Consider the following 114217-nt stretch of genomic DNA (forward strand, 5'->3'; position numbering starts at 1 on the left):
TCCCCGTGCCATCTGGCGTTCCAACGGCCGCGCTCCAACGGCCGCGCCGAGGAAATCACCGTCTGGTGCTCCAACGACTATCTCGGCATGGGCCAGCATCCCGACGTCATCGCCGCATTCCAGGCCGCAGCCGGCAAGATGGGATCGGGCGCCGGCGGCACCCGCAACATTTCCGGCACCAGCAACCCGCTGGTCGAGCTCGAGCTGGAACTGGCCGACCTGCACGACAAGGAAGCAGCCCTGGTCTTCACCTCCGGCTTCGTCTCCAACGAAGCCTCGATCTCGACCATTGCGCGGCTTTTGCCCAACTGCCTGATTATCTCGGACGAGCTGAACCACGCTTCGATGATCGAAGGCGTGCGGCGCTCGGGCGCCGAGAAGAAGATCTTCCGCCACAACGACGTCGCTCATCTCGAAAGCCTGCTGCAGGCGGCCGGTCGCGAGCGCGCCAAGCTGATCGTCTTCGAAAGCGTCTATTCGATGGATGGCGACATCGCGCCGATCCGGCAGATCGTCGAGCTGGCCGAGCGCTACAACGCYATGACCTATATCGACGAGGTTCACGCCGTCGGCATGTACGGACCGCGCGGCGGCGGCATCACCGAGCGCGAGGGCCTGGCCGACCGCATCGACATCATCGAGGGCACGCTGGCCAAGGCGTTCGGTACGCTCGGCGGTTACATCACCGGCACCAGTGCGGTGATCGACGCGGTGCGCTCCTATGCGCCGGGCTTCATCTTCACCACGGCGCTGCCGCCGGCCGTTGCCGCTGCAGCCACCACCTCCATCCGCCAYCTGAAGCGTTCGCAGGTCGAGCGCGACGCGCAACTGCGCCAGGCGACGCTGACAAAGCAGGTTCTTGCTGCCGCCGGCCTGCCGGTGCTGGAGTCKCCGACGCATATCGTGCCGCTGCTGGTCGGCGATCCCGAGCTCTGCAAGATGGCCAGCGACCGCCTGCTCGGCGTGCACGGCATCTACATCCAGCCGATCAACTACCCGACCGTGCCACGCGGCACCGAGCGGCTGCGCATCACGCCGACGCCGTTCCACACCGATGCACTGATCGCGTCGCTGCAGGATGCGCTGGTCGAGACCTGGGACGCGCTCGGCATCCCCTATGGTTCGGCAGGCCGTCCCTCGGTCGCCAAAAGCGACCGCATCATTCCGCTGCTGGTGCCCAAATCAGGCGGCTGAAGGCCGCCTGTTCAAACAGTCTTCATCCACTTTGCCAACCGGTGCGCGGCTTCCTCGAGCTGGTCGAGGCGGCGGTGGAAGCATAGCCTGAGGAAGGCCTCGCCGCCCGGGCCGAACGCGGTGCCGGGCGCCAGGCCGACATTGGCATTGTCAACGATGTCGAAGGCGGCAGTTCGGGAATCGGTGATGCCGTCGACCGTGAAGAACAGATAGAACGCGCCTTGCGGCACAGTGAACCGCGCCTTGCCGGTGGCGCCGAGAATGTCGCAGACCAGGTCACGCGCTGCCCTTGCCCGCTCAACCTGTTCGACGATGAAGGCGTCGCCCCCGTCCAGCGCCGCAACGGCACCGCGCTGCATGAACTGGGCAACGCCCGAGGTCGAATACTGGATGAGGTTCTCGAATACCTGCTGCAGAGCGGGATGGGTCTTGATCCAACCGACACGCCAGCCGGTCATCGCCCAGTTCTTGGAGAAGCTGTTGACGAACAGGATGCGGTCTTCCGCCGTTGCAATGTCGAGGAAGGACGGCGCACGGCCATGACCGTAGTGGAAATGCGAATAGATCTCGTCGGCAATGAGCCATAGGCCCTTTTCGCGGGCGAGATCGAGGATCGCCTGCAGCGTCTGGTGATCGGCGGTCCAGCCGGTCGGGTTGGACGGCGTGTTGATGAACAGCGCCTTGGTCCTCGGCGTGATCGCCGCCGCTATTTTGTCGACGTCGCAGGACCAGCCATTGCCGGACTGGTCGAGCGTGACCGCAACCGGCACGGCGCCCGCTACACCAGCGGCGGCGGCGAGATTCGGCCAGGCCGGCGACAGATAGACGACCTCGTCGCCATGGCCGGCGACCGCGTCGAGCGCCAGCTGGATGGCGTGCATGCCGGATGCGGTCACGATGAACTCTTCCTCGGCAAAGCTCTTGCCGAAATGCCTGACATAGTAGCGGGCGAGCGCCTGCCTGAGTTCCGGAATGCCCTTCTGCCAGGTGTAGAAGGTCTCGCCGGCGGACAGTCCGCGGGCAGCGGCGTCGCTGATGAAGGCAGGCGTCGGCAGGTCGCCCTCGCCAGCCCAGAGCGGGATCAGTCCCTCGCGCAGGCGGCCGTGGTTGACGACGGCGACAATGCCGCTTTCGGGCGCGGCCCGAGCCTCGGCGCGCAAGCTATCGATCAGGGTCATGGAAAGGTCCGTTTTGGTGTCGGGCGAGTGCTAGCGCGTTTTATCAGATGCGAAAACAGAAAACCCCGGCCGCGAACGACCGGGGTTTTGGTCCAGAAATCTGCCTTGGGCTATTTCCTGGCGAGGAGATCGCGAATTTCGGTGAGCAGTGCGATGTCGGCGGGCGGCGGAGCTGCCGGGGCAGCAGGCTTTTCGCGCTCCAGCCTCCTGCGCAGATTGTTCACGGCCTTGACCATCAGGAAGATGATGAAAGCGAGGATGATGAAGTTCAGCGCCACGGTGACGAAGCTGCCATAGGCAAAGACCGCGCCTTGCTTCTTGGCCTCGGCTAGCGAGGTCGCGTTGACGGCTGAGGAGAGCCCAAAGAAATAGTTGTTGAAGTCCAGCCCGCCGAGAATTGCTCCGATGATCGGCATGATGATGTCGTTGACAAGAGAATCGACGATCTTGCCAAAGGCTGCGCCGATGATGACGCCGACGGCCAAGTCCATCACATTGCCCTTGGAAATGAATTCCTGGAATTCTTTCAGCATTTGACCCTCCTGTCATGACGGGCCGCGCAGCCGTCCCAACCGCACCTTTCGGCACCGACCCGCCGGCACCATAACAAAAACCTGCGGTTGAAACAGACGCAAAAGGCGGAGAGATCAGCGGTTTTCACGGTCGCCGTCGCCAAACACCGCAGCCAGCATGCGCCGAAAGCCGTGATGGACTTGATCCCCAAGCTGTGATTGCGTCCAGGGCTTGGCCGGATGGAAAACCGGCAAGGGAGGATTTCCGGGGCGTGCAAGGCTGGTTCATCGTCATCATTGCGGTCGCCTATGTGACGCTGCTGTTCGTCATCGCCAGCCTGGGCGACCGGCGTTCGACGACAACGGGGCCTGGCCGCGCCCGCCCGTTCATCTATGCGCTCAGCCTCGCCATCTACTGCACCTCGTGGACCTTCTTCGGTTCGGTCGGTCTTTCCTCCGAGCGCGGCCTCGAATTCCTCGGCATCTATATCGGTCCGGTGCTGGTGTTCGTGTTCGGTTTTCCGCTGCTGCAGCGCATCGTCAAGCTGGCCAAGACCGAGAAGATCACCTCGATCGCCGACTTCCTCGGCGCGCGCTATGGCAAGAGCTTCACCGTCTCGGCGATCGCCACGCTGATTGCGACCATCGGCGCGGTGCCCTATATCGCGCTGCAGCTGAAGGCGATCTCCGGCTCGGTCAGCCTGATGGTCGAGCACTATACCGGCTCGCCACCCTCCTTCGATCCGTTCGTCAGCGACATCTCGCTGGTCGTCGCCATGCTTTTGGCGCTGTTTGCGGTGCTGTTCGGCACCCGCCACGCCGACGCCACCGAGCACCAGGACGGGCTGGTGCTGGCGGTGGCGGTCGAAACGGTGGTCAAGCTCGCCGCCTTCCTGGCGATCGGCCTGATGGTCACCTTCCTGGTCTATGGCGGGCCGGGCGACATGTTCGACAAACTCGCCCAGAACCCGCAAGTGCAGCAAGCGATGGGCTACTCGACCTCGCTCGCCACCTGGCTGGTGCTGACCGGCCTCAGCGGCTTTGCCATCATCATGCTGCCGCGCCAGTTCTACGTCACCATCGTCGAGAACCGCGGCGAGGCCGAATTGCGCACCGCGACATGGGTGTTTCCGCTCTATTTGGTGGCGATCAACCTGTTCGTGCTGCCGATCGCGCTCGCCGGCCTGTCACTGGTCGGCACCAGGACCAGCAGCGACCTCTACGTGCTGTCGCTGCCCTTGTTCAGCGGCCACGACGTGCTGGCCATGGCGGCCTTCATCGGTGGCCTGTCGGCGGCAACCGCCATGGTGATCGTCGAAAGCGTTGCGCTGTCGATCATGATCTCCAACGACCTCGTCATCCCGCTGTTCGTGCGCCGGCTGCTCAAGACCACGACCTCCGAAAGCGAGGACTGGTCGACGCTGATCCTCAATGTGCGGCGCGGGGCGATCTTCATTCTGCTGTTCATTGCCTTCCTCTACTACCGCCAGAGCACCAACAGCGCGCGACTGTCCTCCATCGGCCTGATGTCCTTCGCGGCAATCGCGCAGTTCGCGCCGGCATTGATCGGCGGGCTGATCTGGCGCGGCGCCAATGGCAGGGGTGCTGCACTTGGCATGGTCGCCGGCATCGCCGTCTGGGGCTACACGCTGCTTTTGCCTTCGCTCGTCGCACCCGATGCCGACATCATCGTGCAGGGGCTCTTCGGCTTCGAGGCGCTGCGGCCGCAGGCGCTGTTCGGCACCGTCGCCGAACCGCTGAATCATGGCGTGTTGTGGAGCCTGTCGATCAACACCGTGTTCTTCGTGTTCGGCTCGTTGTCACGTGCTTCTGTGCCGCTGGAACGCATCCAGGCGTCGATCTTCGTGCCGCGCGAGTCTGGCCCGATGCCAAGCCTGCGCCGCTTCCGCACCGCCATCACCGTCAACGACCTCAAGGACACGATCTCACGCTATCTCGGCGTCGAACGCACCGAACGCTCGTTTCAGTCGTTCGAAAAGAGCAGCAGCACGTCGCTGTATGGCAACGAGCAGGCCAGCATGGACGTCATCCGCTTCTCCGAACAGCTGCTGGCCAGTGCCGTCGGCTCGTCTTCGGCGCGGCTGATCCTGTCCTTGCTGTTTCGGCGCAACGACCGCGAATCCAAGGATGCCTTCCGCCTGCTCGACGACGCCACCGAGGCGCTGCAGCACAATCGCGACCTGCTGCAGATCGCGCTCGACCAGATGGAGCAGGGCATCACCGTCTTCGACCGGGATTTCCGCCTGATCTGCTGGAACCGCCAGTACCGGGCGCTGTTCGACCTGCCCGACGAGATGGGCCAGGTCGGCGTCTCGCTCGACCGCATCCTGCACCACCTTGCCGAGCGCGGCGACATTCCAGCCGAGCAGCGGGTGGCGATGCTCAACCGCCTGACCAGTTTCGTCAGCCCGTGGCAGATGGAATTGAAGACCAGCGGCCGTATCCTGGAGTTGCGCTCCAACCCGATGCCCGACGGCGGCTTGGTTGCCACCTATGCCGACATTTCCGGGCGCGTCGAACAGGATCTGGCGCTCAAACGCGCCAATGAATCGCTGGAGCAGCGCGTCAAGACCCGCACCATCGAGCTGACTAGGGTCAACGAGGAGCTGACCCGCGTCAATGAGGAACTGGCGCAGGCGCAAATGCTGGCCGAGGAGGCCAATCTCGGCAAGACGCGCTTTCTTGCCGCCGCCGGCCACGACATCCTGCAGCCGTTGAACGCCGCCCGGCTCTATTGCTCGTCGCTGATCGAAAAGGCCGGCAAGGGGGCGGCGGGCAAGGCGGCGGTCAATATCGAATCCTCGCTGGAATCGGTCGAGACCATTCTGGGCGCGGTGCTCGACATTTCCCGCCTCGACGCCGGCGCGATGAAACCTGACGACAGCGCCTTCCGCCTGGACGGACTGCTCAGCCAGATCGGCAACGACTTCCAGCCGCTCGCCGCCGAAAAGAAGCTCGAACTGACCATCATGCCGTCGTCGCTGAGCGTGATGACCGACCGCAATCTCTTGCGCCGCCTGATCCAGAACCTGGTCTCCAACGCCATCAAATACACCCGCCACGGCCGCATCCTGGTCGGCGTGCGGCGGCGCGGCGAGCTGGCCGAAATCCAGGTGATCGACACCGGGATCGGCATTGCCGGCGACAAGCTGAACACGGTGTTTCACGAATTCACCCGGCTCGACGAGGGCGCGCGCGAGGCCGAAGGCCTCGGCCTCGGCCTCTCCATCGTCGACCGCATCGCCCGGGTGCTGCGGCTTGAAATCCGCATCTTTTCGAACCTCGGAAAAGGCACGCGGTTTTCCGTCCTGCTGCCCGTGGTGGCGGTGCAGGCGCCGCAACGCGAGGCCGAAACCAGGGCGCCTTCCCGCGCCACCGCTTCGCTTGCCGGCCTGCAGGTGCTGTGCATCGACAATGACGCCCGCATTCTCGACGGCATGCGGCTTCTGCTCGAAGGCTGGGGCTGCAGCGTCGACACGGTTTCCGGATCGAAGGATTTCGAAGCAGCGGACATCCGCCGTCCGGACATCGTGCTGGCCGACTATCATCTGGACGGCGAGACCGGGCTCAGCGTGATCAGGAAGCTGCGCACCGTCTATGGCGAGGGCATGCCAGCGGTGTTGGTCACCGCCGACCGCTCAAACGAAGTGCGCACCGCCGCCGAAAGGCTCGACGTGCCGGTGATCAACAAGCCGCTGAAACCGGCCGTGCTGCGCTCGATGATGGCCAGAGTCAGGCCGCTGGCGTCGGCGGCGGAGTAGATTGACCGCAGAAGCCGCTGTCAGCTGGTCGCTTGCAGCGGGTCGCTGCCGATCTTGGACAAAAGGATCACCGCCTGGGTGCGGCTGTCGACGCCCAGCTTCTGCAGGATCGCCGAGACATGCGCCTTGATCGTCGCCTCGGAGACGCTGAGTTCATAGGCGATCTGCTTGTTGAGCAGGCCTTCCGCCAGCATGCCGAGCACCCGCGTCTGCTGCGGCGTCAGCGCCTGCAGCCGCTTGATCAGGTCGGAAATCTCGGGGTCGCGCTCGACGCCGAGATCGATGCCGATGGGGGCGGCGATATCGCCGGCGAGCACCGACTGCACGGCGCCGCGGATTTCCTCCATGCTGGCCGATTTGGAGATGAAGCCGGAGGCGCCAAGGTCGAGCGCACGCCGAATGGTCACCGGGTCGTCATGCGCGGAAATCACCACCAGCGGCACTGCCGGATGGACGCCGCGCAACGAGATCAGCCCGGAGAGGCCGCTGGCACCGGGCATCGACAAATCGAGCAGCACCAGATCGACATCCTCATTGGCCACGACCAGCGCCTTGGCGCTCTCGAAATCGCCGGCCTCGTGAATGGCGGCAACGTTGCCGATGCCGGCAAGTGCCTCTCTCAAGGCGCCGCGAAAAAGCGGATGGTCGTCGGCGATGACGAAAGTGTAGCCCGACGGCAAATATCCCTCCCCGAATCCCATTGATGGTTTTCTGCTTTTGCGGGATCAGTCGAACGATTATGCGGTGTTACCAACTGTTTTCAAGCGGCAAAGCCCGTGCACGGATTTTTCCCGAACAAATCGCCATTCGGCGATTTTGTCTGGCGGCGCTCAGGTCTTTTGCGGACTGAGCTGGGCGCCGTCGCCATTGTCCTTCTCCATATCCTTGACGATGCCCATGAAGCCGCGCAGGAAGCGCTCCATATAGCTCATCGTCTTGTCGAAATCCTCTTCGCTGGGCAGTTTCGATTCGAGGCGGGCCGACAACGAATTTTCGAGTTTGGTGACACGCTCGTCCATCGCCTTCATCGAGGTCTGCAGACGGTCGACCTCGTCCTGGAAGGCGGCGCGTTCGTCGGCCGCCATCTTGCAGACGAGCTGGCCGGTGCGTTCCTCGCAAATCGACATGGCCCCGGTCTGCGTGTCCATGCGGACATAGCCGTTGGCCGACTTTTCCAGCCGGTAGCGATCGGTTTCCTCGGAAAAGGCTGATGCCGCAACCAGCGAGACCAGTGCTGCGGGGATCAAGACGTGCTGCAGACGCATGTTGTCCTCCATGGGCAAGTGAACGCAATATAGCGCATGTTTGCGCCGGAAATGGGGAAGAGTTCAGGAGTGCCCTTCCCCGCCTGATTGGTTCGGACTATAGCGCAACCATGTCTCAGTTTATCTACAAGATAACCCCTGAAGCGCTGTGGCGCGAGGCCGAAACAAACGGCCGCTTCATCGGTGCGCCGATCGATGTCGCCGACGGCTTCATCCATTTCTCCACCGCCGGGCAGGTCAAGGAGACGGCGGCAAAGCACTTTGCCGGCCAGACCGGGCTGCTGCTGGTCGCCATCGACGGGACCAGCCTCGGCGATGCGTTGAGATACGAAGTCTCGCGCGGTGGCGCGCTGTTCCCGCATCTCTATGCTCCGCTCGACCTCAAGGCCGTGCTGTGGGTTCGACCCCTGCCGCTTGGCGCCGACGGCGCCCACCAGTTCCCGGCACTGGAGGCCGAATGAGCGTGCTTGACCGACTCGGCCAGAAACTGCTTTTCAATTTTGACCCGGAAACCGCGCATGGCCTGTCGATCGCGGCGCTGCGGTGCGGACTGCCGGTGGCCGGACGCCCCGTGCGCGATATCAGGCTGAAGGTGACGGTCTGCGGTCTCGATTTTCCGAACCCGCTTGGCATGGCGGCCGGCTACGACAAGAATGCCGAGGTGCCGGACGCGCTGCTTGGCCTCGGCTTCGGCTTCGCCGAGGTCGGCACGATCACACCGCTGCCGCAGGCGGGCAACCCGAAGCCGCGCATTTTCCGGCTGACCCAGGACGACGCCGTGATCAACCGGCTGGGCTTCAACAATGAGGGCCATGAAGCCGCCGAAAAACGCCTTGCCGCCCGCAAGGGCCGAAGCGGCATCGTTGGCGTCAACATCGGCGCCAACAAGGACAGCGCCGACCGGATAGGCGACTACGAGCGCGGTGTCGCCCGGTTTGCCAGATATGCCAGCTATCTCACCGTCAACATTTCCTCGCCGAACACGCCGGGCCTGCGCACCATGCAGGCACGCGAGCAGCTCGGCGACCTTCTGTCCCGGGTCATCGCCGCGCGTGCGGCAGCATCAGTCAAGCCACCGATCTTCCTGAAGATCGCACCTGATTTGGTCGAGGCCGAACTGGAGGACATCGCTGCCGAGGTCACCGAGAAACAGATAGACGGCGTCATCGTCTCCAACACCACCATTGCGCGACTTGGCCTGCGCAGCGGCGCTGTATCAGGCGAAACCGGCGGACTCTCAGGAAAGCCGCTGTTCGAGCGCTCGACCATCGTGCTGGCCAGGATGCGCAAACTGCTTGGTCCGAACCGCGCCATCATCGGCGTCGGCGGCGTCGATTCCGCTGAGACGGCGCTGGAGAAAATCCGCGCCGGCGCCGATCTCGTCCAGCTCTACACCGGCATGATCTATGCCGGGCCGGCGCTGCCGGGGCGCATTCTCGAAGGCATGGCCCGTTTCGCCGACAAGGAACGGCTTTCGTCGATCAGCGCGTTACGCGATATCAGGCTCGGGCACTGGGCGACCAAGTCGCTTTAGAACGCCGTGCGCACCCTGAGCCGCAGAATCGCCAGCAGGCTGAAACCGCGCACCAGCAGGAAGACGTGCAGCGACGCCCACAGGCCGTCATTGCCGAAGGCGGGCGCCAGCGTCAGCAATGCGGCGCTGAAGGCGAGGAAAGACAACAGCATCATATTGCGCATGTCGCTTGACCAGGTGGCGCCGATGAAGACGCCGTCCATCTGGAACGCCAGCACGCCGCTGAGCGCGGTGAACGCCGCCCAGGGCAGATAGATGTCGGCAATGGCGCGAACGTCTTGCGAGGTCGTGATCACGGCGACCAGATCGGTGCCGCCCAGCAAAAGCACGAGCGTCGCGGCACCGGCCAGCCCAAAGCCCCAGAACAGGGTCAGCCGCACCGCTTGCCGGAAGGGCGCGGCCGCGCGCGCGCCAACGGCACGTCCCGTGAGCTGTTCGGCAGCGGTGGCGAAACCATCGAGGAAATAGCCGGCAACGAGGAAGAAGTTCATCAGCACGGCGTTGGCGGCCAGCGTCACCGTGCCGAACTGCGCGCCCTGGCGGGTGAACAGCGCGAAAGCGGCGAGCAGCGAAAACGAGCGGATCATGATGTCGCGGTTGAGCGACAGCATGTGCAGGAATGCCGGCATGTCGAGGACGCGATGGCGCGGCAGCCGGGGCGCTTTCCAGAACCGCCTGCCGACGATCGCCAGCCCAAGCAGCATGGCCAGGAACTCGCCGGTGACGGTCGCCCAGGCGACGCCGGCAACGCCCCAGCCGAGTTTCAGCCCAAGCATGAAGCAGAGCGCGATGTTGATGCCGTTGAGCACCAGCTGCAGCATTAGCCCAAGCCCGCCCTCGCCGCGCCCCAGGACATAGCCAAGGATGGCGTAGTTGATCAGCGAGAAGGGTGCGGCGAGCAGCCTGATCCTGATATAGACGGCCATCGCCTCGCTGACGCGCGCTTCGGCGCCCATGAATTTTTGGCCGGCGATGGCGAACAGGGGCGCAAGGGCTGCCAGCACGACACCGGCGACAACCGCGATCAGCACGGCACGCCAGAACACCGCCTGTTCCTCCAGCTCGTCGCCGCGCCCGAAAGCCTGGGCGACGAGGCCGGTGGTGCCGGAGCGCAGGAAGTTGAAGGTGGTGAAGACAACATCGAAAACAAGCGAGCCGGCCGCCAGCCCGCCGAGCAGCGCCGCGTCGCCGAACTGGCCGACCACTGCCGTGTCGACGAGGCCAAGCAGCGGCGTCGTCAGATAGGCCAGCGTCATCGGCACCGCGATGGCCAGCACCGAGCGATTGGTGACGACAAAATATCTGGCGTCGGCTGGGGATGCACCCTTGTCCAAGGATTTGTTGCCTTGTTGATTGCGGCTTGATCGAGCCGCCGATGTGCCCCAGTTTCGTCCCGCTGCGCAACCATCCATCCGCTGATGGTCAACCGAAACCCGCCTCTGGCGCACCGGCCGTAACCCAATCCATGCCTTTGCAGATCGTCCATCACCCCGACTATGACGCCGGCTTTGCCGTCAATCATCGCTTTCCGATGAGCAAGTATCCGCTGCTGATGCAGGCCTTGGCTGCGCGCGGACTGGCCGGGGCCGACGCGCTCAACATGCCCGAGCCGGCGCCGTCCTCATGGCTGAAGCTTGCCCACGCCGCCGACTATGTCGATCAGGTGATCTCCTGCGCGGTGCCCGAAAAGATCGAGCGCGAGATCGGCTTTCCCATCGGCTCGCGTGTTTCGTTGCGCGCGCAACTCGCCACTGGCGGCACGGTGCTGGCGGCGCGGCTGGCATTGCTCAATGGCATTGCCTGCAACAGCGCCGGCGGCAGCCATCATGCGCGGCGCGCGCAAGGCGCGGGCTTCTGCACCTTCAACGACGTGGCCGTCGCCTCGCTGGTGCTACTCGCCGAGGGTGCCGCGCAAAAAATCCTGATCGTCGATCTCGATGTGCATCAGGGCGACGGCACGGCGGATATTCTGAGGGATGAGCCACGCGCCTTCACCTTTTCCATGCATGGCGAACGCAATTACCCGGTGCGCAAGATCGCTTCCGACCTTGACATCGCGCTGCCCGACGGCATCGGCGATGCGGCCTATCTCGAGCGGCTGAGCGGCATCCTGCCGGACCTCGGCGCCAAGGCGCGCTGGGACCTGGTTTTCTACAATGCCGGGGTCGACGTCCATGCCGAGGACCGGCTTGGCCGGCTGTCGCTGTCCGATGACGGTCTGCGGGCTCGCGACGAGATGGTGATCCACCACTTTCGCGGGCTCGGCATTCCGGTCTGCGGCGTCATCGGCGGCGGCTATTCGACGGACGTGGCGGCCCTTGCGGCGCGCCACGCCATCCTGTTCGAGGTGGCTTCGGGCTACGCGCGATAGCTCATTTGCGGTAGCTGGCAATCCTCAACAGGATGAAGGCCGGCACAACGATCGCCGCCCCCAGCAGAATATAGCCGAGGAAACGGTCGATGGCATGAAAGCCGAGGTTCCAGAGATCGATGAAGAATTTCCGAATGCCGTAGAACACGTCCATCGGCGACCAGCCGAAGGCGTTCATGACCAGGCCGACGAGGAACGACACCACCAGCAGCTTCAGGATCACCCTGAGCGGCGAGTCGCCGAGAAAGCGCGTCAATGCGGACAAGGCCAGTCTCCAGATTGGGTGCCCGGATTCGGGCACCGATCCAGAAATACTGACTTAGCTGGCTCGCAGCAAGTCGGGCGCCCGAGCAGCGGTGCGACAGACACCCGATGGACATCAGGGAAAGGGTCGTGAAGCTAGCCGCTACGGTTCGATCTGCGCCAACGCAACCTAGCTCGCTCCGCCGATGGGCGCGATGAAGTTGGACCTATAGGTGTCCATCGTCGCTCCGTTGCGATCTTCGTCGAACAGCGTTCCGGTGCCGAAGCTGGCGCGCAAGCCGATCAGGTACTTGTTGGTGGTGAGGGCTTCGGATTGGATCGGAGTCCGATCATATTGATAGCGGCCGAACAGCGACCATGGCGTGCCCTCGAAACGGTACATGGCCTGGGCCGCAACGCTGACCGTGTCGAAATTCGCAAATCCTGCGTCGAACCTGTTGAAGGCGATTTCGCCGTCGAGCCGCAGGTTCGGCTGCACGAAATAGCGTGCAACAGCTCGCGCTCCCCACTCGGTCGGATGGTCGAAATCCAGATCGAACTTGCCATAGTAGGCCTGGCCATAGAGAGTCAGATTGCCGAAATAGACCTGCGCCTCCGGCCCGACCGTATAGTCGCTGACATCATCCGAGAAGTTGTTGCCGTAGCGCTTGTAGGTCGCGAACAAACCAGCCGCGAAACGTTGCGGATCACGGTAGTAGGCATGGACGGCCCCGCCGAGCCCGTCGACGTAGTCGCCATCCTCCCAGATGCGATCATAAGTGCCATCGATCTGGACATTCCAGCTGTCGGCGAAGGGAATATTCACGCGCCCGGCGCCACCGCCGGCCCGGAGACTGTCGTCGTCTCCGAAAAATGAAAGCTGCAGGCCGCCGAGATACAATTCCCCATATCCGGAGATGTGCGGCGCAACTGGCTCGGTGGCGATCGGCAGTATCGCATCAGCAGCGAAAGCGGCAGAGGTCACGACCAGCGAAGCAGCAAGAATGGATGGACGAAGCATGAAATCCCCTTGGTGACGGCGTCTACTCCGACGCCTTTGTTGGAACTCGACGTTTTCGCGTCGTTGACGACTTCCGGCGCGCCTTGCCGGCCGCGCGTCCCGGTCTCCGCCCCTGGCCAAAAGGCCGTGGCGGCGGATTTCAGGTCGCGCGTGCCGGTGCCCCAACGGGAACGATCGAAGCGCATCTCAGTTCGCTGTAGAGGCGTCACATATGCGGCGCATCCCCCGCACGGGGGATGCTGCTCGACGATCGCACTCCGGCATGAGGGGGCGATCGGCATATTTTGCGATTGATGGCCCGGCGCCCGCGTGCTGATCGAGCTGCCGGTTCAGCGCTGAGTGAGGGGGATTTTTGCGTGCAAGCCAGCAATCAAAGATAGTCCGGGACAGGCCAAAACACCCGGCTCCAGCGAGGCTTTCCTATGGTAGAGCTGCCGGAACTACATAAGCCCAGTCTCAATTATCCGGAGAGGAACGGTACATGCTTCAGCGACGTGGCGGAAAATTTTCCAAGGCAGTTTTCAGTCTGGCCTGGGCGCTGCATCTTGCTGCAATTCCTGTCTCCTATTCGACCAGCGCCTATGCACTGAAGGGCGATGTCAAATTGCCCGAACCCTATATTTCCAGGGCGATAGAAGCGGTTCTGCTGCCGATCAACGACACTGTGCGCAAAGAATTCAAACTCGAGCCACACGCCAAAGGTGTTCTCGTGTTGTCGGTCAAGCCTGGCGGCACCGGCGAAAAGCAGGGCATCAAGCCGGGCGACGTGATCACCAAAGTCCACGGCCACAAGATCCACAAGCCAATCGACGTCGATACGGTGGTCTACTACTGGGCAAAAGCAGGCAAATCCGACTTCCGCCTCGATTCCTATCGTGACGGCAAGGCCTACAACTCCACCGGCACCATCACGCTCAGCACCTATGAAACCGTCATCGATGTCGTCACCGTTGCGACATGGACAAGCTGGTCGGTGGCCACCGCCTTCAGCTATTCCGAGTTCTACAGCGAATACAGCCAGGAAATGACGGCAAGCTACGAATCATCCGAGACGACCATCGAGGAAACCGCATCTTCCGAAGAATTCACCGCCGAGGCCAAGAGCGAGGCAACCGATGAGAGTTCGGACGCGGACGCGACGACCGACGGCGCGAGCGACTCGGCGACGGAGCCGAGTGACCAGCCGGACGCTGCGGGAGCCGATGACAATGATGCTCCCGCCGCGGAAGACCCTTCCGATGCTGGTGATGACGGCGCGGACGACAGTTCCGATGGCGACGATTCGGGCAGTGGTGACGACGGCGGCAGCGATGATGGCGGCAGCGACGACGGCGGCGACAGTGGCGGCGACGACAACTAAGCCGCCAGTCTGCTGAGAACCGTATCGGCGGACAATCTGGCCCGCGGTGCAGGCCGCTTTGCGATTGCCCGAAGCCCAGCCATCATGGTAACGAGGGCCGACGCGGGTATGATGTAATGGTAGCTTGTCAGCTTCCCAAGCTGAACGCGAGGGTTCGATTCCCTCTACCCGCTCCAAAATCAAATGACTTAGATGGAGTTTTCCGGCGACCGCCCGGCCGCAGGTCGCACATTGGTCTGCGACCCGATCCAGCGCGAACAGCGCATCGCGACCCTGGTTATGCCTGCGCCCCGGCGCATACGGGAAGGTGCATCGCCACCTCGTCGGCTCCCATTCGCACTATGCTGTGCGACAGGCCGCCGTGCTCCTCGATCCACTGCCGCACCCAATCGGGGTATTGCGAGAGCAGGTAGTTGGCGGCGACCGCGCTCTTCCGAGCGCCGACGCCGTACGGCAGATGGAAGCCGAAGGACGCGCGCGAGGTAATGCAAAGCTGCTCGGCAGGCAGGGACAGATAGAGCGTGCAGGCGCTGTCGCACGCCCCGTCAAATTGCACCGGCTCGTCGGCGGCGCGCAGTTTGGCGACGTGCAAAGCGAAGGTCACGATCTGGCCACCAGGATTGCCGCGCACCGTCTCCGCGTTGGCGGGCAGCATCGTCAGGACGGCGAAGAACCCAATCGCCATGGCCATCGTCCATCCAACCCATGCAAGCGGCAGATTGGTGGGCATTGCTGTTAACCTCGCGCTCGTCACATGACATCCACGCTAACATCGAGATGGTTAACAACAGGCTGCCTTTGAATTGTAGCCAGCGCCAATATATGTCGAGCGCGGTCTTTGCAACCGACGCAATCGCGGCATTTGAGCGCGTGGAAAAATCATTTTCGTAGGCAATGACCCGATGAGGAATTGATGAAGCTCTCATCGAGAGGTCCCCATCGGCTCGAGAGGTACCCTTCGGCTGAATTGCTCGTAGAATCGCAATGTCGTACTTGCCATCTGGCGACGCTGACGTCAGGGACAGCAACGAACGGTTCAGCCTGCATGTCTAATATCTGCAGCACCGGCCACCTTGTGATGGCCGGTGCTCCAATTGCGCTCTCAGAGCCAGACGCTCAACCAGACGCGCCTGCGCCAGCAGCGGACGTGACGCCGGCCGTGGCGCCAATAGCGGCGGCAGACCGTTCTCCAGCCGTGCCTCCGATGATGGTGGTGGTGATGCCGGCGATGGGAGACCAGATCCACTTCGGCCTGATCATCTCCCTCGAAAACCGCTGGATCCGGTTTGTCGAGTTCATCGAGAATTCCGTTGCCGTCCGGAATACCGGCAATCGCCTTGCCGGGCCTGGCTACGACAGCAAGCGTGACCATCCCCGCAACGCCAAGCATTCCGGTGAGAAACAAGCGACGTTCCATCGAAACCTCCCTGGTTTTTGACCACCGGCAATCTCGCGCCCCGGCTCAAACAGGCTCCAGCGGAAATGCCGGTTGGATTGAACGCGCGATTTCGTTTCTCGTTCCAATCACCCAACTTCCCGCAGAATGAAGTCGTGCAGCATCTTGGCCGCCGGCGACAGCACGCGGTTCTTCACCGTGATCAGGCTGTAGGGTCTGACCTCGATGTCGAACTCGGTCTGGACGACATCGATGGCGCCGGCCAGCCCATCCGGGCTCTGGATGAATTTCGCCACCTGGATCGAGACCGGCGCGATGGCGTCGGACTGGGCGACCATGACCAAAGTGAGCAGCAGCGAGCTGGTGTTGAGGATGCGGTCCGGCAGCGCGATGTTGCGGTTCAAGAAATTGCTTTCCATCGCCTGGCGCAGCGGCGAGCCGCCCGACTGAAACACCCAGTCATAGGCGGCGGTGTCCTCCAGCCGCACCGCCTTGCCCTTGCTCAGCGGGTGGCCGCGGCGCACGATCAGGCAGGCTTTTTCGACGCCGATGACGCGCGACTCGAACAGCCGCGGATTGAGATCGTCGGGAATGCGGGCGATGATGAAATCATGGCGCGTGGAGATCAGTTCGCGCGCCAGTACATTGGAGGTCTCGACCTGCATGGTGATCTCGATGCGCGGATAGATGCGGCGGATTTCGCGGATCGCCGGCACCGCCAGCTCGATCGCCGGCGCGGTCACGGCGCCCAGGAACACCGCGCCGCCCTTGCCCGCCTTGAGCTCGGAGATCTCGCGGTCGGCCTCGCGCATCTCGAGCAGGATCGAGCGGGCGCGTCTGGCCAGCGCCTTGCCGTAAGGGGTCAGCGTGATGCCGCGGGGCAGCCTCTCGCACAGCTTGACGTCGAGCACGGCTTCCATCTCGGCGATCATGCGTGACGCCGCCGGCTGCGAGATGTTCATCACTTGCGCCGCAGCACTCACGCGGCCGTGGTCGTCGAGCGCCACGATCATACGCATATGGCGCAGGCTGAGCCCGCTGCGCAAAAGGGTTTCGCTGCTGCCCGGAATCTCGTCATAACCATTTGAGATTCCAACGGAATTTCGCAACGCCGCCATAACTTTTTCCCTGCTTTCCACTCGCAGCCAGCCGGCAGTCCGGCCATGCCTTCAACTGCGTCTAATATATATCAGTTTCGATATAGCAACTGTCAAAGATCGCATTTGACAGTTATGGCAAAGGGACACACTTTGGGCGCGTCCTGAGACTTGACGGTCGGTGACGAGCAAAATCGTATCGATTGAAATCAGCGTCTCGGGACGATTGGGAGGAATACCAGAGATCGACATGCCGGCGGTGGCGCGTTTGCGCTTCCGCTCGACTGCGCGGCCCGCGAAGCCCCGGGGTGCCGCGTCCATCAACCAGGGAGAGTTAAGTGAAAATCATCAAGACACTGGCCGCCGTCGCGGCCCTTGGCATTGCTGCCATGACCTACTCGGCGCACGCAGCCGACAAGGGTCTTATCGGCGTGCTGATGCCGACCAAGACCTCGCAGCGCTGGATCAACGACGGCGACGCCGTCAAGTCTCAGCTCGAGGCTCTCGGCTACACCGTCGACCTGCAGTACGCGCAGGACGACATCCCCAACCAGCTCAGCCAGCTGGAAAACGAAATCACCAAAGGCCCGAAGGCGCTGATCATCGCCTCGATCGACGGCACCACCCTGTCGGATGCGCTGCAGAAGGCCGCTGACGCCGGTGTCGTCGTCGTCGCCTATGACCGCCTGATCAAGAAGACCGCCAATGTCGACTACTACACAACCTTCGACAATTTCGGCGTCGGCGTCATCCAGGCCAACTCGCTGGTCAAGGGCCTCAAGGAGCGTTTCCCGAACACCAAGCCGTGGAACGTCGAACTGTTCGGCGGCTCGCCGGACGACAACAACGCCTTCTTCTTCTACAATGGCGCGATCTCCGTCCTGCAGCCGCTGATCGATGACGGCTCGATCAAGATCAAGTCCGGCCAGACCGGCATGGATAAGGTCGGCACGCTGCGTTGGCTCGCCGCCACCGCCCAGGCGCGCATGGACAACCTCCTGTCGGCCAACTATTCGGACGGCAGCCGCGTCGATGGCGTTCTGTCGCCCTATGACGGCCTCTCGCGCGGCATCACTGCCTCGCTGCGCGCTGTCGGCTATGGCACGGACGCCCAGCCCTGGCCGATCGTGACCGGCCAGGACGCCGAGACCGCCTCGGTCAAGCTGATCATCTCAGGCGAGCAGTACTCGACCGTGTTCAAGGACACCCGCGAACTGGCCAAGGCCACTGTCGAACTCGTCGACAAGGTGCTCTCGGGCGGCAAGCCGGACGGTCTCGATGAAAAGACCTACAACAACGACGTCAAGGTCGTTCCTTCGATCCTTTTGACGCCGCATGATGTCGACAAGTCGAACTACCAGGCGCTGGTTGTCGACTCCGGCTACATCAAGGCCGAAGACCTGAAGTAATTTCGGTTACAAAGCCTGGGGTCCCGCGTACAGCGGGGCCCCTTTTTGCTAGCGCGGCGAATCCAAAATTCGCATACTAGCCCGCCGGCATTGGTCCGGACCTGGGAGGAGCGGTATTCCTGATGGCCTCGACGATTTTGGAGATGCGCGACATCACCAAGACGTTCCCCGGCGTGAAGGCGCTGTCGAACGTCAACCTCAGCGTCGAGGAGGGCGAGATCCATGCCGTGGTCGGCGAGAACGGCGCCGGCAAATCGACGCTGATGAAGGTGCTGTCGGGCGTCTATGCCTCTGGCACCTATGACGGCGCGATCGTCTATCGCGGCGAGGAATGCCATTTCAAAGGCATTCACGATAGCGAACACAAGGGTATCGTCATCATCCACCAGGAACTTGCGCTGGTGCCGATGCTGTCGATCGCCGAAAACATTTTCCTTGGCAACGAACACGCCAAATTCGGCGTCATCGACTGGAATGCCAACGAGACGCGCACCAGCGCCTTGCTGAAGAAGGTGGGCCTCAAGGAGGACCCCAAGACGCTGATCACCAATATCGGCGTCGGCAAGCAGCAGCTTGTCGAGATCGCCAAGGCGCTCAGCAAGGAAGTCAAGCTGCTGATCCTCGACGAGCCGACGGCGAGCCTGTCCGAAAAGGACAGCCAGGCGCTGCTCGATCTGCTGCTCGAGTTCAAGCGGCAAGGCATGACCTCGATCCTGATCTCGCACAAGCTCAACGAAGTGAACCGGGTCGCCGACAAGGTTACGGTCATCCGCGACGGGCGGACCATCGAGACGCTTGCCAAGAAAGACATCTCCGAAGACCGCATCATCACCTCGATGGTCGGGCGCTCGCTCGATGACCGTTATCCGCCGCGCGAGCCGAAGATCGGCGAGGTCGTGCTGCAGGTGAAGAACTGGTCGGTCTATCATCCGATCCATGCCGAGCGGCAGGTGATCAAGGGCATCGATCTCAACGTCCGCAAGGGCGAGGTGGTGGGTATCGCCGGGCTGATGGGCGCGGGACGTACAGAATTCGCGATGAGCCTGTTCGGCCGCTCCTATGGCCGCCGTATCACCGGTGAGGTGCTCCTCAACGGCAAGCCGATCGATGTCTCCTCGGTCAGCAAGGCGGTGGCCCATGGCATTGCCTACGTTACCGAGGACCGCAAGACCTACGGTCTCAACCTGATCGACCACATCAAGCACAACATCACGCTGGCCAACCTTGGCGGCGTGTCGCGCCACGCGGTGATCGACGATTTGCGCGAACTGGCCGTCGCCAACGACTACAAGGCCAAGACCAACATCCGCTCGTCCAGCGTCTATCAAATGACCGGCAATCTGTCGGGCGGCAATCAACAGAAGGTGGTGCTGTCGAAGTGGCTGTTCGCCAATCCGGAAGTGCTGATCCTCGACGAGCCGACGCGCGGCATCGACGTCGGGGCCAAGTACGAAATCTACACCATCATCGCCCGCCTCGCCTCCGAGGGTAAGGCGATCATCGTCATCTCGTCGGAGATGCCTGAACTGCTCGGCATCACGGACCGCATCTACGTCATGAATGAAGGGCGCATGGTTGGAGAAATGGCGGCGAGCGACGCCAGCCAGGAAAAGATCATGCGCGCCATCGTTCGGGGAGAAGGAAAGCCATCATGACCACAGAAAGCGCTCCCGCGCCGAAAAGCGGCGTCGCCGAAGATGTACAACCGGGGCCGCGCGTTGCCGTCTCGGCGCTGATCACCAATCTGCGCGACTACGGCCTGATCCTGGCGCTGATCGCCATCATGGTGTTCTTCCAGTTCACCACCTCCGGCACACTCTTCAAACCGGTGAACCTGAGCAATCTGGTGCAGCAGAACTCGTTCATCATCGTGATGGCGCTGGGCATGCTCTTGGTCATCGTCTCCGGCCATATCGACCTCAGCGTCGGCTCCGTTGCCGGTTTTATCGGTGCGCTGGCGGCGATGATGATGGTGATCTGGCCTCTCGGACCCTTCAGCAACCCGCTGGTGGTGTCGATCATCTGCCTCATCATCGGCGGCGGCATCGGCGCGGCCCAAGGCTATTGGATTGCCTATCACCGAATACCGAGTTTCATCGTCACGCTGGCGGGAATGCTGATCTTTCGCGGCATCTGCCAGGCGCTGCTGGGTGGCGGGTCTTCGGTGGGGCCGCTTCCAGACGGCTTCAAGGCGCTCAGCTCCGGCTTCATTCCGGATGTGATCGGCCCCTTGACGCTGATCCCGCCGACGGTGAACGCCGCCGGCAAGACCATTCTGGGCAGCGGCATGACCCTGCACATGACGACGATCCTGATCGGCATCGTCGCCGTGCTCGCCTACGCCTATTTCGGGCTCAAGGCACGGCGTACCCGCGAAGCGCATGGCTATGAAGCCGAGCCCTTTACGCTGTTTGTCATCAAGACCCTGGTGACCAGCGCGCTGGCGCTGTTCCTGGTCTACCAGTTCGCCAGCTACAGGGGCCTGCCGATCGTACTCATGGTGATGGGCGCGCTGATCGCGCTGTTCGTCTTCGTCACCAAACGCATGACCATCGGCCGCCGCATCTACGCCATGGGCGGCAATGCCAAGGCGGCGCAACTGTCGGGCATCAAGACCGAGCGGCTGACCCTGATGGTGTTCGTCAACATGGGCGTTCTGTCGGCGCTTGGCGGCCTGATCATTGCAGCGCGGCTCGGACAGGCCGTGCCGGCGGCGGGCCTCGGCAGCGAGCTCGACGTCATCGCCGCGGTGTTCATCGGCGGCGCCTCGGCCATGGGCGGCGTCGGCCAGGTGATCGGCGCGGTGGTCGGCGGCTTCATCATGGGCGTGATGAACAACGGCATGTCGATCATGGGCGTCAATGTCGACTGGCAGCAGGTGGTCAAAGGCCTGGTGCTGCTCGGCGCCGTGGTCTTCGACGTCTACAACAAGAACAAAGGTTAGACCGGGAACGGAAACCAGGACGGCATACGGGTCACATCGCGGCGCTGCCGGGCAGTGCAAAGAAGTCCGGTGAAGGACCAGGTTCGCGAGCGCAATCCGGACGAAGAGTTTTAACCCGTGGCACGGACAGGTCCGCGCCGCGCTGGGTAAGGTTTGTCAAAGCGGCAACCGAGCCAAGCAATTGAGAGAGGGTACATCATGCTGATCTCCCAGATCCTCGACGACGCCGAGACGATCCGCGTCGTCGCCCGCAATGGCGGCAAGACCCGGATCATCAATGGCGCCCGCAGCGTCTATTCGCTGGCGACGGAAGCCGCCCGCACCGGCACCGGGCTCGTTGCCCTGATCGAGCGCAAGGGCTTCGGCGAGACCGTCGATCTCGACGCCGCCTACAAAAAGGGGCGACTGCTGTCGCCGATCAATCATCCCGATCCCGCGCATCTGCATCTCACCGGCACCGGGCTGACGCATCTGGGCTCTGCGGCAACGCGCGATTCCATGCACAAGAAGCTCAGCACCGACGGCGAGGAGCAGCTCACCGATTCGATGAAGATGTTCCGCATGGGGCTGGAAGGCGGCAAGCCGGCGAAAGGCCAGACCGGCGTGCAGCCGGAATGGTTCTACAAGGGCAACGGCACCATGGCGGTGGCGCCGGGTGCGCCACTCATGTCGCCGGCTTTCGCGCAGGACGCCGGCGAGGAGCCGGAAGTCGCCGGCATCTATGTCATTGGCGATGACGGCGCGCCGTTCCGCGTCGGCTTCACGCTGTCGAACGAGTTTTCCGACCACGTCACCGAGCGCGTCAACTATCTGTTCCTGGCGCATTCCAAGCTGCGCAACGCCTCATTCGGACCGGAGATCCTGATCGGCGACCTGCCGTCCGACATCCGAGGCGCCTCGCGCATCGTTCGCGACGGCAAGGTGCTTTGGGAAAAGCCGTTCCTGTCGGGCGAGGCGAACATGTCGCACACCATCGCCAATCTCGAACATCACCATTTCAAATATTCGGCCTTCCGCCAGCCGGGCGACGTGCATGTGCACATGTTCGGCACGGCGACGCTTTCGTTTGCCGACGGTATCAGGACCGAGGCCGGCGACACGTTCGAAATCGAAGCCAAGGATTTCGGCCTGCCGCTGCGCAACCCGCTCGAAATCGAGCAGCCGGTGAAGGTGGCGGTGAAGGCGTTGTGACAGCGTAATCTCCCCCCTCGTGGGGGAGATGGCCGGCAGGCCAGAGGGGGCGCTGTCCCTCCAACGTCTCAATCGAATAACTTCGCCTTCAACTGTTCTCGGCTGGCCAAATGGTGCAAGGTCGGCGATCCTTCGCGCCCCCCTCTGCCCTGCCGGGCATCTCCCCCACGAGGGGGGAGATTGGCAGCTGCAACCTCAATAAATATCGAAGTCGAAATACTTTGCCTGGATCTTCTTGTAGGTGCCGTCGGCGACGATGGCGTCGATGGCGGCGTTGAGCTTGTCGCGAAGCTCTGTGTCTTCCAGGCGAACCGCGATGCCGGCCTGCGTCTCGGTGCCCTTGATGTCGCCGATCATCTTGCAGCAGCCGTTGCTCGCCTTCTTCATCCAGTCGACCAGCACGAACTTGTCCGAGATGACGGCATCGAGGCGGCCGTTGGTCAGATCGGTGATCGCTTCTTCCTGGGTCGGATAGAGCTTGGCCTCGGCGCCGGCCTTGCCATAGACGTCCTGGGCATAATCGGCCTGGGTGGTCGACGCTTGGGCGCCCACCGTCTTGCCGGCAAGTGCCGCCGCTTCAGTCGAGGTGAGCTCGCTGTCCTTCAGGGCCACCATGGCAAGCGGCGTGGTGTAATATTTGTTGGTGAAGGCGACCTGTTTCTTGCGTTCCTCGGTGATGCTCATCGAGGCGATGATGGCGTCGAACTTCTTGGCCTGGAGGGCAGGAATGATGCCGTCCCAGTCCTGCGTGACGATCTCGCACTCGACCTTCATCTGCGCGCAAAGCGCATCGGCGATGTCGATGTCGAAGCCGACGACCTTGCCGTCCGGCGTGATGGTGTTGAACGGCGGATAGGCACCCTCGGTGCCGATCTTCAGTTTCTCCGCGGCCTGTGCCGAAAAGGAGCCGGCAGCAATGACCAACATGGCGGCGCTTGCCGCCGATAGGATCCATCTCGAAATCCGCATTCTTGTTCCCCTTGCAGTTAAGTCATCATGACGGTCGGCACAGCCAAGCATGGCGCGCCGGGTCAGGCAAGGTCTCACGGTGACAAGGAAGATCAGCGCGCGGCGCGGAAATGCTTGGACAGCTTCAGGCCTTGCGCCTGGTAGTTGGAGCCGAGATCGGTGCCGTAGAGCGCCTGCGGCCGCTTCAGCATGTGCTCGTAGACCAGCCGCCCGACGATCTGGCCATGGTCGAGGATAAACGGCACTTCGTGGCTGCGCACTTCGAGCACCGCCCGGCTGCCGGTGCCGCCTGATGCCGAATGGCCAAAACCCGGATCGAAGAAGCCGGCATAGTGAACGCGGAATTCGCCGACCAGCGGATCGAAGGGCGTCATCTCGGCGGCGTAGAGCGGCGGCACATGCACCGCCTCGCGCGACACCAGTATGTAGAACTCGTCGGGATCGAGCACCAGTTCGCCAGCGCCGCGCTTATAGAGCGGCTCCCAGAAGTCGACGACATCCTGGGCGGCACGCTTGTCGACATCGACAAGGCCTGTGTGATGCTTGCCGCGATAGCCGACCAGCCCATCCTTGTCGCCGTCGAGATCGATCGACAGCGCGATGCCGCCGCCGGAAATGTTGGGCGGCTCGGTGGCCACCAGCATCTCGGCGCGGTGGAGTTCGCTCAGTTCTGCCTCCGACAAGAGCGCATTGCCGGTGCGGAAGCGGATCTGCGACAGCCGCGAGCCGGTGCGCACGACGATCGGGAAGGTGCGCGGGCTGACCTCCAGGTAGAGCGGACCGTCATAGCCGGCGGCGATCTTGTCGAACTCGTGGCCGCGATCGGTCATCACCCGGGTGAAGATGTCGAGCCGTCCGGTCGAACTCTTCGGGTTGGCCGATGCGGAAATGTCGGCAGGCAGCGCCAGGCCTTCGAGCAGCGGCACGATGTAGACGCAGCCGGTTTCAAGCACCGCGCCTTCGGCGAGATCGATTTCGTGCAGTTTCAGCCGATCGAGCTTTTCGGCGACCTTGTGGCCCGGCCCGGGCAAAAAGGAAGCGCGCACCCGCCACGCTTTGGCGCCGAGCCTGAGATCGAGGCTGGCCGGCTGGATCTGGTCGGCATCGAGCGCACGCGGCGACTTCAGCGCGCCCGACTGGAACAACGCGGAAATATCCTGATCGGGAAGAATGCCGGTCTGCCGCAAAGCTGGCTCCGCTTGAAGGCCGCGACTCTTTTTTTGTCGCAGGTTCTTGCCGCAAAACCGTGTAACACTTTTGCGGAACCTGCTTGGTACAAACCTCTTAATCAAGCCGGGAATTGACGCAAGCGCGGTGCAGGTCTAAAGGGTCGTTATCCCGTGGTGATTTGGCCGGTCGGCTTGCAGCCACGTTAAACAAGTCGCTAAAGGACCGTCGGGCCGCAAGGCCGTATGGACCGGTTGCGACTTTCGCGGCCGGTTTTTTTGTGTCTGGAACAAAAGCGATGAGCACCAAGAAGCGTAACTGGAAGCCTCAGACAGCACTCGTGCATGCAGGGACCTTGCGTTCCCAATTCGGCGAAACGTCGGAGGCGATGTACCTCACCCAGGGCTATGTCTATGAGACGGCGCAGGCAGCCGAAGCGCGCTTCAAGGGCGAAGAGCCGGGTTTCATCTATTCGCGCTACGCCAATCCGACCGTCGACATGTTCGAAAAGCGCATGTGCGCGCTTGAAGGCGCGGAAGACGCGCGCGCCACCGCGTCCGGCATGGCGGCGGTGACCGCAGCCCTTCTGTGCAGCGCCAAGGCCGGCGACCACATCGTGGCGGCGCGCGCGCTGTTCGGTTCCTGCCGCTGGGTGATCGAGACGCTGGCGCCGAAATACGGCATCGAGGCAACGCTGGTCGACGGCACCGACATCGCCAATTGGGAAAAGGCGGTGAGGCCGAACACAAAACTGTTCTTCCTGGAAAGCCCGACCAACCCGACACTGGAAGTGATCGACATCGCCGCAGTTGCTGCGCTCGCCAATTCGATCGGCGCGCGGCTGATCGTCGACAACGTCTTTGCCACCCCCTTGCAGCAGAAGCCTTTGCAGCTCGGCGCCCACATCGTCGTCTATTCGGCGACCAAGCATATTGACGGCCAGGGACGCTGTCTCGGCGGCGTCATCCTGTCGGACAAGAAGTGGATCGACGAGAACCTGCACGACTATTTCCGCCACACCGGCCCCAGCCTGTCGCCGTTCAACGCCTGGACGCTGCTGAAGGGCCTGGAGACGCTGCCACTGCGCGTGCGCCAGCAGACCGAAAGCGCCGGCAAGATCGCCGATTTCCTGGCCGGGCGGCCGGAAATCGCCCGCGTCATCTATCCGGGCCGCGCCGACCACCCGCAGGCGGCGGTCGTCAAGAAGCAGATGTCGGGTGGCTCGACGCTGATCTGCCTCGACGTCAAGGGCGGCAAGCAGGCGGCCTTCGCCTTGCAGAACGCGCTCGACATCGTGCTGATCTCCAACAATCTCGGCGATGCCAAGAGCCTGATCACCCATCCGGCGACGACGACTCACAAGAATCTGAGCGACGAGGCGCGCGCCGAACTCGGCATCGGGCCGGGAACGCTGAGGCTCTCCGTCGGCCTCGAGGATGCGGACGATCTGCTCGCAGATATCGAGCAGGCGCTGAAGTCGGCAAAATAGGCTTCGCCCGATACGACAAGGCGCGGGCGCTCAGGCGCCCGACGGCGTCTCTTCCAGTTCGGCTGCCTTGGTGCCGATGGTCATCGCGTTGCCGCGCCAGTCGACGGCGCCGCCGAGCCAGCCGCGCACCCAGAGGGCGGGCAGCATCACGTCGCGCGCCATCAGCGCCGGGATCATGCGCGGCGACAGGTACCAGCCCTTGCCCCAGGCCAGGGCGCATTCCGGCAGGTAGGCGAGTGCGAGCACGGCGAGCGCGGTTGCCGGCAGGCTGAAGCCGGCGCCCGCCGCCGCCAACAGCGCCAGCACCAGTGGCACCGCCACGCCAGTGAATATCTCGGGCGCGAAGAACTGCGGGAAGGTGACGCGGCGCAAGCGCGCCCAACGCGCCTGGCGCGACCAGATTTCGTCGAAACTACGTTGGCCAAGCGGCTGCTCGAAGGGCGAGGCGACAAGATTGACGCGCAGCCCGAGCCCATTGACCAGCTTGGTCGCGGCGGCGTCCTCGGCGATCTCGGCGGCCAGTGCGCGGATGCCGCCATTGGCATCGAGCATCGGCTTGTTCCACAGCATGCTCTTGCCCTGGGCAAAGCCGAGGCCAAGCGCGTCGCCGGTATATTGCCAGCGCGCCTGCAGCGTGTTGAGGAACGCGCATTCGACCTCCGCCCAGAACCCGGCCGGCCGCGAGCCGATCGGCGTCGAGCAGACGAGGCCGGTGTCGTCGCGCCATGCCGCCAGCAGATGCTGGACATAGTCCATGGGCATCAGCACGTTGGAATCTGCAAGGATGACCCATTGGTGGCGGGCCGCTTCCCAACCCTTGACGCAATTGTTGAGCTTCGGATTGCCGCTGATGCGGTCATCGCCAAACAGCAGCCGGGCCGGTATCTCGGGAACCCGGGCAATCGCCCTGTTTATCATCTTGACCACCGGATCGTCGGCGTGGGCGACGCAGAAGAGCAGCTCATAGCGCGGCCAGTCGAGCGAGAAGGCGCGTGCCAGGGTCTCCTCGGTAAATGGCTCGACGCCACGCGCCGGGACCACGATCGACACCCCCGGCGCCTTGCCGGCGGGCGGCGCGATGGAGCGCCGCCGTCTCAGCATGAATGAAGCGAGCAGGATGCCGGCGAGATTTGAAAGAAGCAGGGCTATCGAAAGCAGGGCTGCGGCTATGACTGTCAGTTCCATCGAGATCTGGTCACTCCGGGAAAAGCCGGCCGCAAATAGCCATTTTTGAACGGTTCGACAGAGCGCTTGAGTCGCCCGGCACAGTCCGGACACACCATCATTGTCATGTGTCACTTAAATGACATTGTTTGTCGGCACCTGCGCTTGAGGTCGTTGACCGGGCCGGGGAGAGCGCCGACAGTTCCGCTCACATTGCCTTGGAGTAGCCCATGTACCGCGCCGTTACGCGCAACATCGAAGTGCAGGTCAGGCCGTTCTATCTGGAGGATCGCTCGGATCCCTCCGAGAACCGCTATGTCTGGGGCTATCAGATAACCATCGACAACCAGTCGGACGATTTCGTGCAGCTTTTGTCGCGCTATTGGCACATCACCGACGGCACCGGCCGGGTCGAGGAAGTGCGCGGTGCCGGCGTTGTCGGCGACCAGCCCGAACTCAACCCCGGCGACAGCTATCAATACACGTCCGGCTGCCCGCTCTCGACGCCGTCCGGCATCATGGTCGGCCACTACACCATGCGCAACAAGCGGGGCGAGACGTTCGACATCGCCATCCCGGCGTTTTCGCTGGATCTGCCAGGGACACGGCGGACGGTGAACTAGCGTCTTTCTCCCCGTCTCTATACGGGGAGAAATGCCCGGCAGGGCAATGAGGGGCGGCGCCGGTCCCTGAGATTATCTTCCATGTACAAGCGCGTCTGAGTGTATTGCCGCTGCCATTTGCCGACGGTCGCGCTGCCCCTCATCCGCCCTTCGGGCACCTTCTCCCCGTAGAACGGGGAGAAGGAAGAGAGGTTACTGAGCCGCAAACTCCGCCGGATCGAAGTCATACTGCTTCGAGCAGAACTCGCAGGCGACGTGGATGCCACCGTCCTCGGTGCTGTCCTTGATCTCCTGCGCCGAAAAGCCCTCGAGGATGCCGCGGATCTTGTCCCTGGAGCATGAGCACTGGTCGGCGACTGGAACGCCGCCGAAGACGCGCACGCCGTGCTCATGGAACAGCCGGTAGAGCAGCCGCTCGGCGCCGATCGTCGGGTCGATCAGTTCGGTCGGCTCGATGGTGCCGAGCAGCGCCACCAGTTCCTGCCAGGAATTGTCGGCCGGTTCATGCGTCACGTCGCGCGGATCGCCGTCGCCGCCCGAAATGTCAGGCACGCGCATGCGTTCGGGCGATTGCGGCAGGAACTGCGCCAGGATGCCACCGGCGCGCCACTGCTCACGGGCGCCACGAGGACCTGGCGTCAGCAGCTTGGCCACCGACAGCCTGAGATCGGTCGGGATCTGCTCCGACTGGCGGAAATAGGTGCGTGCCGCATCTTCCAGCGTTTCGCCGTCGAGCTGGACGATGCCCTGGTAGCGCTGCGTGTGGGCGCCCTGGTCGATGGTCAGCGCCAAAACGCCGCTGCCGAGCAACGTCTGCTGCGACGTTTCGCCGGTAGCGATCAAGGCTTCCAGCCGGTCGGCATCGAAGCGCGCATAGGCCCGCAAGGCCGATGGCGTGGAGAAATCCGCGACCAGCATGTCGACCGGCCCGTCGGTGCGGGTCTGCAGGATAAACTTGCCCTCGAACTTGAGCGAGGTGCCAAGCAACACCGTCAGCACACAGGCTTCCGCCAGCAGCCGGGCGACCGGCTCGGGATAGTCGTGGCGGCTGAGGATGGCGTCGAGCATCGGCCCGAGCTGGACCGTGCGGCCGCGCACGTCGAGCGGGCCGACCTCGAAGGGCACGACGTGATCGTCGCCGGCATAGCCGAATTCGCCGAGTTTGGGGTGATGTTCAGTCACTTGATGCGTTTCCAACATGACAAAGCTCCAGGGCGCGGCCATGCCGCCCCCTGGGGTGCATGCGTCCAAACGCGCTTGATTTGCGTGATGCGGCGCAGATAGGCATCGCGCCGCCCCAGATCAAGCGCCCAGACACATCAAGCGCCCAAGCACCAGGCGAGCACGGCCTTCTGGGCGTGAAGCCGGTTCTCGGCCTCGTCGAAGACCACCGAATGCGGTCCGTCGATGACCTCGTCGGTCACCTCCTCGCCGCGATGCGCCGGCAAGCAGTGCATGAACAGGGCGTCCGGCTTGGCCTTCGCCATCAGGGCTGCATTGACCTGATAGGGCGAGAACACATTGTGACCGCGGGCGCGATGTTCCTGACCCATCGACACCCAGCAGTCGGTGACGATGCAATCGGCCTCATGCACGGCTTCCTCGGGCGAGCGGGTGAAGCTCAGCTTGCCGCCATGCGCCTTCGACCAGTCGATATGTTTCTGCGCCGGCTCGCTGCCCTCGGGCACGGCGACATTCAGGTTGAACTGGAACCGCGCCGAGGCCTCGAGCAGCGAATGCAGCACATTGTTGCCGTCGCCGGTCCAGGCGATGGTCTTGCCGGCCACCGGACCACGATGCTCCTCGAAGGTCATGATGTCGGCCATCAGCTGGCAAGGGTGGGTGTCGTCGGTCAGCCCGTTGATGACGGGGATCGTTGCGTTCTCGGTCAATTCAAGCAGCCGCTCATGCGAGGTGGTGCGGATCATGATCGCATCGACATAGCGCGACAGCACCTTGGCGGTGTCGGCGATGGTTTCGGAGCGGCCTAGTTGCATCTCGGTGCCGGTCAGCATGATGGTCTCGCCGCCAAGCTGGCGCATGCCGACGTCAAACGACACACGCGTGCGCGTCGACGGCTTGTCGAAGATCATCGCCAGCACCTTGCCTTCGAGCGGCTTTGTCCGCTCGCCGGCCTTGAGCCTGGCCTTTCGCAGCACCGCGTCGTCCAGCATGAAGCGCAGATCGCCTTCGGAAACGGCGGAAAGATCGGTGAAATGGCGAAGTGACATCAGGAATGGTTCCGGGATTACTTCGCGGCAGCCGCGGCGATGGCGTCGGCCAGGCCCCGGGCACCGGCGCGGATGCGGTCGAGCGCCTCGTGGATCTCGGCGTCGGTGACGGTAAGCGGCGGCAGCAGGCGAATGACGTTGTCGCCGGCGGGCACCGCCAGCAGATGCTGGTCGCGCAAGGCCATGTTGACCTTGGTGTTGGGCATCGCGCATTTGAGGCCGAGCATCAGCCCGGTGCCCCTGATGCCTTCGATGACATCGGGGAATTCGTCGGCGACACTCGCCAGCCCCTGCTTCATCAGCAGCGCCTTGCGCTGGACGTCCTCGAGGAAGCCGTCTTCCAGCACCACGTCGAGCACGGCGTTGCCGACCGCCATGGCCAGCGGATTGCCGCCGAAGGTGGTTCCGTGCACGCCAGCGGTCATGCCGACCGCGGCCTCGTTAGTCGCAAGGCAAGCGCCCATCGGGAAGCCGCCGCCAATGCCCTTGGCAATCGCCATCAGGTCGGGAGTGACGCCCGCCCATTCATGGGCGAACAGCTTTCCGGTGCGGCCGATGCCGCACTGAACCTCGTCGAAGATCAAGAGCAGGCCGTGCTGCTCGCACAGCTGCCGCAGCCGCTTCAGCGACTGCGTCGGCACCGGGCGGATACCGCCCTCGCCCTGCACCGGCTCGATCAGGATCGCGGCGGTCTCCGGCGTGATTGCCTTTTCGGCGGCGTCGATGTCGTCGAAGCCGACCTGGTCGAAACCTTCGACCTTGGGCCCAAAGCCTTCCAGATATTTATACTGGCCGCCGGCGGCGATGGTCGCCAGGGTGCGGCCATGGAAGGCGCCTTCGAAGGTAATGACGCGAAAGCGCTCGGGATGGCCGTTGACGAATTGATAGCGCCGCGCCGTCTTGATGGCGCATTCCAGCGCCTCGGCGCCGGAATTGGTGAAGAACACCTTGTCGGCGAAAGTGGCGTCGGCCAGTCGCTCGCCAAGCCGACTCTGCGCCGGAATCTCGTAGAGGTTGGAGACATGCCAGAGCTTGGCTGCTTGCTCGGTGAGCGCGGCGACCAGGTGCGGATGGCTGTGGCCGAGCGAATTCACGGCGATACCGCCGGCAAAATCGAGATATCGCTCGCCCTTGTCAGTGACCAGCCATGTGCCTTCCCCATGGTCGAAAGCCAGGGGTGCGCGAGCAAAGGTCTCGAAAAGCGCCGAACCGCTCATTATATGCGTCTCCGGAACCGGAAAATCAAAAAAGCCGCCCAAGCGGCGGCCTTTGCGGCTTATCGTGTTTTTCGGCCATGAAGTCAACGAAAACGTCGTGCAAAGGCGCGCGGCAAGCCCCCCGACGAGATGCCGGCTCATAAGCGACCGGGCAAGTTGGGGAAAACCTAAAAAACCGATTCGTGTTGCCCTTGGGACTCTTGTCACCGAGTCAACACATGAGGTAATTGTAGTCGGGAAATAACTAGATTTCGTGCGGCGGACCTAATCACCTAATATATGTGGTGTCTGCCCCGGCAAAGGTTGCCGGGTCGGGAATGGATTCCGATTGCCGCACGCTTAGCAGGAGCGCGGTCTCATGAACTGGACTGACGAGCGGGTCGAACTTCTCAGGAAATTGTGGTCGGAGGGTCTGAGCGCCAGCCAGATTGCCGCACAGCTTGGTGGGGTCAGCCGTAACGCGGTCATCGGCAAGGTGCACCGGCTGAAGCTGTCGGGCCGCGGACGCTCGACCGCAACGCCGGCGCGCCAGAAGAAGGCGGTGCAGGGATCGACCGTCCAGAAATCGGTTTCGCGCGCTGCAAGTGCCCAGCGCCATGTCACCACCTCGATCGGCGCAAACGCGCTGCAGACGCAGTTCGATGCCGAACCGGTGGCGCGCCACTACATCCGCCCGGTCGAGAACGTCGTCCTGCCGATCTCGCGGCATCTGCAGCTCGTCGAACTGACCGAGCGCACCTGCAAATGGCCGAATGGCGATCCGCTTTCGGAGGATTTCCACTTCTGCGGCAACGATGCCGCCGAAACCGGCCCCTATTGCAAGTACCATGCGCGGGTGGCGTTCCAGCCGGCTTCGGAACGGCGGCGGAGCCGCTGAGCGAATAGCGAATAGCGAATAGCGAATAGCGAATAGCGAATAGAAATGGATTGAGCCTCCGCGACAAGGCAACTCCGTTTTTTCCTATTCGCTACTCCCCATTCCCTACTCGCTTTCTTTCACAGCCAGCCGTTCTTGCGAAACCGCCAGTACAGGAACGAGCAGATCAGGGCGATTGTCGCCAACACCACCGGGTAGCCGTATTCCATCTTCAGCTCCGGCATATCGTTGAAATTCATGCCGTAAATGCCGGCGAACGCGGTCGGCACCGCCAGGATGGCGGCCCATGAAGCGAGCTTCTTGGAGATCGCCGTTTCCTGGCTTTGGCCGACCAGCAGGCTGGCCTCGAAGGCGAAGGCCAGCACCTCCCGCAAACTGTCGATCTTCTCCTGAACGGTGCGGATGTGGTCGGTGACGTCGCGAAACAGCGGGTGCATGGCGGTGTGGATCTGCGGCAGGTCGGCGCTGGTCAAGCGGCGGCAGACTTCCACCAGCGGCAATGCCGCATTGCGCAGGCGCAACAGATCGCGGCGCAGCATATAGAGCCGCTCAATGTCGGGACCGGTCATCGGCTTCAGCAGAACCCTGTCCTCGATCACCTCGACCTCGTCCTCGATCTGCTCGAGCACGGGCATGTAATTGTCGACGATGAAATCGAGAATGGCGTAGAGGACGAAATCCTCGCCCTTGGCCAGCGAATGCGGGCAGCTCTCCCAATGCTGGCGAACGGCGGCATAGGAGGTCGACGGACCGTGCCTGACGCTGACGATATAGCCTGAGCCGACGAACAGGTGCGTCTCACCGAAGGTGACGCGGCCGTCGATCAGCTGGGCGGTGCGGGCAACGATGAACAAGGCGTCGCCATATTGCTCGATCTTCGGCCGCTGGTGCGGATGCTCGGCATCCTCGATCGCCAGTTCATGCAGATGAAATTGCGCCTGGACGCGCAGCAACAGGTTGCGGTCGGGTTCGAGCAGGCCGATCCAGACGACGTGGCCGGACTTCTTGGCCCATTCGCCGGCTTCCTCGATGGGAATGTCGGCGACACGCCGGCCTGCCTGATAGACGCTGGAAGCGATGATGCCCGCCGTTGGCGGTGCTGGAGCAAACTCTCGAACATATTCCATCGCGGCCTCCTGAAAGCATGGCCTTCACCAGAGAACGACAAGCTTAACGTCCGGATAGTTTAGCGCAATAGGATGAAGCGTTCGAGTGGCGACCGTTCACTTCCCCGGTAGCGTTGCGGGAGCACCGATCTTGTCGGTCTTGTCGCCTTTCGGCCGCTCTGCCGGCATCTGGTCGCCAGTGACGATGTAGTAGATCGTCTCGGCGATGTTGGTGGCATGGTCGCCGATCCGCTCGATGTTCTTGGCGCAAAACAGGAGATGCGTGCACGGCGTGATGTTGCGCGGGTCTTCCATCATGTAGGTCAGCAATTCGCGAAACAGCGAGGTGTACATGGCATCGATCTGGTCGTCACGGTCGCGCACGAAGCCGATCTTTTCCACCGAGCGCGACGCATAGACGTCGAGCACTTCCTTGAGCTGCGTCAAAGCAAGGTCGGCCAGCGCCTCGAGGCCGCGGAACAGGCTGGTCGGCTGGCGCCCGTCGATAACGGCGACCACCCGCTTGGCGACATTCTTGCCGAGATCGCCGACCCGTTCGAGGTCGGCCGAGATACGGATCGCGCCGACGATCTCGCGCAGGTCGGTTGCCATCGGCTGGCGCTTGGCGATGATGACGATGGCCTTGTCATCGATCTCGCGCTGCCCTTCATCGAGCACGATGTCGTCGCGGATGACTTTCTGGGCGAGGCCGGGATCGGCATTGACCAGGGCCGAGATCGCCTGTTCGACCATGCGTTCGGCATGCCCGCCCATCGCAGCGATGCGCTTCGACAGGTATTTCAGCTCTTCGTCGTAGGCGCTGACGATATGCACGGACTGCATGGACGAAATGCCTTTCCGGGATCTGTGGCCTTGAGTCGCTTCCTCGAATCCTCCGCTGATACGCTAGCCGGATGACAGAAAAAAGAAATGAACCGTTAGTACATAGTATCGCGTCAGCGAGCCGGCAAATGAACGGTGAACGCCGCGCCCTTACCGACTTCCGACTTGATCGAAAGCCTGGCGTTGTGGCGTGTCAGGATGTGCTTGACGATGGACAGGCCCAGGCCGGTGCCCTTCTGGGTCCGGCTGTTCTCGACATCGACACGATAGAAGCGCTCGGTGATGCGTGGAATGTGTTCCTCGGGAATGCCGGGACCAAAATCCGTGATGGTGACATCGATGCCAGGTTCGGAACCGGTATCGGTGCGCGCGATCGACACTGTGACGCGCCCGCCCGATTGTCCGTATTTGCAGGCGTTTTCCAGCAGGTTTTCGAAGACCTGAAACAGCTCGTCCCGGTCGCCGGGCACGTCCAGCGGCCCTTCGGCAAACGCCCGCTCGATGACGATGCCATTCTCCCGGGCGAGAGGCCCAAGCGAATCGATGACGCTGTCGATGGTCTGGCGCAGATCGACCTCGGTTCCCGGCGCCAGATAGGGCTTCATTTCCAGCCGCGACAGCGACAACAAATCGTCGATCAGGCGCGCCATGCGGCCGGTCTGGCTCTGCATGATCTGCAGGAACTGCTCGCGCGCCGCCGGGTCGTTGCGGGCCGGCCCGCGCAGCGTCTCGATGAAACCCGAGATCGAGGCCAGCGGCGTGCGCAGTTCATGGCTGGCATTGGCGATGAAGTCGGCGCGCATGCGGTCGATCCGGCGGGCCTCGCTCTGGTCCTTGAACACCAGCACATAGAGATCGGTGGCGTGGCCGACCGAAGACGCGCTCACCCGATAGGTCCGTTCCACCGGCAGCTTTTCGGTGTAGTCGACGACATCGGAGGCGACGTTCCCCGACAGGACGCCGTCGAGCAAGGCCTGCATTTCGGGGGCGCGGAACTTCAGCGACAGCGACATGCCCGGCGCGATGCCGCCAAAGGCGGCAAAGGCGGCGGCATTGGCGTGGACGATGGTGGCGGTGCGGTCGAAAATGATCAACGGATCGGCAACGGCGGCGGCGAGATACTCGCCGGAAAGCCGCTGCAACCCGATCGCCTCGATTGCGGCGGCGCTCTCGGCGGACTGGCGCGAGGCCTCGGTTGGCAGCATCGCAGCGGCAAGCAGCACGGCACATGCCAGCAGGACGACATAGCCGGACATGCCGGCGAAACCGTAGACGGCCAGGACCGCGACGATCCCTGCGGCAAGCAGCCAGCGGCTGTTCCACAGCCTGATAGCGACGGCTTGCGCCGTGCCTTTCTGCTCTGCGCCCAAGTCGGCCATTCGCGCCTGCGCCCCGTGCCCTTGCACTCAGTCGGCCGGCTGGAAACTTCCGCTGGACCGGCCTAGAGGCTCCCCATAGCATGAGTCCGGAAGCTGAAAAGGTTCGTCTCGATGAAAAATACCAAGGAAACGGCCGCTGCACCCGCAGCGGGTCCGCTGAAGATCACGATCGACGGCAAGGAGCGCGAGTTCGATATCGAGAATCCGGAGCTTCCGGACTGGGTCGAGGATCACAAGCTGACCGCCGGCGGCTTCCCCTACGACAAGAAGATGAAAAGCGAGGAGTATGACAAGACGCTTGAGCTCCTGCAGATCGAGCTGGTCAAGGCGCAGGCCTGGCTGCAATCGACCGGCAAGCGGGTGGTGGCGCTATTCGAGGGACGCGATGCCGCCGGCAAGGGCGGCACCATCTTCGTGCTGCGCCAGTACATGAACCCTCGAACCGCGCGCAATGTGGCGCTGACCAAGCCGACGCCGACCGAAGTCGGACAGTGGTATTACCAGCGCTATGTCGAGCATTTCCCGACGGCGGGCGAGTTCGTCACCTTCGACCGCTCCTGGTACAATCGCGGCGGCGTCGAGCCGGTGATGGGCTTCTGCACACCGGAGCAGCACGAGACATTCCTCGACGAGACGCCGCATTTTGAGCGGATGATCTCCAACGAGGGCATCCATTTCTTCAAATTCTGGCTGAACATCGGACGGGAAACCCAGCTCGAACGGTTTCACGACCGCCGCTGGAGCCCCTTGAAGAACTGGAAGTTCTCGCCGATCGACGTTGCCGGTATCACCAAATGGGACGACTACACCAAGGCGCGCGATCTCATGGTCGAACGCACGCACAAGGAATTCGCGCCCTGGATCATCGTGCGGGCCAACGACAAACGGCGCGCGCGGCTGGCCGTCATGCGCCGCATCCTGTTGTCACTGCCCTATGACGGTCGCGATCTCGATGTCATCGGCAAGGAAGACAAGAAGATCGTCGGCGAAGGAACGTCGTTCCTGAAAAAATAGGCTCTATCTCTTTGTTGGAGCATGATCTTTTCCGAAAACCGGATTCCACTTTTCGGGATCATGCTCTAGGCCTGGCCCGTCCCGATACTATCGGGACACGGCTGTTTCCGTCCTGACCGTTCCGTCGCCGGAATGGCTTCTTATGCCACCAGCCGAGCGATCCGCTGCAGCCGCCGCAGCGTGGTGTCGTCCTGCAGCGCCTGCTGGAACAGCGAAATCTCCTGGTCGATGCGGTCGCAGAGCGCGGCTGTGTCACCTCTCAGCAGGCCGCGCGTCTGCAACAGCGCGGCGACCGGCTTCTTGGCAAGCTGCCTTGCCCTGGCAAGGGCTGCGTCCTCGACGCTGCCGTCCACCACGATCTCGGCGACGAGACCGAGCGCCTTGGCATCTTCGACGCGCAGCGTGTCGCCCAGACAGAAAAACCGGAAAGCGCCGGCGTAGCCAAGCTTTTGCGGCGCCAGGATGCTGGTCGCCGCGTCCGGCACCAGGCCGAAATCGACAAACGGCACCCGGAACGTGCTCTTGCCCGACGCGATCACCATGTCGCAGTGGAACAGGATCGTGCAGCCGACACCGACGGCATCGCCATCGACACAGGCAAGGATCGGTTTGGGAAACGTCGCCAGCGTGCGGAACATGTCGGTGACGGCGGCGATCAGCTGCTGATGCTTGGTGGCATCGAGGAATTCGGAGAAGTCGCCGCCAAGACAGAAGCAGCCAGCCAGGCCGCGCAGCACCACGACACGCACCTCGTCGTCGTCGGCCGCTTCGTGGAAGGTCCTGGCCAGGCTTTCATAGGCCCGCCTGTCCAGCACCGGGCGGCCGTCATCCGAAGACACCGTGACGATCAGCGTATGGTTGCGGAACTCGGTTTGGGGATGGATACTCATTACACTCTCCACTCTCACGGTACTCTCAACTCTCACGATGCCTGCCTCAAGCCGAGCCTGTCCGGATATCCCCTCGCCAGCACCGGCGCGAAATGATTGCGGCGCGAACGCACCACATCAAGCGTGTGCTGATTGAAGGTGAGCAGGGTGGCGACGACCTGCTGGTTGCCATAGGTGCGCTGGTAGCCAAGCGGCGTTGCCAGGAAATGCAGCTGCAGCGCACGCAGGACCCACATCGGCTCGAATTCGATGATCACCTGATTGACGTTGCGCTTCAGACCCCACTCGACGAAGCCGGCGATCAGCTCGGTGCCGACCGTCGATACGCCGCGCCGGCCGTCGCGAAAACCGGGCGCCACCGCATAGCGGGTCAGTTCGTAGACATTGGGCCCGGAAGGCGGCGTTCCTTCAAAAAGATCCGTCAGCACCTCGGTCAGCAGGTGCGCCCGCGTCGTCGGCAGCATCCTTTGATAACCGGCGAGCTCGCCATTGCGGATGACGATCTGATGCACCGCTTCGTCGTGGTCGAACTGGTCGACCTCGAGCCCGTCGGGGCGCTTCAGATCGGTCCATCCCATTTCCTCGACGAAGACCTGGTAGCGTAGACGATGAACCGCCTCCCAAAGGTCGGGACGTTCCATCAATTCCTGGGTGGTAAGGGCAAAAAGCATCCGTCTTCTCCTGGGTTCAAGAGGAAAATACGGCCGTGCTTTCGCAAGAAAATTACGTGATCACGTAGGCAGGATCTTCTAGGTCGGCGCGGCCGACCTAACTAATGTAGCCCCGCCTTATCGCCTCCGCGACCGCTTGCACCCGGTTGACGGCGCCGAGTTTGCCTTTAGCGTTAAGAAGGTGTTTCTCGGAGGTGTGTTCCGAGATGCCGAGGATTTGTGAAATCTCCCATTCGGACTTGCCGACGGCTGCCCATTGCAGGCATTCGCGCTCGCGCGGCGTCAACTCGATGTGATCGATAGTCTTGCCCGCCATGGTGTGTAGCTGCATGGCGCGGCCGACGGCATAGGTCGAGACCAGCGACACCAACCCGAACTCGGCGCCCGACAATTCGACGGCCTCGCCGCCGAGCGATACCATGACGATCTGGCCGTCGAGGGTGATCAAAGGGAAAGCCAAACCGTCGCGCAGCTTGAATTCGCTGGCGTCGCCCATAACCTCGCCGCTGCTCTTGTCGATGCGAATGCCCTGAGCCGCTTCCCGCCACTGGAACGGCGCCTGAAGCTGTTTCATGTGGCTGACTACGGGATCATGATCGACATAGTTGCGCGACACATAGCGCTCCAGCCATTCTACAGGCCAGTCGCAGAGCAGCACATGGTCCTTTTGCTGGCCACGCGGCGTACCTGGCTGCGGAACCGTACCGGCCATCAACGCCGTGAGGCCGTAATTCGTGGTCACGCCAAGCAGCGTTTCGCAGACCGCGGCCGCCGTGCTGGCGTGCTGCAGCTGATCTATGTATTCTAGTGTGCGATCGAAATGGCCCATCGCAACATCAACCCCATGTTGCCTCCCGATATTGGGACCAATGGTACGTGCCCAAACGGCACTTCGCCATCAACCCCGGATTGCAAAGCTGCATCCCCTTTTGTGGTGCCAACAACTGCCCCTCCAGTCGACGCCATGCAACTACTTGCGAATACACTAAAGCATAACCCTAAATCGGCGTATTTAAATCAAAAAGCGTTGTGCCTGCGCCGTTTTCGTACCAAAAGCCAAGAAAGAGGCAGAACCGGGTGGAGTTTTATCGTGACATTTCCGTCGATATCCGTCGCCCTGGCATCAATATTTATATTTATCGGGGCGCAATCGCTTGCCGACGGTGCACGCGCGGCAGAGCCGCAGGTGCCGGTGCTTTGGGATGCCAAGGAGCGGCTGCCGAAGCCTGACCTTTCCGCGCTGCCGCGGCTGCGATTCCTTACAACCACCGATTTTCCGCCCTTCAACTTTCTCGACGGCGCCGGCCGGCTGTCCGGCTTCCATATCGACCTGGCGCGAGCCATCTGCGCCGAACTCGACATCGCGGATAAATGTCAGATCCAGGCACTGCCCTGGGCCGAGCTTGAGGGCGCGCTGCAGAAGGGCGAAGGCGAAGCGATTATCGCCGGCATCGCCGCGACGCCGGAATCGCGCTCGAAATACGGCTTCTCACGCTCCTATCTGCAGTTTCCGGCGCGCTTTATCATGCCGAAGACCAAGGCCCTTGCGGAACCGATCTTCGACAAGCTGCGAGCCAAGCGCGTCGGCGTCATCGCGGGCTCCGCGCATGAGCGCATGCTGCGCGATTATTTCGGCAACGTTCAGGTCGTCCCTTTCGACGGGCCGGAGGCGCTCTACGGCGACCTCAAGGCCGGCAAGATCGACGCCGCCTTCGGCGACGGCATGCGCTTTGCCTTCTGGCTGGGCGGCTCGGACGCCGCAGGCTGCTGCCGCTTTGCCGGCGGCCCGTATCTGGCGCCCGAATATCTGGGCTCGGGCATGGCCATCGCCACCAGGGCCGGCGATCCGGCGCTGGCCGCGGCCATGGACTACGCCCTGCAGGAGATTTCCATAAAGGGCACGTTCGCCGAGTTTTATCTGCGCTACTTCCCGGTCAGTTTTTTCTGATGACCTGAAACAAGCGGTTTTCAGCGAGTTTCGATTACTTTTGTGAGTAGAAGTTCAACCGCTCCATACCCGTACAGGAGATCATTCTCGAGCGGTTGGTCGGATCGAAGATGCTCCCGCTTCTCTAGCACACTGGGATCAGAGTCGGAGTAGGTGACCACCCAACTGCGCTTCGAAAGCGCGTCTCGGTTGACAAACTTCGGCATGGGCCAGAGGCTGCCATCCCAATCTGACAATCGACCGAGAATTGGCCAATCACCGTTGACAAGTCCAAGGTCACCTAAACGCAGGCATCGGACCGCGTCTTTCGGCTGAAACCCCCTCACTTCGTCCAGGGCCGGAGCACAATCGAGTTTCGGACCAAAGAAGTAAGCCAACATTATCCGCCCCTTTGGTGCCATTCGACCAACGAGACCTATCGCAAACCCACCCCTTCTCAGAGGGACGAGGAACCAGGTTCCTTCCTCATAGTTGAGACGTTTCATTTGTTACCTGCGCCCTAGGTAAGCGTGCGCAGGCGGGCCTTGGCGGCACGGCCTATTGCCGCGACGGTCAGCGTGTCGAGATCGAGCTGGCGGCGGATGAGCTGCAACACCCGCACCTCCTCCAGCCGCATTTCGAGATCGACGGCCGCAACTTCGAAGGCAGCGGCATAGGCGGTGTCGCGCAAGCGTTCGGGCAGTGCCTCACCAACACGCTCGAGAACGCCTTCCAACCCATCCTTTTCCTGCAGCATCTTCTGGCAGTCCTGTGCAATGGCAATCAGCCGGTCCTGCTTGAAATCCTCGAACACCGGCCAGGAGCGAACAACATCGCCGATCCGCGCCAGTTCGACATCGGTCATGTCACGATCGGAGGCCGAGGTGATGACCATCAGGTAGATCAGGGCTTCATGCGGTGTCGGCAACGACATTCAAAAACTCCTCGAACGGGCCTCGAAGGTAGGAAGGCGGCATCGGTGCCGCAAGGAAAAAGCGCCGGGATCGTTGACGCTCCGGCCATGCACGCCTAGAGACCGGGCTGAACTCCACCTTCCGGCTAGCGCCGGCGAACGATTTGGAAAACAGTGACATGGCGGGATCAAACATCATCGATCTCAATCCCGAAGTGCTTGCGGCAGCGGCCGAAAGCAAGGCCTGGCCGTTCGAGGAAGCCAAAAAGATCGTCGAGCGCTACAAGGGCACGGACTTTCCCGACACCGTGCTGTTCGAGACCGGCTACGGCCCCTCGGGTCTGCCGCATATCGGCACGTTCGGCGAAGTGGCGCGTACCTCGATGGTGCGCCATGCCTTTCGCGTGATCACGCAGGACAAGGTGGCGACCAAGCTCTTGTGCTTCTCCGACGACATGGACGGCATGCGCAAGATCCCCGACAACGTGCCGGATCGCGCAGCACTCGAGCCGCATCTGCACAAGCCGCTGTCGTCGGTGCCCAATCCTTTCGGCGGCGACTATGCGAGCTTCGCGGACCACAACAATGTGATGCTTTGCCGCTTCCTCGACACGTTCGGGTTCGACTATGAATTCGCCAGCGCGACGCAATACTACAAGGCCGGCCGGTTCGATGCGATGCTGCTGCGCGCTGCCGAACGCTACGACCAGATCATGGCGGTGATGCTGCCGACGCTCGGGCCGGAGCGGCAGGCGACCTACAGCCCGTTCTTGCCGATTTCGCCGAAAAGCGGCCGCGTGCTCTACGTTCCCATGAAGCATGTCGACGCCAAGGCCGGCACCATCACCTTCGACGATGACGGCACCGAGACCACGCTTTCGATCACAGGCGGCAGGGTGAAGCTGCAATGGAAGCCGGATTTCGGAATGCGCTGGGCAGCGCTCGGCGTCGATTTCGAAATGTTCGGCAAGGACCACCAGACCAATGCGGTGGTCTACGACCGCATCTGCAACATTCTGGGCGGGCGGGCGCCGGAGCATTTCGTCTACGAACTGTTCCTGGACGAGAACGGCCAGAAGATCTCGAAGTCGAAGGGCAACGGCATCACCATCGACCAGTGGCTGGCCTATGCGCCGACCGAGAGCCTCGGGCTCTACATGTACCAGCGGCCGCGGCAGGCCAAGAAGCTCTATTTCGACGTCATCCCGCGGGCCGTCGACGAATATTACACCTTCCTCGCCGCTTACCCCCGGCAGGATTGGAAGGAGCGGCTGGGCAACCCGGTCTGGCACATGCATGACGGCAACCCGCCGAAGACAGACATGCCGGTGCCGTTCTCGCTGCTGCTCAATCTGGTCAGCGCCTCCAACGCCCAGAACAAGGACGTGTTGTGGGGGTTCATCTCGCGCCATGCGCCGGGCGTGACCCCGCAGACGCATCCCGAGCTCGACAGGCTGACGGGCTACGCGATCCGCTATTTCGACGATTTCGTGAAACCGGCCAAGGTGTACCGCGCTGCCGACGATGTCGAGCGCGAGGCACTGACGAACCTCTCAACGGCGCTCGCAGCACTGCCGCCGGCCGCCGACGGCGAGGCGATCCAGAACGCCTCGCTCAACGTTGCGCGCAAGATCGAGCGTTATCAGGACCATAGCAAAAAGAGCCCCGATGGCGGCCCCGGCGTATCGGGCGCTTTCTTCCAGATGATCTACCAGGTGCTGATCGGGCAGGAGCGCGGACCGCGCTTCGGATCGTTCGCCGCGCTCTACGGCATTGCCGAGACGCGCGCGCTCATTGAGCGGGCGCTGGCTGGTCAACTGGCGGCGTAGCGGTCGTCGCCGACGGATCGAGGATCGGTTGCGCCTCTGTCGGTGCGATCACGACAGAAGGTGCCGGAGCCAGGCCCGACAGATTGGGGGCGGCGCCGAAGACGCCCTTTTTTGCCGCGCGCGCCTTGTCGCCTGCTTCGACATAGGGGCCGCCCGCCACCGCGCGGGCCCAGCCGTTTTCGGCCAGCCATTGGCCGACATCCTGCTTGCCGATGCGGCACTCGGCGGCGATCAGATCGCGGCCGCCTTCCGGCGGCACCGCGCAGACCACTGCCCTGCCGCGCAGAAAGGCGCGGAATGCCGTCCGCGCGCGGACGCCGCAGGCCCAGGATTTGCCCTCGTCGGTGCACGTCTCGTCCTGCTTGACAATGTCGATGCCGGAAATCGCGACCGAATAGCCCTTCGCCTCGATCAAGCCGGCGGCGGCCGCGACCGGCTGGAACAGCTTTGTCCCGTTCCAGTCGTCGGACATTTTCGGCTTTGGCGGTCCGGCCAAGGCCAGGTCGCTCAGCGGTGCGCGCGGCTCGACCCTGACGAGCTCCTCTGCACGCAATGGCGGCGGCGCGACGGCCTCGGGGTCGATCGCCCTGGAATGGATCACGGGCTGGGGATCGGGAACGGCTGAAATGGCCGGCGCATCCGGCTCCACGTCGACATCCTGAATTTGGTCGACGGTGACGACGCTCTCGTCGCGATGCAAGGCGCGTCCGCCGGCGATAACGATGGCGGCCATCGCCGGAATCGCCAGGACAGCCATGACAAAGTGAAACAGACGCACCGGCGACCCTACTGGCTTGCCCAGACGATCCGCGCCACCCATTCGACATCGTGCAAAGGAATGTCGCGGTCGGGATGGTCGGGATTGAGCGAGACCAGCACGATCGACTTGACCGTCTGGCGGTCCAGCACCTTGGCCATCACCTCGCCGGCATTGGTCTTGACGACGACGCGGTCGCCCTTGCGAGTTGCGGCGCCCGGTTCGACGATCAGCACGTCGCCGTTGCGGTACAGCGGCAGCATGGAATCGCCCTGGACCTTCAAAGCATAGGACGTCTCTGTCGACCGTGCCGGAAGCTCGACCAGATCCCAGCCTTGGCCTGCCGGAAAACCGGCGTCGTCGAAGAAACCGCCGGCGCCGGCCTGGGCAAAGCCGAGCAGTGGCACCGCTGAGCGCTGCAAGGGCAACGACCCTGAACCGGCTTTGCTTCGGCCCTCGACCAGTCCAGTGAATTCGTCGAGCGAAGCGCCTGTCGCCTCGATGATCTTGGCCAGCGATTCGGTCGATGGCCAGCGCGGCCGCCCGTCCGAGGACAATCGCTTCGACTTGTTGAAGGCGGTCGAATCAAGACCCGCGCGCCTGGCCAGACCCGAGGCCGAAAGCGAATAACGCTCGGCCAGAGCGTCGATGGCGGCCCAAACGCGGTCATGCGAGAGCAATTTGCTCTCCTTCAAAACAGGAAAAAATACCTTCCCTGTTCTAGCTCCTGGCCACCACCTTGTCTACCGCGCAAGGCGGCGCTACGCCGCCTTCTTGGCCTCGCCCTTCGCGTAGGGATCGAAGCGCTGGTAGAAGCTCTCGCCCTTCTCGGCCATATCGAGCAGCAGCTTGGGCGCCTTGAACTCGGCGCCGTATTTCTTCTGCAGGCCTTTGGCGATCCTGACGAACTCCTTGGCGCCGATGCCGTCGATGTAGGACAGCGCACCGCCGGTGAAGGGCGCAAAACCGAAGGCGAGGATCGAGCCGACATCGGCCTCGCGCGGATCGGTGACGATGCCTTCCTCCATCACCCTGGCCGCTTCCAGCGCGATGGTGACCAGCAGCCGCTGCTGCAACTCCTCATAGTCGACCTTTTCGGGCGCTAGCTGCGGGTAGAGATCCCTGAGGCCCGGCCAAAGCTTCTTCTTGGCCGGCTTTGCCGGATAGTCGTAAAAGCCCTTGCCGTTCTTGCGGCCGAAGCGGCCATGCGTGTCGACCAGCGTGTTGATCAGCGCCATCTGCTTCGGGTCGACCGCCTTGTCGCCGAGATCCCTGATGGTCTGCTTCATGATCTTCTGGGCAAGGTCGATCGCCGTTTCGTCGGTCAGAGCCAAGGGGCCGACCGGCATGCCGGCGGCCTTGGCGGCATTCTCGATCATCGGCGCCGGGACGCCCTCGATCAGCATCTTGTAGGCTTCCGACATGTAACGCAGTACGCAGCGGTTGACGTAGAAGCCGCGCGTGTCGTTGACGACGATCGGCGTCTTCTTGATGGCGCGCACGAAGTCGATCGCGGTGGCCAGCGCCTTGTCGCCGGTCTTCTTGCCCAAAATGATCTCGACCAGCATCATCTTGTCGACCGGCGAGAAGAAATGAATGCCGATGAAATTCTTCGGCCGGGCCGAATTCCTGGCCAGCGACGAGATCGGAATGGTCGACGTATTTGACGCGAAGATCGCAGCCGGCTTCAGCACCGCTTCCGCCTGTTCGGTGGCGCTTTTCTTGACGGCGGAATCCTCGAACACCGCCTCGACCACCAGGTCACAGCCGGCGAGGTCGGCATAGTCGGCCGTTGGCGTGATCAGCGACAAAAGCCTGTCCTTCTCCTCGGGCTTGGCGCGGCCCTTCTTCACCTGGTCCGTTACAAGGCTTTCCGAATGCGCCTTGCCCTTGGCGGCGGACTCCATGTCGCGGTCGAGCAGCACCACCGGAATGCCGGCCTTGGCCGTGACATAGGCGATGCCGGCGCCCATGAAGCCGGCGCCAAGAATGCCGATCTTCTTGAACCTGGTTTCCGGCACGCCAGCCGGGCGGCGTGCGCCCTTGTTCAGCTCCTGCAGCGACACGAACAGCGAGCGGATCATCGCCGCTGCTTCCCTGGTCTGCATGATCTCGGTGAAATAGCGCTGCTCGATGCGCAGGCCGGTGTCGAACGGCACCAGCAGGCCTTCATAGACGCATTTCAGGATCGCTGCCGCAGCCGGATAATTGCCAAAGGTCTCGCGGCGCAGGATGGCGATGGCCGGCGGCCACAGATTGGCGCCCGCCACCGAATAGACCGGGCCGCCGGGCAGCTTGAAGCCCTTCTCGTCCCAGGGCTGGACGGCCTTCAGGCCGTTTTTGATCATCGCCTTGGCGGTCTCGATCAGCTTGGCCGGTTCGGCGATCTCGTGGATCAGGCCCATCGCCTTGGCCTTCTGCGGCGTCAGGGTCTGGCCGGTGGTGAGCATCTGCAGCGCCTGCTGCTGGTCGGTCAGCCGCGGCACGCGCTGGGTGCCGCCGGCGCCGGGGAAGATGCCAACCTTGACTTCCGGCAAGGCCATCTTGACCTTGTCGCTATCGGCCGCGACACGGCCATGGCAAGCCAGCGACAGTTCGAAGGCACCGCCCATGCAAGTGCCGTTGATCGCCGACACCCAGGGCTTGCCTGATGTTTCGAGCTTGCGCCACAGGCCGCCCATGCGGCCGGCATTGTCGAACAGCAGCTTTGCCGCCTTCTCCGGGTCCTTGGTCTTCTCCTTTGCAAAGACCGCCAGCATCTTTTGCAGCATGGTCAGATCAGCGCCGCCGGAGAAGCTGTCCTTGCCCGAGGTAATCACGGCGCCCTTGATGCCGGCGTCGGCCACCACCTGATCGATGATCTTGTCGAGCTCGTTCATCACCTCTTCGGTGAAGACGTTCATCGAGCGGTCAGGCATGTTCCAGGTAACCAGGGCAATGCCGTCGGCGTCGGTGTCGAGGGTGAAATTGGTGTAGCTCATTGGTCTCTCTCCCCGTCAGACGCGTTCGATGATCGTTGCGGTGCCCATGCCGGCACCGATGCACAGCGTCACCAGCGCGGTGTTCAGGTTGCGCCGCTCCAACTCGTCCAGCACCGTGCCGAAAATCATCGCGCCGGTGGCGCCGAGCGGATGACCCATAGCGATGGCGCCGCCATTGACGTTGATCTTGTCGTGCGGGATATCGAAGGCCTGCATGTAGCGCAGCACAACCGAAGCGAAGGCCTCGTTGAGCTCGAACAGGTCGATGTCCGAAATCTTCATCTTGGCGCGCTTCAACAGCTTCTCGGTGACGTCGACCGGGCCGGTCAGCATCAGCACCGGTTCCGAGCCGATGTTGGCGAAAGTCCGGATGCGGGCGCGCGGCTTCAGGCCCATGGTCTTGCCGGCCTTCTTCGAGCCGAGCAGAATGGCGGCGGCGCCATCGACGATGCCGGACGAATTGCCGGCATGGTGGACGTGGTTGACCTCTTCCACCTCGGGGTGCTTCTGCACCGCGACGGCGTCGAAGCCGCCCATTTCGCCGGGCATGACGAAGGACGGGTTGAGGGCTGCCAGCGACTGCATGTCGGTCGACGGTCGCATGTGCTCGTCATGGTCGAGGATGGTCAGGCCGTTCTGGTCCTTGATCGGGATCACCGAATTCTTGAAGCGGCCCTCGCCCCAGGCCTTGGCGGCGCGCTTCTGGCTCTCGACGGCATAGGCGTCGACGTCATCGCGCGAAAAGCCGTATTTGGTGGCGATCAGGTCGGCCGAAATGCCTTGCGGCACAAACCAGCCGGGCAGGCCGACCGAGGGGTCCATGAACCAGGCGCCGCCGGAAGCGCCCATGCCGACGCGCGACATCGATTCGACGCCGCCGGCAATGACGATCTCGTCCGCGCCTTGCGCGATCTTGGCGGCACCGAAATTGATGGCGTCGAGGCCGGAAGCGCAGAAGCGCGAGATCTGCATGCCCGGCGCCTTGGTGTCGTAGCCGGCCTCGAAAGCGGCGGCGCGCGGAATGACCGAACCGGCCTCACCGACCGGATCGACGCAGCCGAAGATGATGTCGTCGACAGTGCCGGTGTCGAGCCCGTTGCGGTCGCGCAGCGCCTCCAGCACCTTGGCGCCGAGCCTTACCGCCGGCACTTCGTGCAGCGATCCATCCTTTTTGCCCTTGCCGCGCGGCGTGCGCACGGCGTCATAGACATAAGCTTCGGCCATTTTCGGTTCCTTCCTTCTGGTGCCGCCTAAGGCTTTTGCTTTAACGCAAAGCCGCGCGCAGGCGATTCAGTTCGTTCTTGAAGTTGGCTGCATCGGCTGGAGCAGCTTCAGCCCAGAGTTCCATGAGTTCAGAGCTAGGGCTGCTTACGCATTCGACTGCCTGGATTGCCTTACCCTTCAATCCACTCAAAGCTTGCCAGTTCGAGACAGTTCGCAACGCCGTCTGTGCAGGTTTCGACAAGAACTCGGACTTCCCGTTAGCTGCGGCGACAATTGCGGCGGCGGCCAGTGCAACCGAGCCATCCGGCGCCTCGATGTAGCCAGGATTGTTGCAAGCCGCATCGAGCGCACCTGCAACAGCGACGGCGCCACTGTTCTCAAATTCCGCGACGAAATCGGCTGCGTCATCGTTTTCAAAAATCTTGAAACCCCATGCGCCCATAATTGCTATCCTAAAGGCTCCGTCCGATCAGCAATTTCATGATCTCGTTGGTGCCGCCGTAGATGCGCTGGACGCGGGCGTCGCGGAACATGCGGGCGATCGGGTATTCATTCATGTAGCCATAGCCGCCATGCAATTGAAGGCATTCGTCGACGACTTTGCCCTGCAGGTCGCTGAGCCAGTATTTGGCCATCGAGGCCGTCACCGGGTCGAGGCCGCCAGCAATGTGGCGGGCAACGCAATCATTGTAGAAGACGCGGCCGATGGTGGCCTCGGTCTTCAGCTCGGCGAGCTTGAACTGGGTGTTCTGGAAATCGATGATCGCCTTGCCGAAGGCCTTGCGCTGCTTGACGTAGTCGATGGTCAGCGCCAGCGCCCGCTCGATCATGGCGATCGCGCCAGTGCCGATCTGCAACCGCTCCTGCGGCAATTGCTGCATCAGTTGGACGAAACCCTGGCCTTCCTCATGGCCGAGCAGGTTCGAGGTCGGCACGCGCATGTCGTTGAAGAACAGTTCCGACGTGTCGTTGGCCTTGAGCCCGATCTTGTCGAGGTTGCGGCCGCGTTCGAAGCCTTCCACCTCGTCGGTCTCGACGACGATCAGCGAAGTGCCCTTGGCGCCCTTGGCCGGATCGGTCTTGGTGACGACGATGATGAAATTGGCGAGCTGGCCGTTGGTGATGAAGGTCTTGGAGCCGTTGATCTTGTACTGGTTGCCGTCCTTCTCGGCGCGTGTCTTGACGCCTTGCAGGTCGGAGCCGGCGCCGGGCTCGGTCATGGCGATGGCGCCGATCAGCTCACCGGTGGCCAGTTTCGGCAGCCACTTCTTCTTCTGCTCTTCCGAGCCGTAGTGGAGGATGTAAGGGGCAACGATCGAATTGTGCAGGCCGATGCCGAAACCGTCGACGCCGACATGGCCGATCGCCTCGATGATGGCGCTCTCATGGGCGAAGGTTCCGCCGGAGCCGCCATATTCCTCCGGCATCGAGGCGCAGAGCAGGCCGGCCGCACCGGCCTTCAGCCAGCTTTCACGGTCGACCATCTCGTTCTTCTCGAACTCGTCGTAGCGCGGCGAGATCTCTTCCAACATGAAGCGGTGCGCCATGTCGTAGAGCATGCCGACCTCGTCCGCCGCCCAGGCGGGTTTCGGAAGGCCAAGGATTTCGGCGGGATTGGTCATGCTGGTATGATACTCCTCCCAGAGCGCATCGTCAGAGTTGAGGCCGGCGCACTGCACGCAGGGCCCCTCCCGGCCCTTCGGGCCACCCCCCCTCAAGGGGGAGGGGGACGCCGGCCATTTCTAGAACGCTTCCGCAGGCAGCGCCATTAGCGTGTCCGCGCCACTGGAAATGCGGGCGAGATGTGCCGAGGTCTCCGGCATGATCCGCTCCATGAAGAAGCGCGCCGTCACCACCTTGTTGTCGTAGAACGACTGGGCACCATTGGCACCGGTCTTGCCGAGCGCCGCCTTGGCCATCTGCGCCCACATGTAGCCGAGCGCCACCAGACCGAAGAGATGCATGTAGTCGGTCGAGGCCGCACCGGCATTGTCGGGCTTGGCCATGCCGTTCTGCACCAGCCACATCGTCGCCGCCTGCAGATCGTTGAGGCCCTTCTTCAACGCCTTTGTGAAGGGCGCCATTTTTTCATCAGTGCGGTTTTCCTCGCAGAATTCGCCGACGTCCTTGAAAAAGGCCTGCACGGCGCGGCCACCATTGAGGCCGAGCTTGCGGCCGACGAGGTCGAGCGCCTGGATGCCGTTGGCGCCTTCATAGATCATGGCGATGCGGGCATCGCGGACGAACTGGCTCATGCCGTGCTCTTCGATGTAGCCGTGGCCGCCGAACACCTGCTGCGCCATCACAGCGTGGTCGAAACCCTTGTCGGTCAGCACGCCCTTGATCACCGGCGTCAGCAGGCCGGTGTAATCGTCGGCTGCTTGGCGGTCCTTGTCGTCACTGGCGCGGTGGGCGATGTCCGACTTGATCGCCGTCCACAGCGCCAGCGCCCGGCCAGCCTCGTTGAAGGCCTTCATGGTCATCAGGCTGCGGCGGATGTCGGGGTGGACGATGATCGGATCGGCCTTCTTGTCCGGCGCCTTGGCGCCCGACAGCGAGCGGCCCTGCAGGCGATCCTTGGCGTAGGACACAGCATTCTGGTAGGCGACCTCGGACAGGGAAAGCCCTTGCAGGCCGACGCCGAGCCGCGCCTCGTTCATCATCGTGAACATGGCCTTCAGCCCGCCATTGGCCTCGCCGAGCAAGGTGCCTTCCGCCTCGTCATAATTCATGACGCAGGTCGAATTGCCGTGGATGCCCATTTTCTCCTCGATCGACCCGCAGGAGACCGTGTTCCTCGCGCCCGGATTGCCCGAGGCGTCGAGCTTGAGTTTTGGCACGATGAACAGCGAAATGCCCTTCACGCCTTCCGGCGCGCCCTCGATGCGGGCCAGCACCAGATGGACGATGTTGTCCGCCATGTCGTGCTCGCCGGCCGAGATGAAGATCTTCTGGCCAGAAATCTTGTAGGTGCCGTCGCCATTCGACACAGCCTTGCTGCGCAGCAGGCCGAGATCGGTGCCGCAATGCGGCTCGGTCAGGTTCATGGTGCCGGTCCAGGACCCCTCGACCAGCTTCGGCAGCCATGTCGTCTTCTGCTCGTCGGTGCCGTGGGTGATTATCGCCGCGATCGCGCCCTGCGTCAGGCCGGGATACATCATCAGCGACATGTTGGCCGACACCATATATTCGGCGACCGCCGTGTGCACCGCGTAGGGCAGGCCCTGGCCGCCGAACTCGACCGGTGCGGCCAACCCCATCCAGCCGCCTTCGCGATACTGGTCGAAGGCCTCCTTGAAGCCCTTCGGCGTCGTCACCGAGCCGTCGGCATGGCGCACACAGCCTTCCATGTCGCCGACACGGTTGAGCGGCTGCATGACGTTTTCGGCGAGCTTCGCACCTTCGGCGAGGATGGCTTCGACCACATCAGGCGTCGCGTCGGCAAATCCGGGAAGATTGGAATAGCGCTGGTAGCCCAGCACTTCGTTGAGCACGAACAGCGTGTCCTGGACAGGCGCCCTGTAGATCGGCATGCGTTTCCTCCACCATGCGGTCCTGGCCCGAAATCAAGCCGTTCACGGCAAGCGGACCAAAAGTTGAAGTTCGCATAGCAAAAATTGACGTTTGCGTAAACGTCAATTTTTTTGCTGCGACAAAATTTCTTCAAATGCGGCGCGCGGGAGCGTAGTGGGGCAATGTCATGGGCGCCAGCACGGAGCGTGGCTGAAATGCCCGTTGTGCCGACAGCGGTGCCGGACAAGGAAAGAGCCGCGCGGCAGGCCACGCGGCTCTCATTCGTCACAAAGCCGTTCGGGAGTGGACGACGCCGGATTAACCGGCGGCGCTCGCCGGCGTCGAGCGCTCTACGAGCATCTGCCGCACGGCCGACATCGAGCCGCTCAGCTCGTTGATGGCGTCGTCGATCAACGACCGCTGCTTCTGCAAGCGGGCAAGCTGCTTCTCCGACTTGTCGAGTGCCAGCCGCAACTGCTTGGTGTTGGAGCCGGTGGGATCATAGAGATCCATCATCTGCTTGACGTCGCGCAGCGAGAAACCGACCTTGCGGCCGAGCAGGATCAGCTTCAGCCTTGCTTTGTCGCGGCGGGTGTAGAGACGGGTCGCACCGTCGCGCTTCGGGTTGAGAAGGCCCTTGTCCTCGTAGAAACGCAACGTGCGCAGCGTCACGCCGTATTTCTTGGCCATCTCGCCGATACGGACAAGGTCCTCGCCGGCTTCGTTCGATATATCATTGGTATTGGCCGCGGCTTCGCCGGGCGAAACGAGTTTCATGGTCACTGGCTTTCCCCGTCTGTGGCGCCGCGGTCCTGGACCTTGCGTCGCCTGAGTGGAAGCGGGGGCGTGCTTCCAATCGTGGTTTCAACAAAATATCGCAAAAGGCGCGATCTGCGCCCCTTTTACGTTTACGTCAATTCTATACCGATAGCCGCCTCACGACGCAAGCGGGTTCTGTGGGCAGCACCTTATGCCGCACCTGGCGGGTGGCCCGCCAAGAAGTTGCAACTTCTTAAGCTTGGTTAACGCGTTGTTTACCACGTTGGGCGAAATGTGCGCATGTCGGTTACCCGTGTTTATCCTGTATCGAATTTTTCACGGTTTTTCGGAGCGCGGGTGAGAACCCCGGGGAGCCTGTCTTCCACCGCAGCAAGGCTGCGGGCGCTTTCGGTTCCGGCAGGGACTTTGAGGAAAACTGGTTGCAAGCCAGCAATTCTGAAAAACGGGCGCATCGATGAACAGCAAGCGGTCCTATCTCGATACACTCAACGCCGGCAGGCAGCGCAGGCCGCATGCCGCACTTGAAGAGCTGAACCGTTCGCTGGAAACGCTGGAACAGCGGCTGGAGCGGACGCGCGAGGACAGGGCAGAGCGGGTCGATCCGCGCCGCCCCGGCCCCGAGCCGCGCTACGCCAGCGCCCAGCCCTATGGCCAGCCACGCTGGTATGAGGATCCGCATCCCGCGCAGCGGCTGAATAGCCCAGCATCGGCAGCACCCGCCTTCGATCAGAAATACCAGACGATCGCCCGCGACATCGACCGCGTGCGCGGCCAGGAAGACAGCGTCGCGGTGGTCGGCAAGATCGCCGGTGAACTGCGCGGCCTGCGCGAGGAACTGCGCCACCAGATGACCGTCGGCCTGCAGCGCGAATTCGACGCGCTGCGCAAGGACATCGAACGGGCTTTCCAGGCAAGCAGCCAATCGGGCGGCCAGTCAGGCAAGGGCAGCGCCGAACTCGGCGTCGAGTTCGAGCGGCTCTCCGGCGCCATCCAGACGCTGGCCGAAAAGAGTGACGATAGAAGCGTCAACATGCTGCGGCTCGAACTGGAACAGGTCAAGGCCGCACTCGACACGCTGGCGCGCGAGGAGAGCGTGCAGGCGGTCGACCGCCGCTGGGACGATTTCGACCGGCGCTGGAGCGCTTTCGAGGATCGCGTCGACGCCGACCAGCGCAAGCGCTCGGACGCGCCCGGCTTTTCGATGCTGACCGACCGGCTGGAACAGATCAGCAATGCGGTCAACAACCTGCCGGAATCGCTGTCGCTGCGTTCGCTCGAGGACAAGGTTCGCACGCTTGCCGGCGCTGTCGATCATTTCGCCAGCCAGCAGGACAATCGCGGCAGCGATACGTTCGGCATGATCGACGACCGGCTTGACGAAATTTCCCGCGCCATCGTCGCCTCGACCGTCGCCGCCCAGGCCAATACCGTCGATCCCGAGCTCTTTGAGCGCATCGAAAAGCGGATCGCCTCGCTTGCCCAGCAGATCGAGGAAGTCACGCAGGATCGCCCAAGCGGCGAAGTCATCGACCGCCTCAACATGCTGTCGGACCGGGTCGACGATCTCGCCGGCCGGGCCAACCTGCCGGAACAGGCGATGGAGCGCCTCGGCAAGCAGATCGCCTTGATCGCCGACAAGATCGACCGCGCCCCGGCCATGCCGGACGCCGACTATATTTTCCAGGGGCTGGAGCAGCGTTTCGACGTTTTGTCCGGCATGATGGAACGCCGCCAGGGTGACGCGATCGAACAGGGCAATATGCTGTTTCGCGATCTCGAACGGCGGTTGGACGAAGTTGCCGACCGGCTGGACCAACGCACGCCGCAAGTCGACGGCGCCGGTATCATGGACGCCATCGACGCCCGCTTCACGGCGCTGGCCAAGCGCATGGAGACGCGCGCGCCGGACCCCGCCAACGAGGCGGCGATCCGTGGCCTGGAAAGCCGGCTCGAAGACATCTCAAGCCGGCTGGAATCGTCGGCGGCACAGGTGGCGGGCATCGACCCGGCACTGATCCGCAGCCTCGAGGCGCAGGTCTCGGGCCTGTCGGCGCATCTGTCCAAGCCCGGCACACCATTGCCGGAATTCGAGGACATCAGCCCTCGCCTCAACGAAATCGAAAAGTCGCTGGCCGGAACCCGCGATTCGATCCTGGGTGCGGCGCGCGAGGCGGCCGAGAGTGCTGTGCGCACGATGGCCGGGTCCAGCGCCAATACGGCAGCCGTTGCCGGCCTCGCCCAGGATCTGAAGACACTCGAATCGCTGACCCGCCGTTCCGACGAACGCAATTCGCGGACGTTCGAGGCCATCCACGACACTCTGCTCAAGATCGTCGATCGCCTGGGCTCGCTGGAAACCAACGAGCCGATCGAGGCGGTGAGCGAACTCGTCGATGCGGCCGCGCCGGCGCGTGCACGCACGGTCCGGGCGACCCGCACCTCCAAGATCGCGGTGCAGGATCCGCCGTCGATGGATATCGACCAGCCGCAGCCGCTGACGGGCGACATGGCCGACCTCGACGGCCGCGCCGCTGCCATCATGCGCAACGAGTTAGGTGCGGATGGCGACCTGGTTACGCATGGCGACCCGGATGTACGCAGCGAACCGGTTGCGCGTAGCGAACCGGTTACGCGTGGCGAACCGGGGCCGCGCTCGCCAGCCGAAGCCGCAGCTGCTGCCGCCATGGCGGCGCTCGGCTCGGACGCCATCCCGGAAAGGAGCGGCCAGCCCGGCCGCAAGACGTCGATGTTTGGCGGACTGGCACGCGCCTTCAAGGGAAAGAAGCAGGCAGACATCCCGCCGCTTCCAGGCTCGGCGCCCAATGTCGACATTCCGAGCGTTGATCTCGACGAGCCGCTCGATCCGAAGCTCGCCAACCGGCCTCTGGAACCCGGCTCGGGCGCACCTGACCTCAACGCAATCATGAAGCGCGTGCGCGACGAGCGCGGCCAGCCGGTGCGGCACAGCGATACAGATGCGTCGAAATCCGATTTTATTGCCGCAGCCAGGCGCGCCGCGCAGGCCGCTGCCGCCGAGGCCGAGGCCCTGAAACGCCAGTCGACGATGAAAGGTCCGGTTAAGGCGTTGAGGATCGGCGACCTGCTCAAGGCGCGGCGCAAGCCGATCCTTATGGGAGCCATCGCGATCATGCTGGCGCTTGCCGGCCTGCAACTGGGCAAGGCCTTCTTCGCCGACCCGGTCGAAGTGGCCGGCAACGATGCAGCGCCTATCATTGCCGCACAGCCGGTGAAAACGGCTGCGGTCACCACGAACGAGCCGAAGGCAGAAACGCCGGCGGCCGTGCAGGACACCCCGGCCCGCTTCGTGCGGCAAGCAGAGTCTTCCGAGCCGGCAGCCAAGGACGAAATGCCGGCGCAAATTGCTTCGGCCATGCCGCCAAATATGGAAGCGCCGATGGACGATGTTGCGGTGCCGGCTCCGCCGCCGATGGCTTCGGCACCGTCTGCCGATGCGGCAGCGCCAGCAATGGACGCGACGGCCTCGGCTGTTCCGGCCGCTGCCGGACCGGCGGCTTCTGACACTGAAACCCAGCCGATGGCCGCCACGCCAGCGACCTCCCAGGATACGACCGGCGCGGTTCCGCCTACCAATGCTTCGGCGACAACGGCCACCGCCAAGATCGACGTCCCGGCCAATGCCGGCCCGGCCGCCTTGCGCGACGCGGCTGCCGGCGGCGACGCCAAGGCGCTGTTCGAGATCGGCTCGCGCTATGCGGAATCGCGCGGCGTCAAGGAAGACATGGCGGCAGCGGCCAAATGGTACGAGAAATCGGCCGAGCTCGGCTTTGCTCCGGCCGAATACCGTATCGGCAATTTCTACGAGAAGGGCATAGGCGTCGCCCGCGACATCAAGAAGTCGAAGACCTGGTACCAGCTCGCCGCCGAGCAGGGCAATGCCAGCGCCATGCACAATCTGGCCGTGCTGTTCGCCATGGCCGCGGACGGCGTCACCGACAATGAGTCGGCGGCGCACTGGTTCCAGGCCGCCGCCGACGTCGGCGTCAAGGACAGCCAGTTCAATCTCGGCATCCTGGCGGCCAAGGGCGTCGGCATGAAGCAGAACCTGGAAGAATCGTACAAATGGTTCGCGCTCGTCGCCAAGACCGGCGACAAGGACGCGGCGGCCAAACGCGACGAGATCGCCGCTGCGCTGCGGCCCGAGCAGCTGGAGCGCGCACGCGCCGCCACTGATCTGTGGAAGCCGAAGCCGCTCGATCCGGCGTCCAACTCGGCCGACATCCCTGAATCATGGCAGGAAGGCGCGCCGCAGACGACCGCCAGCATCGACATGAAGAAGGCAGTCACGAACATCCAGCTCATTCTCAACAAGAATGGCTACGACGCCGGCGGCGCCGACGGTGTGATCGGCCAGAAGACCAAGGACGCCATCATGGCGTTCCAGACCGACAACAAGATGACAGCGACCGGCGAGATCGACGAAAAACTGGTCAAGGCGCTGCTTGCGCACAAATAACGGCAGATGCGTCGCTTATGCGACGCCCTTGCCACACATTTGCCTGTTAACTGATTGAGATGTTTTTTGTTTCGGCGTCGTAGCGAGGTTTGACTTCGCGGCCTTGCCGGCGCAAGAACAATTTAGCTTTTCGGCGCAAAATGCCCGCAACGGTTGCATTCGCCGGGGGCACACTGATCGAGACTGACGGGTGGGCATCTATCTCCCGATCGCGGAAATTTCCGTCAACGTCTTCGTGCTGCTGGCCATGGGCGCGGCGGTGGGTTTCCTGTCGGGTATGTTCGGGGTGGGCGGCGGCTTCCTCATCACTCCGCTGCTGATCTTCTACAACATTCCACCGGCGATTGCGGTCGCCACCGGCGCCAACCAGGTCATCGCCTCCTCCTTCTCCGGGGCGCTGTCGCACATGAAGCGCGGCACGCTCGACTTCAAGCTTGGCGGCGTGCTTCTGGCCGGCGGCATCGTCGGCTCCACCGGCGGCATCTTTGTCTTTGCCTTCCTGCGCCGGCTTGGCCAGCTCGACCTGTTCATCTCGCTGCTCTATGTCGTGCTGCTCGGCACCGTCGGCGGGCTGATGCTGGTCGAGAGCGTCAATGCGCTGCGCGCCACCCGCAGCGGTGCAGCACCGGTGCTGAAGAAATCCGGCCAGCACAACTGGATCCACCGGCTGCCGCTGAAAATGCGCTTCCGCGCCTCGAAACTGTTCGTCAGCGTCATCCCGGTGCTGGGCCTTGGTGCCGGCATCGGTTTCCTGTCGTCGATCATGGGCGTCGGCGGCGGCTTCATCATGGTGCCGGCGCTGATCTATCTCCTGAAAGTGCCGACCAATGTCGTCATCGGCACCTCGCTGTTCCAGATCATCTTCACCTCGGCCTACACCACGCTGGTTCACGCCACGACCAACCAGACCGTCGACGTCATGCTCGCCTTCCTGCTGATGGCCGGCGGCGTCGCCGGCGCGCAATATGGCGCCAAGGCCGGGCAGAAGCTGCGCGGCGAACAGCTCCGCGCGCTGCTGGCGCTGCTGGTGCTGGCGGTCGCCATCCGGCTTGCCATCGACCTCTTCGTCACACCGCCCAACCTCTACTCGCTGACCGCCGCGGGCCTTAGCTGATGGCGGGGTTGAAGACGTTCGTGGCCGCTGCATTTCTGTCGCTGCTCGCCGCCGCGTCGTCAGGAAACGCGCAGACACTGCCGACCGAGAGCATCCAGATCGGCCTGTCGACCGATGCCGTGTCGATCACCGCCGGCTTTTCCGGCGCCGACCTCACCATCTTCGGCTCACTGGAAAACGCCGACCCGCTGATCGCGCGCCAGGGCCGCTATGACGTCATCGTCGTGCTCGAAGGGCCGGCGCGGCCGGTGGTGGTGCGCCGCAAGGACCGGGTGCTCGGCGTCTGGGTCAATCTGCAGTCGGAAACCTTTGAGAACGTGCCGATGTCCTATTCGGTGGCAACGACGCGCCCTCTGCAGGACATCACCGAACCGAACAGCTACAAGCAATTGTCGCTCGGCGCCTCCAACCTCTACATGCAGCCGACCGACGAAGGTGACAGCCCGGCGACGATCGAGGAATTCACCACGGCGCTGCGGGAGCGCAAGTCGGCGACCGGGCTCTATAGCGAAAACGTCGGCGGCGTGCAGTTCCTGTCGCAGAACCTGTTCCGCGCCACGGTGCGACTGGCGCCGAATGTCCCGGTCGGCACCCACAAGGCGCGCGCCTTCCTGTTCAAGAGCGGCCTGTTCATCAAGGAAAGCTCCGCCCAGCTGGAAATCCGCAAGTCGGGCTTCGAGCAATCGGTCTTTCGCGTCGCCCATGACTACTCCTTCCTCTACGGCGTCTTTGCGGTGTCGCTGGCCATGGTGACAGGCTGGCTCGGAAGACTGATCTTCCGGCGCGATTAGGATCGGCTTTCTCCGAAAAACGGTTTCCCTTTCGAGGGTCATGCGTTAGACCGCGCTCTCCCAGCCACCCGGCACATACAAACAATTCGGTTCGGTAGAGCAGTCCGGTCCCCGGATGCGCGCTTTCCCATGGCGCTCGCCAAAGGCAATTACAGGAACAGGCCATGCGACCAGCATTCGGCGGTATCGACTTCGGCACGTCAAATTCCACCGTGGGCGTGGTCAGGAACGGCCAACCGCGGCTGGTGGCGCTGGAGGACGGCCAGGTGACGCTGCCAAGCGCGGTGTTCTTCAATTTCGAGGACAACCGCACCTATTACGGCCGCCACGCCATCGCCAACTACACTGACAGCATCGAAGGCCGCCTGATGCGCTCGCTGAAGAGCGTGCTCGGCAGCTCGCTTGCCCGTGAAAAGACGCGCATCAAGTCGCGCTCGATCGGTTTCATGGAGATTGTCGGGCTGTTCCTGGGACATCTGAAGAAGCGGCTGGAGGAAGATGCAAAGGACACGGTCGAGAGCGTGGTGCTCGGCCGTCCGGTACAGTTCGTCGACGATGATGCGGCGGCGGATGCCAAGGCCGAGGGTGAACTCGAACACGCCGCCCGCGCGCAAGGCTTCAAGCACATTGCCTTCCAGTTCGAGCCGATCGCAGCCGCGCTCGACTACGAGCAGAAGGTGGCGAAGGAGGAGCTGGCGCTGATCGTCGACATGGGCGGCGGCACGTCGGACTTTTCGATCGTACGGGTCTCGCCTCAGCGCGCCCGCTCGCTCGATCGCAAGGACGACATCCTGGCCAGCCGCGGCGTCCATATCGGCGGCACCGATTTCGACCGGCTTTTGAGCATCGCCCATGTGATGCCGCAGCTCGGCTATCTGACGCCGACCAAGGACGGCAAGCGCAATCTGCCGGCCAGCTACTTCATCGATCTGGCGACATGGCAGCGCATCAACCTGGTCTATACTGCCAGGGCGATGACGCATCTGCGCCAGATCCGCTATGAGGCCGAACGCGCCGACCTGGTCGACCGCTTCATCCACATCGTCGAGCACCGTTACGGGCACGCGCTGGCGGCGCTGGTCGAGAAGGCCAAGATCGAGCTGACCGACCGGTTATCGACCGATGTGACGGTCGCGCTGTCGGGGGTAAAGTTCGCCGCCGAAATCACGCGAGCCGGGCTGGAATCAACGATTGACCGGGACATCGAGCGGGTGACCGCCACGGTGGCGCAGACCATTCAAGATGCGCAGGTGAAACCGTCCGACATCACCGCGGTCTTCCTGACCGGCGGATCGACGGCCATCCCGCTGGCCAGGCAGCAGATCCTGGCGCTGGTCCCGCAAGCATCAGTCATCGAAGGCGACATGTTCGGCTCGGTCGGGCTTGGCCTGGCGTTGGATGCCCAGCGGAAGTTCGGCTAGCGCAGTCTATTCCGGCACTTTCGTGCCCAGATGCGCCTTGAGCGCCATCTGCGCGAGGCTCGCCTGCCTGTCGCGGTGGGTGATCATGGCGAAATCGCGCTTCGGCAGGTCGATCGGCACCGCGCGCAAACTGCCCTCGGCAACCGCGCGCGCGACGACGAGTTCCGAGATGATGGTGGCGCCGGCGCCGGCCTCGACCGCCTGACGAATGGCCTCGTTGCTGGGCAACACCAGAAATATCTGCAGCTCGGCGAACGAAATCCCTTCGCGACCTGCAATATCCTCCAGCACCTCGCGCGTTCCCGAGCCGGCTTCGCGGATGATCCAGCGCAGTCCTTTGATGTCGGGATGCCCGTGCGACAGTTCGGCGATCTCGGGATGCGAACGCCCCACGACCAGAACCATGCAATCGACGTCGACCTTGGCGCGTCGAAGAATGTCGGATTCGGTGCGCCCCTCGACCAGGCCGAAATCCGCTGTGCCGTCGAGAACGTTGGTCTCGACCTGCCTGGTGTTGCCGATGGTGACGCTCAGCCTGACGGCGGGGTAGGCTTCGTGGAAGGTGGCCAGCCGGCGCGGCAGCCAGTAGCTGGCGATGGTCTGGCTGGCGGCTATCGACAGGCTGCCTGATATCGTCTGCGAGACATGCTCCAGCACATTGTTGGCGGCAGCGGCGCGCTCGAGAACGGCCTTGGCCTCGGGCAGGAACCTGAGCCCGGTCTGCGCCAACTCGATGTTGCGGCCGACGCGGTTGAACAGTTTTACGCCGTGCTGCTGTTCGAGCGAGCGGATGGCGGCCGACGCCGCCGACTGGGAGATGCCCAGCAACTCTGCCGCCCTGGTCATATGGCCGCGCTCGGCGACGGCGACGAAGATGCGCAACTGATCGAGAGTCATGACGAATTAAGAAACAAATTCGATCGGAATTACAAGAGCAACTTGTTAGACAGATCGATTGCTTTGTTCTAAGTTTCTGCTCGGAATTGGAAAAATATCGCGGCTGAGTCGCGAGGGTTAGAAATTGATGGGGCGGTTCAAGTCTTTGTTCGCACACTGGACGCGCAGCCTGAGGCGGCGCGTCGCCGGCGAACGCTACCACCCTGAGCAGCACTATATGCGCGGTCCCGGACCCAAGACGAGAGCCAAGAACGCGGACCGCAAAAGCGCGCCCGGATCATGAGGCACGCAGCGCCACGCGGCGCCAATTCCGCACCGTCGCAACGGCCGCTTGCCGACACGCGCGCACCCGACGAGGGCGATGGCGTCGACACCTCGCCCAGCATCTCCGACAGCATCGCCAAGACCACCTGCTATATGTGCGCCTGCCGCTGCGGCATCGACGTCCACCTCAAGGACGGCAAGGTCCGCTACATCAACGGCAACAAGGACCATCCGGTCAATCGCGGCGTGCTGTGCGGCAAGGGCAGCGCCGGCATCATGCAGCACTACAGCCCGGCGCGGCTGAAGAAGCCGCTGTTGCGCAGCGGCCCGCGCGGCTCGGGCGAGTTTCGCGAAATCGAATGGGAAGAAGCGCTTTCCATCGCCACTGACAGGCTTTCCAACATCCGCCGAACCGATCCCAAAAAGCTTGCTTTCTTCACCGGGCGCGACCAGTCGCAATCGCTGACCGGCTGGTGGGCGAGCCAGTTCGGCACGCCGAACTTCGCCGCCCATGGCGGCTTCTGCTCGGTCAACATGGCAGCCGGTGGCCTCTACACGATCGGCGGCTCGTTCTGGGAGTTCGGCGAACCCGATTGGGACAACACCAGATACTTCATGCTGTTCGGCGTCGCCGAGGACCATGATTCCAATCCGATCAAGATCGGCTTGGGCAAGCTCAAGGCGCGCGGCGCCAAGGTGGTTTCGATCAACCCGTGCCGCACCGGCTATAACGCCATTGCCGATGACTGGATCGGCATCCGGCCCGGCACCGACGGGCTGTTCGTCTTCGCGCTCATCCATGAATTGCTGAAAGCCGGCCGCGTCGATCTCGATTATCTGCTGCGCTACACCAACGCTCACATGCTCGTCATCCAGGACCCGGGCGCTGCCGATGACGGCCTGTTCGTGCGCGACGGCGACGGCAATCCGCTGGCCTGGGACAGAGTGGCGAAGACGCCAGTCAACGCCACCGACGCCGAGGCGAAACCGGCGTTGACCGGCAGTTTCACCATAGACGGCCGCCGCTGCGTGCCTGTCTTCCAGCTTGTCGCCGACCGCTATCTCGAGGAAAGCTACGCGCCGGATGCGGTCGCCGCACGCTGCGGCATCCCTGCCGACACGATCCGGCGGATCGCCGCCGAACTGGCGCATGTCGCCTTCGAGCAGACCATCGAACTGCCGATAGCGTGGACCGACTGGGCCGGGCGTCAGCACGAGACGATCAAGGGGCGGCCGGTCTCGATGCACGCGATGCGCGGCATCTCGGCCCATTCGAACGGTTTTCATACATGCCGCGCCATCCATCTGCTGCAGGTGCTGCTCGGCACGGTGGATGTTCCCGGCGGATTTCGCTTCAAGCCGCCCTACCCCCGATCGGCGCCGCCGGAATTGAGGCCCGCCGGCAAGAATGTCAGGCCGATGATGCCGCTCGAGGGCATGCCGCTCGGTTTCGTCTGCGGGCCGGACGATCTGCTGGTCGATGATGCCGGCGTGCCCGTTCGTATCGACAAGGCCTATTCCTGGGACGCGCCGCTTGCCGCGCATGGCCTCATGCACACGGTGATCCGCAACGCCTGGGCCGGCGACCCCTACAGGATCGACACGCTATTCATGTACATGTCGAACATGGCCTGGAACTCGTCGATGAACACCGTCGAGACGATGGCGATGCTGACCGACAGCGATGAAGACGGCAACTATAGGATTCCCTTCATCATCTATTCCGACGCCTATTATTCCGAGACCGTGCCGTTCGCCGATCTGGTGCTGCCGGACACCACCTATCTCGAACGGCATGACTGCATCAGCCTGCTCGACCGGCCGATCAGCCATGCCGACGGGCCGGGCGATGCGATCCGTCACCCGGTGATCGAGCCGGACCGCGACGTCAGGCCGTTCCAGACGGTTTTGATCGAGCTCGGCGCGCGGCTCGGCCTGCCCGGTTTCGTTAATGACGACGGCACGGCCAAATACCGCGACTATGCCGACTACATCGTCAACCATGAACGCACGCCGGGCATCGGCCCGCTTGCCGGCTGGCGCGGCAAGGACGGGACCTCGATCGGCAGAGGCGAGGTCAATCCTGACCAGTTGCAGCGCTACATCGACAATGGCGGCTTCTGGCATCACGATTTTGCCGACGACCAGCGCTACTACAAGATGGCCAACCGCTCCTATCTGGACTTCGCGGAAAGCATGGGTTTCATCCCGAAAGCCGAGCCGATCGTCTTCCAGCTTTATTCCGAGCCGCTGCAGCGTTTTCGCCTTGCCGCGCGCGGCCATGGAAAGGTGCTGCCGCCGGAAGCCGAGCGCGGCCGCATCGAGACTTATATGGACCCGCTGCCCTTCTGGTACGCGCCTTTCGAAGAGGCATCGGTCGACCTGCAAAAGTATCCGCTGCATGCACTGACGCAGCGGCCGATGCACATGTATCACTCCTGGGGTTCGCAGAACGCCTGGCTGCGGCAGATCACCAGCCAGAACCGGCTGTTCGTGCATCACCAGACTGCGGCCGGCCTCGGGCTGGTCGATGACGACTGGGTGTGGGTCGAGAGCATCAACGGCAAGGTCAAGGGACAGATCAAGCTGGTCGACGGCGTCAATGCGGATACGGTCTGGACATGGAACGCCATCGGCAAAAGGCGCGGCAGCTGGGGGCTGAAGGACGATGCGGCGGAATCCAACCGCGGCTTCCTGCTCAATCACATCATCGGCGACCAGACTTCTGCCGACGCCAACGGCAAGCGCTATTCGAATTCCGACCCGGTCACCGGCCAGGCGGCATGGTTCGACCTGCGCGTGCGCATCGTCAAATGCGCGACCGAGGAAGCCGGCTTCACCGAGCCGCAATTCGAGCGTTTTCAGCAGCCGCCGCATTTCGAGCCTTCGCCCGACAAGCTGACTTTCGGGGCCGAATTCCGCCGAGCAAGAGAGGCCGCCGAATGACCTGTCTTCCCGCACATACCGACAAGAAGCTCGGCCTGGTGATCGACCTCGACACTTGCGTCGGCTGCCAGGCCTGCGTCACCGCTTGCAAGGAATGGAACACCGGCGGCCACATGGCGCCGCTGACCGACATCGATCCCTATGGCGGCAACGTCGACGGCGTCTGGTTCAACCGTGTCCACAGCTACGAGCACACAACGGAGATGGGCGGGCGCACGGTCAATTTTCCACGCTCCTGCCTGCATTGCGAGACGCCGGCCTGCGTCACCGTCTGCCCGACCGGCGCCTCCTACAAGCGAGCCTCGGACGGCATCGTGCTGATCGACGAGGACAAATGCATCGGCTGCAAATTGTGCAGCTGGGCCTGCCCCTATGGCGCGCGCGAATTCGACACCGATGTCGGTGTGATGAAGAAATGCACGCTGTGCGTCGACCGCATCTACAATGACAATCTGGCGGAGGAAGACCGCGTGCCGGCCTGCGTCGCCGCATGCCCGACCAGCGCCCGGCATTTCGGCGATCTCGGCGATCCGCTGTCGGCGGTCTCGCTGCTGGTGGCCGAGCGTGGCGGCGTCGACCTGATGCCGGAGATGGGCTACAAGCCGACCAACAAGTACCTGCCGCCGCGCGCCCACACCACACGCGCCGCATCGGTGGCCGCACCGGCGCTCGAAACCGTGCGGGCCGAGGGCGGGTTCCTTGGCTGGGTCGACCGCATGCTTTCGAACTGACATCCATGCATCCAGCCTTTTCCGTCGTCTTCTTCACCACCGCCACGGGCGCCGGCTACGGCCTGCTCGCGCTGCTTGGCGTGCTCGCCGGCCAAGGGTTTATCCCGCCGGATTTCTGGCTGGGACTGGTCGGCATGGGATTGGCGCTTGGTTTGATCGCGGCCGGCCTGTTGTCGTCGGCCGGACATCTCGGAAGACCCGAACGCGCCTGGCGGGCATTCTCGCAATGGCGAAGCTCATGGCTGTCGCGCGAAGGCGTTGCCTCGGTCGCCACCTTTATCCCGGCAGGGCTGTTCGGCATCGGCTGGGTGTTTTTCGGCCGCACCGACGGCTGGGTGGCCATCGCCGGGGTGCTGTCGGCTGTCGGCGCGGTTGTCACTGTCTGCACCACCGGCATGATCTATGCCTCGCTGAAGCCGATCGCCCAATGGCACAGCCGCCATACCTTGCCGGCCTATCTGATCTTTTCGGCGATGACCGGCAGCGTGATTTTGAACGCGCTGCTGCGAGGGTTCGGCTTGGGCTCGACCATGCTTCTGGCATCTTCGCTGCTGCTGATCTTGCTTGGCTGGGGCTGGAAGCTGGCGACATGGCACTACAATGATGCGCTGGAAATCCCGACCAACGCCAACACCGCGACCGGGCTCGCGGGTGGTACGGTGCGGTCGCTTGAGTGGCCGCATACCGAGGAAAACTATTTGCTCAAGGAAATGGGCTTTCGCATTGCGCGCAAGCACAGCGTGCGGCTGCGCCAGATCACGCAGGTTCTGGCTTTCGCGCTGCCCGTCATGCTGCTGGTCGCCGCTTTCGCCTTGCCATGGCCGTTCGCGGCGGTGGTTTCGGCGCTCGCCGCCATCGCCCAATTCGCCGGCATGCTGGTCGAGCGCTGGCTGTTCTTCGCCGAAGCGAAGCACACCGTGACACTCTACTACGGTCGGTAGAGTTCAACCCGGCCGCAGCATCGAGCGGGAGATGGCGAAGATGCGGTCGCTGCCGAGCATATAGGCCATCAGCGTCTCCAGCCGGAACAGCCCGGCATAGGCGCGGTCGAGTACGTTGAGCGAGCCGGTATAGGCGCCGAAAGCCGGCATGATCATGCGGCCGCCATCGCCGGCAAAGCAGCGTCGCCGTACCGAGCGGCCGCGCTGGACGATGCGGGCGCACGGATGCAGATGGCCGGCGACTTCGCCCTCCACCCTCACCGCTGAAGGCTCGTGCCGAAACAGCAGCGACCCTATGGCCAGTTCGCGCACGGTTTCGCCGGGCAGGTCAGCCGGCGCATCCGGGTCATGGTTGCCGGCGACCCAAAACCAGTCGCGGCCCGCCATCAGCGCTTCCAGTCTTTCCCGGAAACTAGCATGCATGCGCTCGGCGCCGCCGCCATCGTGGAAGCTATCGCCCAGGCTGATGACGATCGCCGGCTGGTAGTCTGATATCACCGCCTGCAGCCGCAGCAAGGTCGCGCCGGTGTCGTAAGGCGGGATCAGCGTGCCGCGCCTGGCGAGCGACGAACCCTTTTCCAGATGCAGGTCGGACACTGCCAGCAGCCTGAGGTCGGGAAAATAGAGCACGCCACGCGGATCGCACACGGCGCGCTCGCCGGCGATGCCGACCATGTCGGCCTCGGCAATCAGCGATGCGCGTGCCAGCGAAAAATTCATCGCAATCCAAAACTCATCTTTGGCCCATGGCCTCCTCGACCAGATCGGCGGCTTCCATCAAAAGCGATTCATTGGCGCCGCCATTCACCGATTCCTTGCCGATCTCCAGCATGATCGGCACCGCCAGCGGCGAAATCTGGTCGAGATGCTTATGCATGATTCGACCACGGACACGCGAGAGCATCTCGGCAAGTCTGCTGACATCGAGCAGCCCGGACGAGGCGTCGGTGCGCGTCGCCTGCAGCAGAATATGGTCCGGCTCGTGGCTGCGCAGCACATCGTAAATTAGGTCGGCCGACACCGTCACCTGCCGGCCGCTCTTCTCCTGGCCGGGAAAGCGCTTTTCGATCAGCCCGGCGATTACGGCGCAATTGCGGAAGGTGCGCTTCAGCATCCAGCTGTCGTTCAGCCAAGCCTCGAGATCGTCGCCCAGCATATCCTCGTCGAACAAGGCAGCCAGCGACGGCTTCTTCGCCTTGAACAGCGCTGCCATGTCGTCCAGCGCCCAGACGGCCAGCGAATAGTCGGTGGCGACGAAGCCGAGCGGCCGAGCGTTGGCGCGCTCCAACCGGCGCGTCAGAAGCATGCCGAGCGTCTGGTGCGCCAGCCGGCCTTCGAAGGGATAGGCGACCATGTAGTGGCGGTTGCCGCGCGGAAAGGTCTCGACTAGCAGGTCGCCGCGCTTCGGCAGCACCGACTTTTCCTTCTGCAGGCGCAGCCAGTCGGCGACCTGTTCGGGCAGTGCCTGCCAGCGATCGCTGTCAGCCAGCATGCCGCGCACCTGGTCGGCGAGATAGGTCGACAGCGGAAACTTGCCGCCGGCATAGGACGGCACGATGATGTTGGCGCCGGCGCCGTTGGAGACGACGCATTCGTTTTCCCGGATGCCTTCGAAGTGCAGCACCTTGCCGGCGAACAGGAAATTGTCGCCGGGCCGCAACGTCTCGGCAAAATACTCCTCGATCTTGCCGAGCACCGGGCCGCCGCGCCCGGCCATGCCCCGTCCCTGCCTGACATAGCGGACATTGAGCTCAGGCATCTCGACGATGGTGCCAACGTTCAGCCGGTATTGCTGCGCAATACGCGGATTGGAGACGCGCCACAGCCCGTCCTTGGTCTGGCGAATGCGGGCGTAGCGTTCATAATTCTTTAGCGCGTAGCCGCCGGTGGCGACGAAATCGACGACGCGGTCGAACGTCTCGCGCTCCAGCCCAGCGTACGGCGCGGCACTGCGCACCTCTTCAAAGAGAAGATCGGCATTGAAGGGCGCGCCGCAGGCGACGCCCAGCACGTGCTGCGACAGCACGTCGAGCGCGCCATTGATCAGCGGCGGCGTGTCCTGCGCGCCGAGATAGTTGGCGTCCAACGCTGCCCGGCACTCCAGCACCTCAAAGCGGTTGGCCGGGATCAGGATCGCCTTTGACGGCTCGTCCATCCGGTGATTGGCGCGGCCGATGCGCTGCGCCAGCCGGCTGGCGCCCTTGGGAGCACCGACATGCACGACCAGGTCGACATCGCCCCAGTCGATGCCGAGATCGAGCGTCGAGGTGGCGACGATGGCGCGCAGCGCGTTGTCGCCCATTGCCTTTTCGACGCGCCGGCGCTGGCCGACATCGAGCGACCCATGATGCAAGGCGATCGGCAGCGAGTCCTCGTTGGACCGCCACAGCTCCTGGAAAAGCAATTCGGCCTGACTGCGGGTGTTGACGAACAGCAGCGTCGTGCGATGACGCTTGATCGCCTCATAGATTTCGGGAATGGCGTAGCGGGCCGAGTGCCCGGACCACGGCACACGCTCCTGCGAATCGAGGATGGAGATGTCCGGCTTGGCGCCGCCGGTGACGGTGATCAGCCCGGCCATAGCGCCCTGTGGGTTCTGGCTGACGAGCCAGCAGCGCAATTGATCCGGCTCGGCCACCGTCGCAGACAATCCAATGGTCTGCAGGCCAGGAACGATGCTGCGCAACCGCGCCAGCCCGAGCGCCAGCAGATGTCCGCGCTTCGATATCACCAGCGAATGCAACTCATCGAGCACGACGTAACGTAGGTCTTCGAAGAAGCGCCTGGCATCGGGTGCCGCGATCAGTAGCGCCAGTTGCTCGGGCGTGGTCAACAGGATGTCGGGCGGCACCAGCTTCTGCCGCTGGCGCTTGTGCGCCGGCGTGTCGCCAGTGCGCGTCTCGATGGTGACCGGCAGGCCGATCTCTTCCACCGGCTTGCCGAGATTGCGCTCGATGTCGACGGCCAGCGCCTTCAGCGGCGAAATGTAAAGCGTGTGGATGCCGCGATGCGCTTGTCCCGGCTTTCGTCTCGGACGGTTGGCGAGCTCGGTCAGCGACGGCATGAACCCGGCCAGCGTCTTGCCGGCGCCGGTCGGCGCGATCAGCAGCACCGATTGGCCGGCTTGCGCCCTTGCCAGCAATTCGACCTGATGGGCGCGCGGCGACCAGCCTTTTTCGCCGAACCATCTTATAAATGGCTCGGGCAGGGCCACGGCGGCATTCTGTTCGGCAAGGCGCGGCTGCTCTGTCACCCGCCAGAGGTAGCGCGAGCGCGCGCGATCGCCAAGCAGAATCGGAACAAAAGGGGATCGTCTTTTCCCCTTTCCCCCTTGTGGAGGAAGATGGGGCGTTACAGCCTACGCCACCTGCTCGATGCGCAGCATATGATTGTCCCAGACGTAATCCGGTTCGGAGCGTGCCGCGCCGCCGGCTTCGACGATGTCACCGGCGCCTGTCGTTGCCATGAAGCTCGCCTTATCGGGCGCCACGCCGCAGACCTCGGCCAGCGACCGGGTGGCGACGATGCGGCCGCTGGCCGCGTCGATCACCGCCAGCGAATTGCCCTCCGGCGAGGACACGGCGACGATCCCCCTCGCCGGATTGGCGGCGACCGAGCCGATGTAGTTGCGGAAGCCGGAGAGCACGTCCTGCGGCATATCGAGCAGCTGCAACTCCTTGCCGCGCGCGGTGCGGCCGACCAACAGAGGACGGTCGGTGCCCGGCCCGCGGTACTGGCAGCCGAACCAGACGGTGCCGGACTGATCGGCATCCATGTGACGGATCGACAGCTGGTGCAGTGCGGCCGGCAATTCATGCTTTTCGATGAGATCGCCGGTGACGCGGTCGACCAGCACATAGGACGGCTTCATCGTCGCGATGTTGAGCTCGGCGCGGCCGAAATCTGGATGGGTTTCGATGCCGCCATTGGCAATGGCCAGGGTCCTGCCGTCGCCCAGCAGCAGAAGCTCGTGCGAGCCCATGCCGTAGGTCGGAAACTCGCCGATGCGGTTGAATTTCGCCCGCGCGTCATAGACGCCGACGACCCCGGCGGCGTTGTCGAAATCATTCTCGGTGGCGTAGAGCAGCGCGCCATCGCCAGAGAACACGCCGTGGCCGAAGAAGTGCCGGCCAGCGATGCTGGCGATGGTCTGCGGCTTGTCGCGGCCGGTGTGATCGAAGACCACGGCGAAGGTGCCGGGCTGCCTGGCGAAGACCACCGAGCGCTTCGACACTGGATCGAAGGTGACGTCATGACCGCGATCGGGCAGGTCGATCGCATGCAGCACCTTGCCGGAATCGGAGAGGATCGCCGCGCCATGGCTGCCGTCGCGCTTTACGAAAGCGGTGGCGAAGACAGCGTCGGCATCGAGCGTCTTTGCCCAAGCCGACGGCGCCATAGCTGCCACAAAGCCGGCACCTGCGGCCCTCAGGAAATCGCGGCGGTCGATCAGCGGCGTTCTCATGATCAGTCCCCGTCGAGCGAGGAAAAGCCAGCGGTCAGGCCGAATTCGGCGGTCAGCCTGGTGCCTATCAGCGTCGACAGGCTCGAAGTGATCAGCGCGAAATGGTCGAGTTTGTCACGCAGCACCGGATCGGCGAGCGCCTTGTCGATCGGACCCTGGATGGACTTCGCGGTCGCGACGCCGTTGACCAGCTGGATATGGATCGAGTCCGCCATCCAGCGCGCATCTTCCGGCAGCGCGTCACCCAGTTGCGAGGCCTGGAATAGCGTATCGATGCCGGATAGATTTCCAGCCAGTGACGTGGCGGTGTTTTGCGAGCGCCAATAGATCGCCTGCCTGGGTTTGTCGGCTTCCGGCTTACCGCCGAGAAAGCCTTTCAGGCGTACGTCGCGGACCATATCCAGCTCATTGATGAAGACACCGACCAGTTCGGTCACCGCTTCGGTGCCATCGCGGTAGAGCGCGTTTTGCGGTCCGGGATTGGCCCAGAGCGCGGCAAACCCATCCGGTCTGTTCCAGGCGTCGCTGACATCGGCGGCCATGGTTTCGATGTTACCGGCGACCGCCGCGCCATAGGCGCAGCGATAGGGATCGCCCTTGCCGGCGAGCGTCTCGGCGCCGTCGCCGTAGAGCACGAATTCCAACGCGCCCAGGCCCTGCATGGCGACGCTCTTGCCGGCCAGCTGAGCCGGATCGGTGGCGGTCGGATCCTTGCCGGCCAATGCCGCCTGGACCTGCTTGAGGCCGATGCTCTTGCGATCCGGCCAATAGAGCATGCGTTCCAGCCGGTTGTTCTCCTTGATCGGCCCGAAACTGATGATTTCGGCGGAAGACCAGGCTTCGACCGTGGCCGAGAATTCGGCGCGTGCCGCATCGAGATCGGCTTGCGAGGCCGCGTCGCACAGCGTGTGCATTGCCTTGGTCAAACGTCCCGCATGGTCATGCAAGCCGGCATAGGCCGGGCGGACAAAGCCGTCGATCGCCCGCTGGATGATTTCGGAGGCCTTCACCGTCGCGGATGCGGGCAAGGCCCCGAACAGAACCAGCGGAAGAACGAGAACCAGCGCAGAACGCTTCAACATCAGAGTGACTCCAGGAATTTGACCAGCGCATCGCGGTCGGCAGCAGTGGCGGCGGCAAAGCGGTCGCGCGCCTTCTGGCCCTCGCCACCATGCCACAGGATGGCCTCATCAAGGCTGCGAGCGCGCCCATCATGCAGGAAAAAAGCGTTGCCGTTGACGGTTTGGGTCAGGCCGATGCCCCATAGCGGTGGCGTGCGCCATTCGCTGCCGGTGGCGTCGCCCACGGCCTGCCCATCGGCGAGATCAGGCCCCATGTCATGCAACAGAAAGTCGGAATACGGCCAGATCAATTGAAAGGCCTGCGCCTTGTTGGGCGTGTCGCGACGGGTGACGAATTTCGGCGTGTGGCAGGCAATGCAGCCGATGTCGTAAAAGATCTTCTTTCCGGCGAGCACTTGGCGCGCGTCGACGTCGCGCCGCGCCGGCACGGCAAGGTTCTGCGAATAGAAGGTGACGAGATCCATGATCGGCGGTGGTGCCTCGACCGGACCGAGGCGTTTTTGCACGCCGTTCGGCATGGCCAGGCATTTCTGCTCGGCTGCGGTGCAGTCGCCCCAATGATCAGGCACTTCCGGCGTCGAAATGCCGATGTCGCCGGCGAAAGCATCCGCTGCTTGTTCGCGGATCGACGGCGTCTGCGCCTTCCAGCCGAAACGGCCGAGCGTTAGCGTACCGCTCCTGATGTCGCGCACGATGTTGGGCCTGCCGGAAATGCCGTCATTGTTGCGGTCGTCCGGTTCGGCGTTGGCGAGAATGTCGGCCGCAGCGATCTGCTCGATCAGGCCGAGCCCGATCATCGGCGGCGTCAGGCGCGGCGACAGTGTGGTGTGCGGATCGAGCGGCCCGTAGGCCAGATTGTCGACCGAATAACTGGGCTTGCGCAGCGAAACGACACTGCCGTCGCCGAGCGTCACCTGCTCTTCCCGATAGTCGACATGCATCTTGCCTTCGCCCGGCAGGCCCGGAACGGCCAAGTCCTGCAATTGGGTGCCATAGACCGGGTCGGGGAAATTGAGCACCTTTTGGTCGGCGATCTCGGCCTTCTCTTCCGCGCTGCTCGCTTGTCGCGCCAGCCGCAGGAACATCGAGGTGGTGCCGGCATCGCCCTCCGGCGGATGACCGCGGCCGTCCTTGAGATGGCAGTTCTGGCAGGCCCGCTCATTGAACAGCGGGCCAAGCCCGTCCGAGGCTTGCGTCGACGACGGCGACGACACCCAGTTCTTGCGGAAAAGCGCATTGCCGAGCTTGAAAGTGCCCTCTTCCTCGAAGGTGATGTTGGCGGCGGATTGCGAGAACGCGTCCCTGTCGACGCCCTTCCTCGACGTGCCGGCGCCGCCCTGCATCAGCTCGAATGGCTCGGGCTTGGAGAAATCTGTGGTCGGCCGGGTGACGGCAATGACGCGCGCCAGGTCTTTCGGCGTGAGGTCCGAGCGGCTGGCGGCAAAGCCCACCGGTTCCGGCGCGCCGGCCTGGGCCGAAGCAGTAAGCGTCGCCACGACGGCAAGCGAAACGCCGCGAAACATCTGGTGTCGCGGGTTTTTCCGGGGCGACAGGCCGTCGTCGGCCTGCCGTAGGCGGCGCAGAACGTCTAAGGGGCGCCGCATTCCCGCATGTCCTTATTCCGCTTCGTCGGCCGATGCCGCGTTGAGCTGGCCGTATTTTTCCTCGCCGATCGAGGCAAGCAGGTCTAGTTGCGTCTCGAGGAAGTCGATGTGACCTTCCTCGTCGGCCAGCAATTCCTCGAACAGTTTCATCGTCACGTAGTCGCCTGCTTCTTCACAGATCTCGCGCGAGCGCCTGTAGGCGGTGCGTGCGTCATATTCGCCGGCAAGATCGGATTCGAGCACTTCCTTGACGTTCTGCCCGATGCGCAAAGGCGCCACGGATTGCAGGTTCGGATGTCCCTCGAGGAAGATGATACGGGCCACCAGCCGGTCGGCATGGTGCATCTCCTCGATCGATTCAGCGCGTTCCTTCTTCGCCAGCTTGGCGTATCCCCAGTCTTCCAGAAGACGGAAATGCACCCAGTATTGGTTGACCGCCCCAAGCTCCAGAAACAGCGCCTCGTTAAGCCGCTCGATGACCTGCTTTTCGCCTTTCATGGGTTCTGCTCCCGTATTGGACGCGCAGGCCTCTGACGCGATCCAGATGTGAAACGATGTCCACGCCGTTCGCCTCCGAGCGGGCGTGGTAATTTTCGGTGACCCGAATGATCGTTTCGACCACATTTGGGAAGCAGCCGCAACAGCGACCGCGCTTCTGCATGGCGTGATAGATCTTCGCCGGCACGATGAGCTGCCACGGATCCTGATCGAGCAGTGCGACGATCGTCTGCTCGATTTCCTTCTCCGTGATGATGTTGCAATGGCAGATCAGCATCGACTTGCTCTGGCTGACGGCGCGCTCCTCCGCACCGTGTGGCTTGTTTCTTGGTCAGACCTTACTTGAACACTTTGTCCGGCGCATCGAGGCTGTCGGACCCTTCGAAAGCGATGTTGTTGAGCTTGAGGGCGCCAACGGCGCGTTCGATCGACTTGGTCTGGTCGATCAGCGCGTCGATTGCCGCCTGAACGGTTGCATTGCCTTGCGCGTTGCCCTCGGCGATCTGCTGGTCATAGGCCTCGCCGGCCAGGGCGCGGGCCTTGATGGCTTCCATCTTGGCGACCGAGACATCCAGCTTGTCCGACAGTTCTTTGTCGATCGCCGGATCGGCGGCCTTGACCATGTCGTGCACCGACGGCCCCTGAACCACGGTGCCGTCGAGGCGCGTGTAGCTGGCGAGATAGGCGGCGCCGATGCCGATGGCGTCATAGAGATGGGAGATATAGGTGTTGTCGGAGAAGCAGTCATGCTCCTCTTCCGGATCGTGCAGCAACAGGCCGAGCTTCATGCGCTCGCCGGCCAGTTCGCCATAGGACAGCGAGCCCATGCCGGTGAAGATCACCGAGATGGCGGTGTTCGGCTCACCGTCGACGAGGTTTTTGCGGGCGGCGCCGTCTTCCTTCCAGTTGCCAACCATCTCCTGCAGGCCGGAAACCAGAAGGTCGCTCGCGGATTTCAGATATTGCGCGCGCCGGTCGCAATTGCCGCCGGTGCAATTGGCAAGGTCATAGTCCGTGTAGGGCCGCTCGCCGGCGCCGGGGCCGGTGCCATGCAGGTCCTGGCCCCAGAGCAGGAATTCGATGGCGTGATAGCCGGTGGCGACATTGGCCTCGATGCCGCCGGCCTCCTGCAGCGTGCCGGATAGGAATTCCGGCGTCAGGTTGGTGGCATCGACCTTCTTGCCGTTGATCTCGATCGACTTGTTGGCGATCACATTGGCGGTGTAGAGCGCGTTGGCGTCGGACTCGGTGCCGTAGCTCTTGGCGACATAGTCGATCAGGCCTTCGTCCAGCGGCCAGGAGTTCACCTTGCCTTCCCAGTCGTCGACGATCTTGTTGCCGAAACGGTAGACTTCGGTCTGCTGGTAGGGGATGCGCGATGCCTTCCAGGCCTCGCGCGCGGCGGTCAGCGTTTCCACCGAAGGCTTGGCAAGCAGCGCATCGACGGCCGTGTCGAGCGCCTGCGCCGTGGTCAGCGAATCCTCGTATTTGGCGAGCGCGATGTCCGAATAGGTCTTGATGACCGCCTTGGCATCGGTTTCCGCCTTAGCCGGCAGCACGAACACTGCCGTCGTCAGCAGTGCCGTGGCGCCGATCGCAGCAAGCCTTGAGCCATACCGTGCCGTGATCATCGCTCTCATGATTGTCGTCTCCTCAGGAATTTCAGTGAAATGTCGGCGCCGACGGCGCAGCAATGGATGATCGGCGCCGCGGCATGCATCTGCCATCGGGCGAAAAAGAGGCCGCGACACGGGCGCGATTTGCTAAAGAAAGACACCGAAATGCCTCCAATCGAAAGGGTTCAAGGCCCAGACATCAAAGGGATGCGCTTGCTGCGCGAGGCTCCCATAAAGCGGCGGCGGGGCGGGAAGTCAACTGGCACGGACAAGAAAAATCAATTGAAACAACAGTTTAGAATTATTCTAAACTGTAACTGTCAACTTTAACCGCCCCGCACATTGCACGGTTCAGGAACGCGGCGATTGACAGGTGGCCATCCCGGGTGCGACCCGGACCGGGGCTCTTGCGACGGCGGCAGACAATCGCCACTTGGCCAGACGTCCTAGAATCGGTTGAGGAATTTGGGCTGCGATGAAGAACGGTGTGGTCATAGTCGGTGCGGGGCATGCGGGCGTGCAAGCGGCCGCCAGCCTGCGCGAGGAGGGCTATGATGGGCCGGTGATCCTTACCGGCGACGAGAACGAGCTGCCGTATCACAAGCCGCCGCTGTCGAAGACCTTCATCAAGGACTCAGAGGCGAAACCGCAGCCATTGCGTGGCGAGGCCTTTTACATCGGCAGTGCCATCGACTACCGGCCGGGCATCCGCATAGACCGCATCGACGCCGGTGGCCGCAAGCTGGAGATTGAAGGCGGCGGCGCGCTGCCGTTTGACCGCCTGATCCTGGCGACCGGCTCGCGGCCGCGTCTTCTTCCGCTGCCAGGTTCCGACCTTTCCGGCGTGGTGTCGCTGCGTTCGATCGCCGATGCGCGGCTGATCCGGGAGCTCAGCGCGCACAGCGAGGATGTCGTCATTCTCGGCGGCGGATTCATCGGACTGGAGATCGCAGCCACCCTGAAAGCGGCCGGCCGCAAGGTGACCGTGGTCGAAGCCGTCGACCGGCTGCTTGGCCGGGCGGTGGCGCCAGTCATCGCCAGCCACGTCCGACAGCGGCTGGAGGCGACGGGCGTGCGCATCCTCACCGGCACCACCATTGCCCGGCTGGAAGGCGAGAACGGCCGTGTTTCGGCTGCGGTCACATCCGGTGGCGAGCGGCTGCCGGCGCAAATGATCATCATCGGCATCGGCGTCGTGCCCAATGTCGAATTGGCTGAGGCAGCCGGCATCGCCATTGCCAACGGCATCCGCGTCGACCAGCAGATGCGCAGCTCATTGCCGGAAATCCTCGCCATCGGCGACGCCGCCTCCTATCGGCACTGGTTCACCGGGGCGGACGTGCGGCTGGAATCGGTGCAGAACGCCACCGACCAGGCGCGGCTTGCGGCGCGCACCATCACTGGCCATGCCGACGCCTTTGCGGCGGTGCCCTGGTTCTGGTCGGATATCGGCGACATGAAGCTGCAGATGGTCGGGCTGACGTCGGGCGGCGACAGCCATGTCGTGCTGGGCGATCTGGGCGAGAACAAATTTTCGATCTATCACTATGCCGGAGACCGGCTGCTCGGGATTGAATCGGTCAACCGCCCCGGCGACCACATGCTTGGCCGCAAGATGCTCGGCGCCGGCTTCTCGCCAACGCCGCAGACGGTAGCAGAAGGCCCTGATGGGCTGAAGGCTGCACTGGCGGCGTTTCAGCAGGATGAACCGGCTAGGGCTGCGGGCTAGATGCGCTTACCCTCCCCCTTGTGGGGAGGGTCGCTGCGAAGCAGCGGGGCGGGGGTGCGGCACCGACCCCCACCCGGACCTTCGGTCCGACCTCCCCACAAGGGGGAGGTAGGGGTCGCGGCTCAGGCAGCGCAGACTTCGCGGATCGAGCTTTCCAGAATATCAAGCGCCTCGTTCATGACGTTGTCCTGGATGGTGATCGGGGCGAGGAAGCGGATGACGTTGCCGTAGACGCCGCAGGTCAAGAGGATCAGGCCCTTGTCGAGCGCCTTCAGCCGGATCGCATTGGCGATCTCGGCCGACGGCAGGCCCTTCTTGACGTCGTTGAACTCGACCGCGTTCATGAAACCGAGGCCCCGGATGTCGACAATCTCGGGCACGTCGTCGCGGATCGACTGCAGCCGCTGCTTCAGCCGCGCGCCCAGCGTGTTGGCGCGGTCGCAGAGCTTTTCCTCTTCGATCACGTCGAGCACCGCATGTGCCGCGGCAACACCGATCGGGCTGCCGCCATAGGTACCACCGAGCCCGCCAGGACCAGGCGCATCCATGATCTCGGCGCGGCCGGTGACCGCCGCCAGCGGGAAGCCGCCGGCCAGGCTCTTGGCCATGGTGGTGATGTCGGCCGCCACGTCGTGGTGATCCATAGCGAACATCTTGCCGGTACGGGCAAAACCGGTCTGCACCTCGTCGGCAATCAGCAGCATGCCGTGCTGGTCACAAAGTTTGCGCAGGGCCACCATGAATTCACGCGGCGCATCGTAAAAGCCGCCCTCGCCCTGCACCGGCTCGAGGATGATGGCGGCGACACGGGCCGGGTCGACATCGGCCTTGAACAGGCGGTCGAGTGCGGCCAGCGAATCGGCGACCGAGACGCCATGCAGCGGCACCGGGAACGGTGCGTGAAAAACATCGGCCGGCATGGCACCGAAACCGACCTTGTAGGGCACGACCTTGCCGGTCAGCGCCATGCCCATGAAGGTGCGGCCGTGGAAGCCGCCGGCAAAGGCGATGACCGCCGGACGGCCGGTGGCGTTGCGGGCGATCTTGACGGCGTTCTCGACCGCCTCGGCACCGGTGGTGACAAAAATCGTCTTCTTGTCGAACTTGCCGGGCAGCATCGCGTTCAGCCGTTCGGCCAGCCGCACATAGCTCTCGTAAGGCACCACCTGGTGGCAGGTGTGGGTGAAGCGGTCGAGTTGCGCCTTCACGGCCTCGATCACCTTGGGATGACGGTGGCCGGTGTTGACGACGGCAATGCCGGACGAAAAGTCGATGTAGCGGCGTCCCTCAACATCCCAGATTTCTGAATTCTCGGCGCGATCGGCATAGATCTGCGTGGTCATGCCGACGCCGCGCGAAATCGACTGGTTCTTGCGTTCGGAAATGGCTGAATTCTTCATGTCTCGTCCTCGCCGGGTCGGCGCCCGTTCTCGTTGGTAGCTGCTCCAGACCTCTTCTGACCTTATTTCACGTTTTCCTCAAGTCGGCACCATCGCCGGGCCATTGGGCCTGCCGTCCAGTTCTCAACCAGTCGACCGATACACGTACGACACAGGTTCCCTTTTCCTTGGGATCGATTATCCTTCCAGTCGTCTGCGACAGCTCGCCGGTCACGAGCGTCACAGGCTGATGAGGGATCCATGAGCAGGAACGCGACATCGTCCGCCCCGCAGCCTTCCAACCCTTTGTCATTTCCAGCCGCTCCCGTCCTTCTGGCCTGTGCATTGAGTTTGTTTCTGGCCGGCTGTCAGAAGCAGGAGGCGGCCGCGAAAAAACTGCCGGTCATGGTGCGCACCGAAACAGTGACGGTGGCTGACTATGCGCCAAGGACCTCGCTGACCGGCGTGATAGCGGCGCGCACGCTGAACAATCTGTCGTTTCGGGTCGGCGGCCGTGTCGCCGAACGGCTTGTCGATGTCGGCCAGCATGTCGACAAGGACGCCGTGCTTGCCCGCATCGATCCGCAGGAACAGGAATCCGATTTGCGCTCCGCCCAGGCCGACCTCGATGCGGCGCAAGCGCAGTTGACCCAGGCCACCGCGGCCTTCGAACGGCAGAAGACGCTGCTTGCCCAGGGGTTCACCACACGGCGCGACTATGATGCCGCCGACCAGGCGCTGAAGGTGGCGCAAGGCAGTGTCGATGCGGCGCAAAGCGCGCTTTCCAACGCCAAGGAGAACCTGTCCTTCACCGAACTCAGAGCCGGGGCCGCCGGCGTCATCACCGCACGCCAGGTCGAAGCCGGACAGGTGGTGCAGGCGGCGCAAACCGTCTTCACCGTCGCCGAGGACGGCGACCGCGATGCGGTGTTCAATGTGCAGGAAACCCTGGTCGCCAAGACCGCACCATCGCCGGCGGTAACCATCACGCTGTTGTCAGACCCGCAGGTCAAGGCGATGGGCAAGGTGCGCGAAATCGCGCCGGCGGTCGATCCGGCTTCGGGTTCGATCCGGGTCAAGATCGCCATTCCCGACACCCCCGCCGGCATGCCGCTGGGCGCGGCGGTCATCGGCTCGGTCAGCGCCCAGCCGTCGAAAGCCATCATCCTGCCCTGGCAGGCGCTGACCTCGAGCGAGGGCAGACCGGCGGTCTGGGTCGTCGATGCGTCGAGCAAGGCAGTGGCAACGGCACCGGTGAATGTTCTGGCCTTCGATTCCGGCATCGTCGTCATCGACAAGGGACTGGAGGCTGGACAAAGCGTCGTCACCGCAGGCGGCCAGTTGCTCTGCCCCGGCCAGACGGTCGAGATATCGGGAGCGGGACAATGAGCCGGCTGCCGCGCATCCCTGCCTTGCTTGGCCTGCTTACGCTCGGGTGGCTCGCCGCCTGCTCGCAGTCGGAGGAGAAGCCGCCCGAGATCATCCGGCCGGTGCTGTCGGTGGTGATCGAACCGCAAACCAGCCAGACATTCGGCTTTGCCGGCTCGGTCGAGCCACAATTCAGCGCCGATCTCGCCTTCCGCCTGCTTGGCCGGATCGTCTCCCGTGACGTCAAGGTCGGCGACATCGTCGGCAAGGGAACGACGATCGCCACACTCGATCCGACGGCGCTGGAGCTTGCGGTACAGGCGGCAAAGGCGGAACTCTCCAACGCCGAGGCGCAATTCGCCAATGCCGCCGCCAGCGAGGAGCGGCAGCGCCAGCTGCTCGCCGCCGCCAACACCTCGCAGGCCGTCTTCGATGCCGCGCAGCAAGCCAGGAAGGCAGCCGAAGCCGGCGTCGAAAAGGCCAAGGCAGCACTTGCCAAATCGCAGGAGCAGCTGGGCTATGCCCGTCTGTTTTCCGACTTCGACGGGGTCGTCACAGCGGTCGGCGCCGAGGTCGGCCAGACGGTTTCACCCGGCCAGACCGTCGTCACCGTGGCGCGTTCGGACCTGCGCGACGCGGTCGTCGACATTCCCGACCAGCTGACCGACGACCTCTCAGCCGGCACGCCGTTCGACATCATTCTGCAATCGCTGCCGACGATCCACACCGAGGCCAAATTGCGCGAGATCGCACCGCAGGCCGAAGGCTCGACGCGGACCCGCCGCGTCCGGCTGACGCTGACCGATCCGCCGCAGGCATTCCGGCTGGGTTCGACGGTGACGGCGACACGCGTGGCCACGGTTGCACCGACGATCGAACTGCCGCTGTCGGCACTGCTCGAGAAGAATGGCGCCGACAAGGTCTGGATTGTCGATGAGCAGACGTCGAGCGTGCGTTCGCGCGACATCAAGGTCACCGCCAAGGGTGCTGCCACCTTCATTGTCGCCGAAGGCCTCGAGGCCGGCATGCGCGTCGTCACCGCCGGCGTCCACAGCCTGGTGGAGGGCCAAAAGGTCAAGATCAGCCAAGGAGGGGCGACATGAAGGGGTTCAACCTCTCCGACTGGGCGCTCAACCACCGCTCGCTGGTCTGGTACTTCATGCTGGTCTTCGTCGTCGCCGGCGTCTTTGCCTATCTCAATCTCGGTCGTGAGGAAGATCCGAACTTCACCATCAAGACCATGGTCATCCAGGCCAACTGGCCGGGCGCCTCGGTCAACGAGACGGTGCGGCAGGTCACCGACCGCATCGAAAAGAAACTGGAGGAACTGGACAGTCTCGACTTCACCCGCTCGGTCACCACTGCGGGCAAGACCGTCATCTTCGTCAACCTGAAGGACACCACCAAGGCGCGCGATGTCGTGCCGAACTGGACCCAGGTGCGCAACATGGTCAACGACATCGCGCCGCAATTTCCGCAAGGCGTGCAGGGGCCGTTCTTCAACGACCGCTTCGGCGATGTCTTCGGCAATATATACGCCTTCACCTCGGACGGGCTGACGCCGCGCCAGTTGCGCGACTATGTCGAGGATGTCAGGACCAGGATCCTGGCCGTGCCGAACGCCGGCAAGGTCGATCTGGTCGGCGCCCAGGACGAAGCCATCTATCTCGAATTCTCGACCCGCCAGATCGCCGCACTCGGCCTCAACCAGCAGGCGATCGTGGCCAGCCTGCAGGCGCAGAACGCCATCACGCCGTCGGGCGTCGTCGAATCCGGCCCCGAGCGCGTCAGCGTACGCGTCGGCGGCCAGTTCACCTCGGAGGAGAGCCTGCGCGCCATCAATCTGCGCGTCAACGATCGCTTCTTCCGGCTGAGCGACGTGGCGACGATCCGGCGCGGCTACGCCGATCCACCGACGGCGCTGTTCCGCTTCAACGGCCAGGATGCAATCGGGCTGGCCATCGGCATGAAGCCCAACGCCAATCTGCTCGAATTCGGCGCCGCACTCGAGAAGGAAATGGACGCGGTGCTGGCCGACCTGCCGGTCGGCGTCGGCGTGCACCTTGTCGCCGACCAGCCTGTCATCGTCGAGGAGGCGGTTTCGGGCTTCACCCGGGCGCTGGCCGAGGCGGTCGCCATCGTGCTCGCAGTGTCTTTCATCAGCCTCGGCATGCGCGCCGGCTTCGTCGTGGCGCTGTCGATCCCGCTGGTGCTGGCCATCACCTTCACGGTCATGGCCTATCTCGGCATCTCGCTGCAGCGCATTTCGCTGGGCGCGCTGATCATCGCGCTCGGCCTGCTGGTCGACGACGCCATGATCGCCGTCGAGATGATGGTGGCGCGGCTGGAGGTCGGCGACACGCTGCGCAAGGCGGCGACCTACGTCTACACCTCGACCGCCTTCCCGATGCTGACCGGCACACTGGTCACGGTCGCCGGCTTTATCCCGATCGGCCTCAACAACAGCGCCGCCGGCGAATACACCTTCACGCTGTTCGTCGTCATCGCCGTGTCGCTTCTGGTGTCATGGATCGTCGCGGTGCTGTTTGCGCCGCTGCTCGGCGTCACCATCCTGCCGGCGACGATGAAACAACAGCATCACGACAAGCCCGGCCGTTTCACCAGCCTGTTCCGGCGCGTGCTGCTGGGCTCGGTGCGGCATCACTGGCTGACCATCATCGCCACGGTGCTGTTGTTTGCCGGCTCGATAGCCGGCTTCGGTCTCGTGCAGCAGCAGTTCTTTCCGCCTTCGGACCGGCCGGAACTGATCGTCGATTGGAACCTGCCGCAGAACTCGTCGATTACCGAGACCCGCGACCAGATCGAGCGCTTCGAAGGCCGCGCGCTGGCCGGCAATCCCGACATCGATCATTTCAGCTCCTATATCGGCCAGGGCGCGGTGCGTTTCCTGCTTGCCTTCGACGTCCAGCCGGCCAATCCCTATTTCGGCCAGACCGTCATCGTCACCAAGAGCATCGAGGCGCGCAACCGGCTGAAGCCGGTGCTGGAGAAGCTGCTGCGCGAGGAGTTCATCGGCACCGACGCCTTCGTCAAGCCGCTTGAGCTCGGGCCGCCGGTCGGCCGCCCCGTGCAGTATCGCGTCGGCGGTCCGGACATCCAGACGGTGCGCGAACTGGCGCAGCAATTCGCCGGCCTGATCTCGGTCAATCCGAAGCTGGCGGCACCGACTTTCGACTGGAACGAACCGCAGCGCGTGCTCAGGGTCGACGTGCTGCAGGACAAGGCGCGCCAGCTCGGCATCACCTCCTCAGACATCGCCAGCGCGCTGAACAGCACGGTAGGTGGCGCCACCATCACCCAGGTGCGCGACGCCACCTATCTGATCAACGTCGTCGCCCGCTCGCGCGAGGCCGAACGCGGTTCGATCGACACGCTGCAAAACATGCAGCTGCCGACCGGCAATGGCGAGGCGATCCCGCTAGCGGCGGTGGCGAACTTCCGCTACGACCTCGAACAGCCGACGGTGTGGCGACGCAATCGCATCCCGACGATCACCGTGCGCGCAGGCCTGGTCGGCGACGTGCTGCCCGCCACCGTCGTCAACGAATTGAAGCCATCGGTCGACGCCTTCATCGCCAAGCTGCCGCCGGGCTATTCGATCGCAACCGCCGGCTCGGTCGAGGAAAGCGCCAAGAGCCAGGGACCGATCGCCGCCGTGGTGCCGCTGATGCTGTTCGTCATGGCGACCATCCTGATGATCCAGCTGCAAAGCTTCCAGCGCCTGTTCCTGGTCGTGGCGGTGGCGCCGCTCGGCCTGATCGGCGTGGTCGCGGCCCTGGTGCCGAGCGGCGCGCCGCTCGGCTTCGTCGCCATCCTCGGCGTGCTGGCGCTGATCGGCATCCTGATCCGCAACTCGGTCATCCTGATCGTGCAGATCGAGGATCTGGTGCGCGAGGGCAAGGACCGCTGGGCGGCCGTGATCGAGGCGACCGAGCACCGCATGCGGCCGATCGCGCTGACGGCGGCCGCCGCCAGCCTGGCTCTGATCCCGATTGCGCGCGAAGTGTTCTGGGGGCCGATGGCCTACGCCATGATGGGCGGCATCATCGCCGGCACGGCGATCACGCTGCTGTTCCTGCCGGCCCTTTATGTCGCGTGGTTCCGGATCAAGGAGCCGAAAGGCCAGGAAGAACCGCCTATTTCTGAGAACGGCGAACTGGTGCAAGGCCCAGCTTAAAGCTCTGCCGCATCATTCATTGTCGTTGGAGGGTTCGGGGCGCGATTTGGCGCGCTGCCACGGCGACGATCTTGAGGTGCGCCAGGCATGCCAGCCTTTTGGCAAATCGGCCAAGGCAAGGATGCTTTCATCCAACCGAACGACCTCTTGCAGGCCGACGAGCATTATCTCGCGTTCGTCCCAATCTCGAGTGTCGCTGCTATGAAATTGCCAACTGCCACCTTCATCGTTGTAGGTGTCGTCGTCGTCAGCTTCGTGCACAACGTATGCGATCCAGTCGCCACGTTCAAATATGCTCTTGTCCGACAACACCGCGACATTGGGTGGGTCTTCGAACTTCCATTCCTCCATAGGAAACCCCAGAACGCAGTGGGCAGAAAGAAGCGAATTCAAACGGTCCTCACAAACCCCTCACTCGCCCTGAGCAGGTTGCGCGTATAATCCTTCGTCACGCGGTGCCCGATCAGCTGGCTCGCGGTTAGATTCTCGACTGCCTCGCCGTTCTGCATCACCATCAGCCGCTCGCACATATGGGTGACGATGGCGAGGTCGTGGCTGACCATCAGGAAGGTCAGCTTGCGTCGCCGCCTGATTTCTTCCAGCAGGTTGAGCACCTCCGCCTGCACCGAAGCGTCGAGCGCCGAAGTCGGTTCGTCGAGCAAAAGGATCGACGGTTCGAGGATCAGGGCACGGGCGATCGCGACGCGCTGGCGCTGGCCGCCTGACAATTGATGCGAATAGCGGAAGCGGAAGCCATTGCCGAGGCCGACCTCGTCCAGCGCCTGCTGGATGCGCTTTTCGCCATCGGCAAAGCCGTGGATGGCGAGCGGCTCCTGCAGCAGCCGGTCGACGGTCTGGCGCGGATGCAGCGAGCCGTACGGGTCCTGGAAGACCATCTGCACTTCGCGGTAAAAAGCCTTGTCGCGGCGCAGCCCAAGCTTCTTGCCGTTGACGGTGATGCCGCCTGAAGCGACCGGCGCGAGGCCGGCGATTGCCCGCAGCAGCGTCGATTTCCCGGAGCCAGATTCGCCGACCAGGCCGAAAGATTCGCCTGACCTGACTTCGAGGCTGACGCCTTTCAGCGCGCGAAAGCGGTCGAAGATCACCTCGAGCCCGTCCACAGAGAGCGCCGCCGCCGTCATGCCGCCCACTCCGGCTTGCGATCGAGCACCGGCAGTGGGTGGCGTTCGAAGCCTATCCTGGGCATGCAGTTGAGCAGACCGCGCGTATAGGGATGCTGGGCGTCGCGGAGCTCGGATGCCTTCAACTGCTCGACCACCTTGCCGGCATACATGACGATCACCCGGTCGCAGAAGGACGAGACCAGGCGCAGATCGTGCGAGATGAAGATCAGCCCCATGCCGCGCTCGCTGACCAGCCGGTCGAGAATGCCGAGCACGTCGAGCTGCACGGTGACGTCGAGCGCCGAGGTCGGCTCGTCGGCGATCATCATTTCCGGCCCGGCGATGAGCATCATGGCGATCATGGCGCGCTGGCCCATGCCGCCGGAAACTTCATGCGGATGCAGGTCGAAGACACGGGCCGGGTCGCGGATCTGCACCGCTTCCAGCATGGCGAGCGCGCGATCGCGTGCCTCGGCCTTGCCGACCTTCTCATGCGTCCGCAGCGTCTCGACGATCTGGCGGCCGATGCTCATGACTGGGTCAAGCGAGTATTTCGGATCCTGCAGGATCATGGCGATACGTTTTCCCCGCATGGCCCTTCGTTCGCGCGGCGACACGCCGAGCAGGTCGATGCCGTCAAAGGCAAGCTTGTTGGCCGATATCCGGGCCTGCGGCGGGGTCAGGCCCATAATGGCGCGGCCGGTCTGCGACTTGCCCGAGCCGCTTTCACCGACAATGCCCAGCCGCTCGCGGCCAAGCGAGAAGGAGACGCCGCGCACCGCCTCGATCAGGCCGGTGCGGGTCGGGAAGGTGACGCGCAGATTGTCGACCTCGAGAAGCGCACGGTCGCCGCTCATTGCTCGCCACTCCTTGGATCGAGCGCGTCGCGCAGGCCGTCGCCGAGCAAGTTGAAGCCGAGGCTGACGATGAGGATGGCGAAGCCGGGCGCGCCGGCCACCCACCACTGATCGAGCACAAAGCGACGGCCCGAGGCGATCATCGCGCCCCATTCGGGAAGCGGTGGCTGCGCGCCGAGGCCGAGGAAGCCGAGTCCGGCGGCGGTCAGGATGATGCCGGCCATGTCGAGCGTCACCCTGATGATCAGCGAGGAGATGCAGAGCGGCATGATGTGGCGCAAAACGATGCGGAACGGCGAAGCGCCCATCAATTGCACCGCCTTGATGTAATCGGAATTGCGCACGGTCAGCGTTTCGGCGCGCGCAATGCGGGCATAGGGCGGCCATGAGGTGATGGCGATGGCCAGAACCGCGTTCTCGATGCCGGGGCCAAGGGCGGCAACGAAGGCCAGCGCCAGGATCAGCTTCGGGAAAGCGAGGAAGATGTCGGTGATGCGCATCAGGATGGCGTCGGTCCAGCCGCCGGCATAGCCGGCTACGGTGCCGACCAGCAGGCCGATCGGGGCGGCGATGACAGCGACAAGGATGACGACATAGAGCGTCCATCGCGAGCCGAAGATGATGCGCGAGAGGATGTCGCGGCCAAGGTCATCTGTGCCGAACCAGTGCGCGGCGCTTGGCGCCAACAGCCGCGAATTCTTGAGGTCGCCGAATGTCGGGGAATAGGGCGCCAGCACATCGGCAAGGCCCGCGACCACCAACAGCGCGATGATGATGAGCAGGCCAAGAAACGCCAGCCGGTTGGCGGAAAAGCGCCGCCACGCCACGTAAGTGCGGCCGAGCCTGGCCTGCATGCGCGAGGCTGGCCGCTCGCTGAGCAGCCAATCGCGACGGCTCTGGATCACCTCGGCGCTCATCCTGCCTTGGTCCTTGGATCGAGCACGCGGTAGAGCAGATCGGACAAAAGATTGATGGCGATGAAGACCGAGCCGATGACGATGGTGCCGCCGAGCACGGCGTTCATGTCCGCGTTCTGCAGCGAATTGGTGATGTAGAGGCCGATGCCAGGCCACGAAAACACGGTCTCGGTCAGCACCGAGCCTTCGAGCAGCCCGGCATAGGAAAGCGCGATCACGGTGACCATCGGCACGGCGGCATTGCGCAACGCATGGCGCCAGATGATGCGGGTTTCCGACAGGCCCTTTGCGCGCGCCGCAACGATGTATTCCTGGGCGAGCTCGTTGAGCATGAACGAGCGCGTCATGCGGCTGATGTAGGCGAGCGAGAAATAGCCCAGCAGCCCTGCCGGCAGGATGATGTGGCGGAAGGCGTCATAGAAGACATCCCATTGGCGCTGCCACAGCGCATCCAGAAGATAGAAGCCGGTGATCGGCGTGAAGGTGTATTCGTAGACGACGTCGAGGCGACCGGGAAAGGCGACCCATTTCAGCTTGGCGTAGAACAGCACCAGACCCAGCAGCCCGATCCAGAAGATCGGCACGGAATAGCCGATCAGCCCGACGATGCGCACAATCTGGTCGATGATGCTGCCACGCCGCACCGCAGCCAGCACGCCGAGCGGCACGCCGAGCACGGAACCGATCAAGGTTCCCAGCGTCGCCAGTTCGATCGTCGCCGGAAAGGCACGGCGGATGTCGGTCATGACAGGATTGGTGGTCAGCACCGAGGTGCCGAAATCGCCGTTCAGGGCGTTTTTCACATAGATATAGAATTGCTCGACCAGGGGCAGGTCGAGACCCATCTCGCGGCGTGTGCGCTCGACTACATTGAGAGGCGCCCGGTCGCCGAGCACCGCCAGCACCGGGTCGATCGGGATGACACGGCCAATGAAGAAGGTGACCGCGAGAAGACCGAGATAGGTCGTTATCGCGATGACCAGGAAGCGGCCAGCGAAGGATGCAACAGCAACGGCGCGGGCGCTACCGCGCCGCGCCGCCACTTGGTTTTCAACCGCGCTCATGCGGCGCGTCCGCGAACGCTATTCCTTGGAGACCGGCCCGACGAAGTTGGTGTCGAAGCTCGGTCCGAGCACGAGGTTCTTGAGGTTCTTGCGCAGGCCAACCACTTCCAGTTGCTGGTGAATGATGACGAAGGGGCTGGTGTCGAGGACCTTCTGCTCGAGATCCTTGTACATTTCGGCGCGCTTGCCGGCGTCCTTCTCCAGCAGTGCTGCTTCTGTCTCCTTGGTCAGATCTGGAATGTCCCACGAGTTGCGCCAGGCCAGCGTATGGGATTTGCCGGCATCCGAATTGTCCGGGTTCGAGGCGAAGGTCTGGGCATTCGAATTCGGATCGAAATAGTCCTGGCCCCAATTGCCGATATAAATGTCGTGGTTGCGGGCGCGATACTTGGTCAGCGTCTGCTTGCCGTCGCCGGGAATGATCTCGAGCTTGATGCCGGCCTGTCCCAGCGTCTGCTGGATCGATTCCGCCATGCCGGTTGTCGGTTGGCCGGTGCGCACGTCCATGGTCACGCTGAAGCCATCCGCCAAGCCGGCCTTGGCCAGAAGTCCCTTGGCCTTGGCGACGTCGAGCTTGAAGGGATTGTCATCGATGGCGCCAAGGTCGCCCTTGGGCAGGAAGGCCTGGTGGATTTCGCCAATGCCCTTGAGGATGGTCGTGCTCAGCGCATCATAGTCGACCAGATATTTGAAGGCCTGGCGAACCTCGGGCTTGGCAAGGTTCGGGTTCTTCTGGTTGAGGCTGATGTAATAGACCGTGCCCTTCGGCGCGCTGGTGGTGGTGAGGTCGGCGTTCTTGGCGACGGCGTCGAGATCGTTCGGCTCGAGGTTGCGGGCAACGTCGATGTCACCGGCTTCGAGCGCCAGGCGCTGGGCCGAACTTTCCTTCATGTTGCGATAGATGACGCGGGCAAGCTTGGCCTTTTCGCCGAAATAATTGTCGTTGCGTTCCAGCACCACCGCCTCGTTGGCGCGCCATTCGCGCAGCTTGAAGGCGCCGGAGCCGGCATAGCCGGTCTTCAGCCAGGCATTGCCGAAGTCGTTGTCCCACTTGTAGTCGGCGCTCGGCGTTACGGCTGCGACATGTTCCTTGACGAGCTTGGCGTCGACGACCGAAGCGACGGTTGCCGACAGGCAGTTCAAGACGAAGCTTGGCGCATAGGCCTTGTCGACGGTGAACTGGAAGGTTGCGTCATCGACTGCCTTGGCCTTTTCGGTGACGTTGTCGCCGCTGATGCCGAACTGGCCGATGATGAAGGCGGGGCTCTTGTCGAGCTTGACGGCACGCTCGAACGAGTAGGCGACGTCGGCTGCGGTGATCGGGTTGCCGGAGGCGAATTTCAGGCCCGGCTTGAGCTTGAAGGTGTAGGTCAGGCCGTCGTCGGAGACGGTCCAGCTGTCGGCGAGATCAGGCTTGACCTTGGACGTGTCGCTAAGGTCGAGGCGGACGAGCAGATCATAGGTGTTGCCGGTGACTTCGGCGGTCGAGAGCTCGAACGCCTCGCCCGGATCCATGGAGATGATGTCGTCGATCGCGAAACCTTCGACCAGCGTGTCGGCGGGCGTGACCGCGCCAGCCGGCGCACCGGCCAGCAGCAGCGCGGACATGGCAGCGCCTGCGAGCAAGACGCGCGAGCGTAGAGCAAACTTTTCCATCATCATTTTGATTGTTCCCTGTTTTGTTGGTTTGTTGACCCGAGTTCCCGGCTCAGGCTGCAGAATTAATTCCGGGGTCGAACGACGGCCCTCCGACCCCTTACCGTCGTGGTTTTTGTCCAATTGGTCAACACCATATCCGGCGGCTTACAAGCCGGCAACGAGCATTTGCACGACAGCTTATTGGACCAGAATGGGCAGGGCCGCGTCGACGCATATGCCGGCTAATCGAAGCCGCCAATCGGGAAAAATCTGCTAAGTTTTGTGGCTACTTCAGCGCCGCGACCAGATCGGCGTCGGGGAAGCAGGTGGCGGCGCGGCCGTTCTTGGCCTGCCACTCGCCGATCGAGCGGCGCGTCTTGAAACCGGGCAGGCCGTCGGCGCTGCCAACATCATACCCCTTGGCCTCCAGCGCCCGCTGCAGGCCGGCAATGTCGGAGCGGTAGAGGCCGCCGACCGCCCCCCAGCTGCCGGAAAAATCGCTGTCGCCATGGGCGATGCGGTCGGCGCCATGGCCGATGAACAGGGCGTAGAGGTCGCTGGTGTTGTATTGCTTCAGAACGTAGAAATTGGGCGTGGCGATGAAGGCCGGGCCGCTGCGCCCGGCCGGCATCAACAGAAAGCCTTCGGCCTTCAGTTCGCTGGCCGGGAACGGTTTGGCGCCGACGCGCTTGATGCCCATCGCCGTCCATTCGGAAATCTTCTTACCCTGGTCCGGACCTTCGAGCGAGCAAGAGACACCTTCCGGCACCGTCACTTCAAAACCCCAGCCGCGGCCCTTCACCCAGCCATAGTGGACGAGGTAGTTGGCGATCGAGGCGAGCACGTCCGGCGTCGAATTCCAGATATCGACGCGGCCGTCGCCATCGAAATCGACGGCATGTTTCAGGAACGAGGTCGGCATGAATTGCGGCTGGCCGAGCGCGCCGGCCCAGGACGATTTCATCGCACCGACCGGGGCCAGCCCGCGCTCGACGATCTCGAGCGCGGCCAGCAGCTCGGTGCGAAAGAAGTCCTTCTTCGTCGACATGAACGCCTTGGTGCCGAGCACCTCGAAGGCATCGTAAGGCATCTTTGCCGCGCCGAAGCCGGTCTCCCGACCCCAAATCGCCAACAGCACCTCACCCGGCACGCCGTAGCGCTTTTCGATGGCGGCCAGCGTGTTGGCATTGGCCGCCTCGCGCGTGCGCCCGCCCGATGTGACGGCGCGCACGGTCTTTTCGGCGAAATAGGCGCCGGGCGAACCGAACTCGGCCTGATGCTGCTTCTGCGGTGTTGTCGCCTTCTGGCCAGGCAGGACAAGGTCGGGAAGCTTGAGGTTGGGCGTCACGCCATCGAAGGCGGCATCGAAGGTTCTTTTGGAGATGCCTTTGGCCTTGGCTTCCAGCCAGAGGTCGCTCTGCAGCCAGGCGCGGAATTGATCGTCGATCTTCGCGGCGGAGGCTGGGAACGAGATGAAGAGGCCAATTAGTGCGGCCAGAAGAAATGCGAAGCTGGGTTTGCGAAGGCCGCACTCTGTCGCGCCCCCCTCTGTCCTGCCGGACATCTCCCCCACACGGGGGGAGATCGGCTGTCGATTCCACTTTCGCCAGTCACCAACGTTGAAAAGAAAGCGCCGCCCGCGAAGCTGCCAATCTCCCCCCGCGTGGGGGAGATGTCCGGCAGGACAGAGGGGGGCGCGAAGGAATGCAGTCATCTCAGGAGCATTCTTCTTTGCCAATTGCGTCAAAACGCCGTCCGCGAACGTAGAGCAGCGGCCAGCGTGCCCTCGTCGAGATAGTCGAGTTCGCCGCCGACCGGCACGCCATGCGCCAGCCGGGTCACCTTGATCTCGAACCCGGAAAGCTGGTCGGTGAGGTAATGCGCGGTGGTCTGGCCCTCGACGGTGGCGTTGACGGCGAGAATCACTTCCTTTACCTCGCCGCCGGCGACGCGGTCGACCAGCGAGCGGATGTTGAGCTGCTCGGGACCGATGCCGTCGAGCGGCGACAGCGTGCCGCCGAGCACATGGTAGCGCACGTTCATGGCCGCCGCCCGCTCCAGCGCCCACAGGTCGGACACATCCTCGACGACGATGAGCGTGGCGGCGTCACGGCGCGGGTCGGTGCAGATCATGCAAGGGTCGGACGTATCGACATTGCCGCAGGTCGAGCAGATGCGCACCTTGTCGACCGCCTCGCTCATGGCGGCGGCGAGCGGCGACAGCAATTGCTCTTTCTTCTTAATGAGGTGGAGGGCAGCGCGTCTGGCCGAACGGGGACCGAGCCCCGGCACCTTGGCCAGGAGCTGGATCAGGCGTTCGATCTCGGGACCGGCGATTCGCTTGGACATCGCACCGGTTTAGGATTTTTTGACGCGCTTTGGAACGTATCAACGCGCAAAGGAAGCGGCGATCGAACGCCGCCGCCTAGTTTGCTTCCTGGCCGACGATCATCGCGGCGACGGCGTCGGTGTTCTCCGGCGTCGATTCAAATGCCATCGCTGCCTGCTGCGGCGCGGCCGGGAACGAGGTGATGATCTGCGGGCTCGCGGGTCCGCCGAAACGGGCGGCGTCCGGCTCCTGCATGGGCTCTTGCATCGCCACCATCGTCGGCTTGGCGGTGGACTTGACGAGGGCCGGCTTGACAGGGCTCACCCTTGCGGACTTCACAGGCTGCGCCACGGCGGCAGTCACATAGGTTGCCTTGGCGGCTGTCGCCTTGAGAGGATCTACCGGCTCTGCCGAGGCGACAAGCGTGACCGGAGCAGCAGGCACAGATGATCTGGGCGTTGCGGAGGCAACCATGGTCGTCGGCTCGTCCGGCAGCGGCTGCCAGTTGCGGCCGCGCTTTTCGTAGAAGGCGTTGCCGCCGGCGACCATCGTGTAATGCATGTTCTTGTATGGGAATTTCAGGCCGGCGGTGTGGAAATACATCGTGTTCTTGAGCTTAGCCTTGCGCTCGCCCTTGAGCACCGCCTCGGCGGCTTCCTCGACATCGGGCATCGCCTTGGAATTCATCGGCCGCGTCATCACGCCGGGGGCGAACTGGCCTGGCTCGCCGACGACGTCGCAGATGGTGCTGCCATGCTGGCCGGAGCGCAGCCGGTTCATGACGACGGTGCCGACGGCGATCATGCCGTCACGGCTCGAACGGTTGGACTCGAAGAACATCGCCCGTTCCAGGCACTCCTTGTCCTTCGGCGTGTGGCCGAACGGGCGGCTCAGAAAACTGGGCGTGATAGCATCGGTCAGGCTGGCGACCGACATGCTGTGGGTGGTCTGACTGCAACCGGCCAGAAACAGCGGAGAGGTGATAACGCCGAGTATCAGCGGCGTCTTCCATCGCGTCGCGATCAACAAAATTGCCTCATTTCCAGATGCCAGCCCGCCCCGAGATGTGGCAAGAATGAGACTCTTAAAGGCAAAAAGATGGCTAAAGGATTAGCATTCGTGCAGCTTGGGTAAAACTTTATGAATGCTTGGAAACAACGCCGTGAACACTCCTGGGGAAACCGTTAAGATCACGGCTGGAAGCGAATTTTCCTTCACAATCAATTAACTGGTTGCCGCCGGCTTAGAATGGCAGTTTCATCCCAGGCGGTATCGGCAAGCCTGCCGTCAGCGCCTTGGTCTTCTCCTGCATGATTTGCTCGACCTTATTTTTGGCGTCATTGTGGGCGGCCAGAAGCAGGTCTTCGAGAATCTCGACCTCGTCTTCCTTGAACAGTGACGGATCGATCTTCAGCGACTTCATCTCGAACTTGCCGGTCAGTGTCACGACGACCAGGCCGCCGCCGGCCACGCCGGTGGCTTCCAGCGTGGCGATCTCGTCCTGCATGGCCTGGAATTTGGCCTGCATTTCCTTCGCCTTGCCCATCAGGCCGAGAAGATCTTTCATTGATCCGATCCTTTGCAGAGTCTGGTTTGTCAGGTCTCGTCGTCATCGGCCGGCGGCTCGACCGGCACTTCGGTCTTGTCCGTGTCGACTTCCGGCGCGTCTGGAATGCGCACGTCGATGATTTTGGCGCCGGGAAAGCGCGCCAGGATGGCAGCGACGGTCGGGTCGCTCTTGGCATCCAGGAAAGCGTTCTCGCGTTTGGTCGATTCCATCTCGGCCAGCGTCTGGCCGCCGGTTTCCTTCGACAGCGACACCAGCCAGCTGCGGCCTGTCCAGGCGCGCAGCTTGGTTGTCAGATCGTTGAGCAGCATTTTTGGCGCGTCGTCGGTCAGGCTGAGGTCGATGCGGCCGGGCTCGATGCGCACCAGGCGCATGCAGCGCTTGACCAGCACCTTGAAGGCGATGTCGCGCTGGGCGTCGGCAAGGGCGGCGATGTCGGCCAGCGATTTCAGCAGCACCGGCGGCACTTCCGCGACAGGCTCGGGCGGTGCAACAAAGGCGGCAGGCATCGGCTCGGTCTCGACCAGCCGCATGGTCTGCGCGCCGCCGCCGGGCGTCGGCATCCGTGTCTGCGCCACAGCGCTGGCGCCGCCGCCATTGCCGGGGCTTGCCGGCGCACCGTTCGAGCGCGGCGCGCCATTCGAGGCCGGCACTGCACCCTCCAGCGACCGCAGCGCCTCGTCCAGCGTCGGCAGGTCGGCGGCGTGAGCCAACCGGATCAGCACCATTTCGCCGGCGCTGACCGGCCGGTTGGACGACTGCACCTCGGGAATGCCTTTCAGCAGCATCTGCCATGTCCTGGACAGCACCCTGACCGAGAGCGTCCTGGCAAAGTCGGCGCCACGCGCACGCTCATCCTCGGACAGCGAGGCGTCGTCGAGGGCCGTCGGCACGAAACGCAGCCGGGTGACGAGGTGATTGAACTCGGCAAGGTCTGTCAGCACCGCGGCCGGGTCGGCGCCGGTGTCGTACTGGTTGCGGAATTCGGCTAGCGCCGCCGCCACATCACCCTTCATCACATGTTCGAACAGGTCGACGATGCGGGCGCGGTCGGCCAGGCCCAGCATGGCGCGCACCGCTTCGGCGCTGACTGCGCCGCCGCCATGGGCGATCGCCTGGTCGAGGATGGACAGCGAATCGCGCGCCGAGCCCTCGGCGGCGCGGGCGATCATCGCCAGTGCGTCGTCGTCGACGGCAATGCCTTCCTTGGCCGAAATCGAGGCGAGATGCGCGACCAGCGCGCCGGCATCGATGCGCCTGAGGTCAAAGCGCTGGCAGCGCGACAGAACGGTGATCGGCACCTTGCGGATTTCGGTGGTGGCAAAAATGAATTTGACGTGCGGCGGCGGCTCTTCCAGCGTCTTCAGCAGGCCGTTGAAGGCCTGGGTGGAGAGCATGTGCACTTCGTCGATGATGTAGACCTTGTAGCGCGCCGACACCGGGGCGTAGCGCACGCGCTCGATAATGTCCCTGATGTCGTCGATGCCGGTGTGCGACGCCGCGTCCATCTCGATCACGTCGACATGGCGGCCTTCCATGATTGCCTGGCAATGTTCGCCCAGAACGGCAAGGTCGATCGAAGGCTGATCGACGCTTGATGTCTTGTAGTTCAGCGCCCGCGCAAGGATGCGCGCCGTCGTCGTCTTGCCGACCCCGCGCACGCCGGTCAGCATCCAGGCCTGGGCGATGCGGCCGGTGGCAAAGGCATTGGTCAGCGTGCGAACCATCGGCTCCTGGCCGATCAGTTCGGAGAAATTGGAAGGACGGTATTTGCGCGCCAGAACGCGATAGGCGCCGGCCTTTTGCTTATCCAGGTTTTCTGGGCCCGAATTTCCGGCTTCGCTCATTCGCCCGTAAAGCTCCAAAAGGCCGCGTCCGAGGGTGGCCGATTCCTGCTAATAGTCTCGCCCGCGCTGCAATGCGTCGTCAATGTCGCGAGAGGGGCCGATGAGGTGGGAGGCTGGAACAATGACCCGTTCCGGGCTCGTTAGGGCTGCTTCCTTCCGGACCTGACCCGGTTGGCGAGTGGATCGTCCACCACCAACCTCCCGCGTTCCATATCGGCAATTGCGCGATGAAATGCAAGTGCACACGAGAATCCGCATCGCGAACCGCGACCGATCAATGATTCGCTTGCAGCCCTCTTGCAGCCGCTCTAGCGTTCACAAGTTTGAAAAAAGCCGCAAAATTGAAGGAAACGCCGATGCTGCCGGGCCTCAAGGCCGGATTCACGCTCGACTCCAGGCTGGAGGTGGACAGCGAGCAGCTGATGTGGCTCGGCCTGTGCGAATTGCGCGTGATGAACGACTGCCGCTGGCCGTGGCTGCTTCTGGTGCCGCAGCGGCCAGGCTCGGAGGAAATCCACGAACTGACGCCGCTCGACCAGGCGATGCTGACCTTCGAGACCAACATGGTGGCGCAGGCGCTGAAAAAGGTGACCGGCTGCACCAAGATCAACACCGGCGCGCTCGGCAATATCGTGCGCCAGCTGCATGTCCATGTCATCGCCCGCTCGGAAGGCGATCCCGGCTGGCCGGGGCCGGTGTGGGGGCACGGCATGCGTGAACCCTATCAGCGCTCCGACATCCGCAAGTTTGCGCAACAGATCAAGGCGGCGTTATAAGCCTGTCCGTGCCAATCCCAGCCTTCGAGTCCCCTGAATGACCTTCCGCCTGTTTGACGCGCCCTTGCGCGAGCCGAGCCAGTTCGTCGGCTTTGCCGGCAACACCATCGACCGGCAGTCCGAGAACCGTGCCGACGATTCCGTCGAGAAGGCGCTGGCCGACCCCTCAGCACAGCTTTTGCTGATGCATGGCGGCCGGCTTCACCTGAAGCTCAGGGATGGCAACTTCGATCCGTGGTTCCATCTGGCCGAGAGCCGGCCGCTCAAACCCTCGCCCGAACAGGGCGTTCTGCTCGGCTTTTCCGAAAGCGGCCCGGTGTTGGCCGTGCCGGTCGCGATCGAGTCCGAGCAGCTTCCCGAAACCATCAAGGCCATCGACTATCGCTCGGTCTACATGCAAGGGCTGATCGACGAGGCGGCTGCCGGTGCGCTGGCGCAAGGCGCGGCCTTGCTCGCCTGGCATGCCAGCCACCGCTTCTGCAGCAAATGCGGCACCCAGTCGGACATGCGGGCCGGCGGCTACAAGCGCCACTGCCCAAATTGCAGCACCGAGCATTTCCCACGCACCGACCCGGTGGCGATCATGCTGACCGTCACCCCGGAAAAATGCCTGCTTGGCCGCGGCCGGCATTTTGGGCCGGGCATGTATTCCGCGCTTGCCGGCTTCATCGAGCCGGGCGAGACGATCGAGGCGGCGGTGCGCCGCGAGACGCTGGAGGAAGCCGGCATCCGGCTCGGCCGCGTCGTCTACCACGCCAGCCAGCCTTGGCCGTTCCCCTATTCGCTGATGATCGGCTGCTTCGGCGAGCCGCTCAACGACGACATCCAGGCCGACCTCAACGAACTCGAAGACTGCCGCTGGTTTTTCCGCGATGAGGTGCGGCTGATGCTGGACAGGACGCACAAGGACAACCTGGTCACGCCGCCGAAAGGCGCGATCGCGCATCACTTGATCCGCGCCTGGGTCGATAGCGAAACGAGAAATATCGCAGGAGTACGAACATGATCCGTCACACCGTCGTCTTCACGCTGAAGCATCCGCCACACTCACTGGAGGAAAAAAGATTCCTCACCGACGCCAAGAGAATCCTCAGCGCGATCAAGGGCGTTACGCATTTCGAGCCGCTGCGGCAGGTCAGCCCCAAGAACGACTATCACTTCGGCTTCTCGATGGAGTTCGTCGATCAGGCGGCCTATACGAGATACAATGATCATCCCGACCACGTCGCCTTCGTGCGCGACCGCTGGGTGCCGGAAGTCACGGCGTTTCTCGAAATCGACTACGTGCCGCTGGGCCTGCTTGTCTAGAGCACTTTCGGCATCCCTAGTTGCCGTGGGCTAACGCGGTGAGCGCCCGTCCTTGAACGCTTCGGAAAACTCGGCAACGATCGCTTTTGTCAAGCGGCCGGTGATCCTGTCCTTCTGCCAAAGCGCTGTCATCTCGACGGGAGACGGTTCCCAGTCCGGCAGGACACGGACCAGTGCACCGGATTTCAATGCGGCCTCGACCATGAAAATGGGCAGATTGGCGACGCCGAGCCCTCCAATCGCGGCATCGATCAGTATGGTCTGCCGGTTTGCCGCAAAGCCTATCCTGGGACTCACCGTGGTTGTCACGCCGGCATGGTTACGCAAATCCCATTCGACCAGATCACGACGGATCGCCAGCGCAGGAATATCCTTCAGATCCTGCGGCTCCTTCAGACCGGGATGTGCCGCCAGATAGTCCGGACTGGCGACCAGCATTCGCGGCAAGGTCGCTATCTTCTTGAACACCAGCGCGGAGTCCGCGACCGACCCCATCCGGACAACGAGATCGTATCCTTCCTCGATCAGGGATACCCTTCGGTCTTCAAGCGTCATTTCGATCATGACGTCCGGGTATCGGCTTTTGAACCGGATCAAGGCCGGAGCAAGCACTGCCGTGGCCATGTCGGGCGGTAGCGACAGACGCACCCTCCCCGACAGCGCTACCCGCTCGTCCTGAACCTCGGCGACGGCTTCTTCGGCGAGCGTAAAAGCTGTCCGACTGCGGTCGAAAAGCTGCTGGCCCTGCTCGGTCAGCACGACGCCCTTCTTCGTGCGCCGGGCCAGCCGAACGTTCAAAGCCTGTTCTAGCGCCGATAGGCGGCGAGAGAGCGTAGCCTTCGGGATGCCCGTCGCACGTTCGGCGGCCGCTAGCCCGCCAGCCTCGACGATGCGAACAAACAGCGCGAGGCCGTCGAAGTCTCCAAACGTTGTCATGTTCCATTTGTGGAACATGACATGGGTATTTTTCAAGCCTTCCGCAGTGTTCGTTTCATTCATAAATCCATTGGCGAGCGATTGCGCTCCCAAGGAGATCACATCATGTCCAAGAATTTCACGCCCGAGAATTCCGCGCTTCTGCTGATCGACCACCAGCTTGGCACCATGCAACTGATCAAGAACATTGACGTCGAGCAGGCCAAGCGAATGTCGCTGGCGCTGGCGAAAGCTGCAAGCATCCTGGGCATACCGACCGTGCTGACCTCGAGTCAGGAAGATCGGCTGCAGGGTCCGCTGCTGCCGGAACTGCAGGAGATCCTTCCCGACGCGTTCGCCAAGCGCGTCAAGCGCGAAGGCGTCGTCAATGCATGGACCGATGCCAACTTCAAGGCAGCGGTCGAAGCGACGGGTCGCAAGAACTTGGTCATGGCTGGCGTCACCACCGACGTCTGCCTTGTCTTTCCGGCGATCGACGCCGCTGCCGAGGGCTACAAGGTGCAGGCCGTCATGGACGCTTCGGGTTCGCCGTATGAACTTTCCGAGGACATGTCGCGCCGTCGCATGCAGGACGCCGGCGTCATCCTGACGGCGACCAACACCATGATCGCGGAACTCGCCCAGAACTGGGGCACGCCAAACGGGCAGAAGCTCATCCAGTTGCTGTTCACGGACGTGCTGCCGCCGATCCAGGCGTAGCCGATATCAAGCCCGCAGGAAGCCAGGGAGCAAGGAACATGGCCATGGAAGCAACCGCCATCAAAGGGACCGGCGTCATCTCGCCGGATACCCATCTGGTCAGGGCCTCCGGCCCGTTCCAGCTCCGCCGAATCCGCCCGGGTATTTCGCTGGGGCAACGCGATGATTCGGGTTTCGGCGGGCTTGGAATTATCGACCACGCCCGGCTGCAGCCCGGCCTCGTCGTCCGGATGCACGAACATCGCAACGACGAGATCATCAGCTACATGCGCTCGGGCCGCATGCGCCACACCGATTCCGCTGGCAGGAGCGAAGTCATATCGCCCGATCGGTTGATGGTGATGAACGCAGGCCGCGGCTTCTCGCACGAAGAGGAAGTGGTCGGCGACGATCCGATCGAGATGCTGCAGATCTTCGTCCGGCCCGAGGCGGCGAACCTGGAACCGGGCGTTCAGTTCATCAATCTCGCTGACGGCAAGCGAAACGATCGATGGCGGCTGCTGGCCGGGCCGATCGGATCGGCAGCGCCGAGCTTCATTCGCCAGGCCATCACCCTCTACGATGCCCACCTGTCGGCGGGCAGGCATGTCGACCTGCCGTCAAGGCCCGGTTTCGATCGCTGGCTCTACGTTTTTCGCGGCAAGGTTTCAGTGGGACAACAGGAGGCCGCAACGCACACAGCGGTCATGATCGGCGCGGATGAGACCGCACTCCCCGTGACGGCGACCATGGACTCGGATGTCGTTGTCTTTCTCGTCGATCGATCCGCGAATTTTTCCCGCGAGGGAACGATCAGCGGTTGAGTGACCGGACCAGGCGCTGTTGAGTGCCCAGGCCGGAGGGTGAACCTCAGCAGGCCTAGTCCGCGACTTTCCATTCCTCGCGCGAGTTGGCGGCGGGATAGACACCCAGGATCCGCATTTCGCGGGAGAAGAAGCGCAGCTCCTCAAGTGCCAGTTTCACCAGCGGATCATCGGGATGACCCTCGATATCGGCATAGAACAGCGTCGCCGTGAAGGCACCGAGCTGATAGCTCTCCAGCTTGGTCATGTTGATGCCGTTGGTGGCGAAACCGCCCATCGCCTTGTAGAGCGCGGCCGGCACGTTGCGGACGCGGAAGATGAAGGTCGTCATCATCTTGGTGTCGGGCGACGGACGCTCGGCCCATTGCTTGTTCTTGGTCAGGACGACGAAGCGGGTGACGTTGCTATCGGTGTCCTCGACATTTTCCTCGATGATGTCGAGCCCATAGAGCGTCGCGGCCAGCGCCGGCGCCAGCGCCGCCATGGTGCGATCCTTGACCTCGGCGACCAGCTTGGCGGCACCCGCGGTATCGCCGGCGACGATCGCCTTCCAGCCATTCTTGCGGATGTATTTGCGGCATTGGCCGAGCGCATGGATGTGGCTGTGCACGGTCTTGATCTCGTCGCGCTTGACGCCCGGCAGCACCATCAGCTGGAAATGGATCGGCAGGAAATATTCGCCGACGATGTGCAGCTTCGATTCCGGCAACAAATGGTGGATGTCGGCGACGCGCCCGGCAATGGTGTTCTCGATCGGGATCATGGCCAGATCAGCCTTGCCGGTCTCGACGGCGTTGAACGCATCCTCGAAGGTCGGGCACGGCAACGGCTCCATCGAGGGATAGACGTTGCGGGAGGCGGTGTCGGAATTGGCGCCCGGCTCGCCCTGGAAGGATATTCTGTTGGTCTTTTCAGGCATGACGCAAAATTTCTCAGGTTGAAAGGATCGATCTGGCGCGTTCGAGATCGTGCGGCGTGTCGACGCCCAGCGGCAGCGACTGGACGATCTCGGCGTCGATGCGCATGCCGGCTTCCAGCGCCCGCAACTGCTCCAGCCGCTCGCGCCGCTCCAGCGGCGATGGCTTCAGCGCAACGAAGCGCTCGAGCGCTGCGCGGCGATAGGCATAGAGGCCGATGTGATGATAGAGGGGCCCGTCGCCCCAGGGGGCGGTGGCGCGGGTGAAATAGAGCGCCTTGAGCCGCGTCGAAGACAGCGGCGAGCCGACGATCTTGACGACGTTCGGGTTGGTCTTTTCCTCGTCGCGGACGATCTCGACGCCGAGCGTGGCGATGTCCACGGCCGCATCCTCGAACGGCTTCAGCGACGCGCCGATGATCTCAGGGTCGATGGTCGGCAGGTCACCCTGGACATTGACGATGGTTTCGACCTTGCGGCCGGGGTCGAGCGCGGTCAGCGCCTCGAAGATACGGTCCGAACCCGACTCATGGTCCATCCGCGTCATCACCGCCTCGAAACCGTGCGCGCGCACCGCTTCGGCCACGCTTTGCGTGTCGGTTGCCACCACCACCCGGCCAAGCCCGGCCTCGGCGGCGCGGCGGGCGACATGGACGATCATCGGCGCGCCGGCAATGTCGGCCAACGGCTTGCCCGGCAGGCGGGTCGAGGCCATGCGGGCCGGGATGAGGATGAGCGTGGACATGAAGTCAGCAGGCGTTCGAAAAGAGGAGGGGGAAAGTGGCAAAAGGTCTCACTGGAAGCGCCCTTATAGGTGTTGCAACGCCTGAGCAAAAGACCTAGTTTCCGCCCGATTTGACCGGCTCCGCGGGGTGGGTCACGATACCGACGGACGCGTGGACGGAGAGGTCCGCCGGAAAAGGGAGCCTGGGGCGTATGGATTCCAACGAAGTCAACAAACTGCTCGCCGGATTGCTGGGAACTTGTTTCGTGGTCTTCTCGGTCGGTTTGGTGTCCGACGCACTGTTCGCCTCGCCTGCGCCGGAAAAGCCTGGCTTCGCCATCGAGGCGGCAGAGCCGGCTGAAGGCGGCCCGGCCGCCCCTGCCGAAGCGGCCAAGCCGATCGCCGATCTCTTGGCCACCGCCAATGTCGAGCAAGGTGCTGCCGTCTTCAAGAAATGCCAGGCCTGCCATTCCGGCGAAAAGGGCGGCCCCAACAAGGTCGGTCCCGATCTGTGGGACCTGATCGACCGTCCGGTGGCCGAGCATGAGGGCTTTGCCTATTCGGCCGGCATGAAGGAGTTCTCCAAGGGCGGCACCGAGAAGTGGACCTACGACAACATCAACCACTTCATCACCTCGCCGAAGAAGTTCGTGAAGGGCACGGCGATGGGGTTCGCCGGCCTGCCCAAGGACGAGGATCGCGCCAACGTCATCGCCTATCTGCGCACGCTGTCGGACAGCCCGAAGCCGCTGCCGGCACCGGGTGCGGCCGCCGACGCAACGGCGCCGGCCAAGCCAGCGGAAGGTGCAGCCCCCGCCAAGCCGGCCGAAGCTGCCGCGCCGGCGGCGCCTGCCAAATAACGAAATTGTAATAGACACTTCCTTGAAAAAGCCGGGTTCAGCCCGGCTTTTTTGTTAGGGATGATGCATTTGCGGCGACAAAGCCGGTCTGTCGCGGTTTTCACGGACGTCAAATCATCTAGACTGTCCGCGAACGCACCGCAGAGAGGAAACGCATGACGGTTGGCCGGACGCTTTTCAGATCGATGCTGATCGTGGCCACGCTCGCCGGCGGCCTGCAGGCGGCCTCCTCTGACGAATGGCGGACTTCCTCCTCGCTGATCGGCGAGTCCAAATACGGCGACAATTTCCAGCACTACGACTACGTCAACCCGGACGCGCCAAAGGGTGGCACGCTGAATTCGGTGGTGTTGGGCACGTTTGACAGCTTCAACCCGTTCATTGCTCGCGGCACCCCTGCCGCAGGGTTGAACTATCAGGGCGGCCTGCTCTACCAGTCGCTGATGGCGAAATCCATTGACGAGGGTAGCACCAACCACCCCGAAATCGCCGAGGCCTACAAGTACCCGGAAGATTTCTCATCTGCGACGTATCGGCTCGACCCGCGCGCCAGATGGCACGATGGCCAGCCGATCACCGTCGATGACGTGATCTGGTCATTCAATTTCCTGAAAAAGGAAAGCCCGCAGTTCAACCGCTATTTTGCCAATGTCACGGAAGCGGTCGCCGTTTCAGATCGGGAAGTCGAGTTCCGCTTTGACCAAAAAGGCAATCGTGAGCTGCCACTGATCATGGCGGATGTGGTGGTGCTGCCGAAACACTGGTGGGAAGGCACCGACGCCAACGGCAAGAAGCGCGACATCACCCAGCCAAGCCTCGAAATCCCGCTCGGCTCAGGGCCTTACAAGATCGAGAGTTTCAAACCTGGCTCGGAAGTCGTCTGGCGGCGGGTCCCCGATTACTGGGCGGCGAGCCTTGGCATCAATGTGGGGCGTAACAATTTCGACCGCGAACGGTTTACCTATATCCTCGACGACAATGCCGCCTGGCAGGCCTTCACCAAAGGCGGGTTCGAAGACATCAACCGCGAGTACAGCTCGCGCAAATGGGCGACGGCCTATACCTTCCCGGCAATCCAGGCCGGCGACGTCATCAAGAAGGACTTCCAGAGCCAGTCGCCACAGCCGATGCAGGGCTTCGTACTCAACCAGCGGCGGCCGCTGTTCCAGGACCGCCTGGTGCGGGAGGCACTGACCTTGCCGTTCGATTTCGAGACGATGAATCGTACCCTGTTCTTCGGTTTCAACACCCGTACATCAAGCTATTTCCAGGGCACCGAATTGGCGTCGAGCGGGCTGCCACAAGGCAAGGAGCTGGAAATCCTCGAGCCGTATCGCGACAAGCTGCCGCCCGAACTCTTCACGGAGGACTTCAAGCTGCCCGTCTACGATACGCCGCAAGCGGAACGGAAGTACCTCAAACAGGCGGTCGATCTCTTTGCAAAGGCCGGCTGGGTGATCAAGGGGGGCAAGATGGTCAACGCCAAGACCGGCGAGCCGTTCAAGTTCGAAATCCTCGGCTGGAACGACACCGACCAGGTGATCGCCAGCCCCTATATGGCCAATCTGCGCAAGATAGGCATCGACGCTACACTGCGCATCGTCGATCAGTCCCAGTACATCAACCGCGTCACCAATTTCGATTTTGACGTTGTCACGGGCCTGTTCGGCCAATCGGATTCGCCCGGCAACGAGCAGCGCGAATTCTGGGGCTCGAAGGCTGCCGACACGCACGGCTCACGCAACCTGGTGGGCATCAAGGATCCGATTGTCGATGCGCTGGTAGACCGCATCATCTTCGCCACCGACCGCGACGATCTCGTCGCCGCCACCCATGCGCTCGATCGGGTTCTGTTGTGGAGCTATTATGTCGTGCCGCAATGGCACCGCCCGGTGGTGTGGCTGGCCTACTGGAACAAGTTCGGCATCCCCGACAAGCAGCCCGCCTATATCGGCGCCGACACCGATTCCTGGTGGATCATTCCCGAGAAGGAAAAGGCGTTGGCGGCCAAATACAAGGGCGGAAATTGATGGCGGTGCTGCCCCGCCGTGACTTCCTGGCCTTGGGCGGCGCTGTAGCCGCCGTTGCGCTTCTGCCAGGTCGAGCCTTCGCCACCATCCCGACCAGCGTGAAGCTGCACGGCCTGTCGGCCTTCGGCGATCTGAAATACAAGCCTGACTTCACGCATTTCGACTATGTGAACGTTGACGCGCCGCAAGGCGGCACCTTCAATTTCTCGCCGCCCAACTGGGGTTACAACCAGAGCCCTTTGACCTTCAACACGCTGAACTCTTTCTCGGTCAAGGGCGACGCGCCGCCACGCATGGGGATGTGCTTCGATTCCCTCATGACAAGGGCGTTGGACGAGCCGGACGCCGTCTATGGCCTGATCGCCGATGGCGTGACGATTGCTGATGACCGCAACAGCTTCGAGTTTTCGCTCAGGCCTGAAGCACGCTTCCACGATGGCACGCCGCTGACCGCCGAAGACGCCGCCTTCAGCTTCAAGCTGTTCAAGGACAAGGGCCATCCCGACCTGTCGCTATCGCTGACGCATCTCGAGGATGCGGTTGCCGTCGGTCCCCACACGCTACGACTGACCTTTTCCGGCAAGCAGTCGGCTCGTACCATCCTGAATATCGTCGAGTTCCCAATTCTGTCGAAGGCCTTTTACACCGCCAATCCCTTCGATTCCTCGCAACTGAACCCACCGCTCGGCTGCGGCGCCTACAAGGTCGGGCGCTGGTCGGCGGGAGCCTGGATCGAATATGAGCGCGTGGCTGACTATTGGGGCAAGGATCTACCCGTCAATCGCGGCCAGAACAATTTCGAACGTATCCGCATCGAGTTCTATCAGGACCGCACGGCCGGCTTCGAAGCCTTCAAGAAAGGCGAGATCACCTACCGGGAGGAATTCACCTCGCGCGTCTGGGCGACGGCTTACGATTTTCCAGCCTTCACCGCCGGCAAGGTGATCAAGCACGAATTCCCCGCCGAGACATTGCCGTCCATGCAGGCCACCGCGGTCAACCAAAGGCGCGAACATTTTCGCGATTCACGCGTGCGGCAAGCGATCGCACTTTGCTTCGACTTCGAATGGACGCGGCGCAATTTCTTCTACGGGTCCTACGAGCGCTCGCAATCCTGCTTCGAGAAATCGGACTTTCGCGCCGAAGGACTGCCATCGCCGCAAGAGCTCGCTTTGCTGGAACCGCTGCGCGACCAGCTTCCGGTGGAAGTCTTCGGCGAAGCCGTCGTGCAGACGGTCTCCGACGGCTCCGGCCGCGACCGGAAACTGCTGGGCAAGGCGGCGAAGCTTCTGGCCGAGGCCGGCTGGAAGCGGTCCGGCGATTTCGTCGCCAACGACAAGGGCGAAAGGCTTTCGGCCGAATTCCTGGTCGACGACGAAACCTTCGTGCAGGTCTACTCACCCTGGGTTGCCAATATGAAGGCCGTCGGCATCGATGCCACCATCCGGCTGGTCGATTCAGCGCAATACCAGCTACGGCAATCGACCTTCGACTTCGACCTGATCTCGGCCGCCTTCTCGTTTTCGGCGACGCCGACCCGCGACGATCTCGAAATCTTCTTCCATTCGAGCACGGCAAAAGTGTCGGGCTCGCGCAACCTGTCGGGGGTATCAAGCCCCGCCATCGACGCACTCATCGACGCCGTCGGCGCCACCAAGGATCGTGAAAGCTTGACGGTTGCGGTCCGGGCGCTCGACCGGGCCTTGCGTGCGCGGCGTGATTGGATTCCTAGTTGGTTCCTGGCGAATCACCGAAGCGCCTATTGGGACATGTTCGGCTTTCCCGAGCAGAAACCCGATTTCGGCTTTCCGGTCGAAGCGCTGTGGTGGTTGGACAAGGGCAAGGCGGCAAAGATTGGCAAAGGCTGAGATGTTCGCCCAGCGAGGGCAGAGAGCCTGATGGGCGCTTATATACTGCGCCGCATCCTGCTGATGATCCCGACCCTGTTCGGCATCATGGCGGTGTCCTTCGCGGTCGTCCAGTTCGCACCGGGTGGACCGGTCGAGCAGGTCATCGCCAAGCTGACCAACCAGGGCGGCAGCGATCGTCTCGGCAGCGGCGGCGGCGATTCGGGCGGCGCCAATTTCGATCCGGCCGGCGACGTCGGTTCGAAATACCGCGGCGCGCAAGGGCTCGATCCTGAATTCATCAAAAAACTGGAAAAGCAATTCGGCTTCGACAAGCCGCCGCTCGAACGCTTCGGCCTGATGCTGTGGAACTATGCGCGCTTCGATTTCGGCGACAGCTATTTCCGCGACATTTCGGTGCTCGACCTGATCCTGGAAAAGATGCCGGTGTCGATTTCGATCGGGCTCTGGATCACGCTTCTGTCCTACCTGATCTCGATTCCGCTCGGCATCCGCAAGGCGGTCAAGGACGGCACGCCCTTCGACATATGGACCAGCGGCGTCGTCATTGTCGGCTACGCCATTCCTGGCTTCCTGTTTGGCATCATGCTGATGGTGCTGTTTGCCGGCGGATCGTTCTGGGACTGGTTTCCGCTGCGCGGAATCACCTCCGACAATTGGGACCAGCTGTCCTGGTCAGGCAAGATTCTGGACTATTTCTGGCACATGACCTTGCCGCTGACCGCGCTGGTGCTGTCGGCCTTCGCCACCACCACGCTTTTGACCAAGAATTCGTTCCTCGAGGAAATCCGCAAACAGTATGTGGTGACCGCACGCGCCAAGGGCCTGTCGGAGCGGCAGGTGCTCTACGGCCATGTCTTCCGCAACGCCATGCTGATTGTCATCGCCGGCTTTCCCGGCGCCTTCATCTCGGCCTTTTTCACCGGCTCGCTGCTGATCGAGAATATCTTCTCCCTCGACGGCCTTGGCCTGCTTGGCTTCAAGTCGGTGATCGATCGCGACTATCCGGTGGTGTTCGCAAATCTCTACATCTTTTCGCTGCTCGGCCTGTTTGTCGGGCTCTTGTCCGACCTGATCTACACCTGGGTCGACCCTCGCATCGACTTCGAGCGGAGAGACGTCTGATGGCGCAAGCTGCCACAGATACGGTGCCGGCGCGGATACCCCGGCCATGGCTGTCGCCGCTCAACCAGCGGCGCCTGCAGAATTTCAGAGCCAACCGGCGCGGCTACTGGTCGTTGTGGATTTTTCTTGTCCTGTTCGTGCTGTCGCTGTTTTCCGAACTGATCGCCAACGACAAACCAATCATCGTCTCCTACAAGGGCGAGATCCTGTTTCCGGTGCTGGTCGCCTACCCGGAAGAAACGTTCGGCGGCTTCTATGCCGTCACCGACTATCGCGATCCGGTCATCCAGGACGAGATCAATGGCAATGGCTGGATGATCTGGCCGCCGGTGCGCTACTCCTACCAGACCGTCAACAACGCCATTCCCGAGGCAGCCCCCACCAAGCCATCCTGGCTCTATGATGCCAAGACACGCTGCAACCAGTATCCGCAAGGTGCTGCCGACCCCAACTGCGTCGTCGGCAACTGGAACTGGCTCGGCACCGACGACCAGGCGCGCGACGTGCTGGCGCGCGTCATTTATGGGTTCAGAATCTCGGTGCTGTTCGGGCTGATCCTGACGCTGGGCTCGGCACTGATCGGCGTCGCGGCCGGTGCGGTGCAAGGTTATTTCGGCGGCTGGACGGATCTTCTGTTCCAGCGCTTCATCGAAATCTGGTCGGCGATCCCGGTGCTCTATCTGCTGCTGATCGTCGCCGCCATCCTGCCGCCCGGCTTCTTCATCCTGCTCGGGCTGATGCTCTTGTTCTCCTGGGTGGCGCTGGTCGGCGTGGTGCGGGCCGAGTTCCTGCGCGCCCGCAATTTCGAATATGTCAACGCCGCGCGCGCGCTCGGCGTACCTAACCACACCATCATGTTCCGGCATCTCTTGCCCAACGCCATGGTGGCGACGCTGACCTTCCTGCCCTTCCTGCTCTCAGGCTCGATCTCGACGCTGACCTCGCTCGACTATCTCGGCTTCGGCCTGCCGCCCGGCTCTGCCTCGCTCGGTGAATTGTTGAAGCAGGCGCAGCGCAATCTCAACGCGCCGTGGCTGGGCATTTCCGGCTTCGTCGTCATTTCGCTGATGCTGTCGTTGCTGGTCTTCGTCGGCGAAGCGACCCGCGACGCTTTCGACCCGCGCAAGGCGTTCCGATGAGCGACGCCCCTCTCCTTTCCGTCCGCGATCTCAGCGTCGCCTTCACGCAAGGCGGCAACCAGTCGATGGCCGTCGACCACATCTCCTTCGATCTCGCCAAGGGCGAGACAGTTGCACTGGTCGGCGAATCCGGCTCCGGCAAATCGGTCTCGGCGCTGTCGGTGCTGAAGCTGTTGCCCTATCCAACGGCCAGCCATCCCTCAGGCAAGATCCTGTTCCAGGGCGCCGACCTGCTGGCGATGAACGAGAAGCAATTGCGCAGCGTGCGCGGCAACAAGATCACCATGATCTTCCAGGAGCCGATGACCTCGCTCAATCCGCTGCACACGATCGAGCAGCAGATTGTCGAGATCCTGAAACTGCATCAGGGCATGGCTGATCGCCCGGCACGCGCGCGCACGCTGGAACTGCTGAGCGAGGTCGGCATCCGCGATCCGCAAAAACGGCTCGACGCCTATCCGCACCAGCTTTCCGGCGGTCAGCGCCAGCGCGTCATGATCGCCATGGCGCTGGCCAACGAGCCTGAGTTGCTGATCGCCGACGAACCGACGACGGCGCTCGACGTCACCGTGCAGGCGCAGATCCTCGAATTGCTGGCGGGGCTGAAGAGCCGCAAGGGCATGTCGATGTTGTTCATCACCCACGATCTCGGCATCGTCCGGAAAATCGCCGACCGCGTCTGCGTGATGACCAAGGGCAAGATCGTCGAGACCGGGCCGACGAAAGAGATCTTCGCCAACCCCCAGCACGCCTATACCAAGCACCTCCTGGCGGCCGAGCCGAAAGGCAAGCCGCCGGCCGCCAACGCTGCCGCCAAGCCGGTGATGACGGGCCACGACATAAAAGTCTGGTTTCCGATCAAGAAAGGCTTCTTCCGCACTACCGTCGACAATGTGAAAGCGGTCGACGGTATCGACGTCACTGTGCGCGCCGGCCAGACGCTTGGCGTCGTCGGTGAATCCGGTTCGGGCAAGACGACGCTCGGCCTGGCGCTGGCGAGGATGATCTCGTCGACCGGAACCATTCAGTTCAATGGACGCGACATCAACAAGCTGACCTTCAACGCCATGCGACCGCTGCGGCGCGAGTTGCAGATCGTCTTCCAGGACCCGTTCGGATCGCTCAGCCCGCGCATGTCCATCTCGGAGATTATCGAGGAAGGGCTGAAGATCCATGAGCCGAAGCTGTCGCCGGATCAGCGAGACGTGAGGGTGGTCGACGTGCTCGGCGAAGTCGGCCTCGATGCCGCCACCCGCAACCGCTATCCGCATGAATTCTCCGGCGGCCAGCGCCAGCGCGTCGCCATCGCGCGCGCCATGGTGCTCAATCCGCGCTTCGTCATGCTGGACGAGCCGACCTCGGCGCTCGACATGAGCGTGCAGGCGCAAGTCGTCGACCTTTTGCGCAGCCTGCAGGCAAAGCACGACCTCGCCTACCTCTTCATCAGCCACGACCTGAAAGTCATCCGAGCCCTTGCCAACGACGTCATCGTCATGCGCAATGGCAGGATCGTCGAAGCCGGCCCGTCCGAACAGATTTTCGAGCGGCCGCAGACCGACTATACCAAGGCGTTGATCTCGGCCGCCTTCAGAATCGAGACGGCGCCGGTTGGCATCGTCAGCGAGTAGACTGCGCAAGAGGGAATAGAACCCGAAGATGGAAAAAGGCCGCATCCTGCTTGCCGTTACCGGCTTTCATCCGCAGCGCTGGCGCGAACTTTTGTCGGCCGAACGCGAGGTGGTGCTCGAGCCGGACGGCGCCAGCGATCCGTCGATCACCTATGCGGTGGTGTGGAAGCAGAAGCCGAACCTTCTGGCGTCGCTGCCCAATCTGCGCGCCATCTTCTCGATCGGCGCCGGCGTCGACCATATCTTCGCCGACCCCGGCCTGCCCAAGGTGCCGATCGTCAAGGTCGTCGCCGACAACCTCACCCAGTACATGACCGAATATGTCGTCTGGCGGGTGCTCGATCATCACCGCCAGGGCATGCTCTACCGGTCGCAGCAGCCGAAGAAGATCTGGCACGAGCCGCCGCAGCGGCCGGCCGGCGACATTTCGGTCGGCATTATGGGGCTCGGCAATCTCGGCCGCGCGGCGGCGTCGGTGCTATTGTCGCTCGGCTTTCCGGTCAATGGCTGGTCGCGCACGGACCGGCCGATGAAAGGTGTCTCGACCTATGCGGGAGAGGCCGGGCTGGTTCCCTTCCTCAATGCCACCGACATCCTGGTGGTGCTGTTGCCGCTGACGCCCGACACGAAAGGCATCATCAATCATGGCGTGCTGAAGGAGTTGCGCAAGCGCAATGGCCTTGGCGGCGCGGTGCTGATCAATGCCGGGCGCGGCCGGCTGCAAAAAGATGCCGACATTTTGCGCGCGCTGGACGACGGCACGCTGAAGGAAGCGAGCCTCGATGTGTTCGAGGTCGAGCCGCTGCCGAAGACCAGTCCGCTCTGGGGCCATCCGAAAGTGTTCGTGACCCCGCACGCGGCGGCGACCTCCGATCCTGTGCATCTGGTACCGATCATGCTTCGGCAGATGGCAGCCTATGAGCGCGGCGAAAAGCTCGACAATCTGGTCGATCGCGACGCGGGGTACTAGCCGAGCCTTCACTTGGCCAGGTCCCAGTCCCGGAAACTCTTCTTGATTGCCCGCAGCGACGACAGCTGCAGCTTTGGCAGATCGAGCTCTGCGAACATTGCCCGGTATCGTTTGCGATTTTTCGGTGTGATCACGGCAATGTGGTGGATCATGTCCCATTTGATGCTGTCGCGCCCGCCTTCCAGGCCGCCGCGCCTTTCTTTTTCGAACAGCGTTCGCCTGACATAGCGCAGCAGACTAAGCGGCGTGGAGATATCCAGCAGGATCAGCCCCGTCGCCCGCTGAGAGCGCTGCGGCATGCCGATCGCGTAATTTCCATCCATCACCCAGCGTTCGCCGGCGATTGCCGTGTCATGCAGAGCCATAAATTCGCTCTTGGGACGCTGTTCCCAATCCGTGTTCGGAAGATGGAAGAGCAGATCGAGATGAACGACCTCCAGATTGCGCTTGCGGGCAATCGCGTCGGCAAGGGTCGACTTGCCGCTGTTGGACGGCCCGAGGATACAGATGCGGTTCCCCAGCTCCGAGAGATCCATCCGATCGTGCCCTAAGAGGTAGCTTGTTGCCTGCTATTCTCGACCGCTGACGGCTTGGGATCTCAGCTGGGGAGAGCGAACTTCTTCTGCTTGCCCGGCTTACCGCAATCGCGGCGGTCAATCGAGCGGTTCATGGCGTCGATCCTACCGGTTGCCTGGTCGATATCGCGCTTGTTCTTCGAGCGCATATCCGGCGTGAACGGACCAAAGCCCAAAGCCGGATTGGAGAAGGTCGGCTTGGCATCCACCGCCAAATGATATTGCTGCGCCAGGCCGTTTCGCTGCGCCAGCAATTGATCGCAAGGCACGGTGTCGAACTGCAGCGAGGATTCGACATTGGCATCCTGCCGCTCGGACATCGATGAGCCCATGCAGCCGGCCATCGCCAGGCAAGACGCCAAGACCATCATGTTCCAGCGCATTGGTTTTGCTCCTGCGGATGTCCGCCCCCTGTCATCCGCGCATGCGATTCGGGCTTTTTCACAGCAAAGGAGGCGGGACGGCACCGCGGCTTTGGTCACCATTGTGAGCATTCAGCCCGTGCTGATTTTCCCTGCCACCACCACCAGCCCTTCGACCGCCTGACGGCGATCCTGCCGGATGGTTTTTGCGTCCAGCGACAGGACCGAAAACCCGCTGGCGGCCAGAATCCGCCTGACATAGGGCTCCGAATGCGCAAAGCGGCGCGACGGCTGCAGCGCGAAATCGCCGGCCGGGTCTGCCAAACTCTCGACCGAGAACGCAAGCAGACCGTCGCTGGCCAGCAGCCCGGCAATCGTCTTCAGCATGGCTTCGAGCCCGCCGACATAGATGAACACGTCGGCCACCGTCACCAGATCGGCTTTTGGGCCGGCATAGGAAAAATCCCGCAGGTCGGCCTTGCCCAGAAAATCGTAGATGGCTTTGGCTCGCGCCTTTCTCAGCATGCTGGCCGAGATATCGTAGCCCTCCAGCCGGTCTGCGATCGGCCGCAGCCTTTGCCCCATCAACCCGGTGCCGCAGCCGAGATCGAGCGCCAGCGAGAAGCGGCTCGGCCTTGCCGTCCGAATGGCCTGATCGAGAAACTCCGGCAAGCGGTAGCCGAGTTTCTCGACCAGCGATTGATCGAACGTCTCGGCATAGTGGTCGAACAGCGTCTCGACGAAGGCGCTGGGGAGTGCGTCGGTCGCCGGCGCCTTGCCGATCAATTGCAAATTGAGCGACGCACCCTGGCGATCCGTCGGGTCCAGCTGCAACGACATCGTCCAGGCTTGCGCCGCCAGACTCGGAGCGCCCGCCGCTTGCTGCATCTCGCCGAGGCGGAACCAGCCCATCGCCCATTGCGGCGTCAGTTCCAGGGCGCCAAGCAGCAATTCTGCGGCTGCCGCATGATCGCCATCGGCGTGCAGCATCTCGGCATAGTCGGCGCGACGATCGGCGTTCAAGTCGCCGGACGAGGCCTGTAGCGGTTTCATGGCGATGGGTCCTGCCGGCAAACGAAGCCGGCTGTGCCGTGTATGCGGGAGTCAGCAGTGACTTACAACAGGCTTCCCGCGCCGGAATTAGTGCCTATCTTGCACCCATGCGCGCCAGCGACCTGCTTCATCCCCGGCCGGAAGGCCTGTATTGCCCGCCCGGCGATTTCTTCATCGACCCGGTGCGGCCGGTCAACCGGGCGCTGATCACGCACGGCCATTCCGACCATGCCCGCTCCGGCCACCGCTCGGTGCTGGCGACCCAGCAGACGCTCGACATTATGGGGCAGCGCTATGGCGAGGATTTTGCCGAGGCAACACAAGCCGCCGCGTTCGGCGAGACGATCGCGCTGAACGGTGTCACGGTCACCTTTTATCCCGCCGGCCATGTGCTCGGCTCGGCGCAGATCGCGGTCGAGTACCAGGGCAGGCGCATCGTCGCATCCGGTGACTACAAGCGGCAGAAGGACGCCACTTGCGCACCGTTCGAGCCGCTCAAATGCGACGTCTTCATCACCGAGGCGACCTTCGGCCTGCCGGTGTTCCGCCACCCGCCCGACACCGAAGAGATCGCCCGGCTGCTGAAGTCGGCCGCACAATTTCCCGAACGCTCGCATCTGGTCGGCGCCTATGCGCTGGGCAAGGCGCAGCGCGTGATGCGGCTGCTGCGCGATGCCGGCTATGACAAGCCGATCTACATCCACGGTGCGCTGGCCAAGCTCAGCGACTACTATCAGAGCCAGGGCATCGACCTCGGCACGCTGGAGCCGGCAACGGTGGAAGGCGGCAGGCAAGATTTCGCAGGCGCGATCGTCATCGGTCCACCCTCGGCCTTCGCCGACCGCTGGGCGCGGCGCTTTCCCGACCCGATCTCGTGCTTTGCTTCCGGCTGGATGCGCATCCGCCAGCGCGCCAAGCAAGGTGGCGTCGAACTGCCGCTGATCATATCCGACCATGCCGACTGGGACGAGCTGACCGCCACCATCAAGGAGACGGGCGCCGGCGAAATCTGGGTCACGCATGGCCGCGAGGAAGCGCTGGTGCGCTGGTGCGAACTCGAGGGCATTGCTGCCAGGCCGCTGCATCTCGTCGGCTATGAGGACGAGGGCGACTGAGGCATGAATCGCTTTGCCGAACTTCTCGACCGCCTGGTGCTGACGCCGTCGCGCAATGGCAAGCTGACACTGCTGACCGAGTATTTTCGCAGCGTCGAGGATCCGGATCGCGGGCTGGCGCTGGCGGCGATCACCGGCGATCTCTCGATCGCGGCGGTCAAGCCGGCGATGCTGCGCACGCTGGTCACCGAGCGTATGGACCCGGTGCTGTTCGGCTATTCCTACGACTATGTCGGCGATCTCGCCGAAACCGTGTCGCTGGTCTGGCCGCAATCACCGGCAAATATGCAGAACCGCGAGCCGACGCTTGGCGAGGTTGTCGAAAAGCTGCAGGCGGCGAGCCGTTCCGACGGGCCGAAGGTGCTGGCCAGACTGCTCGACAGCGCC

Annotated in this window: 100 protein-coding genes, 1 tRNA gene, 1 other RNA gene and 1 riboswitch (1 of these 103 cut by a window edge); of the genes, 43 read left to right on the forward strand and 59 right to left on the reverse strand. The window is 63.1% G+C overall.

What is annotated here, in order from left to right; genetic code table 11:
* Positions 1–1194, forward strand: a 1194-nt coding sequence (gene hemA, locus AC1DXN_RS08330) for a 5-aminolevulinate synthase (RefSeq protein ID WP_477421520.1), incomplete at its 5' end; no start/stop codon positions are given.
* 11 nt (positions 1195–1205) lie between these two features.
* Here the strand turns inward: hemA and AC1DXN_RS08335 are convergent.
* Positions 1206–2372 (reverse strand): pyridoxal phosphate-dependent aminotransferase, encoded by a 1167-nt coding sequence (locus AC1DXN_RS08335; protein ID WP_477275405.1) that lies wholly within the window; start codon positions 2370–2372, stop codon positions 1206–1208.
* Positions 2373–2482: 110 nt separating this feature from the next.
* Positions 2483–2905, reverse strand: coding sequence for a large conductance mechanosensitive channel protein MscL (mscL, locus tag AC1DXN_RS08340; RefSeq protein WP_477275407.1), 423 nt, complete (start codon positions 2903–2905; stop codon positions 2483–2485).
* Between the two features lie 251 nt (positions 2906–3156).
* On the opposite strand from mscL, the gene AC1DXN_RS08345 reads away from it, so the two are divergent.
* Positions 3157–6666 (forward strand): PAS domain-containing hybrid sensor histidine kinase/response regulator, encoded by a 3510-nt coding sequence (locus AC1DXN_RS08345; RefSeq protein WP_477275409.1) that lies wholly within the window; start codon positions 3157–3159, stop codon positions 6664–6666.
* Between the two features lie 20 nt (positions 6667–6686).
* Here AC1DXN_RS08345 and AC1DXN_RS08350 read toward each other — a convergent pair whose 3' ends face one another.
* Positions 6687–7346 carry a response regulator transcription factor gene (locus tag AC1DXN_RS08350; protein WP_477275412.1) on the reverse strand — a complete coding sequence of 220 codons (660 nt, stop codon included), beginning with the start codon at positions 7344–7346 and terminating at the stop codon, positions 6687–6689.
* 150 nt (positions 7347–7496) lie between these two features.
* Complete coding sequence (locus tag AC1DXN_RS08355; protein ID WP_477275414.1) at positions 7497–7931, reverse strand: hypothetical protein; 435 nt, start codon at positions 7929–7931, stop codon at positions 7497–7499.
* 110 nt (positions 7932–8041) lie between these two features.
* Here AC1DXN_RS08355 and AC1DXN_RS08360 point away from each other — a divergent pair, with 110 nt between their 5' ends.
* Positions 8042–8392, forward strand: coding sequence for a DUF952 domain-containing protein (locus tag AC1DXN_RS08360; RefSeq protein ID WP_477275416.1), 351 nt, complete (start codon positions 8042–8044; stop codon positions 8390–8392).
* Positions 8389–9465, forward strand: coding sequence for a quinone-dependent dihydroorotate dehydrogenase (locus tag AC1DXN_RS08365; RefSeq protein WP_477275418.1), 1077 nt, complete (start codon positions 8389–8391; stop codon positions 9463–9465). The genes AC1DXN_RS08360 and AC1DXN_RS08365 overlap by 4 nt, the downstream gene beginning before the upstream one ends.
* Here AC1DXN_RS08365 and AC1DXN_RS08370 read toward each other — a convergent pair.
* Entirely contained in the window at positions 9462–10799 is a 1338-nt protein-coding gene (locus AC1DXN_RS08370) for an MATE family efflux transporter (RefSeq protein WP_477275420.1), read from the reverse strand. The two genes, AC1DXN_RS08365 and AC1DXN_RS08370, sit on opposite strands and share 4 nt — an antisense overlap.
* A gap of 131 nt (positions 10800–10930) precedes the next feature.
* Between AC1DXN_RS08370 and AC1DXN_RS08375 the strand changes: the two genes are divergently transcribed.
* Complete coding sequence (locus AC1DXN_RS08375; RefSeq protein ID WP_477275422.1) at positions 10931–11836, forward strand: histone deacetylase family protein; 906 nt, start codon at positions 10931–10933, stop codon at positions 11834–11836.
* Between the two features lies 1 nt (position 11837).
* Here AC1DXN_RS08375 and AC1DXN_RS08380 read toward each other — a convergent pair whose 3' ends face one another.
* On the reverse strand, positions 11838–12101 hold the full coding sequence (locus AC1DXN_RS08380; protein WP_477241780.1) for a DUF6460 domain-containing protein: 264 nt from the start codon (positions 12099–12101) through the stop codon (positions 11838–11840).
* Between the two features lie 168 nt (positions 12102–12269).
* Positions 12270–13265 (reverse strand): hypothetical protein, encoded by a 996-nt coding sequence (locus AC1DXN_RS08385; protein WP_477275424.1) that lies wholly within the window; start codon positions 13263–13265, stop codon positions 12270–12272.
* Between the two features lie 316 nt (positions 13266–13581).
* On the opposite strand from AC1DXN_RS08385, the gene AC1DXN_RS08390 reads away from it, so the two are divergent.
* Entirely contained in the window at positions 13582–14460 is an 879-nt protein-coding gene (locus AC1DXN_RS08390; protein ID WP_477275426.1) for a PDZ domain-containing protein, read from the forward strand.
* 102 nt (positions 14461–14562) lie between these two features.
* Positions 14563–14636, forward strand: a tRNA-Gly gene (locus AC1DXN_RS08395).
* 101 nt (positions 14637–14737) lie between these two features.
* Here AC1DXN_RS08395 and AC1DXN_RS08400 read toward each other — a convergent pair.
* A complete protein-coding gene (locus AC1DXN_RS08400; protein ID WP_477275428.1) occupies positions 14738–15190 on the reverse strand; it encodes a hypothetical protein in 453 nt (150 codons plus the stop codon).
* 417 nt (positions 15191–15607) lie between these two features.
* Here AC1DXN_RS08400 and AC1DXN_RS08405 point away from each other — a divergent pair, with 417 nt between their 5' ends.
* On the forward strand, positions 15608–15898 hold the full coding sequence (locus tag AC1DXN_RS08405; RefSeq protein WP_477275430.1) for a hypothetical protein: 291 nt from the start codon (positions 15608–15610) through the stop codon (positions 15896–15898).
* A gap of 86 nt (positions 15899–15984) precedes the next feature.
* Here AC1DXN_RS08405 and AC1DXN_RS08410 read toward each other — a convergent pair whose 3' ends face one another.
* Positions 15985–16974, reverse strand: a complete 990-nt coding sequence (locus AC1DXN_RS08410; protein WP_477275432.1) for a LysR family transcriptional regulator — start codon at positions 16972–16974, stop codon at positions 15985–15987.
* 317 nt (positions 16975–17291) lie between these two features.
* On the opposite strand from AC1DXN_RS08410, the gene chvE reads away from it, so the two are divergent.
* From chvE to araD1, 4 genes are all read left to right on the forward strand, one after another.
* Positions 17292–18362, forward strand: a complete 1071-nt coding sequence (gene chvE / locus AC1DXN_RS08415; RefSeq protein ID WP_477241768.1) for a multiple monosaccharide ABC transporter substrate-binding protein — start codon at positions 17292–17294, stop codon at positions 18360–18362.
* 122 nt (positions 18363–18484) lie between these two features.
* A complete protein-coding gene (gene mmsA / locus AC1DXN_RS08420) occupies positions 18485–20017 on the forward strand; it encodes a multiple monosaccharide ABC transporter ATP-binding protein (RefSeq protein WP_477241766.1) in 1533 nt (510 codons plus the stop codon).
* Complete coding sequence (mmsB, locus tag AC1DXN_RS08425) at positions 20014–21306, forward strand: multiple monosaccharide ABC transporter permease (protein WP_477241764.1); 1293 nt, start codon at positions 20014–20016, stop codon at positions 21304–21306. The genes mmsA and mmsB overlap by 4 nt, the downstream gene beginning before the upstream one ends.
* A 198-nt stretch (positions 21307–21504) precedes the next feature.
* Positions 21505–22497, forward strand: a complete 993-nt coding sequence (gene araD1, locus AC1DXN_RS08430) for an AraD1 family protein (protein WP_477275434.1) — start codon at positions 21505–21507, stop codon at positions 22495–22497.
* Between the two features lie 195 nt (positions 22498–22692).
* On the opposite strand, the gene AC1DXN_RS08435 is transcribed toward araD1, so the two are convergent.
* Both AC1DXN_RS08435 and AC1DXN_RS08440 read right to left on the reverse strand, forming a co-directional pair.
* Positions 22693–23466 carry an ABC transporter substrate-binding protein gene (locus AC1DXN_RS08435; RefSeq protein WP_477241760.1) on the reverse strand — a complete coding sequence of 258 codons (774 nt, stop codon included), beginning with the start codon at positions 23464–23466 and terminating at the stop codon, positions 22693–22695.
* 92 nt (positions 23467–23558) lie between these two features.
* Positions 23559–24653 carry a 2'-deoxycytidine 5'-triphosphate deaminase gene (locus AC1DXN_RS08440; protein ID WP_477241758.1) on the reverse strand — a complete coding sequence of 365 codons (1095 nt, stop codon included), beginning with the start codon at positions 24651–24653 and terminating at the stop codon, positions 23559–23561.
* Positions 24654–24796: 143 nt separating this feature from the next.
* Positions 24797–24874, forward strand: a riboswitch (SAM riboswitch).
* A 57-nt stretch (positions 24875–24931) separates the two neighbouring features.
* Between AC1DXN_RS08440 and AC1DXN_RS08445 the strand changes: the two genes are divergently transcribed.
* Entirely contained in the window at positions 24932–26122 is a 1191-nt protein-coding gene (locus AC1DXN_RS08445; RefSeq protein WP_477241756.1) for an O-succinylhomoserine sulfhydrylase, read from the forward strand.
* A 30-nt stretch (positions 26123–26152) separates the two neighbouring features.
* On the opposite strand, the gene AC1DXN_RS08450 is transcribed toward AC1DXN_RS08445, so the two are convergent.
* Positions 26153–27307 (reverse strand): ceramide glucosyltransferase, encoded by a 1155-nt coding sequence (locus AC1DXN_RS08450; RefSeq protein WP_477241754.1) that lies wholly within the window; start codon positions 27305–27307, stop codon positions 26153–26155.
* Positions 27308–27516: 209 nt separating this feature from the next.
* Between AC1DXN_RS08450 and apaG the strand changes: the two genes are divergently transcribed.
* Positions 27517–27909, forward strand: a complete 393-nt coding sequence (apaG, locus tag AC1DXN_RS08455) for a Co2+/Mg2+ efflux protein ApaG (RefSeq protein ID WP_477241752.1) — start codon at positions 27517–27519, stop codon at positions 27907–27909.
* Between the two features lie 192 nt (positions 27910–28101).
* Here apaG and AC1DXN_RS08460 read toward each other — a convergent pair whose 3' ends face one another.
* The 3 genes from AC1DXN_RS08460 to AC1DXN_RS08470 form a co-directional block, all read right to left on the reverse strand.
* Positions 28102–29133 (reverse strand): Hsp33 family molecular chaperone, encoded by a 1032-nt coding sequence (locus AC1DXN_RS08460; protein WP_477241750.1) that lies wholly within the window; start codon positions 29131–29133, stop codon positions 28102–28104.
* Between the two features lie 95 nt (positions 29134–29228).
* On the reverse strand, positions 29229–30140 hold the full coding sequence (gene argF, locus AC1DXN_RS08465; protein ID WP_477241748.1) for an ornithine carbamoyltransferase: 912 nt from the start codon (positions 30138–30140) through the stop codon (positions 29229–29231).
* Between the two features lie 17 nt (positions 30141–30157).
* A complete protein-coding gene (locus AC1DXN_RS08470) occupies positions 30158–31357 on the reverse strand; it encodes an acetylornithine transaminase (protein ID WP_477241746.1) in 1200 nt (399 codons plus the stop codon).
* Between the two features lie 358 nt (positions 31358–31715).
* Here AC1DXN_RS08470 and AC1DXN_RS08475 point away from each other — a divergent pair, with 358 nt between their 5' ends.
* Positions 31716–32234: a GcrA family cell cycle regulator gene (locus tag AC1DXN_RS08475; protein ID WP_477241744.1), complete on the forward strand. Its 519-nt coding sequence runs from the start codon at positions 31716–31718 to the stop codon at positions 32232–32234.
* Positions 32235–32353: 119 nt separating this feature from the next.
* Here AC1DXN_RS08475 and AC1DXN_RS08480 read toward each other — a convergent pair whose 3' ends face one another.
* From AC1DXN_RS08480 to AC1DXN_RS08490, 3 genes are all read right to left on the reverse strand, one after another.
* A complete protein-coding gene (locus tag AC1DXN_RS08480; protein ID WP_477241742.1) occupies positions 32354–33361 on the reverse strand; it encodes a magnesium and cobalt transport protein CorA in 1008 nt (335 codons plus the stop codon).
* Positions 33362–33457: 96 nt separating this feature from the next.
* Positions 33458–34183 carry a phosphate signaling complex protein PhoU gene (gene phoU, locus AC1DXN_RS08485; RefSeq protein WP_477241739.1) on the reverse strand — a complete coding sequence of 242 codons (726 nt, stop codon included), beginning with the start codon at positions 34181–34183 and terminating at the stop codon, positions 33458–33460.
* Positions 34184–34296: 113 nt separating this feature from the next.
* Positions 34297–35562: an ATP-binding protein gene (locus AC1DXN_RS08490; RefSeq protein ID WP_477241737.1), complete on the reverse strand. Its 1266-nt coding sequence runs from the start codon at positions 35560–35562 to the stop codon at positions 34297–34299.
* A gap of 111 nt (positions 35563–35673) precedes the next feature.
* Between AC1DXN_RS08490 and ppk2 the strand changes: the two genes are divergently transcribed.
* The gene (gene ppk2 / locus AC1DXN_RS08495) at positions 35674–36576 is read left to right on the forward strand and encodes a polyphosphate kinase 2 (RefSeq protein WP_477275436.1); all 903 of its coding nucleotides are present in this window, start codon (positions 35674–35676) and stop codon (positions 36574–36576) included.
* A 140-nt stretch (positions 36577–36716) separates the two neighbouring features.
* Here ppk2 and AC1DXN_RS08500 read toward each other — a convergent pair whose 3' ends face one another.
* The 3 genes from AC1DXN_RS08500 to AC1DXN_RS08510 all read right to left on the reverse strand — a co-directional run bounded on the left by AC1DXN_RS08500 (position 36717) and on the right by AC1DXN_RS08510 (position 38966).
* Positions 36717–37466 (reverse strand): enoyl-CoA hydratase-related protein, encoded by a 750-nt coding sequence (locus AC1DXN_RS08500; protein WP_477275438.1) that lies wholly within the window; start codon positions 37464–37466, stop codon positions 36717–36719.
* 32 nt (positions 37467–37498) lie between these two features.
* Entirely contained in the window at positions 37499–38137 is a 639-nt protein-coding gene (locus AC1DXN_RS08505; protein WP_477241731.1) for an acyl-homoserine-lactone synthase, read from the reverse strand.
* 97 nt (positions 38138–38234) lie between these two features.
* Positions 38235–38966, reverse strand: a complete 732-nt coding sequence (locus AC1DXN_RS08510) for a helix-turn-helix transcriptional regulator (protein WP_477275440.1) — start codon at positions 38964–38966, stop codon at positions 38235–38237.
* Positions 38967–39263: 297 nt separating this feature from the next.
* On the opposite strand from AC1DXN_RS08510, the gene AC1DXN_RS08515 reads away from it, so the two are divergent.
* Positions 39264–40085 (forward strand): transporter substrate-binding domain-containing protein, encoded by an 822-nt coding sequence (locus tag AC1DXN_RS08515; protein ID WP_477275927.1) that lies wholly within the window; start codon positions 39264–39266, stop codon positions 40083–40085.
* Between the two features lie 20 nt (positions 40086–40105).
* Here the strand turns inward: AC1DXN_RS08515 and AC1DXN_RS08520 are convergent, their stop codons facing one another.
* Together AC1DXN_RS08520 and AC1DXN_RS08525 are read right to left on the reverse strand one after the other, a co-directional pair.
* Positions 40106–40570, reverse strand: coding sequence for an Imm26 family immunity protein (locus AC1DXN_RS08520; protein ID WP_477275442.1), 465 nt, complete (start codon positions 40568–40570; stop codon positions 40106–40108).
* A gap of 14 nt (positions 40571–40584) precedes the next feature.
* The gene (locus tag AC1DXN_RS08525; protein WP_477241727.1) at positions 40585–40998 is read right to left on the reverse strand and encodes a tellurite resistance TerB family protein; all 414 of its coding nucleotides are present in this window, start codon (positions 40996–40998) and stop codon (positions 40585–40587) included.
* A 158-nt stretch (positions 40999–41156) separates the two neighbouring features.
* Between AC1DXN_RS08525 and AC1DXN_RS08530 the strand changes: the two genes are divergently transcribed.
* Entirely contained in the window at positions 41157–42806 is a 1650-nt protein-coding gene (locus tag AC1DXN_RS08530) for a lysine--tRNA ligase (RefSeq protein WP_477275444.1), read from the forward strand.
* Here the strand turns inward: AC1DXN_RS08530 and AC1DXN_RS08535 are convergent.
* From AC1DXN_RS08535 to AC1DXN_RS08570, 8 genes are all read right to left on the reverse strand, one after another.
* Complete coding sequence (locus AC1DXN_RS08535; RefSeq protein ID WP_477275929.1) at positions 42769–43584, reverse strand: thermonuclease family protein; 816 nt, start codon at positions 43582–43584, stop codon at positions 42769–42771. The two genes, AC1DXN_RS08530 and AC1DXN_RS08535, sit on opposite strands and share 38 nt — an antisense overlap.
* Before the next feature lie 8 nt (positions 43585–43592).
* A complete protein-coding gene (locus AC1DXN_RS08540; protein WP_477275446.1) occupies positions 43593–44243 on the reverse strand; it encodes a S24 family peptidase in 651 nt (216 codons plus the stop codon).
* Positions 44244–44324: 81 nt separating this feature from the next.
* Positions 44325–46544 (reverse strand): 3-hydroxyacyl-CoA dehydrogenase NAD-binding domain-containing protein, encoded by a 2220-nt coding sequence (locus AC1DXN_RS08545; RefSeq protein WP_477275448.1) that lies wholly within the window; start codon positions 46542–46544, stop codon positions 44325–44327.
* Positions 46545–46559: 15 nt separating this feature from the next.
* Entirely contained in the window at positions 46560–47768 is a 1209-nt protein-coding gene (locus AC1DXN_RS08550) for an acetyl-CoA C-acetyltransferase (protein ID WP_477275450.1), read from the reverse strand.
* Positions 47769–47808: 40 nt separating this feature from the next.
* The gene (locus tag AC1DXN_RS08555; RefSeq protein WP_477275452.1) at positions 47809–48210 is read right to left on the reverse strand and encodes a DUF4259 domain-containing protein; all 402 of its coding nucleotides are present in this window, start codon (positions 48208–48210) and stop codon (positions 47809–47811) included.
* Between the two features lie 10 nt (positions 48211–48220).
* Complete coding sequence (locus tag AC1DXN_RS08560) at positions 48221–49390, reverse strand: acyl-CoA dehydrogenase family protein (protein WP_477275454.1); 1170 nt, start codon at positions 49388–49390, stop codon at positions 48221–48223.
* Positions 49391–49510: 120 nt separating this feature from the next.
* On the reverse strand, positions 49511–51301 hold the full coding sequence (locus AC1DXN_RS08565) for an acyl-CoA dehydrogenase (protein ID WP_477275455.1): 1791 nt from the start codon (positions 51299–51301) through the stop codon (positions 49511–49513).
* Positions 51302–51599: 298 nt separating this feature from the next.
* Positions 51600–52058 (reverse strand): MerR family transcriptional regulator, encoded by a 459-nt coding sequence (locus tag AC1DXN_RS08570; protein WP_477241713.1) that lies wholly within the window; start codon positions 52056–52058, stop codon positions 51600–51602.
* 457 nt (positions 52059–52515) lie between these two features.
* Between AC1DXN_RS08570 and AC1DXN_RS08575 the strand changes: the two genes are divergently transcribed.
* From AC1DXN_RS08575 to AC1DXN_RS08590, 4 genes are all read left to right on the forward strand, one after another.
* Positions 52516–56556, forward strand: a complete 4041-nt coding sequence (locus AC1DXN_RS08575) for a peptidoglycan-binding protein (protein ID WP_477275457.1) — start codon at positions 52516–52518, stop codon at positions 56554–56556.
* A 190-nt stretch (positions 56557–56746) separates the two neighbouring features.
* Positions 56747–57670 carry a sulfite exporter TauE/SafE family protein gene (locus AC1DXN_RS08580; RefSeq protein WP_477275459.1) on the forward strand — a complete coding sequence of 308 codons (924 nt, stop codon included), beginning with the start codon at positions 56747–56749 and terminating at the stop codon, positions 57668–57670.
* Positions 57670–58461, forward strand: coding sequence for a TIGR02186 family protein (locus tag AC1DXN_RS08585; RefSeq protein ID WP_477275461.1), 792 nt, complete (start codon positions 57670–57672; stop codon positions 58459–58461). The genes AC1DXN_RS08580 and AC1DXN_RS08585 overlap by 1 nt, the downstream gene beginning before the upstream one ends.
* 164 nt (positions 58462–58625) lie before the next feature.
* Entirely contained in the window at positions 58626–59882 is a 1257-nt protein-coding gene (locus AC1DXN_RS08590) for an Hsp70 family protein (RefSeq protein WP_477275463.1), read from the forward strand.
* A 6-nt stretch (positions 59883–59888) separates the two neighbouring features.
* Here AC1DXN_RS08590 and AC1DXN_RS08595 read toward each other — a convergent pair whose 3' ends face one another.
* Entirely contained in the window at positions 59889–60779 is an 891-nt protein-coding gene (locus tag AC1DXN_RS08595; RefSeq protein ID WP_477275465.1) for a LysR substrate-binding domain-containing protein, read from the reverse strand.
* Positions 60780–61058: 279 nt separating this feature from the next.
* On the opposite strand from AC1DXN_RS08595, the gene AC1DXN_RS08600 reads away from it, so the two are divergent.
* Genes AC1DXN_RS08600 through AC1DXN_RS08610 form a run of 3 tightly spaced genes read left to right on the forward strand, consistent with a single transcriptional unit; the run spans position 61059 to position 65661 of the window.
* Positions 61059–63989 carry a molybdopterin oxidoreductase family protein gene (locus AC1DXN_RS08600; protein WP_477275467.1) on the forward strand — a complete coding sequence of 977 codons (2931 nt, stop codon included), beginning with the start codon at positions 61059–61061 and terminating at the stop codon, positions 63987–63989.
* The gene (locus tag AC1DXN_RS08605; protein ID WP_477241699.1) at positions 63986–64720 is read left to right on the forward strand and encodes a 4Fe-4S dicluster domain-containing protein; all 735 of its coding nucleotides are present in this window, start codon (positions 63986–63988) and stop codon (positions 64718–64720) included. Before AC1DXN_RS08600 ends, AC1DXN_RS08605 begins: the two co-directional genes overlap by 4 nt.
* 5 nt (positions 64721–64725) lie before the next feature.
* Positions 64726–65661, forward strand: coding sequence for a dimethyl sulfoxide reductase anchor subunit family protein (locus AC1DXN_RS08610; RefSeq protein ID WP_477275469.1), 936 nt, complete (start codon positions 64726–64728; stop codon positions 65659–65661).
* A 3-nt stretch (positions 65662–65664) separates the two neighbouring features.
* Here AC1DXN_RS08610 and pdeM read toward each other — a convergent pair whose 3' ends face one another.
* The 8 genes from pdeM to AC1DXN_RS08650 form a co-directional block, all read right to left on the reverse strand.
* Positions 65665–66381: a ligase-associated DNA damage response endonuclease PdeM gene (pdeM, locus tag AC1DXN_RS08615; RefSeq protein ID WP_477275470.1), complete on the reverse strand. Its 717-nt coding sequence runs from the start codon at positions 66379–66381 to the stop codon at positions 65665–65667.
* 13 nt (positions 66382–66394) lie between these two features.
* Complete coding sequence (locus tag AC1DXN_RS08620) at positions 66395–68914, reverse strand: ligase-associated DNA damage response DEXH box helicase (protein ID WP_477275472.1); 2520 nt, start codon at positions 68912–68914, stop codon at positions 66395–66397.
* Between the two features lie 105 nt (positions 68915–69019).
* Positions 69020–70126, reverse strand: a complete 1107-nt coding sequence (locus tag AC1DXN_RS08625; RefSeq protein WP_477275474.1) for a DUF1513 domain-containing protein — start codon at positions 70124–70126, stop codon at positions 69020–69022.
* A 2-nt stretch (positions 70127–70128) separates the two neighbouring features.
* Positions 70129–71208, reverse strand: a complete 1080-nt coding sequence (locus tag AC1DXN_RS08630; RefSeq protein ID WP_477275476.1) for an imelysin family protein — start codon at positions 71206–71208, stop codon at positions 70129–70131.
* The gene (locus AC1DXN_RS08635) at positions 71208–72812 is read right to left on the reverse strand and encodes a di-heme oxidoreductase family protein (protein WP_477275478.1); all 1605 of its coding nucleotides are present in this window, start codon (positions 72810–72812) and stop codon (positions 71208–71210) included. The genes AC1DXN_RS08630 and AC1DXN_RS08635 overlap by 1 nt, the downstream gene beginning before the upstream one ends.
* A 12-nt stretch (positions 72813–72824) precedes the next feature.
* The gene (gene bfr, locus AC1DXN_RS08640; RefSeq protein ID WP_477241567.1) at positions 72825–73310 is read right to left on the reverse strand and encodes a bacterioferritin; all 486 of its coding nucleotides are present in this window, start codon (positions 73308–73310) and stop codon (positions 72825–72827) included.
* A complete protein-coding gene (locus AC1DXN_RS08645) occupies positions 73276–73587 on the reverse strand; it encodes a (2Fe-2S)-binding protein (protein ID WP_477241565.1) in 312 nt (103 codons plus the stop codon). The genes bfr and AC1DXN_RS08645 overlap by 35 nt, the downstream gene beginning before the upstream one ends.
* Positions 73588–73648: 61 nt before the next feature.
* Entirely contained in the window at positions 73649–74938 is a 1290-nt protein-coding gene (locus AC1DXN_RS08650) for an imelysin family protein (RefSeq protein ID WP_477275931.1), read from the reverse strand.
* Positions 74939–75401: 463 nt separating this feature from the next.
* On the opposite strand from AC1DXN_RS08650, the gene AC1DXN_RS08655 reads away from it, so the two are divergent.
* Positions 75402–76655: an NAD(P)/FAD-dependent oxidoreductase gene (locus AC1DXN_RS08655; RefSeq protein WP_477275480.1), complete on the forward strand. Its 1254-nt coding sequence runs from the start codon at positions 75402–75404 to the stop codon at positions 76653–76655.
* A 122-nt stretch (positions 76656–76777) separates the two neighbouring features.
* Here AC1DXN_RS08655 and AC1DXN_RS08660 read toward each other — a convergent pair whose 3' ends face one another.
* Positions 76778–78055 (reverse strand): 4-aminobutyrate--2-oxoglutarate transaminase, encoded by a 1278-nt coding sequence (locus AC1DXN_RS08660; protein WP_477275482.1) that lies wholly within the window; start codon positions 78053–78055, stop codon positions 76778–76780.
* A 240-nt stretch (positions 78056–78295) separates the two neighbouring features.
* On the opposite strand from AC1DXN_RS08660, the gene AC1DXN_RS08665 reads away from it, so the two are divergent.
* The 3 genes from AC1DXN_RS08665 to AC1DXN_RS08675 are packed head-to-tail and all read left to right on the forward strand — an operon-like array spanning position 78296 to position 83600.
* Positions 78296–79423: an efflux RND transporter periplasmic adaptor subunit gene (locus AC1DXN_RS08665; protein WP_477275484.1), complete on the forward strand. Its 1128-nt coding sequence runs from the start codon at positions 78296–78298 to the stop codon at positions 79421–79423.
* Complete coding sequence (locus tag AC1DXN_RS08670; protein ID WP_477275486.1) at positions 79420–80505, forward strand: efflux RND transporter periplasmic adaptor subunit; 1086 nt, start codon at positions 79420–79422, stop codon at positions 80503–80505. The genes AC1DXN_RS08665 and AC1DXN_RS08670 overlap by 4 nt, the downstream gene beginning before the upstream one ends.
* Complete coding sequence (locus AC1DXN_RS08675) at positions 80502–83600, forward strand: efflux RND transporter permease subunit (RefSeq protein ID WP_477421522.1); 3099 nt, start codon at positions 80502–80504, stop codon at positions 83598–83600. Before AC1DXN_RS08670 ends, AC1DXN_RS08675 begins: the two co-directional genes overlap by 4 nt.
* Before the next feature lie 12 nt (positions 83601–83612).
* Here the strand turns inward: AC1DXN_RS08675 and AC1DXN_RS08680 are convergent, their stop codons facing one another.
* The 12 genes from AC1DXN_RS08680 to ffs all read right to left on the reverse strand — a co-directional run bounded on the left by AC1DXN_RS08680 (position 83613) and on the right by ffs (position 95145).
* Complete coding sequence (locus AC1DXN_RS08680) at positions 83613–83951, reverse strand: hypothetical protein (RefSeq protein ID WP_477275489.1); 339 nt, start codon at positions 83949–83951, stop codon at positions 83613–83615.
* Between the two features lie 38 nt (positions 83952–83989).
* Positions 83990–84742, reverse strand: a complete 753-nt coding sequence (locus AC1DXN_RS08685; RefSeq protein ID WP_477275491.1) for an ABC transporter ATP-binding protein — start codon at positions 84740–84742, stop codon at positions 83990–83992.
* Positions 84739–85581, reverse strand: a complete 843-nt coding sequence (locus AC1DXN_RS08690) for an ABC transporter ATP-binding protein (RefSeq protein ID WP_477275493.1) — start codon at positions 85579–85581, stop codon at positions 84739–84741. The genes AC1DXN_RS08685 and AC1DXN_RS08690 overlap by 4 nt, the downstream gene beginning before the upstream one ends.
* Positions 85578–86498, reverse strand: a complete 921-nt coding sequence (gene nikC, locus AC1DXN_RS08695) for a nickel transporter permease (RefSeq protein ID WP_477241548.1) — start codon at positions 86496–86498, stop codon at positions 85578–85580. Before nikC ends, AC1DXN_RS08690 begins: the two co-directional genes overlap by 4 nt.
* The gene (locus tag AC1DXN_RS08700; protein WP_477275495.1) at positions 86495–87562 is read right to left on the reverse strand and encodes an ABC transporter permease; all 1068 of its coding nucleotides are present in this window, start codon (positions 87560–87562) and stop codon (positions 86495–86497) included. The genes nikC and AC1DXN_RS08700 overlap by 4 nt, the downstream gene beginning before the upstream one ends.
* An 18-nt stretch (positions 87563–87580) precedes the next feature.
* A complete protein-coding gene (locus AC1DXN_RS08705) occupies positions 87581–89224 on the reverse strand; it encodes an ABC transporter substrate-binding protein (RefSeq protein WP_477275497.1) in 1644 nt (547 codons plus the stop codon).
* 262 nt (positions 89225–89486) lie between these two features.
* Positions 89487–90764, reverse strand: a complete 1278-nt coding sequence (locus AC1DXN_RS08710; protein WP_477275498.1) for a lytic murein transglycosylase — start codon at positions 90762–90764, stop codon at positions 89487–89489.
* Between the two features lie 179 nt (positions 90765–90943).
* Positions 90944–91549 (reverse strand): recombination mediator RecR, encoded by a 606-nt coding sequence (recR, locus tag AC1DXN_RS08715; protein WP_477241542.1) that lies wholly within the window; start codon positions 91547–91549, stop codon positions 90944–90946.
* A 76-nt stretch (positions 91550–91625) separates the two neighbouring features.
* Positions 91626–92555, reverse strand: coding sequence for a cell wall hydrolase (locus tag AC1DXN_RS08720; RefSeq protein ID WP_477275500.1), 930 nt, complete (start codon positions 92553–92555; stop codon positions 91626–91628).
* Positions 92556–92772: 217 nt separating this feature from the next.
* Complete coding sequence (locus tag AC1DXN_RS08725; protein ID WP_258604934.1) at positions 92773–93096, reverse strand: YbaB/EbfC family nucleoid-associated protein; 324 nt, start codon at positions 93094–93096, stop codon at positions 92773–92775.
* Positions 93097–93125: 29 nt separating this feature from the next.
* Positions 93126–94943, reverse strand: coding sequence for a DNA polymerase III subunit gamma/tau (locus AC1DXN_RS08730; RefSeq protein WP_477275502.1), 1818 nt, complete (start codon positions 94941–94943; stop codon positions 93126–93128).
* Between the two features lie 105 nt (positions 94944–95048).
* Positions 95049–95145, reverse strand: an RNA gene (gene ffs / locus AC1DXN_RS08735) — signal recognition particle sRNA small type.
* Between the two features lie 154 nt (positions 95146–95299).
* On the opposite strand from ffs, the gene AC1DXN_RS08740 reads away from it, so the two are divergent.
* The 3 genes from AC1DXN_RS08740 to AC1DXN_RS08750 are packed head-to-tail and all read left to right on the forward strand — an operon-like array spanning position 95300 to position 97027.
* Positions 95300–95719, forward strand: a complete 420-nt coding sequence (locus tag AC1DXN_RS08740) for an HIT family protein (RefSeq protein WP_477275504.1) — start codon at positions 95300–95302, stop codon at positions 95717–95719.
* A gap of 37 nt (positions 95720–95756) precedes the next feature.
* Positions 95757–96725 (forward strand): NAD(+) diphosphatase, encoded by a 969-nt coding sequence (gene nudC, locus AC1DXN_RS08745; RefSeq protein ID WP_477275506.1) that lies wholly within the window; start codon positions 95757–95759, stop codon positions 96723–96725.
* Positions 96722–97027 carry a Dabb family protein gene (locus AC1DXN_RS08750; RefSeq protein WP_477241532.1) on the forward strand — a complete coding sequence of 102 codons (306 nt, stop codon included), beginning with the start codon at positions 96722–96724 and terminating at the stop codon, positions 97025–97027. The genes nudC and AC1DXN_RS08750 overlap by 4 nt, the downstream gene beginning before the upstream one ends.
* Positions 97028–97057: 30 nt before the next feature.
* Here the strand turns inward: AC1DXN_RS08750 and AC1DXN_RS08755 are convergent, their stop codons facing one another.
* Positions 97058–98119 (reverse strand): LysR family transcriptional regulator, encoded by a 1062-nt coding sequence (locus AC1DXN_RS08755; protein ID WP_477275508.1) that lies wholly within the window; start codon positions 98117–98119, stop codon positions 97058–97060.
* Between AC1DXN_RS08755 and AC1DXN_RS08760 the strand changes: the two genes are divergently transcribed.
* Both AC1DXN_RS08760 and AC1DXN_RS08765 read left to right on the forward strand, forming a co-directional pair.
* Complete coding sequence (locus tag AC1DXN_RS08760; protein ID WP_477275509.1) at positions 98069–98662, forward strand: isochorismatase family protein; 594 nt, start codon at positions 98069–98071, stop codon at positions 98660–98662. The genes AC1DXN_RS08755 and AC1DXN_RS08760 overlap by 51 nt on opposite strands.
* Positions 98663–98700: 38 nt before the next feature.
* Complete coding sequence (locus AC1DXN_RS08765) at positions 98701–99465, forward strand: pirin family protein (protein WP_477241526.1); 765 nt, start codon at positions 98701–98703, stop codon at positions 99463–99465.
* A gap of 55 nt (positions 99466–99520) precedes the next feature.
* On the opposite strand, the gene AC1DXN_RS08770 is transcribed toward AC1DXN_RS08765, so the two are convergent.
* The gene (locus AC1DXN_RS08770; protein WP_477275511.1) at positions 99521–100384 is read right to left on the reverse strand and encodes a prephenate dehydratase; all 864 of its coding nucleotides are present in this window, start codon (positions 100382–100384) and stop codon (positions 99521–99523) included.
* 13 nt (positions 100385–100397) lie between these two features.
* Positions 100398–101126 (reverse strand): 3-deoxy-manno-octulosonate cytidylyltransferase, encoded by a 729-nt coding sequence (locus AC1DXN_RS08775; protein ID WP_477275513.1) that lies wholly within the window; start codon positions 101124–101126, stop codon positions 100398–100400.
* A 191-nt stretch (positions 101127–101317) separates the two neighbouring features.
* Between AC1DXN_RS08775 and AC1DXN_RS08780 the strand changes: the two genes are divergently transcribed.
* From AC1DXN_RS08780 to AC1DXN_RS08810, 7 genes are all read left to right on the forward strand, one after another.
* On the forward strand, positions 101318–101965 hold the full coding sequence (locus tag AC1DXN_RS08780) for a c-type cytochrome (protein ID WP_477275515.1): 648 nt from the start codon (positions 101318–101320) through the stop codon (positions 101963–101965).
* 155 nt (positions 101966–102120) lie between these two features.
* A complete protein-coding gene (locus tag AC1DXN_RS08785) occupies positions 102121–103995 on the forward strand; it encodes an extracellular solute-binding protein (protein WP_477275517.1) in 1875 nt (624 codons plus the stop codon).
* Positions 103995–105863: an extracellular solute-binding protein gene (locus AC1DXN_RS08790; RefSeq protein ID WP_477275519.1), complete on the forward strand. Its 1869-nt coding sequence runs from the start codon at positions 103995–103997 to the stop codon at positions 105861–105863. The genes AC1DXN_RS08785 and AC1DXN_RS08790 overlap by 1 nt, the downstream gene beginning before the upstream one ends.
* A gap of 30 nt (positions 105864–105893) precedes the next feature.
* A complete protein-coding gene (locus AC1DXN_RS08795; RefSeq protein ID WP_477275521.1) occupies positions 105894–106988 on the forward strand; it encodes a microcin C ABC transporter permease YejB in 1095 nt (364 codons plus the stop codon).
* Complete coding sequence (locus AC1DXN_RS08800) at positions 106988–108127, forward strand: ABC transporter permease (protein WP_477275523.1); 1140 nt, start codon at positions 106988–106990, stop codon at positions 108125–108127. The genes AC1DXN_RS08795 and AC1DXN_RS08800 overlap by 1 nt, the downstream gene beginning before the upstream one ends.
* The gene (locus tag AC1DXN_RS08805; protein WP_477275525.1) at positions 108124–109755 is read left to right on the forward strand and encodes an ABC transporter ATP-binding protein; all 1632 of its coding nucleotides are present in this window, start codon (positions 108124–108126) and stop codon (positions 109753–109755) included. Before AC1DXN_RS08800 ends, AC1DXN_RS08805 begins: the two co-directional genes overlap by 4 nt.
* A gap of 28 nt (positions 109756–109783) precedes the next feature.
* On the forward strand, positions 109784–110725 hold the full coding sequence (locus AC1DXN_RS08810; RefSeq protein ID WP_477241508.1) for a 2-hydroxyacid dehydrogenase: 942 nt from the start codon (positions 109784–109786) through the stop codon (positions 110723–110725).
* Positions 110726–110733: 8 nt separating this feature from the next.
* Here the strand turns inward: AC1DXN_RS08810 and AC1DXN_RS08815 are convergent, their stop codons facing one another.
* The 3 genes from AC1DXN_RS08815 to AC1DXN_RS08825 form a co-directional block, all read right to left on the reverse strand.
* Entirely contained in the window at positions 110734–111261 is a 528-nt protein-coding gene (locus AC1DXN_RS08815; RefSeq protein WP_477275527.1) for a P-loop NTPase family protein, read from the reverse strand.
* A gap of 62 nt (positions 111262–111323) precedes the next feature.
* Positions 111324–111683, reverse strand: a complete 360-nt coding sequence (locus tag AC1DXN_RS08820) for a hypothetical protein (protein ID WP_477275529.1) — start codon at positions 111681–111683, stop codon at positions 111324–111326.
* A gap of 111 nt (positions 111684–111794) precedes the next feature.
* Entirely contained in the window at positions 111795–112715 is a 921-nt protein-coding gene (locus AC1DXN_RS08825; RefSeq protein ID WP_477275531.1) for a class I SAM-dependent DNA methyltransferase, read from the reverse strand.
* Positions 112716–112822: 107 nt separating this feature from the next.
* Here AC1DXN_RS08825 and AC1DXN_RS08830 point away from each other — a divergent pair, with 107 nt between their 5' ends.
* Both AC1DXN_RS08830 and AC1DXN_RS08835 read left to right on the forward strand, forming a co-directional pair.
* Positions 112823–113830 (forward strand): ligase-associated DNA damage response exonuclease, encoded by a 1008-nt coding sequence (locus AC1DXN_RS08830; protein ID WP_477275533.1) that lies wholly within the window; start codon positions 112823–112825, stop codon positions 113828–113830.
* Between the two features lie 3 nt (positions 113831–113833).
* On the forward strand, positions 113834–114217 hold the start of the coding sequence (locus tag AC1DXN_RS08835; protein WP_477275535.1) for a cisplatin damage response ATP-dependent DNA ligase. 1212 nt of this gene lie beyond the right edge of the window; 384 of the gene's 1596 nt are visible here — the first part of the coding sequence; it begins with the start codon at positions 113834–113836; the stop codon falls past the right edge of the window.

The organism is Mesorhizobium sp. P2_H9, assembly GCF_056403215.1.

What these genes read in the sequence shown, in the direction of transcription:
- AC1DXN_RS08805 (WP_477275525.1), top strand. Translation starts at nt 108,124, where the DNA reads ATGAGCGACGCCCCTCTCCTTTCCGTCCGCGATCTCAGCGTCGCCTTC.
- AC1DXN_RS08625 (WP_477275474.1), bottom strand. Translation starts at nt 70,126, where the DNA reads ATGAGAACGCCGCTGATCGACCGCCGCGATTTCCTGAGGGCCGCAGGT.
- AC1DXN_RS08800 (WP_477275523.1), top strand. Translation starts at nt 106,988, where the DNA reads ATGGCGCAAGCTGCCACAGATACGGTGCCGGCGCGGATACCCCGGCCA.
- AC1DXN_RS08510 (WP_477275440.1), bottom strand. Translation starts at nt 38,966, where the DNA reads ATGGGCCATTTCGATCGCACACTAGAATACATAGATCAGCTGCAGCAC.
- AC1DXN_RS08770 (WP_477275511.1), bottom strand. Translation starts at nt 100,384, where the DNA reads ATGCCTGAAAAGACCAACAGAATATCCTTCCAGGGCGAGCCGGGCGCC.
- AC1DXN_RS08760 (WP_477275509.1), top strand. Translation starts at nt 98,069, where the DNA reads ATGTCCAAGAATTTCACGCCCGAGAATTCCGCGCTTCTGCTGATCGAC.
- AC1DXN_RS08390 (WP_477275426.1), top strand. Translation starts at nt 13,582, where the DNA reads ATGCTTCAGCGACGTGGCGGAAAATTTTCCAAGGCAGTTTTCAGTCTG.
- AC1DXN_RS08710 (WP_477275498.1), bottom strand. Translation starts at nt 90,764, where the DNA reads ATGTCCGGCAGGACAGAGGGGGGCGCGACAGAGTGCGGCCTTCGCAAA.
- araD1 (WP_477275434.1), top strand. Translation starts at nt 21,505, where the DNA reads ATGCTGATCTCCCAGATCCTCGACGACGCCGAGACGATCCGCGTCGTC.
- AC1DXN_RS08360 (WP_477275416.1), top strand. Translation starts at nt 8,042, where the DNA reads ATGTCTCAGTTTATCTACAAGATAACCCCTGAAGCGCTGTGGCGCGAG.
- AC1DXN_RS08595 (WP_477275465.1), bottom strand. Translation starts at nt 60,779, where the DNA reads ATGACTCTCGATCAGTTGCGCATCTTCGTCGCCGTCGCCGAGCGCGGC.
- mmsB (WP_477241764.1), top strand. Translation starts at nt 20,014, where the DNA reads ATGACCACAGAAAGCGCTCCCGCGCCGAAAAGCGGCGTCGCCGAAGAT.
- AC1DXN_RS08545 (WP_477275448.1), bottom strand. Translation starts at nt 46,544, where the DNA reads ATGAGCTACACCAATTTCACCCTCGACACCGACGCCGACGGCATTGCC.
- AC1DXN_RS08725 (WP_258604934.1), bottom strand. Translation starts at nt 93,096, where the DNA reads ATGAAAGATCTTCTCGGCCTGATGGGCAAGGCGAAGGAAATGCAGGCC.
- nikC (WP_477241548.1), bottom strand. Translation starts at nt 86,498, where the DNA reads ATGAGCGCCGAGGTGATCCAGAGCCGTCGCGATTGGCTGCTCAGCGAG.
- AC1DXN_RS08740 (WP_477275504.1), top strand. Translation starts at nt 95,300, where the DNA reads ATGCTGCCGGGCCTCAAGGCCGGATTCACGCTCGACTCCAGGCTGGAG.
- recR (WP_477241542.1), bottom strand. Translation starts at nt 91,549, where the DNA reads ATGTCCAAGCGAATCGCCGGTCCCGAGATCGAACGCCTGATCCAGCTC.
- AC1DXN_RS08525 (WP_477241727.1), bottom strand. Translation starts at nt 40,998, where the DNA reads ATGTCGTTGCCGACACCGCATGAAGCCCTGATCTACCTGATGGTCATC.
- AC1DXN_RS08705 (WP_477275497.1), bottom strand. Translation starts at nt 89,224, where the DNA reads ATGATGATGGAAAAGTTTGCTCTACGCTCGCGCGTCTTGCTCGCAGGC.
- AC1DXN_RS08475 (WP_477241744.1), top strand. Translation starts at nt 31,716, where the DNA reads ATGAACTGGACTGACGAGCGGGTCGAACTTCTCAGGAAATTGTGGTCG.
- AC1DXN_RS08585 (WP_477275461.1), top strand. Translation starts at nt 57,670, where the DNA reads ATGGCGGGGTTGAAGACGTTCGTGGCCGCTGCATTTCTGTCGCTGCTC.
- ppk2 (WP_477275436.1), top strand. Translation starts at nt 35,674, where the DNA reads ATGAAAAATACCAAGGAAACGGCCGCTGCACCCGCAGCGGGTCCGCTG.
- AC1DXN_RS08575 (WP_477275457.1), top strand. Translation starts at nt 52,516, where the DNA reads ATGAACAGCAAGCGGTCCTATCTCGATACACTCAACGCCGGCAGGCAG.
- phoU (WP_477241739.1), bottom strand. Translation starts at nt 34,183, where the DNA reads ATGCAGTCCGTGCATATCGTCAGCGCCTACGACGAAGAGCTGAAATAC.
- AC1DXN_RS08490 (WP_477241737.1), bottom strand. Translation starts at nt 35,562, where the DNA reads ATGGCCGACTTGGGCGCAGAGCAGAAAGGCACGGCGCAAGCCGTCGCT.
- AC1DXN_RS08400 (WP_477275428.1), bottom strand. Translation starts at nt 15,190, where the DNA reads ATGCCCACCAATCTGCCGCTTGCATGGGTTGGATGGACGATGGCCATG.
- AC1DXN_RS08820 (WP_477275529.1), bottom strand. Translation starts at nt 111,683, where the DNA reads ATGCGCTGGAACATGATGGTCTTGGCGTCTTGCCTGGCGATGGCCGGC.
- AC1DXN_RS08500 (WP_477275438.1), bottom strand. Translation starts at nt 37,466, where the DNA reads ATGAGTATCCATCCCCAAACCGAGTTCCGCAACCATACGCTGATCGTC.
- AC1DXN_RS08680 (WP_477275489.1), bottom strand. Translation starts at nt 83,951, where the DNA reads ATGGAGGAATGGAAGTTCGAAGACCCACCCAATGTCGCGGTGTTGTCG.
- AC1DXN_RS08750 (WP_477241532.1), top strand. Translation starts at nt 96,722, where the DNA reads ATGATCCGTCACACCGTCGTCTTCACGCTGAAGCATCCGCCACACTCA.
- AC1DXN_RS08830 (WP_477275533.1), top strand. Translation starts at nt 112,823, where the DNA reads ATGCGCGCCAGCGACCTGCTTCATCCCCGGCCGGAAGGCCTGTATTGC.
- AC1DXN_RS08700 (WP_477275495.1), bottom strand. Translation starts at nt 87,562, where the DNA reads ATGAGCGCGGTTGAAAACCAAGTGGCGGCGCGGCGCGGTAGCGCCCGC.
- AC1DXN_RS08645 (WP_477241565.1), bottom strand. Translation starts at nt 73,587, where the DNA reads ATGCTGATCTGCCATTGCAACATCATCACGGAGAAGGAAATCGAGCAG.
- AC1DXN_RS08555 (WP_477275452.1), bottom strand. Translation starts at nt 48,210, where the DNA reads ATGGGCGCATGGGGTTTCAAGATTTTTGAAAACGATGACGCAGCCGAT.
- AC1DXN_RS08610 (WP_477275469.1), top strand. Translation starts at nt 64,726, where the DNA reads ATGCATCCAGCCTTTTCCGTCGTCTTCTTCACCACCGCCACGGGCGCC.
- AC1DXN_RS08785 (WP_477275517.1), top strand. Translation starts at nt 102,121, where the DNA reads ATGACGGTTGGCCGGACGCTTTTCAGATCGATGCTGATCGTGGCCACG.
- AC1DXN_RS08460 (WP_477241750.1), bottom strand. Translation starts at nt 29,133, where the DNA reads ATGGCCGCGCCCTGGAGCTTTGTCATGTTGGAAACGCATCAAGTGACT.
- AC1DXN_RS08480 (WP_477241742.1), bottom strand. Translation starts at nt 33,361, where the DNA reads ATGGAATATGTTCGAGAGTTTGCTCCAGCACCGCCAACGGCGGGCATC.
- AC1DXN_RS08635 (WP_477275478.1), bottom strand. Translation starts at nt 72,812, where the DNA reads ATGCGGCGCCCCTTAGACGTTCTGCGCCGCCTACGGCAGGCCGACGAC.
- AC1DXN_RS08675 (WP_477421522.1), top strand. Translation starts at nt 80,502, where the DNA reads ATGAAGGGGTTCAACCTCTCCGACTGGGCGCTCAACCACCGCTCGCTG.
- nudC (WP_477275506.1), top strand. Translation starts at nt 95,757, where the DNA reads ATGACCTTCCGCCTGTTTGACGCGCCCTTGCGCGAGCCGAGCCAGTTC.
- AC1DXN_RS08445 (WP_477241756.1), top strand. Translation starts at nt 24,932, where the DNA reads ATGAGCACCAAGAAGCGTAACTGGAAGCCTCAGACAGCACTCGTGCAT.
- AC1DXN_RS08355 (WP_477275414.1), bottom strand. Translation starts at nt 7,931, where the DNA reads ATGCGTCTGCAGCACGTCTTGATCCCCGCAGCACTGGTCTCGCTGGTT.
- AC1DXN_RS08375 (WP_477275422.1), top strand. Translation starts at nt 10,931, where the DNA reads ATGCCTTTGCAGATCGTCCATCACCCCGACTATGACGCCGGCTTTGCC.
- AC1DXN_RS08655 (WP_477275480.1), top strand. Translation starts at nt 75,402, where the DNA reads ATGAAGAACGGTGTGGTCATAGTCGGTGCGGGGCATGCGGGCGTGCAA.
- AC1DXN_RS08665 (WP_477275484.1), top strand. Translation starts at nt 78,296, where the DNA reads ATGAGCAGGAACGCGACATCGTCCGCCCCGCAGCCTTCCAACCCTTTG.
- AC1DXN_RS08560 (WP_477275454.1), bottom strand. Translation starts at nt 49,390, where the DNA reads ATGACCAATCCCGCCGAAATCCTTGGCCTTCCGAAACCCGCCTGGGCG.
- argF (WP_477241748.1), bottom strand. Translation starts at nt 30,140, where the DNA reads ATGTCACTTCGCCATTTCACCGATCTTTCCGCCGTTTCCGAAGGCGAT.
- AC1DXN_RS08365 (WP_477275418.1), top strand. Translation starts at nt 8,389, where the DNA reads ATGAGCGTGCTTGACCGACTCGGCCAGAAACTGCTTTTCAATTTTGAC.
- mmsA (WP_477241766.1), top strand. Translation starts at nt 18,485, where the DNA reads ATGGCCTCGACGATTTTGGAGATGCGCGACATCACCAAGACGTTCCCC.
- AC1DXN_RS08450 (WP_477241754.1), bottom strand. Translation starts at nt 27,307, where the DNA reads ATGGAACTGACAGTCATAGCCGCAGCCCTGCTTTCGATAGCCCTGCTT.
- AC1DXN_RS08570 (WP_477241713.1), bottom strand. Translation starts at nt 52,058, where the DNA reads ATGAAACTCGTTTCGCCCGGCGAAGCCGCGGCCAATACCAATGATATA.
- AC1DXN_RS08790 (WP_477275519.1), top strand. Translation starts at nt 103,995, where the DNA reads ATGGCGGTGCTGCCCCGCCGTGACTTCCTGGCCTTGGGCGGCGCTGTA.
- AC1DXN_RS08825 (WP_477275531.1), bottom strand. Translation starts at nt 112,715, where the DNA reads ATGAAACCGCTACAGGCCTCGTCCGGCGACTTGAACGCCGATCGTCGC.
- AC1DXN_RS08810 (WP_477241508.1), top strand. Translation starts at nt 109,784, where the DNA reads ATGGAAAAAGGCCGCATCCTGCTTGCCGTTACCGGCTTTCATCCGCAG.
- apaG (WP_477241752.1), top strand. Translation starts at nt 27,517, where the DNA reads ATGTACCGCGCCGTTACGCGCAACATCGAAGTGCAGGTCAGGCCGTTC.
- AC1DXN_RS08565 (WP_477275455.1), bottom strand. Translation starts at nt 51,301, where the DNA reads ATGCCGATCTACAGGGCGCCTGTCCAGGACACGCTGTTCGTGCTCAAC.
- AC1DXN_RS08670 (WP_477275486.1), top strand. Translation starts at nt 79,420, where the DNA reads ATGAGCCGGCTGCCGCGCATCCCTGCCTTGCTTGGCCTGCTTACGCTC.
- AC1DXN_RS08780 (WP_477275515.1), top strand. Translation starts at nt 101,318, where the DNA reads ATGGATTCCAACGAAGTCAACAAACTGCTCGCCGGATTGCTGGGAACT.
- AC1DXN_RS08600 (WP_477275467.1), top strand. Translation starts at nt 61,059, where the DNA reads ATGAGGCACGCAGCGCCACGCGGCGCCAATTCCGCACCGTCGCAACGG.
- AC1DXN_RS08470 (WP_477241746.1), bottom strand. Translation starts at nt 31,357, where the DNA reads ATGAGCGGTTCGGCGCTTTTCGAGACCTTTGCTCGCGCACCCCTGGCT.
- AC1DXN_RS08520 (WP_477275442.1), bottom strand. Translation starts at nt 40,570, where the DNA reads ATGAAACGTCTCAACTATGAGGAAGGAACCTGGTTCCTCGTCCCTCTG.
- AC1DXN_RS08335 (WP_477275405.1), bottom strand. Translation starts at nt 2,372, where the DNA reads ATGACCCTGATCGATAGCTTGCGCGCCGAGGCTCGGGCCGCGCCCGAA.
- AC1DXN_RS08410 (WP_477275432.1), bottom strand. Translation starts at nt 16,974, where the DNA reads ATGGCGGCGTTGCGAAATTCCGTTGGAATCTCAAATGGTTATGACGAG.
- AC1DXN_RS08660 (WP_477275482.1), bottom strand. Translation starts at nt 78,055, where the DNA reads ATGAAGAATTCAGCCATTTCCGAACGCAAGAACCAGTCGATTTCGCGC.
- AC1DXN_RS08815 (WP_477275527.1), bottom strand. Translation starts at nt 111,261, where the DNA reads ATGGATCTCTCGGAGCTGGGGAACCGCATCTGTATCCTCGGGCCGTCC.
- AC1DXN_RS08550 (WP_477275450.1), bottom strand. Translation starts at nt 47,768, where the DNA reads ATGGCCGAAGCTTATGTCTATGACGCCGTGCGCACGCCGCGCGGCAAG.
- AC1DXN_RS08435 (WP_477241760.1), bottom strand. Translation starts at nt 23,466, where the DNA reads ATGCGGATTTCGAGATGGATCCTATCGGCGGCAAGCGCCGCCATGTTG.
- AC1DXN_RS08690 (WP_477275493.1), bottom strand. Translation starts at nt 85,581, where the DNA reads ATGAGCGGCGACCGTGCGCTTCTCGAGGTCGACAATCTGCGCGTCACC.
- mscL (WP_477275407.1), bottom strand. Translation starts at nt 2,905, where the DNA reads ATGCTGAAAGAATTCCAGGAATTCATTTCCAAGGGCAATGTGATGGAC.
- AC1DXN_RS08530 (WP_477275444.1), top strand. Translation starts at nt 41,157, where the DNA reads ATGGCGGGATCAAACATCATCGATCTCAATCCCGAAGTGCTTGCGGCA.
- AC1DXN_RS08730 (WP_477275502.1), bottom strand. Translation starts at nt 94,943, where the DNA reads ATGAGCGAAGCCGGAAATTCGGGCCCAGAAAACCTGGATAAGCAAAAG.
- bfr (WP_477241567.1), bottom strand. Translation starts at nt 73,310, where the DNA reads ATGAAAGGCGAAAAGCAGGTCATCGAGCGGCTTAACGAGGCGCTGTTT.
- AC1DXN_RS08685 (WP_477275491.1), bottom strand. Translation starts at nt 84,742, where the DNA reads ATGACGGCGGCGGCGCTCTCTGTGGACGGGCTCGAGGTGATCTTCGAC.
- AC1DXN_RS08795 (WP_477275521.1), top strand. Translation starts at nt 105,894, where the DNA reads ATGGGCGCTTATATACTGCGCCGCATCCTGCTGATGATCCCGACCCTG.
- AC1DXN_RS08605 (WP_477241699.1), top strand. Translation starts at nt 63,986, where the DNA reads ATGACCTGTCTTCCCGCACATACCGACAAGAAGCTCGGCCTGGTGATC.
- AC1DXN_RS08505 (WP_477241731.1), bottom strand. Translation starts at nt 38,137, where the DNA reads ATGCTTTTTGCCCTTACCACCCAGGAATTGATGGAACGTCCCGACCTT.
- AC1DXN_RS08765 (WP_477241526.1), top strand. Translation starts at nt 98,701, where the DNA reads ATGGCCATGGAAGCAACCGCCATCAAAGGGACCGGCGTCATCTCGCCG.
- pdeM (WP_477275470.1), bottom strand. Translation starts at nt 66,381, where the DNA reads ATGAATTTTTCGCTGGCACGCGCATCGCTGATTGCCGAGGCCGACATG.
- AC1DXN_RS08630 (WP_477275476.1), bottom strand. Translation starts at nt 71,208, where the DNA reads ATGTTGAAGCGTTCTGCGCTGGTTCTCGTTCTTCCGCTGGTTCTGTTC.
- AC1DXN_RS08775 (WP_477275513.1), bottom strand. Translation starts at nt 101,126, where the DNA reads ATGTCCACGCTCATCCTCATCCCGGCCCGCATGGCCTCGACCCGCCTG.
- AC1DXN_RS08590 (WP_477275463.1), top strand. Translation starts at nt 58,626, where the DNA reads ATGCGACCAGCATTCGGCGGTATCGACTTCGGCACGTCAAATTCCACC.